Genomic DNA, 115,343 nt, shown 5'->3' with positions numbered 1-115,343 from the left:
GGCAATATGCGCATGGCAATGAACCGAGTCATCACGTTATTTACTTGTTCAATGCTGTGGGACAACCTTGGAAGACCCAGAAATATGCAGCCGAGGTGATGCACGAGCTTTATAAGAATACACCGGCAGGATTGTGTGGCAACGAAGATTGTGGCCAGATGTCTGCGTGGTACGTGTTCAGTGCGATGGGATTTTATCCGGTAGATCCGGTTAGCGGCAAGTACGAAATAGGTACGCCGCTGCATCCGGAGATGAAGATGCATCTGCCCGGCGGTAAGGTGTTTACGGTGCTGGCTCCGGCAGTTAGTCGGGAGAATTGCTACATCCGGTCGGTGAAGTTCGACGGTAGAACTTATGATAAAAGTTATATTACTCATGATCAAATAATGAATGGCGGTGTTCTGGAGTTTGAAATGGGAAACGAACCGGGCCAGGCATGGTATGAGTAATTGATGAATGGATATAGTGGCAGTCCGGTGATATCAGATAAATAATGTAAGATTATGGAAGAAAATTTCGACCAGACTTATAGAGCTCTTTTCCGCAGGTATTATGCCAATCTGCTTTTCTACGCTACACGCATTGTGGGAGAAGACGAGGCAGAGGACGTAGTGCAGGATGTGTTCGTGGAGTTGTGGCGACGGAAGGAGACGATGAAGGTAGGGGAGCAGATACAGGCTTTTCTGTACCGGGCCGTGTACACCCGTGCCCTGAATGTGCTGAAGCATCGGGAAATAGTGAACAGTTACGAAGCCGTTGCACTCGAAGTTCATAAGAAGAGGATTGAATTCTATCAGCCGGACAGCAACGATGTAGTGAAGCGGATTGAAGATAGCGAGCTCAGGAGGAAACTTTCCGAAGCCATCAATGAACTGCCGGATAAGTGCAGGATGGTCTTTAAACTCAGCTATCTGCACGATATGAAGAATAAAGATATAGCCGAAACAATGGGAATTTCGTTGCGGACGGTAGAGGCGCACATGTATAAGGCATTGAAGTTGTTGCGCGACAGACTGGGGTATTTGAACCTCATGCTGGTTTTGTTTTTTTTAGGGAAAGTAAGTGTTTTTGTGAAGAGTGTTGTTTTATTAGCATAAAGGAAGAAAAAGATGAAGAAGTTGAATGAGGAAATAATAGTTAGGTTCCTTAGGGGTGAATGCACCGAGGACGAACTTCGTGAGGTGAATGCCTGGCTGGACGAGTCGGCCGACAATGCCCGCGAACTGTTCAGACTCGAAGAGATATACCACCTGGGGAAAACGAGTTATGCCTCGGAGCAGATAGAAAAAGCAGAAAGGCGATTGTTCAAGAGGTTGGAGCAGGAGAAGACGAAACTGCATAAGACGCGGAAGATGTATGGTTGGATGCGATATGCTGCTGTGTTTATCGGTTTTTTCCTTTTGGGCAGTTTGGGTTATCTTTTTTATCAGGGCTACAACCATACAGAAGCATTGCTGGCCGTTACCACTCAGGATAAGATAAAGGAACTGAAACTGCCGGACGGAACAAAAGTTTGGTTGAACAAATATACTACTTTAAAGTATCCTCGGGCCTTTGCCGAGAATGGCCGTAAGGTTTATCTGGAGGGAGAGGGCTATTTTGAAGTGATGAGAAACCCGGAGAAACCTTTCGTTGTGCAGAGCGAGGCGATGCAGGTCAGAGTGCTGGGTACAACCTTCAACTTGAAGTCCGATAAGATGAAAATGTCTGCCGTAGCCACATTGCTGAAAGGGGAAATCGAGGTGAAGGGCAACCATGACGAAGGTCTGATAATTCTCTCCCCGGGACAGAAGGCCGAGTTGAACGGGGCTACAAGGCGGTTGACCGTGAAGCAGATAGATACCGGTATTGAGAATTGGCATAATAATGAGTTTGTGTTCGAGAAGGCCGATATCTATACGATAGCCCGCACGCTGGAAAGCTCCTATGGAGTGAAGATTATCCTGGCACCCGGTATCGATGTGAGCAAGACTTATTCGGGCACGCTCAAGAAGAAGGAAAATGTAGAGGCAGTGCTGAGTTCGATAACGAATGCCATCCCGGTAGAGTATAAGATCGTGGGAGGAAGTGTATTTCTGTCTTCCAAGAAATGATAATTTAGCATCGTGTGATAACAAGTGTATCTCAAACTCCTCCGCCTGAAAGGGGAGGTGCCCGCTTGCGGGCGGAGGGGTCTTACATAAATAGAAAGTAACTTAGTGCAAGTCCCTTCGGATGTGAAACCCCTCCGCCCTACGGGCACCTCCCCTTTCAGGCGGAGGAGTTTGAGATACTCCGTAAATTCCCATTTATGAACTATATATAGAAACTATAATCAAAGAATTAATATTATGAGAAAACTGTTTGTACTGATTTGCTTTTTGAGCAGCGTGTGCTGGATGCAGGCTAAAGACTTCACCCAGTACGTCAGCCCTCTTGTGGGCACTTTATCTACTTTCGAACTTTCTACAGGTAATACCTATCCCGCCATTGCACGTCCCTGGGGCATGAACTTCTGGACTCCGCAAACCGGCAAGATGGGCGATGGCTGGCAGTATGTATACACCGCCAATAAAATCCGTGGTTTTAAACAGACCCATCAGCCCAGTCCCTGGATCAACGACTACGGTCAATTCTCCATCATGCCCGTTGTAGGCAAACCTGAGTTTGACGAAGACAAGCGTGCCAGCTGGTTTTCCCATAAAGGCGAGGTCGCTTTGCCTCATTATTATAAGGTGTATCTGGCAGAGCATGATGTAGTGACCGAGTTTACTCCTACCGACCGTGCTGTCCTGTTCCGTTTCACTTTTCCGGAGAACGAACACTCTTACATCGTTGTAGATGCTTTCGATAAAGGCTCTTACATCAAGATACTGCCCGAACAGAACCGTATCATCGGCTATACCACCCGCAACAGTGGCGGTGTTCCCGAGAACTTCAAGAACTATTTCGTGGTAGAGTTTGACAAGCCCTTCACTTATCGTGCTTCCGTTGCCGACGGTGTTCTGCAAGAAAACCAGAACGAGCAGACTGCCGGACATGCAGGTGCCATTATCGGCTTTAAGACCCGTAAAGGGGAAATCGTCCATGCACGTGTTGCTTCTTCCTTCATTAGTCCGGAGCAGGCCGAGCGCAATCTGAAAGAATTGGGCAATGATAGCTTCGATGCTTTGGTGCAGAAAGGGCAGGATGCCTGGAATCAGGTCCTGGGTAAGATAGAAGTAGAAGGCGGCAACCTCGATCAGTATCGCACTTTCTATTCCTGCTTGTATCGTTCGGTGCTTTTCCCCCGTGCTTTTTATGAGTTCGATGAGGCTGGTAATCCGGTTCATTACAGTCCTTATAACGGACAGGTATTGCCGGGCTATATGTACACTGATACCGGTTTTTGGGATACTTTCCGTTGCTTGTTCCCTTTCCTCAACCTGATGTACCCTTCAGTAAACAAGCAAATTCAGGAAGGTCTTATCAATACTTATAAGGAAAGCGGTTTCTTCCCTGAATGGGCCAGTCCCGGACATCGTGGCTGTATGATTGGTAACAACTCCGCCTCCATCCTTGCCGATGCCTATCTGAAAGGCGTTAAGGTGGATGATGTGAAGACGCTTTACGAAGGCTTGATTCACGGAACCAACAACGTGCATCCCGAAGTTTCCTCCACCGGCCGTCTCGGCTATGAATATTACAATGAATTGGGCTATGTACCCTACGATGTCAATATCAATGAGAATGCCGCCCGCACCTTGGAGTACGCTTACGATGACTGGTGTATTTATCAGATGGCCAAAGCCCTGGACCGTCCGAAGAAGGAACAGAAACTCTTCGCCGAACGTGCCATGAACTATAAGAACGTATTCGACAAGGAAAGTAAACTGATGCGCGGTCGTAACAAAGATGGTAAGTTCCAGTCTCCTTTCTCACCGCTGAAGTGGGGAGATGCCTTCACGGAAGGTAACAGTTGGCACTATTCATGGTCAGTATTCCACGATCCGCAAGGCTTGATAGACTTGATGGGCGGCAAGGAATCGTTCGTTCAGATGCTCGACTCCGTCTTCATCGTGCCTCCTTTGTTTGACGACAGCTATTACGGCCAGGTTATCCACGAGATTCGTGAGATGACGGTGATGAACATGGGTAATTATGCTCACGGCAATCAGCCTATCCAACACATGATCTACATGTACAACTATGCCGGTCAGCCGTGGAAAGCGCAATATTGGTTGCGCCAGGTAATGAACCGCATGTACACTGCTGGTCCCGACGGATATTGTGGCGACGAGGATAACGGGCAGACTTCTGCCTGGTATGTATTCTCTGCTTTGGGCTTCTATCCTGTTTGTCCGGGCACGGATGAGTATGTCTTGGGTGCTCCTTTGTTTAAGAAAGCAACGCTCCACTTTGAAAACGGCAACTCAATGACCATTGACGCTGCGGATAATACTTCCGATAATATCTATATCGAATCTCTCCAGCTCAATGGCAATGACTATACGAAGAATTATCTGAAGCACGGTGATCTGCAACGTGGCGGTGTCTTGAAGTTTAACATGGGCAATCAGCCTAATATGCAGAGAGGTACGCAACAGGAAGACCTTCCGTATTCTTTTTCTAACGAGATAAAGAAATAAGCATATAGTAATAATCCATTAATAGACAAGGCTGTCTCAAAAAACGGTTTTACTATCATTTTGTTCTTTTGTAGAGAACTTTATGAAGATTTTCTCCTACTTGTATGTGGAAAGCAGAATCTTCATTAAGTGCTGAATGACAGAATGGTACGCAAATCGGTTATTTGGGACAGCCTTTTCTTTTTATGGTTAACGAAAAAAAATATCTTTTTGGCTAAGTGTATTTTCAGGCACTGTTGTTTTATATACGAAAGCGAGAGAATGAATCTCTTGAAGTAACCATATGTATAACCTATAAATTTTGTTTATGAAAGACAATCATGCTTTTCAAAGTTCGACTTTCATGCGGGCTTTATTAGTCTTGTTGTTCATGGCGGTTTCTGTTCAGTGGGGTTTTGCCCAGTTGAACTTGAATGTGTCCCGTGCTACACTAGGAACAGTCATCGAACAAATCAAATCTCAATCAAAGTATCAATTTTTTTGTGACGACAAGCTGGCGGCATTGTCAGTAGAAAACGTCAAGGTGAAGGATGCATCCATAGAAGACGCTTTGAATGCCATTCTCAAAGGGAAAAACATCTCGTATAAGGTAGAGGACAACATCGTTTATCTTTCAGAGAAAATCGCTTCACAACAAGAAGGTAACCAGCAAGGCAAGGAACGTACGATTACGGGCGTCGTGTCGGATGACATGGGACCGCTGATTGGCGTCAACGTGTTGGTAAAAGGCAGCAGCAACGGTTGTATCACCGACCTGGACGGTAACTTCACGCTGACAACGACCGAAGCAAACCCCGTCATTGTGCTTTCCTACATTGGCTATAAGTCGCAGGAAATTGCTGTGAAAGGTTCGGAACCTATCAATGTAATGATGGAGAATGATACGCAAATGATCGAAGAGGTGGTAGTTACCGCTCTCGGTATCAAGCGTGCTACGAAAGCGTTGAGCTACAATGTGCAGGAAGTGAAGAGTGACGAGCTGACTCGTGTAAAGGATGCCAACCTTGTAAACTCTTTGTCCGGTAAGGTGGCCGGTGTTACTATCAATGCCAGTTCCTCCGGTGTGGGTGGTGCCAGTAAGGTAGTGATGCGTGGTACGAAAGGTATCGACCAGTCCAGCAACGCCCTGTATGTAATCGACGGTGTGCCTATGTTCAATCTTTCAGGTGAAGGCGGCCAGGAATTCGACTCCAAAGGCTCTTCGGAAGCTATTGCCGACATCAACCCGGAAGATATCGAATCCATGTCTGTACTGACGGGTGCTGCCGCTGCCGCTTTGTATGGTAGCCACGCTGCCAACGGTGCCATTGTCATCACTACAAAGAAAGGTAAAGAAGGACGTCTGAGTGTAACCGTATCGCAGAATACAGAATTCCTCCGTCCGTTTGTTACTCCCAAGTTCCAAAACTCATACGGTACGGGTGACCTGATGGCCAGCTCCGGTTCTGTAGAAAGAAGCTGGGGTAATAAACTGAACTCTTCCAACTATATGGGATTCAACCCTATAAATGACTTCCTGAGAACCGGTGTTGTAGCTACTGAGACTGTATCTTTGTCTACCGGTACGGAAAAGAACCAGACTTACTTCTCTGCAAGTGCCGTAAATTCTGCAGGTATGGTTCCTAACAACGATTACGACCGTTATAACTTTACGTTCCGTAACACCACTTCTTTCTTGAACGATAAGATGACCCTGGACGTAAGTGCTTCTTATATCAAGCAGAAAGACCAGAATATGGTTAACCAGGGTACTTACTCCAACCCGTTGGTTACAGCTTACTTGTTTCCGCGTGGTGACGACTGGAACGAGGTCAAGATGTATGAACGTTGGGATACTTCACGCAACATCTATACGCAATATTGGCCGCAAGGTATCGATACCTTTACGGGACAGAACCCTTACTGGATTGCATACCGCAACCTGCGTGAGAACAACAAAGACCGCTATATGCTGAGTGGTAGTCTGAACTACAAGATTCTGGACTGGTTGAGCGTAGCAGGCCGTATCCGTGTAGACAACTCTAACAGTACTTATACTGAAAAGCTGTATGCCACCAGTAACACAACGCTGACCGAAGGTTCTAATAACGGTTTGTACGGCATCTCTACTACAGCCGACAGACAAACTTATGCCGACTTCATGGTGAACATCAACAAGAACTTCGGTGAAGACTTCAGTTTCCAAGCCAACATCGGTGCTTCTTTGTCGGATATGCAGCAAGACGTACTGCAGAACCGTGGTCCTATCAGTGAAGACGGTATTCCTAACGTATTCAACGTATTCCAGTTGGACGACAGCAAGACGAAGCGTACACAGTCCGGTTTCCATGATCAGACTCAATCTCTCTTTGCCAGTGTTGAATTGGGATATAAGAGCATTTACTATCTGACCCTGACCGGACGTTCGGACTGGCCTTCACAGTTGGCAGGTCCTAACTCTACACAGAGTGCCTTCCTTTATCCTTCAGTCGGTGGTTCTGTTATTTTGTCCGAACTGTTGAAGTTGCCCGAGCAGATTTCCTTCTTGAAGGTACGCGGTTCATTCGCTTCCGTCGGTCTTCCTTTCCCGCGCTTCCTGGCCAATCCTACTTACTCCTGGGATAACTCCAATAAGGTATGGCAGTCAAAGCGTAACTATCCGATGTACAACCTGAAACCGGAGCGGACAGACTCATGGGAAGTTGGTCTTACTGCCCGTTTCCTGAAACACTTCAATCTGGATTTGGCTCTTTATACTACCAAGACATATAACCAGACTTTCGACCCGAAAATCTCAGTATCTTCCGGTTACTCTACGCTCTATGTACAGACGGGTAGCGTACAGAATAAGGGTATTGAACTCGGACTGGGTTACTCCAACGAATGGGGAAAATTCAAATGGTCCAGCAACTATGTATTCAGTGCCAACGACAACAAAATTCTTGAATTGCTTGAGAACTATGTACACCCCGAAACCGGTGCCATCATTACTAAAGAACGTCTGGACGTAGGCGGTATGGGTCAGGCACGTTTCATCCTGAAGAAGGGTGGTTCTTTGGGTGACCTTTATTCTACAGCCGACCTGCAACGCGACAACAACGGTAACGTCATGGTGGACCAAAACGGTAGCGTAACTGCTAACTATAATGCAGAAGACATCAAGCTGGGTAGTGTGTTTGCCAAATGCAACATGTCATGGAGAAACGACTTCAGCTGGAAGAACCTGAACTTCGGTTTCATGCTTTCTGCACGTATCGGCGGTATTGTTTACTCTGCTACACAGGCTGCTATGGATATGTATGGCGTATCGGCTTCAACCGAAGCTGCGCGTGATAACGGCGGTGTTTGGGTGAACGGTTCGGACAAGGTGAACGCACAGAAGTGGTACACTACTATCGGTTCTCAATCGGGTATTCCTCAATACTATACTTACAGTGCAACGAACCTGCGCCTTCAGGAAGCCAGCATCGGCTATACCATTCCGAAAGACAAACTTTGGAATGTAGCTGACGTAACGGTTTCTTTGGTAGGACGTAACTTGTGGATGATTTACTGCAAGGCTCCTTTCGATCCGGAAGCTGTAGCATCTACCGGTAACTACTATCAGGGTATCGATAACTTTATGACGCCAAGTGCACGCAGCCTTGGATTCAATGTAAGATTCAAATTCTAACAGATTAAAGACAGAAAACAATGAAAAAATCAATTATAAAAATCGCTATATGTGGCGGTATGTTAGTTGGCTCGTTGTCATCTTGTACGGACAATTATATGGATTACAATACAAATCCGTATGAATCGACCAAAGACGAGATGGATCGTGACGCTTATCTAATCCGTTCGGCTTTGACCGGTATGCAGGGATATGTGATTCCTACGGATGTAAACCTTAATCAGTTCCTGGAATGTTTGCTGGGTGGTCCTTACGGAGGTTATCTGGCTGAATCAAACTCAGGTTTCAACAACCGTTTCTCTAATTATAACCAGTCTCAAGACTGGGTAGGCAAGTTATATAAGGATGTCATTCCTAATGTATATGCCAACTATGCACAGTTGGAAGCTTCTACGGAAGATCCGGTCTATTTGTCCGTAGGCAAGGTGGTGAAAGTGGCTGCCATTCTGCGTGTGACGGATGGATATGGTCCTATCCCTTACTCTCAGTTGGGTGCAAACGGTGACTTAGTAGCTCCGTTGGATACACAGAAGAAGGTTTATGAAACCATGTTGGGCGAACTGGATGAAGCTATTACCGGTTTGTTGGCACACCGTACGGAAACATTCTCCTCAAAAGCGGATAAAGTATATGCCGGTAAGGTGGAACAATGGATTAAGTTGGCCAATTCTTTGAAGTTGCGTATGGCAATGAGAATGGTTTATGTCGATCCCGCCACGGCGCAGGCAAAGGCTTTGGAAGCAATAGACTCTGAAAAGGGTGGCGTACTTACTTCCAATGCAGATAATGCAACCATTCAGGCTACTACCAACCCGTTCAGAGTTATTATGTATGAGTACAACGGCGGTGACTCTCGCATTGCAGCGGATATCACAGCTTATATGAACGGTTATAAAGACCCGCGTCGAGACAAGTATTTCACCGAGTCTGCCTTTACAGATGCCGATGGTGTGAAGAACGGTTATCATGGCATTCGTTTGGGAACGGAACCCATTCCGAGTGAAACGGCTCATAAGTATTCCAATATGAATGTGGCTGCCGATACCAAGTTGGTATGGATGACGGCTGCCGAAGTTGCTTTCCTGCGTGCCGAAGGTGCACTGCGCGGATGGAACATGGGTGGAACTGCCGAGAGCTTCTATAAGAAAGGTGTAGAACTGTCGTTCGACCAATGGGGAGCTTCCGGTGCGGACTCTTACCTGGAAGATGCTGGCAGCCAGCCCGATCTGTACAAAGACCCGCTGGGTACTTACAGTTACAACGGTTCCCAACCTACCATCACCATCAAGTACGAGAATGGTGCTGCTTTTGAAACCAACCTGGAAAGAATCATCACCCAGAAGTGGATTGCAATGTTCCCGTTGGGCAATGAAGCATGGGCTGAATTCCGTCGTACCGGTTATCCCCGCCTGATGACGGCTGCCGTAAACAAGAACAAGGCCGAAGTGCCCGAAGGTACTTTCCCGCGTCGTTTGCCTTATCCGCAGGATGAGTACAAGGACAATGGTGCGAATGTACAGAAGGCTATGCAGGATTTGACTCCTTCTAATGATAGAATGTCATCCAGAGTATGGTGGGATTGCAATCCTAATATCAAATAAGAATAACGATCATGAAAAATAGAATGAAAAATATATTCATAGCAGCTTCCTGCTTCGCTGCCGTAACTTGTTTCACTGCATGCGACGACTGGACGGAAGTAGAGAACGTGAAGATCAATACGCCCGGCGTTGAAGAACTGAACCCGGAGCAGTATGCCAAGTATTTGCAGAATCTGGTTGAGTACAAGAATTCGGATCACAAGGTGGTTTACGCCTGGTTCGACAATAGCGAGAAAGTTCCTTTCAGCCGCGGACAGCACATCAGTGATGCACCCGACAGTCTGGATGTAATCTCCATGATGTATCCCGGCGAACTGGCAGAGTTCGAACGGACCGATATGGAGACCGTACGTGCCAAAGGAACGAAAGTGGTTTATACCATCAGCTTCGACAAGATCCAGAAGGAATATACGGATAAAGTAAAAGAAGGTACCGAAAGCGGCACTTTCGACGCTTATCTGAGTGCGGAACTGACGAAGCAGATTGGCTATGCAGATGACTTTGACGGTATCATTGCAGGTTATAAAGGAACAAGTCCTGTCTACATGTCTGCCGAGCAGAAGGCGGAAGCCAAGAAGTATCAGGATGCTTTCTTCGGTGCTATCTCCACTTGGAGAAGCAGCAATACTGCCAAGTTGCTGACGTTCCAGGGATATCCTGAGAATCTGATCGGACAGACTCTTCTGTCAGATTGCAAGCATATCATCCTGGCTACGGATAATGTAGCGGACGATGCGCAGCTTTCAGTCGTGGCTCGTCTTGCAATGATTGCATCCGATGTTCCGACAGACCGTTTCGTTGTAGCTGTCTCTACCGTTTCGCTGGATTCATCGGACAAGGCTACCGGATTTTATGGCTCGGACAGAGCTTTGTCGGAAGCTGCTTATTGGACTACCGAACCGTCTGACGATTATACCCGTGCCGGACTGGCCATCTATAATGTGCAGAACGACTATTACAATGCCGGTAACTCTTACCAGTATGTGAAAGAGGCTATTAATATTATGAACCCTGCTCCTAAAAAATAACGAATACCATGAAATTGAAAAACTTATATTTAGTATCGATAGCATTGCTGGCAGGTGTATTTGCAGCTTGCAGTGATGATACTGAAACATTCGACAACCGGGTGTATGTCAATGCTCCGGTCAAGACCAGCAGTGTGCTGCTGAAGAATACGGTTCCGAGTACCGAAGGCCAGTTCCAGATTGCAATGGCTAAGCCGGAGGGTAAAGATGTAACTGTCTCCATGAAAGTAGAACCGGGTCTGGTGGAAGCCTATAATGCTGCTTATTATGATAAGGCAGAAGCCCTGCCAAGCGGACATTATACATTGGAAAGCCAGCAGGTGACTATCTTGGCGGGAAGTATCCTTTCGGATGCCGTTACCGTGAAGTTCAACAACCTTACCGAACTGGATCGTGAAAAGGTATATGTATTGCCGATTACTATAGAGAATGCCAGTGTGGGTATACTGCAAAGTGCCCGTACCATGTACTATGTGCTGAAAGGTGCTGCTCTTATCAATGTGGTGGCCGACATTACAAAGAACCTGATTTATGTAGACTGGAAGAAACCCGAAGTAGCCAATAACCTGAAACAACTGACGGCAGAGGCGCTGATTCGTCCTAACAAGTTTGGCAAGATGCTTTCTTCCGTTATGGGTATTGAAGGGTATTTCTTGCTTCGTATCGGTGATTCCGGTATTCCCGATAATCAGCTGCAAGTGGCTACAAGTAAGGGTAACTTGACTTCTTCCGACCTTGCTATCCCTACCGGAGAATGGACACATATTGCCGTGACGTATGATGCCGATGCAGGTGGTAAGATAACCGTCTACCTCAATGGTAAGAACATGCTGGAAGGTACTGCCAATTGTGGTGCCATCAACTGGGCACAAACCAAGACAGACGAAGGAAACGGTTTCTGGATAGGTCACTCTTATAACCGTGACCGCTGGTTGGAAGGTGAAATCACCGAATGCCGTATCTGGAACAAGGTGCTGACTCAGAATGAGATCAATGCCAAGGATCACTTCTATCAGGTAGAGCCAGATGCAGCCGGACTGGTGTCTTACTGGAAATTTGACGAAGGTGTAGGAACTTCTATCGCCGACTATAGCGGTAACGGAAATAATGCTACAGCTCTGGAGCCCATTACCTGGAACGCAGTGGAACTGCCTGCAAAGAATTAATTTGTTATACCTTTAAATTAAGAAGCTTATTATGAAATATATGAATCATATCAAATCAGGCTTGCTGGCAATGACGTTTGCATGTGTCGGATCGGTTTTTACCGGCTGTGAAGATGACATCACAATCAATGCCGCTGATTCAGGCAAGTTAGAGACTGTGGACGGTATGTATGGCTATGTAAGGTCTGCTGCCGGAGCACGTGAACTCACTCCGATTTCACTGTTCGGAGACAAGGCTGGTGCCGGACATCTTTACTTTGAATTGAGTAAAGCTGCCACTCAAGACGTTACGGTAAACTTTAAAGTCGATGCTGCTGCGCTGGAAGCATACAATGCGGCTCACGGTACATCTTACGAGATGTATCCTGCCGACAAGCTGAGCTTGGCAAATGGCGGTACGGCTACCGTTAAATCAGGAGAGAAGAAGTCTGCTCCGGTAGAACTGACCATCAACGCAGGAGGATCAATAGGTGCAACATACGCGGTGGCCATTTCTGCTACTGCCAACGACGGAGTGGAAGTTTCTGCCAACAATCAGACTTATATCTATCTGGTGACGCCGCTGGCAGCTATTCCCGACTCGAAAAAGGGAGATGTCCGCACTCTTTGCTTTGTGGAAGTGAACGATGAAAACATCCTGAACATGGGTGAATATACCATGAAGGACAGCAAGAAGCCTTTCTTCGATGTAGTCAGCATCTTTGCTGCCAACATCAATGTGGATAATGAAACGGGACGCGTTCATATATTCTGCAACGACCAGGTGTCTTTCTTGCTGAAGAATGCCGATAAGTTCATTCGTCCTTTGCAAGCGAAGGGTATCAAAGTGAACCTGTCTATCCTGGGTAACCACGACGAAGCCGGTATGGGTAATCTGTCTCAGGCTGCTGCCGCTGATTTTGCCAAAGAGTTGAAGGCTTATATGGATATCTACGGACTGGACGGTGTGGACTTTGACGATGAGTACACCAATTATTCGGATAATCCGAGTCCGGGCTTTGAAAAACGTTCTCGCGAGAACTACTGCCGCCTGATTTATGAATGCCGTAAGGTAATGCCTGACAAATTGCTGGGAATATACGAATATACGCTTATTGACTCTCCGACGGGTACCGTTGAAGGCAAGAGCGCAGGCGAACTGGTGGACTACATGTGCTACGGTACTTACCAACGCTACGTGAAGGGACGCGAAGAGAATATGACCGGACTGACTCCGGCGAAGTATTGCCCTTACTCCCTGAAGATAAATGAGGAATATGACGGTGGTTGGACGCGTTTCAGCCAGGAGACGATACGTGATGCAAAAGAAGCCGGTTACGGTCTGCAAGTGTTCTACAACCCGAAACCGCGTACTTACAGCTACGATCATTACTTCAGTGCTGTCAGCGAAATATTGTTCAACGACAAGGTAGAATGGACCGGTAAATACTATGCCCGTACCGATGCAGCCGCTATCCAAGGTACGAAGTCAACCTACGAGACGTATCTGGGCGAATGGAATGCCACTTCCAGCAATTCATTGTATGTGTATATCGATGAAGAGAACAATCCACGTTGGTGGGATTGGAGCGGCAGTCAGCAGTTCAATGTCCGTATCGAAGAGAAAGAAGCCGGTAAGAGCTATTACGTATATGGTTGGGGTACTTATCCCGAAATTACCGATAAATATCCGTTGGTAATGGAGTACAGCGACTATGATGGCGGTCTTTCCATTCCTGTTCCTCAGACTATCCACGAAGCCGATGCTGCCGATCCTGTTACTTGGCAGATGTGCTGGGGCACGTACGGAAAAATAAATGTCTGGAACTTCTATACGGGTGAAGAATACATGGAACCGATTACCGGTACTATCGATGTGAACGGTAACCTGAAGCTCTATGGTATAGGCAACCGCTGGGGTATTGACCCGTGCTATGAAGAAGATGGCAAGTTAGTACCTCCTCACATGAATGTGAAGTCTCATATCACCGAGAACTACACCCTGGTGAAGCAATAATCTACAGGCTTATGTCGCCTTGAGTGAGACTACTGGTCTCCCCTCTAGTGAGACTAGTAGTCTCTCCTTAGGTCACACCAGTAGTCTCACCACAGGTGACACTAGTAGTCTCATACAAGGTGAGACCAGTAGTCTCACTTTAGGCAACACCGATACCTCTCAAATACACACAATATCATGAAGCAACACCTTATATATATAGTCCTGTTTTTCCTTCTTCTGGCAAGCAGCTGTACGTCTCCCAAACCTACAGAGGTAGCTTCGCCCGACGGACATATCCGGCTGGCATTCGCTCTGGATGCCGATAACCGTATGACCTACCGGGTGGATGTGAACGACACTGCTTTTATAACTCCTTCCTCATTGGGCTTCCTCGCCCAAAACGGAGTGAACCTTTCCGACGGTTTCCGCATCGTCGGCACCGACTTCTCCTCCGCAGACGAAACCTGGACACAACCCTGGGGAGAAAACAAAACCATCCGCAACCATTACAACGAAATGGCCGTCCGCCTGGCCGACGCCTCGGACGTGCAGCTTACTTTGCGTTTTCGCATCTTCGATGACGGACTGGGTTTCCGCTACGAATATCAGGTGGCAGGAGCCGACAGCCTGTTATTGACGGATGAACTCACTTCTTTCAACATTGCGCAGGACGGCACCTCCTGGTCCATCCCTGCCAATTATGATACGTACGAACTACTGTATCGTACACAACCTATCAGCAAGATAGACAATGCCAACACGCCTATGACCTTCAAGACCGGAGACACGTATGCCAGCATCCACGAAGCTGCTTTGACCGACTTTCCGGAAATGACCTTGAAGAATGTAGGCGACCGACAATTCAAATCAGAACTTGCCCCTTGGCCGGACGGTATCAAAGCACGGATAGCCGGAGGCCGTTTCCAAACCCCGTGGCGTACCCTGCAGATTGCCCCGGAAGCAGTAGGACTCATCAATTCAGGCCTTATCCTGAACCTGAACGAACCTTGTGCACTGGAAACCACCGACTGGATTCGTCCGATGAAGTACGTCGGCATCTGGTGGGGGATGCATTTGGGTGTAGAAAGCTGGGTAATCAATGATCGCCACGGTGCTACTACCGAGAATGCGAAAAAATATATTAACTTTGCTGCTGCCAACAACATAGAAGCTGTGATGTTCGAAGGCTGGAATGAAGGCTGGGAAAATTGGGGAGGAACACAAACATTCGATTATACGAAGCCATACGCTGACTTCGACATCCGGGAAATAGCTCGCTATGCCAAGGAGAAAGGCATCCAGATCATCGGTCATCACGAGACCGGCGGCAACATCCTCAATTACGAGCGGCAGCTCGATGCCGCCTACCAATGGTACACCGACCTGGGCATCCACAGCGTGAAGACCGGTTATGCCGGAGGACTTCCGAACGGGCACAATCATCATGGACAGTTCAACGTGCGCCACTATCGCAAGGTAGTGCAGACTGCTGCCAAGTATCACATTACCCTCGACGCACACGAACCCATCAAGGACACCGGCATCCGCCGTACCTATCCCAATATGATGACCCGCGAAGGTGCCCGTGGCATGGAGTGGAATGCATGGAGCGAGGGCAATCCTCCCGAACACCAGGTGATGTTGCCTTTTACCCGTCTGCTCGCCGGACCGATGGATTATACCCCCGGTATCTTCGACGTTCTCTATGAACGTGCCAAGAAGTCGAAAGACCGCAAGCAGTGGAATATGAAAGACAGCAAAGACTGCCGCATCAACACCACGCTGGCCAAGCAGATAGCCGACTGGGTGATACTCTATTCTCCCTTGCAGATGGCTGCCGATATGATTGAGAACTACGAAGGGCATCCCGCTTTCCAGTTCTTCCGCGACTTTGATGCCGACTGCGACTGGTCGGAGGCATTGGCAGGCGAGCCGGGAGAGTTCGTGGTCATTGTGCGCCGGGCAAAAGACAAATACTTCCTGGGAGCCGCCACGAACGAAGATGCCCGCCAGATTGCCGTCCGACTGGATTTCCTGGAGAAAGGCAAAACCTACCGTGCCGTTATCTACGCCGATGGCAAGGATGCCGACTGGGAAACGAATCCGGCATCTTACGAGATAACCGAGAAGCAGGTAACTGCCGATGATACGCTGGATATCTCCATGGCAAGAGGTGGCGGACAAGCCGTCAGCTTTATGCCCGTCTAAACTAACAGAAACGTAATACAAATAAAATGATATGAAGAACAACATGAAATCTAATTCAATACTGATGAGCGGGCTTCTGCTGCTGGGCGCCACTGTATTCAGTTGCACTATGCCGGAGCCGGATTACGCATCCTACGTCAATCCGTTCATCGGTACCGGTGGTCACGGACACACTTATCCCGGCGCGGTAGTTCCCAACGGGATGATTCAGCCCAGCCCCGACACGCGCATTTACGAGTGGGACGCATGTTCCGGATATTATTATGCGGACACCACCATCAACGGGTTCTCGCACACACACGTCAGCGGTACGGGATGTGCCGACTATGGCGACGTGCTGCTGATGCCTACCGTAGGACAGCAGGATTATCACTCCATGGGCTCGAAGAGCCAGCAGATGGCTTACTGCTCCGCCTTCTCGCACGACAATGAGAAGGCCGAACCGGGTTACTATTCCGTCGTCTTGGACCGCTATGGTGTCCGTGCCGAACTGACTTCCACCAAACGTGCCGCCATTCATCGCTACACCTTCCCGAAAGCGGAAGATGCCGGCTTCATCCTCGACCTGGATTATAGCATCCAGCGTCAGAAGAACGAGCAGATGGAACTCGAAGTAATCAGCGATACCGAGATCCGTGGACGCAAGAAGACCGTCTACTGGGCATTCGACCAGTACATCAACTTCTACGCCAAGTTCTCCAAGCCCTTCACTTATACCCTGGTGACCGACTCTATGGCATTGGACGAAGGCGGCCCGCTGCTTCCCACCGCCAAGGCATTGTTGCAATTCCAGACCGAAGCCAACGAGCAGGTGTTTGTGAAAGTCGGTGTCTCTGCCGTTGATATGGACGGAGCCCGCCGGAACGTAGAATCCGAGATTGCTGGATGGGACTTCGACGGAGTACGCCAGGCTGCACGCAGTGCATGGAACACTTATCTCTCCAAAATCGACATCAAGACGAAAGATGCGGACCAACGCACCATGTTCTATACCGCTCTCTATCATACGGGCATGCAACCCAATCTCTTCACTGATTCCGACGGCCGCTACCTGGGCATGGACCTGAAACCCCATCAAGGCAGTGTAGACAAACCTATCTACACCATCTTCTCCTTGTGGGATACCTTCCGCGCCTATCATCCCTTGATGACCATTATCGACCCGGCGCTGAACGAGGCCTTCATCCGCTCACTGATTCAGAAGAGCCGCGAAGGCGGTGTACTGCCGATGTGGGAACTTGCCGGAAACTATACGGGAACAATGATCGGCTATCATGCCGCTTCCCTCATTGCCGACTCTTACGTGAAGGGCTATCGCAACTTCGACGTGCAGGAAGCTTACAAGGCTTGCATCCGTGCTGCCGAGTATGATACCACCGGCATCATCACGCATCCCCTTGTATTGCCGCACCTGATGCCGCAAGCCAAATACTGGAAGAACAAGATAGGCTACGTGCCTTGTGACAAAGACAATGAATCCGTAGCCAAGGCTTTGGAATACGCTTACGATGACTGGTGTATCTCCGTGTTGGCAGATGCCCTGGACGATGAAGCCAACCGTGCCAAGTACTCCGCCTTTGCCGAAGGTTATAAGGTTTACTTCGACCCCAGCACCCGCTTCATGCGTGGCCTGGACAGCGAAGGCAACTGGCGCACCCCGTTCAACCCCCGTTCCTCTAACCACCGCAACGACGACTACTGCGAAGGCACCGCCTGGCAGTGGACGTGGTTCGTTCCCCACGATGTAGACGGCCTGGTAGAGTTGATGGGCGGTCGCGAGGGTTTCATCAGCAAGCTCGATTCTCTGTTCATTGCCGACTCTACTTTGGAAGGTGACGCAGTATCTGCCGATATCTCCGGTCTGATAGGCCAGTACGCGCATGGAAACGAGCCGAGCCATCATATCGCACACCTCTACAACTACGTAGGTCAGCCTTGGCGTACTCAGGAGTTGGTAGACCAGGTGCTGCATACGCTTTACTTCAATAATCCCGACGGACTCTCGGGCAACGAAGACTGCGGACAAATGTCGGCATGGTACATCCTCAATGCCATGGGATTCTACCAGGTATGCCCCGGCAAACCGGTGTACTCCATCGGCCGCCCGCTGTTCAACGAAGCCACCATCCATCTGGGCGAGGGAAAGACGTTCAAGATTGTGGCGCATAACAACAGCCGCGACAACAAGTATGTGCAGAGCATCGTCCTGAACGGCAAAAAGCTGGAAACTCCCTTCTTCACCCACCGGGATATTGTAGAAGGCGGGGTGCTGGAGCTGACGATGGACGCCACTCCGAATCGATAAATGAATCAAATATAGGCTTGTTTTTTAGACAGAAGAACAAAAGAACAAATTAGAGAACATAGGCTATATCATACTTATAAATATGTTCTTTTGTTCTTCTGTCTAAAGAGAATTCTTTTATAGCTTATTCAAAACAAATCAAGTATGAGTCAGAAGAAACATAACCCCATATCCTGGGTTCCCACCGTATACTTCGCCATGGGACTGCCGTTCGTGGTGCTGAACATGGTATCTGTGCTGATGTTCAAGGGGCTGGGTATTGGTGATGCACAGATAGCTTTGTGGACATCGTTAATAATGTTGCCCTGGACGCTGAAGTTTCTTTGGAGTCCGTTCCTTGAAATGTTCAAGACCAAGAAGTTTTTCGTGGTACTAACGCAGATGGTTACCGGAGCAGGCTTTGCTCTGGTGGCCCTGGCGTTGCACTTGCCGCAGTTCTTTGCGGTGTGCATCGGGCTGCTGGCGGTGATTGCCTTTAGCGGGGCGACGCACGATGTGGCTACCGACGGCGTGTATATGTCGGAACTGAACAAGCAGGACCAGGCCAAGTACATCGGTTGGCAGGGAGCCTTCTACAACATTGCCAAGATTGTGGCATCCGGCGGGCTGGTATGGCTGGCGGGAGCTCTGCTGATGGGCTTTGGTGGAGTGGAGGGCGCTTCGGAAGCCGTGCGCCATGAGGCTACGGTGAATGCCTGGATGACGGTGATGCTGATTATGGCAGGGGTGATGGTGTCGCTCGGTTTGTATCATATCCGCATGCTGCCTTCGGGCGGTGCGGCGGCATCCGGTGCAGCCACGGCGCGTGAGACGCTGGACAAGCTGATAGGGGTGATCCGCGATTTCTTCCAGAAGAAGCACATTGGTTATTATATCGCTTTCATCATCCTCTACCGCCTTGCCGAGGGTTTTGTCATGAAGATTGTTCCCCTCTTTTTGAAGGCAGAACGTTCGGCGGGCGGTTTGGGGTTGAATGAACAGCAAATCGGTTTGTATTACGGTACTTACGGGGCTGCGGCTTTTGTGTTGGGCTCGCTGCTGGCAGGTTATTACATTTCGCATCGCGGACTGCGGCGGACGTTGTTCTCGCTGTGTTGCATTTTCAATCTGCCGTTCGTGGCCTATACGCTGCTTGCCATTTATCAGCCGGAGAGCGGGATGCTGATTGGCAGTGCCATTGTGTTGGAGTACTTCGGCTATGGTTTCGGTTTCGTCGGGCTCAGCCTCTTCATGATGCAGCAGGTGGCGCCGGGAAAACACCAGATGGCGCATTACGCATTTGCCTCGGGCATTATGAATCTGGGAGTGATGCTGCCGGGAACGATCAGCGGCTTCGTCAGCGATGCGCTGGGGTATGAGACGTTCTTTGTCTTCACGCTCTTCGCCACCATACCGGCATTCCTCATCACGTACTTTGTACCGTTCACGTATGCGGACGAGAAGAAATGATAATCTTCTGTCAACTGATAAAATACCTATTAATAAACATCTAATAATAAATATGTCTATATGAGCAACAACATCATTATCCCTTGGGAAGAACGCCCTGCAGGTTGCACGGACGTCCTATGGCGCTACTCGGCGAACCCTGTCATCGGCCGCTATCATATTCCCTCTTCAAACAGTATCTTCAACAGTGCCGTCGTTCCCTTTGGCGAAGGCTTTGCCGGTGTCTTCCGTTGCGACAACCGTGCGGTACAGATGAATATTTTTGCCGGCTTCAGCCAAGACGGTATCAACTGGGAAATCTCTCACGAGCCTATCCGTTTTCAAGCCGGAAACACGGAGATGATAGAGTCGGAGTACAAATACGACCCGCGCGTCACCTGGATTGAAGACCGCTACTGGATTACCTGGTGCAATGGCTACAACGGTCCTACCATCGGCATCGGCTATACGTTCGACTTCCGCGAATTCTTCCAATGCGAGAACGCCTTCCTGCCCTTCAACCGCAACGGCGTCCTCTTCCCGCAGAAGATAGGCGGACGATATGCCATGCTGAGCCGCCCGAGCGACAACGGGCATACTCCCTTTGGCGACATTTACATTAGCTACAGCCCCGATATGAAGTACTGGGGCGAGCATCGCTGCGTGATGAAAGTCACCCCTTTCCCTGAAAGTGCCTGGCAGTGCACCAAAATAGGAGCAGGCTCGGTGCCCTTCCTGACGGACGAAGGCTGGCTGATATTCTATCACGGCGTTATCACTACTTGCAACGGTTTCCGCTACTCGATGGGGGCGGCGATACTCGATAAGGAAAATCCGGAACGGGTGCTTTACCGCACGCGTGAATACCTGCTGGCACCCGCCGCACCCTACGAGCTGCAGGGCGATGTGCCCAATGTGGTGTTTCCTTGCGCCGCGTTGCAGGACGGGGACCGGGTAGCTGTATATTATGGCGCTGCCGATACCGTGGTCGGAATGGCGTTCGGCTATATCTCCGAAATCATAGAGTTTACGAAGCGTACAAGCATTGTTTAAATGATGATTTAGGGGCGTGTGATAACAAGTGTATCTCAAACTCCTCCGCCTGAAAGGGGAGGTGCCCGCTTGCGGGCGGAGGGGTCTTACATAAATAGAAAGTAACTTAGTGCAATTCCCTTCGGAGGGGAAACCCCTCCGCCCTACGGGCACATCCCCCTTCAGGCGGAGGAGTTTGAGATACTCCGTAACTTCCCATTTCCCAACACCTGTCCGCAAGGCTCCGACCGTGCTCGACACCTCACGAATAGCTGTCGGAAAGGCTCCGGGACCTCCCGAAACAGTGAACCGCTGGCGTTTTGAGGCTCCGGGACCTCCCGAAACAGTGAACCGCTGGCGTTTTGGGGTTTCGGGACCTCCCGAAACAGTGAACCGCTGGCGTTTTGGGGTTTCGGGGCTTCCCGAAGCAGTGAACCGCTGGCGTTTTGAGGTTTCGGGGCATCCCGAAGGGGAGATTCTCCCATAACTTTTGTCTTTCTTTAATCTTAGTTAGTATGAAACGAGCAATCACTTCTTTCCTCTTATTCTTCAGCTTACTGGCTGTCTCGCAGGCGGCAGAAAAGAACTTTTCCCCCGTGGACTGCGTCAATCCGTTCATCGGCACCACCAACTTCGGCACTACCAATCCCGGTGCCGTCTGTCCCAACGGAATGATGTCCGTAGTGCCCTTCAACGTGATGGGCTCCGAAGACAACCGATACGATAAAGATGCCCGCTGGTGGTCTACCCCCTACGAATACACCAACTGTTTCTTCACCGGATATTCGCACGTCAACCTCAGCGGTGTAGGCTGCCCCGAGCTGGGCTCCCTGTTGCTGATGCCTACTACGGGCGAACTCTCGGTGGACTATAAAGAATACGGCAGCCGCTACAAAGACGAGCAGGCCTCGCCCGGCTATTACACAAATTTCCTGACCCGTTATAATGTGAAGACCGAAGTGACCGCTACGCCCCGCACGGGCGTGGCGCGCTTCACCTTTCCCGCCGGACAGAGCCACGTGCTGCTGAACCTGGGCGAAGGTTTGACCAACGAATCAGGTGCCTTTCTCCGTCAGACGAGCGACACTGAGTTTGAAGGCATGAAACTCCTCGGTACTTTCTGCTACAACCCGCAGGCGGTGTTCCCCATCTACTTCGTGATGCGCGTCAATAAGCAGCCCGTCGCCACCGGCTACTGGAAGAAGCAACGCCCCATGACCGGCGTCGAGGCCCAGTGGGACCCCGACAACGGACGATACAAACTCTATACCCGCTATCGCCGCGACATTGCCGGCGATGACATCGGCGCCTACCTCACCTTCGACACCCGCGAAGGCGAAGCGGTGGAAGTGCAGATGGGCGTCTCCTTTGTCAGCATCGAGAATGCCCGCCTCAACCTGGACACCGAGCAGCGCGGCAAGGACTTCAGCCAAGTGCTGCAGGACGCCCGCCGTCGCTGGAACGATGACCTCTCGCGCATTCTCGTGGAAGGTGGAACGGAAGAACAGCGCACCGTCTTCTACACTGCCCTTTACCACACACTGATACATCCCAATGTATTGCAAGACGTCAACGGCGAGTACCCCGCCATGGAGAGCAACGAAATCCGCACCACGCAGGGCGACCGCTACACCGTCTTCTCCCTGTGGGACACTTACCGCAATGTGCACCAACTGCTCACCCTGGTCTATCCCGAGCGCCAGTTGCAGATGGTACGCTCCATGCTCGATATGTACCGCGAGCACGGCTGGCTGCCCAAGTGGGAACTCTATGGCCGCGAAACGCTGACGATGGAAGGCGACCCGTCCATCCCTGTCATCGTCGATACCTGGCTGAAGGGGCTTCGTGACTTTGACATCGAGTTGGCTTACGAAGCCATGCGCAAGGGTGCCACCCTGCCCGGCGCCGAGAACCTGCTCCGTCCCGATAATGACGATTATATGTCGCTGGGCTACGTCCCCCTGCGCCAACAGTACGATAACTCCGTGTCCCATGCCCTGGAATACTACATTGCCGACAATGCCCTCAGTCGTATAGCTGAGGCCCTTGGCCGGGAAGCCGAAGCACAAGGCAAGGAAGCCGACGCGCAAGCTGCCCGCGCCACTGCTGCGAAAGATCATGTTGCTACCGCGAAAAACCGTGCGACTGCCGACAGCCTGCGTGCCGTTGCCCGCCGTTATCAAGCCGACGCCCGCCTCTTCCACAACCGTTCTTTGGGTTATAAGCATTATTACAGCAAAGAGTTCGGCACCTTCCGTCCTATCTTGCCCAACGGTGAGTTCTATTCCCCCTTCAATCCGATGGAAGGCGAGAACTTTGAACCCAGCCCGGGCTTCCACGAAGGCAATTCCTGGAACTATACCTTCTACGTCCCCCACGACGTCCTTGGCCTTGCCCGGCTGATGGGAGGAAAGAAACCGTTTATCGACAAACTGCAACGCGTTTTCGACGAAGGCCTCTACGACCCTGCCAACGAGCCCGACATTGCCTACGCCCACCTCTTCTCTTACTTCAAAGGAGAAGAATGGCGCACACAAAAAGAACTGCACCGCCTGCTGCAGCAGTACTTCCGCAATGCTCCCGACGGCATCCCCGGCAACGATGACACCGGCACCATGTCCACCTGGGCCATCTTCAACATGATGGGCTTCTATCCCGACTGTCCCGGCGAGCCTGCTTACACGCTCTCTACTCCGGTATTCGACAAAGTCACCATCCGCCTCGACCCCGCGGTGTGGGGATGCGACAGCCTGGTGATAGAAACCGAACGCCCCACGGCAGAATCCCTCTACATCGACCGGATGGAGTTGGGCGGACGGCGGCTATCCCGTTACCGCATCAGCCACGACGAGCTGGTGAAGGCGGGCAAGCTGCGCTTCATCCTTCGCTGAAAGGGTGCCTGCCGAAACGATAAAAGGCAATTTCTTAGACTCGGATTGAGCGGATTAGTAAGTTGAAAATCCGTTTAATCCGAGTTGGAAGAATAATTCATTAACACCCTCCATTACGCCAGTTCCCATTTCACCGACAGCACCCCCTTCTCATTCTGAATATCTTCATTGCTCTTGTTCTGCCCTTAAAATTCAATATCCCACGTGCCACATGCTTTTTCCAGTTCTACCAATGCGGCGGCGTATCCCTTCATGGTTTCGAGGTATTGCTGGCGCACGTCGTTGTGCGTGCGCTGGGCTATCAGTACATCGACGATGCTCGATTCGCCGCGGCGGTATCGGTACACCATCCCGTCGAGTACCTTCTGAGATTCTTCGAGCATGCCGGTCTGGTACTGGTTTACTTTCTTCTTCTCGGCTTCGAAGTTGTACCAGGCTTGGCTGATTTCGGTCTGCACCTGCAGGGTCATGTCCTTCTTTCGGATGCCCGATTGCTCGATGCGGAACTTGGCAGCCCGGATGGCTCCTTTATTGGTGTTGGAGAAGCTCAGCGGGATGCTGACTCCGCCGGTCACCGAGCGGGAGGGGGGAAGGAAGCCGTTCCAATCCCTTTCGTACGATACGGACAGGCTGATGTCCGGACATCGTTCGGCACGGGTCAGCCGGTACTCGTTGGTGCTTACCTCGATGCCTTTTTCGGAAGCGCGCAGGTCGATGCGGTTCTCGAATCCGGCTTTCAGCAGGTCGGCAAGGGCGAAGTCGCGGTCCAGGCTGTCCCAACTGCCTATGGGGGTGTGCAGCGTGTCGGTGGTGAGCCCCATATACTGATTGAGTACGGCGAGTGCCGACTTATAGGCTGCCTGCTGTTCGTAGACGTCGTTGAGCAGGGCCGATGCTTCGAGGCGGGATTGGCGCAGGTCGTTTTCGGTAATCTCTCCCGAGCGGTAGCGCAGGCTGTCCGACAGGCTCAGTTGCCGCATGTATTCGTAGGAATCCAGTTTCACGCCGAGCAGTTCCCGTTGCAGGATGGCTTCGAGGAAGAGGTCGGCGGACTCGGCTCTCAGTTCCTGGAAGTAGGCTTCGAGGGACAGCTTTTCGTACTCCGCCATGCTGCGTGCCAGCTTTACACGGGCGCCGCGCTTATTGCCCAGTTCCAGCGAGTAGCCCAGTCCCAGGGTAAAGGTTTCGTTGGCTGCCTCGAATTCCAGTTCAGGGTCGGGCAGCACCTTTTGGGCAACGACTTCTGCTTCGGCAATGTCGATGTTCATCCGTTCGGCAAGGTAGCTGAGGTTGCTTCGGCCTACACGTGCCAGGTATTCCTGGAAAGTAAGCTCCTGCGCCGGAACACATCCGGTGTTTTGGGCAGGAGCTTCGCTACACACAACAAATAATAATAGGAGCATGGCAAGCGGTCCCTGAGCTGCTCTACGGCGCTCGCTATGTCCGACACCGGGGAACGCATCCTTCCCCGGTGCCGAAGGGGTCGTTCCCCGGTGCCGGAGTTCTACCAGGTAGTAGAACGTCGGCAGCACAAACATTGAGATGAGTGTGGAGAACATCAGTCCATATACAATGACCGTTGCCAATGGGCGCTGCACATCGCTACCGATTCCCGTAGCCAGCGATGCCGGCAGCAGTCCGATGATGGTCGTGATGGACGTCATCAGGATAGGGCGGAAGCGGTGGCGTGCTCCTTCGGCAACAGCTCGGCGGAGCGACATACCCTCGCGGCGCAATCCGTTGATGTGCGACACCATGATAATTCCGTTCTGTATTGACAGCCCGAACATGGCGATGAATCCCACAGCAGACGATACGTTCAGCGTCATGCCCCGCAGGTTCAGCGCCAGCATTCCCCCGAAGAGCGCCAACGGAACGATGCACAATACCAATGCCGCCTGGCGGAACTTGCCGAAGGTGCTGTACAGAAGGATGAACATCAGCATCAACGTCAGCGGGATAATCACAGCCAGACGGGAGTAAGCCCGGTGCTGGTTCTCGAATTGTCCGCCCCACTTGATAGTGTATTTATTTTTGTCGTACTTCACTTTCTCTTCTATCGTGCTTTGTGCTTCCTTCAGGAACGAAGCGAGGTCGCGGCCGCGCAGGTTCAGTTTCACCGTCAGATGGCGGCGGTTCATCTCACGGGTGATGGTGCTCTCTCCCGTACTTAGCCTGACTTCCGCCACTTGCGACAGCGGAATCTTGGCCCCCGTTGCTGAAGTCAGCATCAACCCTGCAATCTTCTCGGGCGTGTCGCGCGCTTCTTCTTTGTACTTGCAGGTGATGTCGTACTGGCGGTCGCCCTGGTAGAGCTGCGCCACAGCCTTTCCGCCGATAGCTACTTCTATCAGGTCCGACACGTCCGACACGTTCAGTCCGTATCGGGCTATGGCGTCGCGGTCCATCAGTATCTGCAACTGGGGCAGGGGCGGTTCCTGGTCTATGTCGAGGTCTACCGCACCCGGCACTTCTGCCAGCACATTCATTACTTCTTCGGCTATGCGGCGGGTTTCGCGAGGTTCGTTTCCATATACTTTCACTACCAGTTCGCTATGCGCTCCGGCTATTTTGTCCATTACTCCGTCAATCATCGGCTGGCTGAAACCTACGCGGAAGCCGGGCAATGTCTCGTATTCGGCTGCCAGTTCTTCTATCAGGTCTTCTTTTGTCTTTCCCTTCGGCCACTGGTCGTACGGCTTGATGCCGACGGAAACCTCGAAGTGCGACGGGGTGAAGGGGTCGGTTCCGTCATCGTTTCGTCCTGCTTGTACGGCAATGTAGGTCACTTCGGGGTACTTCATGGTGCGGGCACGCAGCGTGTCGGACATCTCGCGGGACTTCTCCACCGATATGCCCGGCGGCAGGTTTACCTGCAACCAGATGGAACCTTCGTCCAGCGTGGGCAGGAAGTCCTTGCCTACGGTGATGCTCAGCACGATTCCGGCTATCAGTATCACTGCTACGGGAGCCATGATGCTGCGGGGGCGGCGGAGTATCTTCTCTACGATGGCGGCGTATTTATCCCTCAGCTTTTCCAGCCACCGGTTCTTATAAATCTTGCGCGGCTTGCGGTAGATGGCGTACGCAATGCCCGGTATCAGCAGCAGTGCCACCAGCAGTGCCCCAATCATGGCGTAACTCATGGTGAATGCCATCGGAGTGAACAGCTTGCGCTCTACCCGTTCGAAAGCAAACAGCGGCAGGTAGGCGGTGATGATGATGACGGTGGAGAACAGGATCGGTTTCCCTACTTCGCGGGCGCGCTGGGCAATGCTCTTTTCTTCTATGTATTCGCCTTGATGGTCTTCGCGCTTCTTCAGTATCGTTTCCATCATTACGATGGCTCCGTCCACAATGATTCCGAAGTCGATGGCTCCCAGTGACAGCAGGTTGGCGGGGATGTCGGTCAGCTTCATCAGTATAAAGGCGATGAGCAGGGCGATGGGGATGGTGACCGATACCAGCAGCGCCCCGCGCCAGTTGCCGAGGAACAGAATCAGTACCAGAACGACCAGCGCCATACCCATCATCAGCGTATGCGATACGGTGCTCAGGGTGGTGTTCACCAGGCTGGTGCGGTCCAGGAATACGTGTATCCGGGCTCCTTCGGGCAGGATGCTGTTGTTCAGTTCGTCTACGGCGGCGTGTATGCCGTCCAGCACTTCCGAAGGGTTTTCGTGTTTCAGCAGCAGCACGATGCCTTCGAGGCTTTCGGAGTACTGGCGCGTGCGGTCGCTGTAGCCGAAGACGCCTTTCCGTTCCAGGTTGCCGTATTTCAGCGTGCCCAGGTCGTTCAGGAAGATGGGCACGCCGCCTTCGGAGCTTACCACAATCTTGCCCAGGTCGTCCAGCCCTTCTATCAGTCCGATGCCGCGGACTACGTAGCCCAGGTCGCCACGGTTCAATACACTTCCACCTACGTTGGCGTTGTTGTTCTCGATGGCTTCTATCACTTGGGCGAGCGACAGGTCATATTGTTCCAGCTTCCGCGGGTCTACTTCCACCTGAAACTGAGTAGTAATGCCGCCGAAATTAGTAACATCCGCCACGCCCGATACTTCTTTGATGCGGGGGATCACTACCCAGTTCTGCAAGTCGGTGAGTTCGCGCAGCGAGTGCTTGTCGCTCTCTATCAGGTAGCGGTAAACTTCGCCGATGGGCGATGTCAGGGGGTCCAGTCCCGGCACGGCGCCGTAGGGTAGTTCCACTTCGTTCAATCTTTCCTGCACTCGCTGGCGACTCCAGTAATCTTCGGTCCCGTCTTTGAAGACGATGGTTATCATAGATAGCCCGAAGGTGCTCTTGCTGCGCATCACGTGCATGCCGGGCAGTCCGTTGATGGCGCGTTCCAACGGGATGGTGATTTGTTGTTCCACTTCTTCGGCTGCCAGTCCGGGGACTTGGGTTACTACTTGCGACGTCACGTCGGCAATGTCCGGGTAGGCTTCGATGGAGAGTTGCGTCCAGGAGTAGTAGCCGAAGACGCCCAGCATCAGGAACAGGCAGAGCATCACCCACCTCTTGCGGATGATGGTAAGCATGATATCTTTCTTCATAATCTTCTATTTTAAGTAATATCCGTGTCCTTTATTTTAAGTAGTATCCGCCTTCGCTTATTACTTTATCACCCATTGCCAGTCCGTTGGTTATCACGGCCAGCCCGTTCTTGGAAACTTCCACTTCTACGGGTCGCCGTACGTAGGTATCTGCCGCGGTCTGTACATATACATAACTGTCTTTTTCGCCTTGTAGCAGTGCTTTGTCCGGTATGTGGACCATATCCGCAGGTTCGCTGAGGAAGTGCATGGTGGTGTACATGCCCAGTTTGAGTTTCTCGTCCCGATTGTCGCACACTGACAGTACACGGATGGAACGGGTGCCTTCATCCACCGATTCTTCTACGTGGAATACAGTACCTTCGATGCGTTTTCCGGGAAAGGCGGATATCTCTATATCCAGCTTGTTTCCTTCCTTGATGAAGCGGATGTCTTTCTCTTTCACCTGTGCCGTAATCCATACTTTCGAGAGGTCGGCTACTACGGCGATAAGCTCGGAATCGTCTTTCAGGTATTGTCCGGTCACGATGTTATTTTCAAGAATATTCCCGTTGATGGGGGCACGCACTACCAGCGGCTGTCCCAGTGTCATGTTCTCCGGGTTCTCCACTTGGTAGACGCGCAGGGCGGCAACGGCATTCTCATATTCTTTATCGGCAATGAGCAGTGCGCTCTCCGCTTCTTCCAGTTCTTTCTGCGAACTGACTCCGTTTTCTATCAAGTCCTTTTTGCGTTGGTAGTCTTTCTGTGCCAGTTCGCGCGCCAGGCGTGCCTGGAAGAAATCTTTTTGTGCTGCGGTGAAGTCGGGGGAACTGATTTCAAACAACGGTGTCCCTTCCGTCACCTGTTGCCCCAGGCGGACACACGATTTCATCACCCGTCCCGAGAAGGGCGGTGCCACGTATGCAAACTGAGTAGGGATAGCCTGTACCGTTCCGGCAGTGACCACCTCCTTAGAATAAGGCATTACTTGTGTTTCCTGAACTTTCAGCTTCTCGTTCAGTGTACGGTTGGCAACAATCACTGTGTCACCTCTGTGTTGCAGATTGCTGCTTTCTCTCTCTTCCATGCCCTTCTTGCATCCGGCAAGAAGCAACATGCCCACTAATGCTAATAGTAGAGTTCTCTTTTTCATTTTCTTCCGCTTAAATGATAGTTAATACTGTTCTTACTTTCCGAACGGGGCTCAACAGGGCCTTTTGAATGATTTCAGAACTTATTGCTACAATGATTTCAGAACTTATTGCTGCAATGATTTCTGAATTCATTGCTGCAATGGTATACTTGTCTTCTGAGTTATAATTCCGCTGCAAAAGTAGGCAGTGGATGCGGAAGCGCCCGTTAGAGAATTATTAGAAGAGTATTAGAAAACCATTAGAGAAAAATGAAGAGAGATGTTATTATGCGTAAGGTATATCGAACCAGAATTCGGAGCCTTCTCCCGGTGCCGAGATCACGCCTACTTCTCCGTTCATCTTTTCTGCTATCATCATACAGATAGAAAGTCCTAATCCCGTTCCTTGTTTGAAACTGTCCAGTTTGACAAATCGTTCGAAGATATCCTTGTGCCTTTCAGCCGGAATGCCGCAGCCGGTGTCTCGGACAAAGAAACGTATTCTTCCCTCTTGAGGTGGATAGTAGCCAATATCTATATACCCTTGTTCCGTATGCTTGATGGCATTTGACAGGTAGTTGTTCAGCACTTGAATAACCCGCGTGGATACGGTACGGATGGTACATGCTTCCAGACCGGGCAGAAAACGTAGTTTGATTGCGGAAGAAATCTTCAGCTTGGCAGTGGCTTGTATCTTCTCAAGTGCATCATTTACGTCCATTTCGTCTTCTCTGAATTCGAGTGTGTTGGCTTCTATGCGCGAGAGGTCGAGCACATCGTTGATTAACTGTAATAAAAGCTGATTGTTTGTTTCGATAAGCCGGATGTATTCTTTGGCATCTTCATCTTGAATGTATTCGGAAAGTATGGATGAGAAGCCTACGATGGCATTCAGCGGAGTACGTATCTCGTGACTTATGTTGGCAAGAAATGCAGATTTCAGCCGGTTGGATTCTTCTGCTTTTTCTTTTGCAGCCAGTAATTCGGTGATATCCAGTGCGGAACTTACTATCCAGCGTTCTCTGCCATGGTTGTAAGAGACTAAATTTTTATGGAAGGACAGAATGTATTCTCCACCTTTGGGATTGATGAAATGCTTGATGTACGAATGTGAGGTTGCGGTCTCTTCTGCCAGCCTGTCTGTTTCTTGTATGAAGTTGTCGGTCATCAGATGCCTGAAGTCTTTTTCATAGTGGCCTACTATCTCATCAGCGGGAGTCCCCATCATTTCAGCAGCCTTTTTGTTCCATATCAGATAACGTCCGTTGTCGTTTTGGTCTTTCACGGTAGTGGCGATAGGCAGGTTCTCGAGTATGCTTTCCAGGAAGAACCGGTACTTTTCGTTTTCCAGGCGTTTAAGTTCGTTTTCCGTGACATTGCGTACAAAAGCCATGACTCTGTCGTGTTTCAGGTAGACCAGCCGTACCGATATGTATATTTCGTTATCATCCTCTATTCTGATTTTCACAGTCAGATGGCATGGAATGCGGGTGTCCAGAACTTTCCGCAATAGTGTTATGTGCTTGTTGTATTCTTCTTCATTGATTACTATATCGCGGATGTCGAGTTTTCCTAAGTTTTTAAGGGCGATTTTATTGGTTTGCTCTGTCGGTTCATTCAGGAGCCGTAACACAATTCCTTGTCCGCTCAATAGGTAAACAGGTGTGTCTATAGCTCTGATAATCTGTCTGTTCAGACTTTTGTATTTATTGTTTAGCCAATGAAGAAAAACAACGACTACAATGACAAGTAGTAGAAATAGGGGGATGTGCCCAGCTAGTAACGTTTGCATAAGGTTTGTTTTTAGCGTCCTCATCTGTCCTCTTAGACGAAGGTTATTATATAAAAAAGCGCGAGGACCGTTATTGTCTATTGGTATTCGAGGCTCTGGAATGCCTACACCATAAATAGACAACAGCCCCCACGCCTAAGTATGTATTAACATAGACGTGAAGAAACTGTTGCTATTATCCCATGGTGTTTAATGAATTTTCCAGATTCCGAATACTGGGGATAATAACTTTCGCTTCTTGCGTTTTTACTAAAATAAGTCAATAGTGTCCGTTATCACTATAGCGGGCAAGACTTTGTTGCAAAAGTAGTATAAATTTTTAAAAGATTGGCAGATATGGACAAACAAAGTGTATATAAATGAACAGGGCGTGAAAACAAAAAGATGTTTTCACGCCCTGCGTAGTCTGCCACTAAAATGTAAGAGAGAGATTTGTTAGAGTATTTATTTCATGGCTTCTATCGTATAACCTTGTTGTTTCAACAGGTTTAATACACCGTTATTTCCCGGCAGGTGTCCGGCACCGACAACGAAGAGGGTAGGGGTTTCGGTCATGATAGTCGGCATCTTTTCTACCCACGCCTTGTTACGGTTGTCCAGCAATGCTTCCATCTCTCCGGGAAGCGGGTCGCAGGAGTTACCGTCTCGTTCTTCCATCAGTTGCAGCACGGCATCCAGGTCTTGTTTCTCATAGGCAACGATGAGGCGTTTGCTCTGTTCCAAGGTCCTGTCAATGTCGCTCACCATGCAATGCAGAAGTTTGGCTTGGCGCTGCAGCGTCTGGTTGTTGAACAGGATATCTATCTGTGATTGGGCTGTTTCCAAACCACCCACTTTCTTGCCTTGCTGTTGGGCTTGTTGCTGGAAGTAGGTATCGAGTTGCTCTTGGGGATTGAAGCCCGGTGTATGCTTCATATAAAGCAACACAACCAGTTGCTGGTTGATGGCGGCAGGCTTCAGTTGTGCCAGCATGGCAATGTCCACCATCATATTTTCTTTCACGACTTTTCCTACTTCTTCATATTGTTCGGGTGTGAAGAGGGTTTGCAACGTTGTGTCTTTGGGCAGTATCATCTGTTGCTGCATGCTTTGCATGAAAGCCGGTGTCATGGTTTCGCTCATCACTACTTCTCCGTAAACTTGATCGGTCTCTTTCATTGCTTGCGGCAGAGCGGCGATACTGTCTTTGATACTAAGCGGGGAGAGGTGGTAAGTACCGAAGATATAGGATGGTTTCTCTAATCCCTTACCGGATATTTTCCACAAAAGCTGTGCGTTAGCACTCAGTGCGATACTGATAAATAGCAGGATGCCTAAAAGTTTCTTCATTGTTTCCTTTTTGTTAATTGGTTATTCTGTGTTATCAGTCGAAGAAAAGGGAGGAAAATCACAACATTGAAGAAATTTTAGGGTGCATTCAGATGGGAATTTGTGTATTACTTTCTTCCCCCGCAAAGCCAATAATCCGTATAATACTTCTCTTTGAGGCTGCTGACAATCACCCCCTTGCTGGTACTGGCGTGAATAAACTTCCCGTCTTTAAGGTAGATGCCTACGTGTGCCACTTTCTTGCGGGACGCACGGCTGGTGAAGAATACCAAATCTCCCTCACGCAGATTGCGGCGGGAGATTTTCTTGGTTTCTTTCAACTGTCCGTCTGTACTTCTCGACAGGCGGGTATGGTAAACCTTCTTATAGAGTTGCGATACCAGTCCTGAACAATCGGTTCCACGTTTGCTGTCGCCACCGGCACGGTAGGGGGCGCCTATCCATTCGGCGGCGCTGATGTACAGCTTATGATTGTCGGTCATCTCAATGTCTACACCCAAGCGGACGGAGGCCTGTGCCAATGCTTTGTAGTCCAGGCGTGGCGCTGAGGTATGGCAGGAACTTAAACCGATTAACAGTCCGGTAAGAGCTACTATATAAGAAAAGTACCGTTTCATGCTTCAGGGGCTTTATCCGTTGTTTGCGGCTTTTCTGCAGAAGTCTCTTCCATTGCTGTCTCTTCCATTGCGATTTCTTCGGTTATGGCCTCTTCTGCTGCTATCTCTTCTTCTACACCGATGTTGAAGTATGCTTCCAGTTCTTTTTCTGCCGAATTGTTTTCGTTTCGGATATCGCGGAGAATAACGCCATGTTCCAGCAAGGCGATGCGCGGGCATACGTCTACCGTGTGGTTCAGGTTGTGGCTGGAGATGATGACAGTTGCTCCGTGCTCCTCATTATACTTCTTCAGCAGGTACTTGATGACCGACTGCGAACTGGGATCGAGGAAGTTGAAAGGCTCGTCCAGTATTAGTAGTTGCGGATGGTGGAGCATAGCGGAGATAATACCGATTTTCTGCTTGTTACCGGCAGAGAAATTGCGGATAAACTTCTTCTGTCCTATCACTTCACCGTTCATGAAGCGTTCGAAAGGTACGATGCGCTCGTCTACCTCTTCCTTCTTCAGGCCGTACATCTTGCCGATGAAGTAGAAGTACTCTTCAGGTGTCAGGTAGTCTATCAGGAAACCGTCGTCGATGAAAGCTCCGGTAAAGTTCTTCCAGTCCTCGCTTTTGCTCACGTCGATGTCATTGATGGTTACATTACCCTGATCTGCTTGCAGCAAGTCCAGTATCAATCGGAAAAGAGTGGTTTTGCCGGCTCCGTTGTTGCCGACCAGGCCAAGCATGTCTCCCTGCTGAATGGTGTAGTTCTCTATATCTACGGCTTTCTTTTCGCCAAAGTTTTTCTGTAAATTATTAATCTGTATCATGATAGTGATTAGTTATTAATGATTAATGATCCGTGTCTGATTTGAATCGTTATGCCCGCTGTCTGCTATCTCTGAAACCCTCCATATTCTTGTAGCGGCGTTTCATGAATCGCAAGTAGACGTTCTTCAGCCAGAAGCGGGAAGTAAGGATAAAACCTCCACCGATTACAATCAGAATCCATGCCGTTACTGTCTGCCCCCATAAAGATACCAGAATAACATTCAGGATCAGAGGCACACCGAAGGCAGCGCCGGCAATCAGGTTCTGCAAACCGGTTCCCATATTCTGGCGGTTCGTCATCTTTGCATTCAGGTCTACGGTTTTGTTGTTGTACACAGCCAGTTGGAACAGGCAGAAATAAACACATCCCGATACAAATACCGCCCAGGCGATGCAACTCAACACAGCCAGCTTACCGGTTGCCATGGCCGGGATCATCAGTATCAAAGGAATAAGTATGGCAATGCTATACAGTATATATTTGGCACGTAGCAGTGCATAGATCGATTCTTTACGGCTCATCAGTCCGTCGATATAGTTTCCTTCATAGCTCATTAGGCTGGAAAGGAACAGAATACCGAAGATGACAAAGTTATAGACCATGATAAAGTTTTTCATTCCTTGTCCGTCGTACACCTCCGTAAAGCTGAGGACACAACTGAAGGCTATCACTACGATGAAAACCGTACGCAGTGAAGTTTTGCATACCTTGTTGCGCAGCAGCAGTTTCAGTTCCAGCCGCATGTATTCGCCTATTTCACCATAACGGTCCAGGAACTTGTACTCGGATACATGCTTCACTTTCGTATCTTCCACTTTGTTTATTTCATCATAAATCAGTCCGGTCATCAGGCTGCGGTTGATGAACCACATAATGACGATGGCAATCAGTACGCCGATAAACGTAAGCAGGTTTCCGTTAATGAATCCTTCGCCCAGATCGATGGACCAGTCGAACAGCGGACTCTTGTCCGGAATAAACATAGCGGCTGCAATGCCTCCATATATTAGGATGGGCAGAGCGATCCACCAGATACGTTCATTCATCAGGGTGCGGCACAACAGGAACCAATAGTTGTTGAATATCATCAGTAACCAGATGCCGATGCAGTAGGTCAGTACTCCCGTCAGCCCGTAGAATTTGGTGATGGTAAGAATGGCAAACGGAACAAAGAAGAATAGCCAAATCAGATTAAAGCCGTTCAAACCGGAGCGTATCAGCAGAAAATCAATCAACCGGTTCCGCTTTATAGGAAGCAGTAAATAAGGCTTTACTTCTTGTGTCGGCGTCTTTTGGAAAGGGAAACGCATCAGGAAATCCAGGACGAGGATAAATATCAGGCCGCTGTTCAGAACGTGATAGGCTTCTGTGGCACCACCGTCAAAGGCAAATGCAAAAGTACTGCCGAAGAAGATGAGATAACCTGCCCAAAAGACAGCCATGAAGTACATCCAGAACTTGCCGAACTTGTTCTTCTCGTACATCGGGTTTCGTTTGGCAGCCAGTTTTCCGTGCTTGCGCAGTTCTAAAAAAAGACTCATGATGTTGTAATTGTTTTGAATGTATATGAAAAAGGCTGCGCTGCTTGTCAACAACGCAGCCTTTTGTATTTAAAGCTCTCTTATTCTTTGTTGGGACTGATCATCGATACTTCGATTTCATTCTTTTGCTTGAACAAATCATCCGTAAACTTCTGAATGTCCTTCACTGTGATGCTGTTTACTATCTGTTCGTAGTCCTTGATAGGATTCATGCCGGTGAACAGGTATTCGTCAATGCTTCTCAGCCAGTAGCCGTTCTCTTTCAGGTCTTCGGCATGCTTCTTCAGCATGAATTCCTTTACCTTGTTCAGGTCACTTTCCGACGGACCGTTTTTGGCAATATTATCCAGTTCGGCAAAGATAATCTTCATCAGTTTTTCTCTCTTTTCAGGAGCAGTTTCGAATACAATCTGCAGGATGGCTTCTTCCTTCGGATATTTGCTCAACTGGCCGCCTGAGTATACACCATAAGTGCCGCCTTCATCTTCGCGTACTTTTGCAGTGTAAACCAAATCAAGAATCTGACTGGTCATATCCATCAGGATATCGTTCTTCAGGTTGTACGGGCATGTTCCATTGATGAATACAAGGTTGGATGCTTTCGGAGTTTCCTGCTGACGAATGAACTCGTTTTTGTAAACTCCCTGGCGCATTTCAACTTTATTATCCTTGAATGTCTCCTTGCGGTTGATGGAAGGCAGCGCGCCCAGATATTCCGCAATAAGCGGTTTCATGGCTTCTACATCCACATTACCTACAAAGATGAAGGTAAAGTCGCTGGCATCTTTGTAGCGGTCTTGATACATGGACAGAATCTTGTCATAATCCATCTTGTCAATCATATCCGCTTTGATTCGTACTCTTCTCGGATGATTCATGTAGATGCCGGCTTGTATGGAGTCGCTGAATGCTACTCTCGGATTCATCTCCATGTTCTGCAATGCCGCCTTGTTGCGGTTCTTGTAGGATGCAAAGGCATCGTCATCACGGCGCGGAGCAGTGAATGTCAGATAGGTAAGTTGCATCATGGTTTCGAAGTCTTTCGGTGAACAGTTGCCATTTACGGTTTCTGTCTTGTCACCGATACCGTAACTTACGGAAGCTTTCTTACCTGCCAATACTTTCTCCAGGTCTACAGCGCTGAAGTTACCCAGACCGCCTACTTCTACTGCATCCAGTCCGTTGATATTGATAATTTCTGAGTTGGGGAACAGAGAACTACCACCCAGGCTTACACCTTTCATGCGGATTTCATCTGCTTTGAAGTCTGTTTTCTTCAGGATTACCTTGACGCCGTTAGACAGAGTCAGCATGGTAGTTCCGAATACGTCGTCTGTTGTTTCCGAAACGATCTTGCCGCCCTTCGGAGCTTCTTTCATCAGAGGTTCGTCCGATACCTTATCTACATAGGCAGTCAGCTTTTCAGCTTGTACGTCTTTCAATATCTTCTTGATGGCTTCTTCCGTAGGCATTTTCAAACCTTCTTTTTCGGGACCGAAGATGGCTACTACCTGGTTGCTGTCCGATACCAGTTCGGGCATCATTTGGTTCAGTGCGGCCACAGGGATGGCAGGAGCTATCTGATTGATGATGGCATATTCGTTCTCGATGCCGGGGATGGGTTCATTGTCCAGGAAGTGGCGTACATATTCATCTACGTATGCTTCATTCTTGCGTTTGTCGCGTTCGTTATAGGCCGATTCCAGTTGGCGCAAGTATTCTGCACGGGCACGGTTATATTCTGTTTCCGTGAAGCCGAACTGGCGTGCACGTTCTACCTCGCGGAGTACAGTGGCTATACCGTCTTCTACAGCATCTTCCTTGCAGACAACTACGCTGGTGAAGGCGTCTTTGGTTTTGGCAACAAAGAAGTCTTCATCGAAAGTGGTGGCATAAATATAAGGAGGATTGGCTGTTTGCATCAATTCATTCAGACGGGCATTCAGCATATTGTTGATAAGCGTGATGGCATAGTCTTGCACCATGTAGCCCATGTTGCCTTTCTGGTCATCCGGAGTAGCTTCGTGCTTGTTGAAGATGATGGCCTGGATATTGGGTTGCTCTTTATCCTGGTCAATCAGTATGATGGGTTCTTTATTGTCATTTACCGGATAATATTCGCGCTTGGCAGCATTGGGCTGGGCGGGGATATCGGAGAAGATTTTCTTTATCTGGGCTTCGATGGCATCCACGTCGATGTCACCCACAATGACGATGCCTTGCAGGTCGGGACGATACCACTTTTCGTAGTAGTCTCTCAGCGTTTGCGGCTTGAAGTTCATTACCACTTCCATGGTTCCGATGGGGAAACAGGTGGCATATTTGGTTCCTTCGAACATTACCGGAAGCATCTTTTCCTGAAAACGTTGCATGGCACTCATGCGGGTACGCCATTCTTCGTTGATAACGCCGCGCTCCTTGTCTATTTCCTTCGGGTCCAACGTCAGGTCATTGCTCCAGTCGTGTAGAATCAGCAGGCAGGAGTCGATGGCTCCGGGAGTGGTGACAGGCACGTTGGAGATATTATAAACCGTTTCATCTATGGAAGTATAAGCATTCAGGTTCTCACCGAATTTCACTCCGATGCGTTCCAGATATTGTTTCAGTGCATCGCCGGGGAAGTGAGTGGTTCCGTTAAAGCACATGTGCTCCAGGAAGTGTGCAAGACCGCGTTGGTCGGCTTCCTCCTGTATGGAACCTACTTTCTGGGCAATGTAGAAGTCGGCCCGGTTTGCAGGAAGGCTGTTCTTGCGGATGTAGTAAGTCAGACCATTGTCCAATTTTCCGATACGGACATCCTTGTCAATGGGGATAGGAGGCATCTGCTGTGCAAACACCTGCTGGAAGTTGCAGCATATAATTAAGGCTACAATCCAAAAACTACGTAATAAATGTTTCATACTAAATGAATATTAATTGTTCTTGCTCTATCTGTCGGACAGAAAAGTTATAAATCACAAAAGGATCTGTTTTTTTGTGAGACTTATTTGATTGCTTCCCGGATACGTACCAGCTTGGTCAGTAAGTCTTCCAATAAATCTAGTTTTAACATGTTGGCACCGTCGCTCTTGGCTACGGCCGGGTTCTCATGCGTTTCGATAAATAATCCGTCCACTCCTACGGCAACGCCGGCTTTGGCTACGGTCTCGATGAGTTGCGGCATGCCGCCTGTGACGCCGCTTGTCTGGTTGGGCTGTTGCAGGGAGTGCGTTACGTCCAGGATGACAGGGAAGCCGAATGTTTGCATTTCGGGTATGCCACGGTAGTCGATGACCAAGTCCTGATAGCCGAATGTCGTTCCCCGTTCTGTCAGCATCACGTTCTGATTGCCGGCTTCTACCACTTTGTCTGCTGCAAAGCGCATGGCGAGCGGGGAGAGGAATTGTCCTTTCTTGATGTTGACGGTTTTACCGGTCTTGGCGGCAGCTACCAGCAGGTCTGTCTGCCGGCAGAGGAAAGCGGGAATTTGCAGTATGTCTACGTATTCGGCAGCCATGGTGGCTTCTTCAGCGGCATGGATGTCTGTTACGGTAGGCACCCCGAAGGTGTTGTGCACTTTCTCCAGTACCTTCAGCGCTTTTTCATCGCCGATTCCCATAAAGGAGTCCAGGCGCGACCGGTTTGCTTTGCGGTACGAACCTTTGAATACGTATGGGATTTGCAGTTTCTCCGTGATGGTAACGATGCGTTCGGCAATGCGCATTGCCATTTCTTCTCCTTCGATGACGCAAGGACCTGCCAGTAAAAAGAAATTTCCGGCAGGGTTATTTTTCAGTTCAATCATAATAGTGTTGGGGATTAGTTTGGTATAATCAGAGTAATTGCTTCGTGCAGAATACTGACGTCGAGCGGGAAGTGGCGGTCCAAGATACGTCCGTCCAGATCGACGGAGGCATTCTGTGCACGCAGCACTTTTACTTTCTGGGTGCGGTAGGGCTTCACTACTTTATGGTTCAGGATTCTGCCTTCCATCAGCATCCATATACCGGAAAAGAGTTGCAGCAGTTCCGGGCGGTAGATAACCGACACGTCTAGCCATCCATTGTAAGGTACGGCGCTGGGTGCTTGTCCGTAGCCCCATGCACTACCGATGCAGACGGTCATGATGCGTCCGCGTATGTGCTCACCGTTTATCTTGAGATGCATGCGGTATAGTTTCCGCTCAAAGATTAGCGAAATGAATGCCATGAAGTAGGAGAGGAACTTCACTCCCCAGAAACGCTTGCACTGGTCGGTGATCTTCACGATACGGGCTCCCAGACCGATGTTGATGGCGTTGAGGAAATAGCGGGTCAGATGTTTCTCGCCGTCGTAATAATAGCAGGTTCCTACGTCAATCTTCCGTCGACGGTTGTTGATGATGCAATCCACCGCTTCTTTGTACTCCGAACTCATCTCCCAATACTTGGCAAAGTCATTGCCGATTCCGTTAGGGATGATACCGATGGCGATGTCTTCTTTGTTCTCGGCATTGGATAGCATGATGCCGTTGATGGCATCGTTCAATGCGCCGTCACCGCCCACAATTACGATGGTACGGTAGCCATTGTTGGCAAGGATACCTGCCAGACGTTCTACCGAACCGAACCCTTCGGACTGCACGTAGTCGTAAGACACACCTTTGCTGTCCATATATTCTTTGATTTCTTTCCACCGTTTCTGCACTTTCCGTGTTCCGGCTTTGGGGTTGTATATCACGCCCCACTTTTCGGGTTCTGCACTCATATTATAATTTCTTTCAGTAGATCTAACTTTTCATTTTGCAAATACTTTGCAGCCTTGCCGCCCAAAGATACTAAATCTCTTTGAGTTTAGACTTCACAAAGGTAATCTTTTCTTCCATCGGCCATCGTGCATCCATCCAGTGGATGGTGAATCCGCGCCGCTCCATTCCCCGGAACCAGGTCATCTGACGTTTGGCAAACTGGTGGATGGCGATTTCCAATTGACTGAACATTTCGTCGTAACTCAGTTGCCCGATGACGTAGAGCGTCAGATATTTATATTCCAGTCCGTAATAAATAAGGTCGTCCGGCCGGATGCCTTGTTCTATCAGGCGGCGCACCTCGTCTACCATTCCTTCGTCCAACCGTTGGTGCAGGCGACGGGTTATTTTCTGCCGACGCAGTTCCCGGTCAATGTCTATACCGATGATGAGGCTGTTCAACTGGGGGAACGAGCGCTCGTCTACCGGCGTGTGGGCGTAATACTCTTCAATCTCGATGGCACGTATGGCACGTTTGGCGGTGTCTACATCCGTGGTGTTGTGCAGGCTCTTGTAGGTTTTCAGTATTTCGGTCAGTTCTTCCAGGGACTTATCAGCCAAGCGAGTGCGCAATTCCTGATTCTCGGGCACGGGCAGTAGCTTATAGCCTTTCAGCACTGACTCCAGATACATTCCGGTTCCTCCACATAAAACGGGCAGGCAGCCTTTTTGTTTAATAGTCTCGTAAGCATCCAGGAAATCACGTTGGTACTCAAAAACATTGTATTTATAGCCCGGTTCGGCTATATCAATAAGGTGGTAGGGGATTTGCTTCCCGTTGACGGTGTAGTCTGCAAGGTCTTTTCCGGTGCCAAGATCCATACCCCGGTAAATCTGCCGGGAGTCGGCACTGATGATTTCCGTATTGAGTTCAGCTGCCAGTGTAGCTGCAAACGGCGTCTTCCCGGAAGCGGTAGGACCTAATATGGCGATTAAATCATAGTCAGGCATATATTAGCTTTTGTTTATCCGACTACAAAGATAATGTAAATCGTGGGTAATACAATCAGGTTTTGCCTGAAATTACATACCGGTAAGTCAGTCTGTATCTTGATAAATATGAAAAAGGACGTGAAAAACGGAGCCTTCTCTTTTAAAATGTGTTATGAAACATACTTTTTTTCTTGGATAATTTGCAGATATCTCAAATGTCCGTATCTTTGCAATGTGTTTTTCATAGTATTAGATTTAAGGTTAACAAAGGTTGGAGTACAGCGGTACTCCTTTTTTTATGCCTATACGCCAGGGGAGTCCTTCTTATCTACTCCTTACCTTCTCCCTACCTACTCCTTACTTCCTCCTTTCCTATAAGCAAGGAGTAGATCAGGACGGGACTTATATCAGAAGTATGGCAGATAAAAAGGAATTTGCTTCGTTTATATACCAATTGACAACTAAAATAGAGAAATGATATGTTAGAATTGCCCGAAGTGCTTACCTTGAGTAAGCAAGCCAATGATGCTTTAAGTGGAAAAACGATTACGCAGGTATTCAATGCCACAAAGCCGCACAAATTTACGTTCTATAATGGCGATCCGCTGGAGTATGGTAAATTGCTTGTCGGCAAGAAGATTTTATCGTCCCAAGGGTATGGAATGTTTGTCGACTTCTACCTTTCGGATGGCGTGACGATGAACATCGGGGATGGAGTCATTGCCCGTTACTACAATCCGGGGGAGAAGATTCCTGCCAACTACCAGCTGCTGCTGACTTTCGATGATGAATCGTTTCTTGTCTTTACGGTTGCCATGTATGGTTTCATCAATGTTTATCCCGATTCCCTCATTGATAATAAGTACTATAAACTGAGCAAGGAAAGTTTATCTCCCCTAAGCGATGAATATACGGAAAAGGAGTTCGATAAACTTTTTGCAGAAGCCAAGAAGACACTGACGGCAAAAGCGTTGCTTGCTACAGAGCAAAGGATTCCGGGTGTGGGCAACGGCGTTACGCAAGATATTCTTTTCAATGCCCGGATTAATCCGAAGCAGAAAGTACTGAGCCTGTCGGATGCCCGGAAAGAGGCTTTATTCTGCTCTTTGAAAGATACGTTGGGAAATATGGTTCTTGAAGGCGGTCGTGATACCCAAACCGACCTGTATGGCAATGATGGAGGTTATAAAACGATTCTTTCGGCCAAAACCTGGAAGAATCCTTGTCCGCGCTGCGGAGGTACGATTGTGAAGGAAGCATATTTGGGAGGATCGGTCTATTATTGCTCGGAGTGCCAGAAGATAGATAATTGATAATTTAGGGGCACTATGGGGTGTTTTGAATGATTTCAGAAATCATTGCTGCAATGTCTTCTGAAATTATTACTGCAATGATTTCTGAAATCATTGCAGTAATGATATAAAGGAAGAAAAGAGTGGGTTTAATCCAACCGGTAACTGATGAATGCTACGCGTTTGCTGTCCGGTGCCCAAGAGTTGACATTGATTGTTCCTTGTCCGCCGAATAGCTTGACCATTGTTTTCGGTTCTCCTCCCGAGGCAGGCATAAGTCTGAGTTCCACGTTCTTGTTGGGAAGATGCTCACCCGGTTCCAAGTCTCCTTTGTAATAGGTGATGAAGATGACGGACTTACCGTCGGGTGATACATGTGGGAACCAGGAGTTGCGTGTTTCGTCAAACGTCATCTGAGTCTGTTCGGAACCATCCTTTTTCATTCTCCATACCTGCATCAAGCCGGTGCGTACGGAATTGAACCAGATGTATTCTCCGCAAGGGGAGTATTCGGGACCATCGTCCAGTCCTTCGGCTGTTGTCAGGCGGACTTCCTCTCCGCCCTCTGCCGGAATTACGTAGACATCATAATTGCCATTCCGGTCGGCGCAATAAGCAAGTTGTTTTCCATCCGGGCTCCATCCATGCAGGTAGCTGGGGCCTATCGGAGTAATCAGGCGGGGTGTTCCTCCTTCTATCGGCAGGGTGTAGACGCGGGATCTTCCGTCTTCTTTCGTTCCGTGACTGATGGCTATTTGTTTGCCGTCGGCAGATATGACGTGGTCGTTGTTGCACTGAACAGCAAAGCCGGTGTTTATTTCTTGCGGTTCGGCGGGTGAATCGGGGGAGATCTTATATAGTTTACCTCCACTGTTATACACAAGCCATTGACCGTCGGGCGTCCAGTTGGGCGCTTCGATGTGATAGGGAAATTCCTTGACTACGGTGCGTGTACCGTTTGTTACGTCCAGCACTTCCAGAATGCTGGTCACGTTGCGTTGTTGGGCGGATGCCAATGAGGCAGATGCTGCTAATAGAACGAGACAACTGGTTTTCATAATAAATAAAGAATTAATGAGGGCTGAAAGGTAGCAATTTTAAATGGGATGGCAATGAGTGTAAACCACAAATCCTTCTCGTTTGCTTTTTGGGGATCAGTCGCAAAACCTGGTGGATATCTTTCTATGAGTTATGTGATGCTTACTATTATTCATAGCGATGATAGAAATGAATGAAATGATAAACATGAGTATCTCAAACTCTCCCGCCTGAAAGGGGGAGTACCCCGTAGGGGGGAGGGAGTCTTACATAAGCAGAGAGTAACTTTGCAATACATAAGTCCCTGCGGATGTGAAACCCCTCCGCCCTACGGGCACCTCCCCTTTCAGGCGGAGGAGTTTGAGATACTCTTTATCTTATCAGAAGTGAATGAAATGTTAACCAGTAGTAGCTTAAAACACCAGGTTTCGCGGCTGATCCCTTTTTTGCGCCTAAAAAAAGCATATGAATGGACAAAGAGAAATGTTCTATAAACTGCCGTTTTTTTGCGCTTTTAAGGGGGGTGGCCTTAAAAAGAAAATCCCCGAAATACACTGTATTTCAGGGATTTGCTGTGTTTTGCTACTCTTGTTAAGTGGTGCCACCAGAACGTTTAATCTTTCGGCAACCAACTCTTTTTTAATATCTTATAGAGTTTCAAAACAACCGTGCAAATACTTCAACATAGTGCTTTCTTCGGCGTTTTGCCCGACAATGCGATTGTCATTTCCATTATATGCTGCAAAGATAATCATATTATTTTAATAGACTTTACTAAAGCACGAATTTCACATCTATATTTCTTTTCTTTTAATAATTCAACTGTATTAGCGGCCAAACGACTTAGCTTACTGGTATACTTATCATTCCACAAGAGGCAGAGTTTAAATCTTTAAATTATAAACGTCTTGCTAACCACTATAGTTTTAGGTAAAAATTGAGTGACTAAAGGTTATTTGTCAGTTTGCTTGATTTTCTCGCGGTGTTGTTTTCCCCATTCCTCCATTGCTTCTAAAACTTTGGAAATTGTTTCGCAATATTCGGTTAGTTTATACTCAACTCTGGCAGGATAATCGTCATAAACAGTTCTGGATATTAATAAATTTTGTTCTAAATGTCTTAGTTCTTTGGATAATACCCGATTAGTTATCTTCGGGATGGAACCTAATATCTCATTAAATCTGTTATGGCCATGGTAAATGGAAATGATAATGGGTAGCTTCCATTTGCCTCCGATAACGTATTGCGTGTCTTGGACAAATCTGATTTTATCCTGAAAATTATATCTCTCTTTATTGTTCATTTAAGTATCCTTTTGTATACAGGTATCAAAGGTATATCTTTTTTTGATATTTTTGCAGCACATTTTAAAAAGATTAATGATATGAATAAAGTATGGTTTATAACAGGAAGTTCAAGAGGCTTGGGAAAGAGTCTGACAGAAGCGGTTCTTGCTAATGGAGATAATGTGGCTGCAACCGCAAGAAACCCGGAAAGATTAAGTGATCTGGTTAAAAAATATCCCAATCAAATCATTGCATTACCGGTAGATGTAACGAACAAAGAACAAATTGATAAAGCGGTGAAAGATACCATCGGAAAATTCGGATGTATTGATGTTTTGGTAAACAATGCGGGTGTTGGTATTACCGGGGCTATTGAGGAATTTAGCAATGAACAGATGGATAGCCAGTTACAAATAAACTAGGGTGTTCAGTTCCGTGTTCCCAAATTACCCTGCTTTATTGAGCGTTTTGGAGCGTAGTACCACCCGATTTTCAGACAGATTCTCCTTGGCCCAGAGATCAACGTCCTTAAGTTTAACATTGGTCAATCGTACTTTGAAATCTTGTTTTTTAGCGCTAGCATAGTTGATTATTTTTGGATATAGTGGCAGCATAAGCACCTGAGAGGTTATCCCGTAGAGTTTGTTGGGTGATTTCTTTGCCTTATAGATGCCGAAGTCAGATTCGATAATGTCCGAGGATATGTGGCGGATATCATAGATGTTTGTAATGAGGGATGTCTGAGACTTGAAGTAATCAATCATTTCAAGACCTACGGAAACCCTACGAGAGTTGGCGTTACCAATGACATTCCGGATTATGTAATCCTGACACAGTGCGTTAACACGCTTTCCAAATCCATGGTTCTTACATAGTTCCTCGACATGTTTGATGGAATCAGTGCAGACTCTGAGTTCGTGTATCAGACTTCTGTAAGATAGAATAAAGGAATACGCTTCCTTCATATCCTCCTCCAAAGTGTCGTAACAGCCAAGGAGTTTTTCCGCCCAGTCGATCCAGTCCCGCAGATTCATAAACCTTGCCATCGCCCTCATGTTTGGTGGAAGTAGCCATGCCTTGTCCGTCAGATGATACTGAAGCCTTATCTTACCGAGTTTTTCGGTAAGAGCCAAGAACTCAGAATCTTTGCCATAAACATGTTTCATGCAGTTGCCCAGCGTGTGGCTGATGTCCAGATGATGACAGATGCCAGCATCCTTGAACCCGCCCACCAGATTATGGGCTCCATCGGAGACTCCATATTCAGGCGGTGCACCAACTGTTTCGGAAACTCTTTCAAACGAAGACTTTATGTCATTGCGTTTGAAACACTCGCCGACTTTCATGTCAAGCACCGTAACATCCTTGTGACCTAGTGGTCGACCTTCATGGTCGGCATTGAACCCAAGGATAAGAAGCAGTTTCTCCTTGTTAATCATGATGCTTTCATCGGCCACAACAGCGTACTTCTGTTCTTTGGGCACGTCATCCTGATAGACTGACAATCCTAGTTTGCGTACCCAGTTAGCAACGGAGTTATAACATGGGACTTTGCCGAACGACTCACCAAGCACTTCTTCAAAGATGTGTAGTATGCCAACCACGGTTCTTAGTCCACAACCGGTTCTAACATATATCAAAACACAAAGCATTATCAGCTGAACAGAGAATCGATGTCCGGGAACAGGCTCGAAAGCAACTTGCGTTGTTCTTCGGTCACTGTTATTGTCGGCACGTCTTTTTTTTTGAGTTCTTTCTTCAAATCTTTGATTTTGACTTTATCAGTCTCTTTCTGGGATTTAAGTTTGGCATTCTCCTCACGAAGACGTTCCAACTCTTGTTCCGGTGTCTCTTTCGGCATGTTTGAATCTAACTTTTTCATTGATTTAATATCTTGGATTATTCTACTAAGATACTAACTTCAATGATATATACAATTTTCAAAGAACTATTTTGCGCTAAAAAACAAATTTTTAAGCACGTGTTATTTTAAAATTTTCAGGTGCTTTGGAATGATGTTTTGGGAACATCAAACTGAACACCCTACAAATAAACCTTCATGGACCGATAGATGTTACCCGATCTGTCTTGCCTTACATGCGTAAGCAACGTTCAGGTAGCATCTTCAATGTTAGTTCTATCGGTGGACGAGTTGGCTCAGCTGGTTTTTCAATGTACCAAGCTGCAAAATTTGGTTTACAGGGATTTACCGAAGTTTTAGCACAGGAAGTTGCCCATCTTGGGATCAAAGTTACCTCAATAGAACCAGGAGGAATCCGCACTGATTGGGGAGCTGCTTCAATGACTTATGCAGAGCCAATTGATGACTATAAAGGAGTTCTGCAACCGCTGAAAGATTATCTGAAAACGATTATACCATTGGGAAACCCAGATAAAGCAGCGCAAGTGATTATAGACTTGGTTGGACACCCGGAACCACCGGTACACTTGTTATTAGGTTCGGACGCTGTTAGCATTCTGGAATCGGTGGAAATCAAAAGAAAAACAGAATTGGAAAAATGGAGACACGTAAGCGTTTCTACCGATTTTGATGACGTTGAAAATCCATGGGCTTCGGAAGAAACAAAAAAGAACATATTAAAGATGAATTATTAATACTCATCTGTAAAAAAGCATTTCACCGTTAAAATATAACGACTAATAAAAATTAAAAAGATGGAAACAGTAAATAAAGTGTGGTTCATAACAGGAGCTTCAAATGGTTTTGGCTTAGCTCTGGTAAAACAATTATTGGAGGGCGGATATAAAGTTGCCGCAACTTCAAGAAATAAAACCCGGCTTGAAGAAAAAGCAGGAACAAGCCCTAACTTATTGGCACTTACCGTTGATATTACAAACAATGATGATGTAAAGTCAGCAATTGAAGAAACAGTAAAAACCTTCGGGAAAATTGATGTTGCAGTAAACAATGCAGGCTATATGCTTTTGGGGGCTTTGGAAGAAGTTTCGGATGAAGAATTTCGTCAATCCGTCAATGTCAATGTATTTGCATTTCAAAATGTAATTCGCAATGTAATGCCTTATTTCCGTAAGCAGGGAGGTGGACATTTCTTCAATTTCGCTTCATCCGCCGGATATTCTGCCGATGCATGTGCCGGAAGTTATAATGCTGTAAAATCTGCAGTTATTGGATTTTCTGAAGCCTTGGCACTGGAAGTGAAACCTTTTAATGTACAAGTTACCATTGTCTCTCCTGGACTTTTCAGAACAAATTTTCTGGGTGCATTTCCTGTTGCACAAAATAAGATCGAACCTTATGGAACACAAAACTTGGTTGATGCCATGAATCAATTTAACGGAAACCAGCCAGGAAATCCTAATAAGCTGGTAAAAATTTTAATTGATACTGCTGGCAAGGAGAACGCACCTTTACATTTGGTAATGGGAAAAGATGCATATCAAAGAGCACTAAATTATTACAAATCTCAAATCGAAAGTCTGGAACAATTGAAAGATTTGAGTTTTTCAACAGATTTTGAATGAATCCTGTATTTGAACACAATCCTATGAGATTTGGACACAGCTACGCTTCTTAAACACCCTACTTTTGCTTCATGATTAAAACCAATCAGTATGAATACTTGCAGGAAAATTGAGAACTTGTGTCTTTTCTATAAGGTAAGATATATTGTTTTGACAACAACTGTTATAGTGTACACTCACACGATTGGATTTTCACAAAATAAATTAAAAGAGAACATAAAAAGTAATGAAATGAAACATCAAGAAGCGTTGGCTGTGGATTATAAACAGCTAAAAGAAGGAAAAAACAGAGTTTATTTTATGAGCCAGGGTTATAAACTTGCCGGGGATTTGTACCTGCCAGAAGAATTTGATAGCCAGCAAAAGTATCCTACCGTGATATACACACGTGTCGGCACACAGGTCAAAGAGCAAACCGGGGCAACTTATGGCAGTAAGCTTTCAGCAAAAGGTTATGCCTTTTTTGTTTTCGACCCCCAAAATTTTGGAGATAGTGAAGGCGAAATCAGAAATTACGAATCAATCCATAATATGGTTCCAAATACCACTGATGCGATAAGCTTTCTGCGAACTTTAAAATTTGTTGATAGGGATCGGTTTTATGGTTTAGGGGCTTGTGCCGGAGCTCCTTACATCTGCAATGTTGCCATTGGTGATGCCCGCATAAAAGCTGTGGCTACGCTTGTAGGTAATTTTGATGCAGCTGCAAGTTTGTTTGGCGCTTACCCCAAGGAAGTTCTTGATAAAATGCTTCAAACAGCAGCCGAGGCGAAACAGAGATACTACGAAACCGGGGAATATGAAACTGCACCTATTTTTGGAGGAATGCCTTTACCTCCACCTGAGAATGCATCAAAAGCGATGAAAGATGGATATGAATATTATTTTCTCAGAGCCGGGCAAGACAAATGTCCCAACTATTCCCCTTATTATCCAACCGTAGGTTTGCCTGTAGATCCGTCAAGAGTTTTTATGAATCAGGCAAAGTTCTTTACTACGCCGTTTTTGGTTATTGCAGGCAGCGAAGCGTTTACACACGACATGGACAAGAAGGTATATGACATGGCGGTAGGTAAAAAGGAATGGATGGTAATTGAAGGCGCATCACACATGGATTTGTATGATGTAGACAAATACCTTGACCCTGCATTGGATAAAGTGGATGATTTTTTTAAAAAGTATTAAAAGGCGGTTGAAAAAAATAAAACGATGAAGAGTACAAAAATATGGTTAGTTACCGGAGCTTCCAAAGGTCTTGGACTTGCCTTGGTAAAACTTCTTTTGGCTGAAAACAATAAAGTCGTTGCTACATCAAGGGATACAAACGATATAGAACAAAAAATAGGTAAGCACGAAAACCTGTTAGCCTTAAATGTAAACCTCGCGGATTCGGAGAATGTTCGCAACGCAGTATTGCAAGCTATTGATAAATTCGGAAAAATTGATGTTGTTGTTAATAATGCAGGTTATTCTCTCTATGGAAGTATAGAGTCTTTATCTGACAAAGAGTTTCGTCAAATTATGGACATCAATTTTTTTGGAACAGTAAATATAATCCGAAATGTAATGCCGTTTTTGAGAAAGCAGAAATCGGGGCATATTATTAACATTTCATCTGTTGCAGGGTACAAGGGTTACGGTAATTCACCTGCATATGCTTCAACCAAATTTGCAGTAGTAGGACTTTCCGAAGCATTGGCAGAGGAAGTGAAAGCATTCAATATAAAAGTTACAGTTGTTGCCCCAGGATTTTTCAGAACAGATTTCCTAAACAAAGGTACTAATTTGGTTTGTAAAAATCCAATACCAGAATATCACATGGATACGTTGTTGAATTGGCTAAATGAAAATAATGGAAAACAAGCAGGTGACCCAAACAAATTAGCTAATCATTTGATTGAAATTACTCATTTAGAAAATCCGCCAATTCATCTTTTAATGGGACAAGATGCTTATCAAATCGTAGCAGAAAAACGAAAAGTTGAACAGGAAGAATTTGAAGAATGGAAAAACATCACGTTCTCTACAAACATTGACGAATAGTGACAATAAATATTTTTCGAGACAAATTTTATACATTGATTGGATACATAAAAAGTGAAATTAAAAAATGAAACAACAGAAAATATGGTTTATAACCGGAGCTTCCAAAGGAATGGGATTACTTCTTACAAAGCTACTTTTAAGTAATGGGGATAAAGTTGCGGCAACATCAAGAAATCTCAGCCAATTGAAAGAAAATGTAGGAATTGAAAGTGAGTCATTTTTACCATTGGCAGTGGATATTACGAAGAACCATAGTGTAATAGAAGCCATAAGCCATACTGTTGAATACTTTGGGGGATTAGATGTGGTTGTAAACAATGCGGGCTTTTCATATATCGGAAGTGTGGAAGAATTGACAGATGAAGAATTTAGGAAGGCACTGGATGTAAATTTATTCGGAGCAGTAAATGTTATTAGAGTATCTTTGTCTCAATTCAGAAAACAGCATTCAGGACATATTATCAATATTGCTTCTGCGGCAGGCTATATTGCAGGAGCAAATATCGGAAGTTATGTTACTTCAAAATTTGCAATGGTAGGACTTACAGAATCATTGGCTTTGGAAATAGCACCATTAAATATTAAAGCAACGGTCGTTCTACCCGGTTCATTCAGAACTAATTTTTTAAATGAAGATTCGCTGAATTATGCAAAAAAAACGATTCCTGAATATGAGAGTGCAAAAACTTATAAAAGTTATGCAGATAGAGCTGGAACACAGCCAGGAGACCCTAAAAAATTAGTAGTTGAATTGTTTAATTTGGTTAATATGGAAAAGCCTCCTGTACACCTAATTTTAGGTTCTGATAGTTATAAAATGATTACAAATAAAATGAAAACGAATTTGCAGGATTTTGAAAATTATCGTCTTATTTCAGATTCAACGAATTTCTAATAAATCAAATGATGGAAACAGGCATAATATTGTTTTCATCGTTTTATAAAATCCAATAAAAAGTGGGAAAGCCATATCATATAAAATCAATCACGGAATATCATAATCTACTGGGTATTCCCAAACCTAAACATCCTTTAATAGGTTTAATCAATCATGAAGATATCCAATATTATGACGATGAAAAACTGATAAATAAGACCTATGAGTTTTATACTATTAGTAGAAAGATAAATTTTGCAGGCACGATGAAATACGGACAACATTATTACGATTTTCAGGAAGGTGTAATGGTTTTTCATGGTCCCAAACAGGTTATAATATCTGAATTGACGGATGATGCTAAGTTAAAAGGCTGGACATTATTGATTCATCCCGATTTTATAAGAACCTATTCCTTAGCCGAAAAAATCAAACAGTTTGGTTTTTTCTCCTATTCAATGAATGAAGCATTACATTTATCCGAAGAAGAAGCGGATACGATTGAAGAAGTAATGGACACTATTCGTAAAGAATACAATTCAGGAATTGATAACTACAGTCAGGATATACTCACTTTGCAGGTAGAATTGTTGTTGAACTATTGCAATCGTTTCTATAACCGTCAGTTTATTACCAGAAAGTTAGCCAATAGTGATTTACTCGTGAAGTTTGAAAAACTATTGTCAGACTATTTTGAAAGTGGAGAATTGGCTCTAAACGGTATTCCTTCTGTTCATCATTTTTCTAATGAATTGAATATGTCTGCTAATTATCTGAGTGACATGCTCAGAAGTCTTACAGGACAAAGTACACAGCAACATATTCATGATAAACTAATAGATAAGGCAAAAGAGATATTAACAACAACAAACTTGACTGTCGGTGAAATAGCTTACGATTTGGGTTTTGAATATCCTCAATCATTCAGCAAATTATTTAAGAGCAAGACCAATCTTACACCACTGGAATATCGGCAATCATTTAATTAACATTTTAATTCTAAGTTGAAATTTTATAATATCAATTATCTGAATTTAATATTATATAAAGTGAGTGTCTATGTAAATTATGATTTTATTTACTTCTCATCTTAAAAAAGAGGTTGATGCTAAGATTGAACGAATAGAATGTTCAGAAATCAGCATGATCACGAAGTCTTTGGAGGCCTCTCGTTTTCTTACTGATGCCGTCAATCGGCTAAAGATATTTGTTTTATCATATAACTTCAAAGATGAAGATGAGGAAATATTTTTCTTTAAAGAAGCCAAACCTAAATTATGTTCACGTCTGATATACTATCGAAAGATTTATAACATTGAAATGAACCGTCCTACTGGTATTGATAAGCAAAAAGAGTATCTAAACGAAATATTGGATGGCATAAACAAATATAATACTAAGCGACTTGATTTTATTAGATATTACCGTTCTTGTTCCTCACATTTAGATTCTGCTTATTTTCTACGGGGTAAGCCGGATATGGAACAATATCTCGAAACGTTTAATTACGAATTTGATCCTCTTTTTTCCACAAATTGCGATTTTAAAGTGGCAAAGATTTTGGCTAATGACATGCTTTCCGCTTACTTAATGCATGAAATGGAACTTCTGGAAGATAATATTATGAAGACTTATTCTTTCGGATTTCCTACCACCAAACTAACATGGAAAGGCTCAAAAGTGGAATTGCAGGAACAAATTGTTTCGTGGGATAGTGCAGGGACATTCGGTGATGTACCGCTTACACAGCTTTACAGTTATATCCAAAATGTATTTAACATTCAATTGGATAGTAACTTGTCTCGAAGTTTTGGCGAATTAAAAATACGGAATACACCCACACCATTTCTTGATAAGCTGAAAGACGCCTTATTGCGGCGCATGGGGCGAAAATAGTAACACCGAGGTCGGTATGTACGCCTAAAAGAATTGGTTTTGATGCTAATTCAGATCAAAATAGGGTGTTTTGTCTTATAACTCATCATATACCGACCCTCTTTATGTATTTTCTTTCTGTTTCAAGGAGATAAACTTATAGTAATTAACTATAAATAAGCGGATTAAAAAGATATTCAATAAAAGTCACACCGACCTCCTTATAACCTATATAGAAACGTCCGAACTTTGCTGTAAATTAATAAGGTGCTGTTATGGAAGATAACAATTTACAGGAGTGGTTGCTGGCCTGGTTTGAGCAATTCATGGGACGTTTTGATCGACTGGATAAATTAATGGATATAATGAGTGGACGGCATAACGTACTAAATGGTGAACGGTTGTTGGATAATCAGGACTTGTGCCAACTGCTGAACGTAAGTAAGCGGACTTTGCAGCGTTACCGCTCTGCGGGCGAATTGACTTATATAACCATTCACCATAAGATATTTTACACAGAGAAAAACGTAGAGAAATTCATCCGTGATCATTTTTCCAAAGGTGATAATAATAGCGAAACAGAACTTGAACCTGAGCCATCCAGTTAGCTTTTCTGATTTATCTATTGTTTAGATCCTGTACTGTCGTGAGATAGTGCGGGGGTCTGTTATTCTAAGGGGAGGAAATAACGACTGACTCCCAATTATTTAGTATTTTTGCAGGTGGAAAAATTACAAAAAGTATGCAGAAAGAATTTAAGTTTAATGATAAAACAGATTATATATTTTACTTGTCAGAATTGATTACTGATCTGTTGCAAAAAACAGACAGACTAAAAAAATATGGACAAGAAATCGAACATCTCATTTTGGTAAACCCTAATGCAAAGTTAATACAGGCAGAAATATATGAATCAATAAGTGATAAAGTCAACAGGCTTTTTCAATATCTATTTAACTTGCTTGGAGACGAAAGTAGAAAGGCTGTGTCATATCGAAAATTTAGAAAAAGATTATTCAAGGATAAGAAAACTTTAGATATTGAATTGGGCGAATTATCTGAAAGTGAACTGAAAACTTTAGCTGAATTTAATTCGTTGAGAAATTGGGGATTGCATATTCCTGAATCATTATTTATTCAAAAAAAAGAATTTTTCAAAATGAACTCGATTTTTATTGAAACGAATAAAAAGACTATTCCTATACCAACGTATGAATATTTTGAGATTCAATTCTTAACCGAAATGAAAAGAGAAATACAAGAAGTTATCGACTCTTCTATGGTAATTTTAGAAAGAATGAAAGATGATTATGCTGTATTAATTGGGGAACAAGTAAAGATTGAGTACGAACAGAATCAAGTCAAGCCATATCTATTTATGACCGCAGTACAAAATTCTTGGGATTCGCAAAATGGGAAATAAAAAGGCGGATTACTCCGCCTTAATAACCGCTTCCGATTCAGTTATGAATGCCGGAATACATAACCGTCATCGAACCAGTAGTCGGTCATAAATAAGTCGCGGGCAAACTTTTCATAGTCGAAGTACGTTTTCGCAAATTCCGGTAGGTCGTAGCATTCTTCAACGACTTCATACGCATAATCTTCTTCATCCTTGTATGCGCCCTGAAAATCATCCTCGAAAGAGGAAATCAGGTCGTTTATATCTTTGGAACTAAGATCATAGCTTTCGTGGTTAAGCCAAACCTCGAATGCCTCTTTTTTATCATCGTCCATATTGTCTATGGCTTCGATAATTTCAAATATATTATCGGACAGCCAACTTTCCCCTATAAGACCGGAGGGTATATATTCCCAATCCTGAAACATTAACTCCGGGTCTTCTTCGTCCTTGTGCAACTCGCGGCAAGCCTCGTAAAATTCTTCACTGTCGGAATAATCCGAAAGGTCTAACCACTTACCGAAAATTGAACCTTCATTATACTTAGCGTAAGTTCCTACATAAATCCGTGCTTCTGATATATTTTCCATAACCTTAATTTTTAATCGGCATCTGCCGGGTTGATTTTTTATTCAGGTGCATTTCCGGTGTAGGAATTAGGGATGTCAAGTATTCACGGACAAAATACTACCCTGAACTTATGCGGCGTGGAGATTTTTCCGTGAACCTGCAAGGCTTGTACTTTACTGCCCGTTAAGATTCCGTAAACACCTTTGCGCCATGATAGAAAATAACCTGTCAGGCAGTTGCCGTATATGTTAAGGTGGAAAATGAAAGAAGCCGGATTTTTAATGCTTACGCCTATGAATGATGGTTCTTATTTGATAATGTGGTTTCCTGCCTTAACCGATAAAGAAGATAAAAGAGGCTGCCGTTTCAACCGGACGAAAGGAGAACCGTTAATAGTATAAGATTGGGAATACCCGATTTGTAGGGGAAAACAATGTCGCTTAATATATAAATGCGAGCCTTCGGATATGGGCGAAAATAAAGGCATCCGAAGCCTTGCCCCGGATGCCCACCACTAAAAGATCAATGTTAAACGACTATTCCGAATCGTAAAACAAAGTCTTTCAGTGGCAAAGATAATGAAGATTTTACTTAGAACGTCGTTTTTTGCTACCTCCTTTATTCTGCGGGAACTCAAAGACTGTTTTATAGTCCGCATCGAATTTGATTGCTGCCTCGAAAGTGCTTCCGGTCTTACTGCTTACGAAACCTTTAATAAAGGCGGTCTTGCCGTTCATTAAAAGGTCTGTCAGTTGCCCGTCCGTCAGTTCCTTTTTAGCAATGGAACGCCATACGGTTAGCCCGCAATTTTCATTCTGGCATTTGGCGACTTTATTATAGATAACCACGTTCCCGCTCTTGCATTTCGGACAAGGGCATGACTGGCGGTTATCCTGTCGTTCAAATGTCATATCCAGCAATTCGGTCGTTATTTGTGAAGCATATACTTCTATTGCCTTATGGAATGTAGAAGCATCCATATCGCCCAATGCGATCTTATTCAGGGCTTGCTCCCATTGCCCAGTCATGGCAACGTCCGCTATCTTCTTGTCCTTTACCGCCAGATAGACCACCAGCCCTTTGTTTGTCGGCACAAGGTTCTTTTTCTCGCGTACAATGTATTCACGCGAAAATAGGGTTTCGATAATACTTGCACGGGTGGCGGGCGTTCCGATACCACAGTCTTTCATCGCCTCGCGTTCTTCTTCGTTCTCTACCTCCTTGCCCGCACTTTCCATCGCCGCCAACAATGAACTTTCCGTGTGAAGCGGGCGGGGCTTGGTTTGCTTCTCCTGAATTTCGCAATCGCGAATAGATAGACTGTTACCTTCAATGAGGGCGGGCAGAACTGCCGTATCGTCCTCACCGTTTGGCTCGTCCTTAGAGTTAAATACTGACCTCCAACCGGGTACGAGCGTAACGCTCCCTTTGCAGGAAAAGTGTACGCCGCCCGCGTCAAGCGAAACGGCGGTGTTCTCTTTGATGCAACGTTCGCCGAAGGCTTCAAGCATACGCCCGGCAACCATATCGTAGATAAGCTGTTCCTCTTTGGATAATCCTGAAGCGGGATCTTCCGTAATAATCAGTGCATGGTGGTCGGTAACTTTACTATCGTCCACCGAACGGGTATTAAGCGTTGTGTCAAACCTGCTGTCGATATACGCACCAAAAAGAGGATGCGAACGAAGTGTAGCGATCAGGTGCGGTATTTCCTCCAGTACGTCCTCCGAAATATAACGGCTGCCTGTTCGTGGGTACGAGATTTTTTTCGCTTCGTACAATGCCTGCGTTATCGTCAGGGTCTTATCCGCCGAAAACCCGTATTTACTGTTGGCTTCCTTTTGAAGTGTGGTAAGGTCGTAAAGCAATGGTGGTTCCTGTTTGACCTCCCTATGCTCCACTCCTGTAACCTTAACGACTTCGGCTGCTTTGACCTGTGCCGTTACTTCTTCGGCTATGGTTCGTGTAACGAATTTATCCACCGAAAGGGTGGGAAAAGCCACCGCATCTTTCGCCGTATGGAGTTTCAGGCGGAAATAGGTCTGCGGCTTGAAATCCTTATTTTCAAGGTATCGGCTGCAAATAATCGCCAGTGTCGGGGTCTGTACTCGCCCCAAAGACCAAACGCCTGAGCCTGCCGAGATAGAAAGTGCCTGTGAGCTATTAATCCCGACTAACCAATCCGCTTGACTGCGGGCTTTCGCCGGAGCGTAGAGGTTATCGTAATCGCTGCCGGGACGGAGGGTCTTAAAGCCGTCCTTAATTGCACGGTCGGTAAGTGAGCTTATCCACAGCCGCTGAAAAGGAAGAGTGCAACCGAGATATTCATAGATAAAACGGAAAATATTTTCGCCCTCTCTACCGGCATCGGCACAATTTATTATCTCATCCCCACGACTGAACAACTCTTTGATTACTTTAAGTTGTTTCATTACGCCGGGATCGTTCTTATACTCCTTGCCCTCTTTCACCTGACGGGGCAACAGCTTAAACTCTTTCGGGAGTATCGGCAGATTCTCACGCTTAAAGCCCTCGATGCCGTAATGCTCCGGCATGGCAAGCCCGACCAAATGCCCGAAAGCCCATGTAACGGCATACCCGTTACCCTCTATATAGCCATCTTTTTTGTTGTTTGCGCCGACTATGGCTGCTATACTCTTAGCCACAGACGGTTTTTCTGCAATTATAATTTTCATTTTAACATTGATTTTTTAGTGGTTGAAATAATAGATTACATCTTGCGCCCCTTGCCTTTCTTTGGGGCGGTAGGAGATTGTTTTTGTTCCTGCTTCTGCTCCTTTTTCTCTGCCTGCTTTTCGGTGGGCTGCGACTGACCTTTCTTTAGTGGTTCGGTCGAATGTTTGGTCGCTTCGTTGGTCTTACCTTCGTTATTGACGGCGACCTGTGTTTTACTTTCGGCAGCGGGTGTAACCTTTTGGGTGTCTTTAGCCGCTTGCTTCGCTTCGATAGCCCGTACCTGATCGGGATGCTTACTGCTGTGGCGAACCTTGCCTTTGTTTTCGTCAATCCATACCCATGCATTGTACTTCTGCCCTTTCTGGTCAGTCGCTTCAACTTTCTGTGCTCCCGAAGCATCCGCCTGCTGTTTGGGTTTCTGTGCTTCCATGTCTTTAACATAGACAGGCTCTTTGTTACACAGCTTATCGAAATCCTCACGGGAAAGTTGTACGCCGCCCTGTTTGGAATAGACCCAAATCTCACCGAGTTTGCGGGCTTTAGGCATCTCCTGTCCCTGACCTTCCGCCTGTCTCTCGCCCTGCTTGGCTCGCCGCTCTTGGTTGAACTGCTGGCGTTGCTCATCGCTGAATTTGAAATCGAAATTCTTGCTTGCAGCGTTGTACTGCACGAAGCGGTCAATCTTCTGTGGCTGTTCTCCATGCTTCGTTTTCTTATCCATACCCTCAATCCAAACGGCTTTACCCTCTTTCAGTCCTTGTTGTTGTTCATCAGAAAGCGGGGCATTTTTCAAGGTCTGCGGAATATAAATATCCTTCAATGCCATAGCCTCAAAGCGGTTGGTGAGTTTGTCAAGGGAAACAAGCGAAGGCACTTTTTCGCCTCCGGCTACGGGTTCAAGGTCAAATACCCGTCCGCCGTGCCCTGTCTTTTGGAACTGCTCTTTATCCTGATTGGTAAAGACAACTCCCATAAACGGTTTTTCAAAATCGGGTTGCTCCTGCTTGGGATGGGTTGCGATTTTGATGCTGCCGTCCGGCTGCTGTTCCAGCGATAAGCGGGCTTGCATGGGAAATTCCTGTCCCTCGATGGCAGGTTTAATATCGACCAGACCGGGCGACTTATGCCCGTAAACCATTGCTTTGAGGGCATCCTGCAAGTTCTCACCGGAAACGCCTAACTTTTCGACTTCTTTCCAGTTGAGCTTATTCAGGTCTAAAGGTTGATACTTGCCTGTAAATTCCACCTCTATGCGTATCTTACCGTCAAATTTGACACGGTACGGGTCGAGTGCCTTGTCTTTGTGGTCGATACGGATAAGTTTGTCGAAAAAAGCCGCGACCTTATCTACGGCAGATGCGGTAACAGCATAAACGCCCGTGTGCGATGGGTGGCTGAACTGTGCCGAAAACTTCTTGAAGAAATTCTCCAACGCATTGCCGTTGGTATCAATCTTCATAAACTGGTCGGCGTTCTCTTTCTTGGGATCGACCGTTTTTAGCTTGCCGTCCTGTTCTCCTGCGATGACTTTGAGTTTGCCATCTTCGCCCTGTGTCAGAAAGACTTTAGGCTCTTCATTTTTTACTTTTTTTTCGTCCATAATAAATATGTTTTTATTCTGCATTAATATTAATGCAGAACGAAAGTAAGCCTAAGTAATGGATTGACTGCAAGGATTTAAGGCGGTGGATACTTGTGTCCGGGGTTGTCTATGGGTGTTTTGAAAATCAGGGTATTTTTGCCTTCCGGTTTTGCTATTCTGGCTGAAAAATGCAGATGTTGTTTCGTATGATGATTTGTGTCGGTTCAAGTATTGATATATCTTGTTTGGGGAGGAAAATACCAGCTACATTTTGTACCTTTGCATAAATTTGTTAATGATGGAAACAATTTATTCTTATGTACTTAGAACGGATGATGGAGCTGCGCCTAACCCATTATGGGGCACTTGTACACTGACAATATGTAAACCGGTTATAAGAAGAACTGCAAAAGTTGGTGATTGGGTAATTGGTGTTGGTTCAGCAAATGTAGAGGTGAGCAAAAGAAAATTTGAATCATATTCTAACAAATTGGTTTATGCTATGAAAATTACTGATATAAAACCTCTTGCAGAATATGATGCTTATTGCCGTGAACACATCCCCAATAAAATACCTCAATGGGATAAAGGTGATTGGAAATCCAGAGTTGGCGATTGTATATATGACTTCTCCAATGGAGATAATCCTACATTAAGGAAAGGTGTGCATAATGAAGATTGTAGAGGTACTGATTTGAGAGGATGTAATGCTTTACTATCCGATTGCTTTTATTACTTTGGAAGAGAAGCAAAAGAAATACCGCCACATTTACACGAAATCATAAAGAGAAATAGAGGACATAAAAAGATAATGAACCCTAAAATTATCTCTGATTTTGAGGCATGGATAAATCAGTTTGAACAAAATAGACTTTATGATGATCCTCTCAATGCTTGGTTCTATATGGGAGAGGTATCAGATGAAGATATTGCCAGATGTTCAAAAATATGTGCGAGCGATGATATAGCTGACGATGAAGAAATAATCAATTAAAACAATGCCATAGAGATATGAAATTTGATACAGAACAACAGTTAGATGAACAGAATAAGCAACTTGTATCGGAAATCAGAAATAAAATGTCTGTAAAGTTCGAGATATTTAATAAGCCTTATTTTGAAAATTACTCGATCAACGACAGCGTTACAGTTTATGTCAATCCAAAGATATTCAAGAACTCATCGGTTGCTCATGAGTTACTTCACGCTTGGTTTAGAGGCTTGGGGTTACATGGCTCAAATATGATTTACTTGTCAGCGAGAGAAAAGCCTAAGTTTAGTGTTGTTTTTGATAAGAAACTATGCGACCATATCGGCAACTGCATGGATCATTATAAAATCTATCCTAAATTCTTAGAGATGGGTTATGCACCAGAAGATTTTTTATCTTCAAAAGGCATGCAATGCGATATAAACAGCATCAGAAAGTTACGCATTCAAAGTAATGGCGTTTATTCAGCAAAGCATCTGAATAACTATATCGGATATTTGATTTCCATATATGCGGATCATTTACCAAATGACTACTCCCAACATTTAGCTCAAATGCAAGGTATAGAACCGGAGTTATTCGATATAGTCAGTGAATTTTGGCAAGCATGGAAGGATGTAGATATTGAAAATCCAGACCATATAACACGTACAGACTTTGAAACAATAAATGACTTCATTATGAATATAGAAAGTTGGATAACAGATAGGTCTATTTACTAAGCTAAATAAAAGTAATATATTGATAATAAATTACATGAATAAAAAAAGAAAACAACATTATGTCCCAAGGTTATATCTTAGAGGATGGGCTGTAAATAATCAGATATATACGCTTCGTGATAAAGATATATTTTTGACAGCATTGGAGAATGTGGCGAATAAGCGCGATTTTTATAGATTGAACCCGATAACAAAAGATGGACTTCAACTGATAGAAACTTTCCTTAAAGACATTCCTCCAGCTGTAAAAGAAAAATTTAAAGAATTGATAGACTTATTATCTGTTATAAGCAATTCATTTCACAGCATAAAAGAAAACATTAATTTAGATGCCGTTCAAAAAGAAGCAGACAATCTTCTTAATGATTTAGTAGAAAATTTGTATGCACAAATCGAAGGTGATGCAATTCCCTATATTGAAAATTTGCGTGATGGGGATGCTAATTTTTGGAATAACGAAGATGTGTTTTTAGATTTTGTAACATTTCTATGTTTCCAATATACTCGGACAGATTGTATGCGAGAAAATGCGTTAAATTCAATGCCGGAAAAATATAAAAGCTCATGGGGTATCCTAAGAATACTCATAGCACTAAGTATTATAGGGAAAATAAACTATGAGTATGAAGATTGGACATTTGAATTATTAAATAATCGTACAACACTCCCGTTTATAACAGGAGGGCAGCCTGTAATAAACCTTTGCCAAGTGGAAGGCGAAGAAGTCAAAGAAATGATTCTTTATTATCCAGTATCTCCGAAATATGCTATAATCGTTTCAAAAAAGACTGAAACTAAGGGGTTAGTTAACAGAGATATTATTGATGAACAGGATGCGGATTGGTATAACAAAAAAATAAAAGAACATTCGCAAGGATTATTATTTTCAAATGACGAAAATACGCTATTACGCTACTCTTCTTGATATACTTTATATATACATAATTTAAGTGCAAATATGAAAAAGAGTGTTCTCTTAAAAATTCAATTAGCTGAAGCTGCTAAATATGCAATAAAGGAAGAACTGCCTTACAAAAGATTGGCAGTAATTATGCTTGATAACTTTATGGAACTTCAGTTATCATCTGTAATTCAGAATAAACCATCTGTGAAACACCTCGCTTTCACAAAGGAAGATAGGCGGAAAGAAAGAAGTGAATTAGAGAAAGCCTTCAAAAGTTACGATGCTCTCTTGAAGTTAGCAGAGAAAAGAGAGGTTATAACTGGAGAAGAGAGGTATCAACTTGCATTCTGCCATACTATAAGAAATAATCTTTATCATCATGCACAGGAAGAACTTTTACTTATGGAGGTGGCACTTATAATTTTACACGAGATAATTATAAGGAAACAGCCTGAGTGGAAAAATGGATCAATGTGGTATAGTTATGGTTCAAAAGATACTGATCCATTTTACGAAAAAGATAAAGAAGAACCTCATTTCATTAGTGGCAATACGGAGGAAGAATGGAAGAAATTTCTTGAAAAGCATTTTGTTTTATTCGAAAAAAATGCTCCAAACATTCAGATATTTTTAAGTCAAAGCATATTAGAGAAAATAGGAGAAATAAGAGATTGGTATGAATTTATTAAGCCTGAATATCATCTGTTTTTCCCTTGGGCAGAAGATTGGGATTTCAATGACTATGTGATGAACTACACATTTCAAAGAAAATTAAGAGAAATGCCTGAGGGAATAGAAGAGGAGCTTTGTAAAGATGAAAAACTGGATGAGATAGTCGATAAACATACAGAATTTGCATCTAATTGGAAGCGAAAAGACATGAAAAGAGTAACTGCTATTGAAGAAAAAGCAAAAGAAATGATAAACTTACCAGCTTTCAAAGCACTTGAAAGATATATTAATTTACAACCCGATTTATTATTAATATACTATGCATTAAGAGATGCTGCATCGGATTTAGACGGTAAGATTCAATTAGCAATTGATATAGCAAGAGGTAAATAAATTGAAAAATGGATACATCAACAGAGAAGTTAGATATTACTTCTCTTAGAATCTGATTTTGAGAGTAAACAAATTATTCGTATTTTTGATGCTGTATATCGTCTTAGCCTAAGTTCTTTAATTATGTTGTTGGGCTTTCTACACATCCCCTTTCCACTGGTACTGGTTGCCAGTGCATTTACTACCATCGGGTATGGTTATCAATTGTTTAATCTAATTAAGGGAGGACTGAGTATGGAAACAAGAAGAAACGAAAAGAAATGTAAAAGATGTAAGAAAGTATCAATAGGCAAACAAATCTTCGGATTTGTTCTAACGGTGGGTAACCTGGGGGAGTGTAAAATCCCATCAGCGTATGCGGGCTTAGGAGGTTATTCCCCCGCCAACAATAATTATACACTATATAAAATAGCCGCTGATTAGCGGCTATTTCTTGTTTTATTCTTCCTCTTTCGGCAACAAATGGCGTAGGTTTTCATCATTACGAATCCGTTCCAATTCATCGGCAACAATCTGTTTGGCTTCTGCTTTGATACGGTCGTAATTCTCCTTAATCATTTCCTTCATGCGATCTACTCCGTTTTCATCTATAAAGTTCGTGATAACGGGGATTCTACGGTACGCCTTTGTTTCGGCGGAAACACGTTCGTTATCGACTACGATTTCGCAATGGAAAATCTTCTGCTCAATACGTTCATCGAAATTATCCGCTACTGCGCCCACGAACATACCCTGTGTAAGATTGGATATTTTAGACGCTGGTATAAGGCTATCCATTTGCGTAGAAATGGAGGTCGATTTATCGTTACGGTTTATCGTCATGGACTGGCGTTTCTGTAACACTTTTCCGAAACGGTCGGACAGCGTTTTAGCCGTATCACCGACCACCTGGCCGGAAAAGATATTACCTACCGTATTCATCACTACGGCGGCTTCCTTATCGCCGTAGTCGCGCTTTAGCTGCGAAAAGTCCTGAAAACCCAACAGCACAGCAACCTTGTTGCTCCGGGCAGTGGCAATCAGGTTGTCAAGTCCCTTAAAATAAATAGTCGGCAACTCATCAATGATAACAGAAGATTTGAGTTGCCCCTTTTTATTAATCAGCTTCACGATACGGGAATTATACAACCCGAGAGCCGCACCGTAGATATTTTGCCTGTCAGGATTATTACCCACCACCAACATTTTAGGGTCGTCCGGGTTATTAATATCCAGCGTAAATTCATCGCCCGACATTACCCAATATAATTGTGGGCTAATCATGCGGGAAAGCGGAATTTTCGCACTCGCAATCTGTCCCTGCAACTGGTCGGCAGCACCAGATTTCCACGCATCCATAAAGGGAGAAAGGTAGTTTTCGAGGTCGGGATAAGAGGTCAGAATCGGGAAAATATCTTCATAGCTTTTATTCAAAAACTCTATGGCATGAGGAAAGGTGCAATACTTCCCTTCCTGATAGATGCGCAAATACCAGATAATAGCCGCAAACAGGATAATCGGGGATTCCACAAAGAAATCGCCTTGCTTTTGTACCCACGTCCGGTTCAAATTCAACATTATCGTATATGCCGATTCGTAGGCATCCGAAATATCATCCATGAAAGAAGGATTAATCGGATTGCAACGGTGGCTCCGGCTCGGATCGTCGAAATTTATCACATAGAAAGTCGGTACTTTCTCGTAACCTTCGCGGTTGTTTAACAGGTGGTTATAAGCAATAGTCGAGAGGTCTGGAAACTTGAAATCGTAAATATAGCCTGTATAGCCCTTCTCGATTTGCTGTTTTATAAACTGGTTTACAACGGCGTATGATTTACCCGAACCCGGCGTACCCAACACGATAGCCGCCCGGAACGGATTTACAACATTTATCCAACCTTTCCACTGCTTCTTTTTATACCAGAATTTAGTCGGCAGGTTTACCGAATAATCGTTTACCATCAGCTTAGTTTCCTGCATAAACGATTCGTTTTCCGTATTGAAAACATCGTCAAACATATTGTTTTTGAGTAAGCGGCTTATCCATGTACCCGCCATCAACAGCAATATGTAGCCTACCGAAATAGTAAAAATGTAAAACCCGGCATTGGCTACTTTGGGTAATGGTAAACTCAAAATCCACCAGTTCAGAAAGAACAGGACGAAACCGATACCAAGACACACATAGATTTTCGTCCATGTAATCTTTTCCTCTTTCACGCCCTTTGTTCCCAGACAGGACAAAGCGAGAAACACTACGGCAAAGATTTTCGTCCACAGGATCGAGGTAAACAATCCGGCGGTACGGTTAAAATTCATCAGGATTTTATCGACTACCCCGATATTGATTCCCCATTCGTTCATTGCCTCGTAACAGAACCAATACACATTTATCACTACAAATAGTATAGAGAGCGCACGCATAAAGTCCATCACTTTAGCCAAGCCCCTCAAATCATCTTCATTTTGCATAATCGTAAAAATTAAATTGTTATTACTTCAAATTTTATAGCTGCCTGCCGTACCTGCGCTTCTTCTTTTTCTTGCGCTTAATGGTCGGCTGGTTGTTGTCCTGCCCCTGTGTTTCGGGTGTAAAGACAGATAACAGGCTGCCCGCAGCATCATCGACCGTAGACTGCCCGGCTTGCGGTTGCTTGTCGGTAGCGGGTTTATCAGTCTGTCGCAGGTTTTCGGACTGTTTCGGCTGTTGGGCTTGCAGATCCTCGCGGTGCGAATCATCTGCGAACCGTTCGTTAAGAACATTCGCCGAAAATTCCTTACCCAGACGCGAACCGTTCAATACCGCCCGTTCGTTATGGTCGATAAAGGTTGCCCCGAATATGCGCCCTTCATCGTTGCAGCGAAGCACCAAGTCGATACCTTTCTTCTGCAATGCATCCCGGAACTCGCTTTCGGTGCGGGTACTATTCAAGGCTTCGGAAACCACCGAACGGGTACGGGCTGTAACGCCGTCCGCCTTGATTGTTTCTTTCGATGTGCCGAACTGATTTTCCAAAGCCTCGATACCGAGAGCTTTGCCGAACAGGGAGGATTTCAAAGGTTTGCCGACACGGTTGCCCTCGCTATCCAATGCCGAGTAAACCAATCCCCGGTAAGGTTTACCTTTATTCTCCCCTTTGATTTCCTCCATGCCTATATTATATAATGAGAGCAGGGCGCGATATTCGCCGAGCGTTTGGAAGCGGTACATTTCGGAAAGCGGCTTGATAACGTTTGCCACCTGTTTTTTTAAGTTCCCCTGGCTAACGTCTACCGGAGCAAGCCGCCACGCTTCGCCTTGCTTCTGATCTTTAGCGGGAATCAGGTTATATTCCTTTTCCAACTCCCGCCGGATTTTGTTACTGCGGTCTTTCTCGAAGCTGTCGGGAACAAGCGAACCATCGGGACGGACACGGGTCGAAACGATGTGAATGTGCTGGCGGTCTATATCCTCATGCTTGAAAATCATGTAAGGCTGTGAGCCGTAGCCCAACCGCTCCATATACTTTTGTCCGATCTCGGCAAGCTGCTCATCGGTCAGCTTATCGTCCGGATGCGGGTTCAGCGAAACACGGATTACAGGTTTTTTAGTGGTGATATGTGAGGGCATAAACCGCTCAAAATCCTGCATACAGGCGGAAGCATTGAACGCTCCATCGGTAGGCTCAATCACTAAATTAGTCGCCAGAACTTTACCCAAACCCTCGTCCACTTTCTCCTGATTGTATGAAAGTGCGCCGTACAAATTGCTCCCGTGAGAGATTTTCGCCACCATTTTTTACAGGTATTTCGCCTTAAACTGTTCGCATAGCTGCATCACTTCGCGCCCGATCCCCGCCAGTTCTACGGTCGCTTTCTCCAACTTATAGAGCAAGGCGAGGGCTTTTTTCTCCCCGAAATTGCTGTGCAGTTCCTTTACGATTTGATTGTAATTCACCCCAACGCTCCGAAACTGGCTGTGTAATGCGGTCAGCTTTGCGGTAAATTCGACAGCCGATGCGTCCGTTTTTACCACTCGGAACTCATCGCCAAAGATGCGGGCTGAGATAAAAGCAGACAGCGATTGTGCACCTGACTGCTCGAACATGGCAAGAAATCCGGCATGCTGTGTGTCTGTCAGGTTCACCGTCAGCCGATGTTTCGCCGGGTCGTTCTTCGGGGGTCTGCCCCCCTTTCCCCGTTTACGGGGTTTTCTTTTTTCTTCGTTCATAACATTAATCTTTTAGTGGTTATATGAACGTTACGGACGGTTCGTGCCGGCTTAATTTTCCCCGACTTCGGAGAGGAAAATCCCCTCTGGAAGAGCAAGAGGTTGATGCTGCAAAAAACGAAGTTTGCTGCAATCAACACATCTTGCTATTTGCTAAAATGCAAATACATTTTGCCCGCAAGGGGCATCTTTTCGTCCCGAACTTTTCGGGATATAAGACTGCCCTTCGCCGGGCAATTTATGAGTGCCGGAACTATCTTAAAAATCGGCATGAATACCCCGTAACATTTCATGCTGCAAAGTTATAGAGATTAAATAACACGCTGTATATCAACAGGTATAGACAACCCCAGACAGAAGCTACCACCCCTTGAAAATATAGTTCAAGTATGAAAAAGAAGGCGTTTATTTGCTCCCGGATTTGAATAATTGAATGGTTGAAACTTTGATTTTTCACTGTCGTGTTTAGTCATGAAAATGTAAAAACACAGACACATGAATAAGAGTAGAAATAAACGCATGAATGACAGGTTATGCACATTCTTAAACAGCAAAATTCAATCCTGCATAAATGATTATGAATGCAAGCGTATAAATGCTCAAACGTATAAACGCATGAGTGCTTAAATGCTTAATCACATAAACACTCAATTATGTAAACACGAGTACATGACTGATTGAGAGAGTAGGTGAATGACTAAATGCAAAAGCAGTTACACAGATGTAAGTGCTTTTGCAATAACATAAAATCAACTGATTGTATAATTAAAAATTCAAGAACATGAAACAGCCTATTTATGTGGCATTCTCGACCCAAAAGGGCGGAGCCGGAAAGACAACCCTTACCGTGCTGATAGCTTCCTATCTGCACTATGTAAAAGGAAAGAACGTAGCGGTAATCGACTGCGACTACCCGCAACACTCCATTTTTGAAATGCGCGAGCGCGATTTCAAGATGGTGGATGAAGACGAATTTTATAAGGGTATGGCGTATGAGCAAGTTACCCGGTTAGAGGGTAAGAAATTCTATCCCATCGTGGAAAGCAACCCACAGGAGGCTTTGAACGATGCGGACGAACTGTGCGAAAAAGAGGATTTCGATTATATCTTTTTCGATCTGCCCGGAACGCTTAACAATAAGGACTTAATCATAGCCCTTGCCAATATGGACTATATCATTGCTCCGATTGCCGCCGACCGGGTGGTAATGGAAAGTACCCTTAACTATATGATCTCCGTAAGGGATAATATAGTAAGTACAGGAAAATCCAATATCAAAGCCATGTACCTGCTTTGGAATATGGTCGATGGCAGGGAAAAGTCCGACCTGTACGAAGTGTATGAGGGCGTAATAAAAGAATTGGAGTTTGTAACTCTGAAAACCTTTATCCCGAACAGTCTGCGTTTCCGCCGGGAACAGTCGGAAAGCCGCCGACCGTTGTTCCGTTCAACACTTTTTCCTGTGGATAAAAGCCTAATCAAAGGCAGCAATATTGAAGAATTGTCGGACGAATTACTGGAAATTCTAAAGTAATACGGCTATGGCAAAACGAGTAGATACAACGGGGATAGATGCCGAGTTCGTAATCAATCAGGCAAAACCGGGCAACCGGGAGAAAGACCTGAAACCTTACGATCCGTCCGCATCGGCTTCTACTCCCGAACCGGAAACAGTAGAGGAAACACCACAGGAGGAAATTATACCTCCTGCGGCTGAACCAGAAACGGTGAAAGGAAAAGAAATACCCCGCGAGGAAAATAAACGGAAGCGCAAGGCACAACCGGAGGACTACGAAGCTCTTTTCATCCGTACCGCTCCCACTACCACCCGTAGCGGGAAAGCGGTCTATATCCGAAAGGAGTTCCACGACAGGATTATGCGGATAGTTCAGAACATCGGATATAATGAAGTATCACTGTTCAGCTACATAGACAATGTACTGGAACATCATTTTAATACTTATCAGGACGATATTACGGAACTGTACCGTAAACGCCGTCCGGAAGATATTTTCTAATCTATAAAAGAAAGCAACATGAAAAAAATAAAAATATTTCGATGGAAAGCGACCGCACAAAGTATGCCTGTCAAAGAACCAACCTCTAATAGACAAATAGCAGATGGTTATGCAGAAAGGTTTGCAAAACCTAAAAAGTTGAAAAACCGACAATGTGTTTATATCAGCAACGATATTCATGCTGTCATTGCCAAATTGGTGCGAGCCTTAGCCAACACCGGAAATGAGATGACGATTGGCGGTTACATAGATACCATACTGGAGGAACATCTGCAACTCCATAAGGAGGAAATAAACGAGATATACCGCCAACGCCCGAACGATTTACTATAAAACAGACGCTATGGAACGATATATTATTTCAGCAATCGTATTGTACGCATTAGTTGTCGCCCTTTACCTGCTCCGGGAACGGATGCAGAAACGAAAGAAAAACGCAGCGAAAAATCCCGGTTTCAATCCGTTTCGCTCCACCCCGAAAGAAGATATAATAGGCAAAAGCAAATTTGACCTTAGACAATCCCGGACAGAAGCTACCACGCTGGTTCACAATGAAAAACGGATTGAAAATGAGCCTATATTTGCTGACGAAAACAAAAAAGATGCTCCGGTAACACCCCCTTTGGTTGAATCGGAAACAGTCGTATCGGGAGAAAATATGACGGACGAAAATTCAAATGAAATCAATTTAGTAATTGAGAACACACCCCCCGAATTGGAGCCGGAATATGACACGGAAGATATAGACGAAGAAGAAACAGAGGACGAAGATACCGAAGGGGTTGCCGGGGTTTCGATGGCACTTGGGCTTGGCTTTGACGATCTGGCGGGAATGGTGCGGACGGTAGAAACTGCCGATGGCGCAACATCCGAAGAAAAAGAAGAAGCCGGGCGGGTACTCATCGAGATACGAAAGACCGAAATGTTCGATCAGGTAGCGGGCGATGAGCCGAAAAAGAAAGTGGTGTCCGCACTTATGGACGATTACTTCGCAGCCTTCCACCGTAAGAAACGGGAGGCGGGAGAAACAGACGAACCAGTGGTGAAAGCACCAAAAGATTTTAATGTACGCGGCTTTGCGTAAGATGTATAACAGTTAAAAACAAAGCAAGATGAAAGAACGGGATTACGGTTAGCGCGGCTGACCACCACTAAAAGATCAAGTTAAACAAATTATTCATTTCCGGTACAGGGGACTATTCCACCCCCTGTACCATTAATTAAAAAATCGTATGACAAAGAAGAAAATTCTTATGTCGGCAGCATTTATTTTCGCTGCCGTATCATCCGCCTTTGCACAGGGTAACGGTATCGGAGGTATTACCGAAGCTACCAACATGGTAACATCCTATTTCGATCCCGGAACGAAGCTCATTTATGCCATCGGTGCAGTCGTAGGTCTTATCGGCGGAATCAAAGTGTATAACAAGTTCTCTTCGGGCGACCCCGATACATCGAAAACCGCCGCCTCATGGTTCGGCGCGTGTATCTTCCTGATTGTCGCCGCCACCATCCTACGCTCCTTCTTCCTTTAATCGCTCAAGCTATGGAGCATAATATTAATAAAGGCATTGGCAAGAGCGTGGAATTTAAGGGCTTGAAAAGTCAGTATCTATTCATCTTTGCGGGCGGTCTGTTGGCTGTATTCGTAGTCTTTGTGATTATGTATATGGCAGGTATAGACCAGTGGGTTTGCATCGGCTTCGGCGTTATCGCTGCCTCCGCTCTGGTATGGCTAACCTTCAACCTGAATGCGAAATACGGGGAGTATGGATTGATGAAGGTGCTGGCAAAACACCAGCACCCCCGCTACCTGATAAACCGCAAAAATTCCCGCCGCTTGTTCAGCCGACCTAAAAAGAAGGAGGTGCGCGATGCGTAATATAATGAAAGCGGCTACCATCGAAAGCAAGTTCCCGCTGCTGGCTGTGGAACACGATTGTATCATATCTAAAGACGCGGATATAACGATAGCTTTCCGTGTCGATCTGCCGGAACTGTTTACCGTTACCAAAGTAGAATACGAAGCCATACACTCGGCTTGGGCGAAGGCGATTAAGGTTTTGCCCGACTACTCCATTATCCAAAAGCAGGATTGGTTTGTAAAGGAAACCTACAAACCCGAAACGGATAAAGAGGATATGAGCTTTCTGTCCCGTTCGTTTGAACGCCACTTCAACGAACGTCCCTACCTGAACCATAGCTGTTTCCTGTTCCTGACAAAAACGACAAAAGAGCGAATGAGAATGCAGAGCAATTTCTCATCGCTTTGCCGGGGGAACATTATACCCAAAGAGATAAACAAGGACACGGCAACGCGGTTTTTGGAAGCGGTCGGACAGTTCGAGCGTATTTTAAACGATTCGGGATTTGTAAGCCTTACCCGCCTTACTTCGGATGAGATTACGGGAACGGAGAACCAGCCCGGATTGGTAGAGAAATACTTTGCCCTCTCGCTGGACGATACGACCTGTCTGGAAGATATGGAACTCGGAGCGGACGGGCTTCGCATCGGAGCAAAAAAAGTATGCCTGCATACGATTTCCGATGTGGAGGACTTGCCCGGAACGGTCGGAACGGATATGCGGTATGAAAAGCTATCCACCGACCGGAGCGACTGCCGATTGTCGTTTGCAGCACCCGTAGGGTTGCTGCTCTCGTGCGACCATGTGTATAACCAGTATATTTTTCTGGACGATTCGGCGGAGAACCTGCGGAAATTCGAGAAGTCAGCCCGTAATATGCAATCCTTATCTCGCTATTCAAGGGGCAATCAAATTAATAAGGAATGGATAGACAAGTACCTGAACGAAGCACATTCGTTCGGTCTTACCTCTGTCCGGGCGCATTTCAACGTAATGGCATGGTCGGAAGATGCGGAAGAACTGAAACACATCCGTAACGATGTGGGTAGCCAGCTTGCCCTTATGGAGTGCAAGCCGCGACACAATACGACCGATGCGGCTACGCTCTATTGGGCGGCGATGCCGGGCAACGCAGGTGATTTTCCTTCGGAGGAAAGTTTCTATACGTTCATCGAACCCGCCTTGTGTTTCTTCACAGAGGAAACCAACTACCAAAGTTCGCTTTCTCCCTTCGGTATCAAGATGTGCGACCGTGTAAGCGGTAAGCCTCTCCATGTGGATATATCGGATTTACCCATGAAGCAAGGGATAACCACCAACCGAAATAAATTCGTGTTGGGGCCATCCGGTAGCGGTAAATCTTTCTTTATGAACCACCTCGTCCGCCAGTATTGGGAACAGGGTACGCACGTAGTTCTGGTCGATACGGGTAACTCGTATCAGGGACTTTGTGAAATGGTACGCCGCAAAACCAAAGGTGAGGACGGCATTTATTTTACCTATACCGAAGAAAACCCTATCTCCTTTAATCCTTTCTACACGGACGATTACAAGTTTGATGTAGAGAAAAAGGACAGCATTAAAACACTGCTTTTGACCCTGTGGAAATCCGAAGATGACAAGGTAAGCAAGACCGAAAGTGGCGAACTCGGTAGCGCGGTATCGGCGTATATCGAGCGCATCAGGGCAGACCGTAGTATCGTACCGTCCTTTAATACTTTCTATGAATATATGCTGGGCGACTACCGCCGGGAACTGGAAGAAAGGGAAATCAAGGTAAGCAAAGAGGATTTTAACCTCGACAATATGCTTACCACCCTTCGCCAGTATTACCGGGGCGGGCGTTTCGATTTTTTGTTGAACTCCGAACAGAACATCGACCTTTTGAATAAGAGCTTTATCGTCTTTGAAATTGATTCGATTAAGGAAAACAAGGAACTTTTTCCTGTGGTGACGATCATCATTATGGACGCGTTTATCCAGAAAATGAGGCGGTTAAAAGGTGTGAGAAAGCAACTCATTGTAGAAGAAGCATGGAAGGCTCTTTCTTCGGCGAACATGGCTGAATACTTAAAGTACATGTACAAAACGGTCAGGAAATATTTCGGGGAAGCCATTGTCGTAACGCAGGAAGTGGACGATATTATCGCTTCGCCTATTGTCAAAGAGGCGATTATCAATAACTCCGACTGCAAAATCCTCTTAGACCAGCGAAAATTCATGAACCGTTTTGATGTGATCCAGTCGCTACTCGGTTTGACCGATAAGGAGAAAGGGCAAATCCTTTCTATCAACATGGCGAACCATCCCGGCAGATTTTATAAAGAAGTATGGTTCGGGCTGGGCGGTGTACAATCGGCGGTATATGCAACCGAAGTTAGCGGCGAAGAATACCTGACCTATACAACAGAGGAAACCGAGAAAATGGAAGTGTTCAAAAAGACGGACGAACTCGGCGGGGATTACGAACTGGCGATTAAACAGATTGCCGAAAGCAAAAGGCAATAATTATCAACCGGGGCGATTCAGCCCCACAACCACTAAAAAGATCATGTTAAAAAGATTCAGTAACGGGCAACTGGAAAAGTTGCTGATTCACACGATAGGGATAAACAGTGTCCTTACCGAAGCCCTGCTTTCACAGCAGGAAGAAAGCGAAGAAGAAACGGAAGTCATAGGCGGCAACGCCCATATTGACATCCTTGTGATTGACCCTGCAAGCCTATTAAGAAAAGAGGCTAAGGAAGCGAAAAAGTAAGGAGGTGCGCCATGTTCAGCAAATGTAATGCAGCCGACCCTTGCGCCGCACATCAGGATTTTCACCTGTGGGAGATTACGGGACGTTGGATAAACCCGGACGGTGCGCCTGCGGTAACTATTTACCGCAACACTTCCCGCAAGCGGGGAGGCATCAGGCTCCGGCTTACTTACAACAACCCGCAGGTGGTCTGCGATTGTACGGTGTATTGTGTGTTCGGTCTGTATTACATAGACCTGTACGGGCGTATCGGAATTGCTTACGACCGGGAGCGGGAGGTACTCTTGCTTTCCGCTTTTGGCGAATATGTCCGGGAAGAGGATTAGCCTACTTGGGCTAATTCTTCAACCCAAGTAAATAACAATTAAAAAATTATAGCAATGAAAAAGATTCTTTTAAGCCTTGTATTAGCTGTTAGTTTCTTCGGCTTTGAGGCAAAAGCGCAATGGGCGGTCATCGACCCGTCTAACCTTGCTCAAAATATACTGACGGTTTCCAAAACGGCTACAACGGCAACCAATGTCATTAACAGCTTTCAGGAAATGCAGAAGATTTACAATCAGGGCAAGGAGTATTACGACAAGCTGCAATCGGTGCATAATCTGATAAAGGATGCCCGCAAGGTCAAGGAAACGGTAGAGTTGGTCAGCGAAATATCGCAGATATATTCGACCAACTTCAACAAAATGCTGACGGATAAGAATTTCACCCATGCAGAACTGGAAGCCATATCTAACGGATATTCCAAACTATTGAAAGAAAGCGGAAACCTATTGTCGGATATAAAAAATATCGTTTCAGCCTCCAACGGGCTTTCCATGACCGATGCCGAGCGTATGGCAATCATAGACGAGATACACTCGAAAATGATTGAGCATCGCAACCTCACCCGGTACTTCTCCAAGAAAAGTATCTCCGTTTCGTTTATCCGCAGTCAGGAGAAGGGCGATATGGAGCATGTACGCGCCCTGTATGGTGATCCATCCGAAAGATACTGGTAAGCCATGATGTTGTTAGCAATAGATTTTGAAAACCTGCACCAGATTCTAAGGAATCTGTATCAGGAGATGATGCCCCTTTGCGCCGACATGATCGGTGTCGCCAAAGGGATAGCGGGTCTGGGTGCGCTGTTCTATGTGGCTTCCCGTGTGTGGCAAGCCCTCTCGCGGGCAGAACCGATAGATGTATATCCCTTGCTTAGACCCTTTGCCATTGGCTTGTGCATTATATTTTTCCCGACAATCGTACTCGGCACGATCAACGCCGTTATGTCGCCTGTGGTAAAAGGAACGCATACCATACTGGAATCACAAATTACAGACGTGCAGGCTCTACAGGCTGAAAAAGATGCGTTGGAGTATGATGCGCGGGTACGCGAAGGGAAGGCATGGCTGGTCGATGACGAGGTGTACGACCGGAAAATGGAAGAGTTGGGAATCTGGGAAATGGGAGAGATTATCAGTATGTGGGGCGAACGCAAATGGTATGATATGAAAATGTGGTTCCGGCAGTTAGTCCGGGATTTCTTTGAACTGCTGTTCAATGCCGCAGCCCTTACGATTGACACTTTGCGCACCTTCTTTCTGGTGGTGCTGTCAATCTTAGGACCGCTGGCATTCGCCCTTTCTGTTTATGACGGCTTCCAATCCACGCTTACCAACTGGCTTTCCCGCTATATCAGTGTGTACCTGTGGCTGCCCGTTGCAGATCTGTTTTCGGCGGTACTGTCTAAAATTCAGGCATTGATGCTACAAATGGATATAGGGCTATTGAAAGACCCGTCATACGTGCCGGATGGGAGCAACGGCGTATATATCATCTTTTTGATTATAGGCATCATCGGGTACTTCTCAATACCGACCGTTGCGGGCTGGGTTATCCAAGCCGGAGGTGGTAGTGGTACACGCGGAGTAAACTCGGCGGCAAGTAAAGGAGCTGCCCTTGCCGGAGGTGTTGCCGGGGCTGCTGCGGGTAACGTTGCCGGACGATTATTAGGCAAGAAATAGACACGCAGTGTCTTTTTATTAATTCAAAAACGAACATAAAAACATGGAATTCAAAAGTTTAAAGAATATAGAAACATCATTCAAGCAGATACGCCTTTTCGGTATCGTGTTTCTGGTGTTGTGTGCCGCCATTACGGGTTATTCCGTATGGTTGTCGTACAGCTTTGCCGAAGCGCAACGCCAGCGTATCTATGTGTTGGACGGGGGCAAGTCTTTGATGCTTGCCCTCTCGCAAGACCTTTCGCAGAACCGCCCTGTCGAAGCACGGGAACACGTCAAGCGGTTCCACGAACTGTTCTTCACGCTCTCACCCGACAAAAAAGCCATTGAAAGCAATGTAAACAGGGCATTGTTTCTTGTCGATAAAAGTGCTTTCAAATACTATCAGGACATGGCGGAAAAAGGGTACTATAACCGTATCGTTTCGGGTAATATCAATCAGATCGTACAGGTGGATAGTATCGCCTGCAACTTCGATGTGTACCCCTATACGGCGGTAACATACGCCCGGCAGATGATCCTCCGGCAGTCGAACATGACTGAACGTAGCTTGATAACCCGTTGCAACCTGATTAACTCGGTGCGCTCGGACAATAACCCGCACGGTTTCACGATGGAAAAATTCGAGATCGTGGAAAACCGGGACATACGGGTAATGGAAAGGTAAGTGCGCTATGATACGGAAAATAATCAATCGCATAAACGAATGGCTGGAAGACCGCTTGCGTAGCCTTGTCAGACCGTTAAGTCCTGATGCGCGGGTAATCGTAATCGTTACCATGCTGATAGTATTCAGCGGCTTGTCTATCTACATGACCGTTTCCTCGATTTACAACTTAGGTAGAGGCAAAGGCGAACAAATGCAGATAGAGCAGATAGAAACCCTGAAACTGCAACTGGAACAGCAGCAAAGGGATAGTATTAACAATCTTAATAATCATTACCAGTATGAGCGAACAACTGAATAATAACGAGGTACAGCAGCCGGAAATACCACCTGTACCGGATAAGAAAGAGCCTCAAAAGCCGCCTAAAAAAGAATTGACAATAGCAGAGCAGCAGAAGCGTAAAAAAATGCTGATAATGCCGCTGTTCTTCCTGATTTTCGGCGGTGCGATGTGGCTGATTTTCTCGCCATCGGACAAAGGCGAAACAAAGGTCGAAGGGCTGTCGGGCTTAAATGCCGAACTGCCCGTCCCCAAAGATGAGGAGATAGTCGGGGATAAACGCGCTGCTTATGAGCGGGAAGCCATGCAGCAAAAGGAACAGGAGCAAATGCGCTCTTTACAGGACTTTTCGACCATGTTCGACCAAGCGGAAGAACCGAAGCAGGAAGAAACAGGACAGCCGGAGTATTACGAAAACCCGTCTGCACGGCAAACGAAACCTGCCAATACACTGCAAAACTCTGCAAATGCCTATCAGGATATAAACAGGCAGTTAGGAGAATGGTACGAAGAACCTGCCGAAGTGGACAAACAGGCGCAGCTTGCCGTTGAGCAACGTATGAATGAACTTGAACGCAAGCTGGAGGAAGCCGAAGCGCGGAAAGCCGCCGAGGACGAACAAACGGCACTGCTCGAAAAATCTTATGCGATGGCGGCGAGGTATATGCCGCCACAGGCAGGGCAGACGGAAAGCAATACTACTGTTCCGGGAATAAAGGACAAAGTAAATGTACAGCCTGTCAGTCAGGTACGGCACAATGTAGTGTCGCTGCTCTCTGCACCGATGTCGGACGATGAGTTTATCGAATCGTTAAGCCAACCCTGCAACATGGGATTTTTCACTGCCGCCGGAAACGAGGGAGTGAAAGATAAAAACAGCATCCGCGCCTGTGTGTACCAGACCGTAACGCTGACAAGCGGAAAAGAATTACAAATACGCCTGTTAGAACCGATGCAGGCAGGTAATATACTTATCCCTGCCAACTCGGTCGTTACCGGAGCGTGCCGTATCGGTAGCGAACGGATGGAGGTTACAATTAATTCGATTCAATATGCAGACAACATTATTCCGGTTGAACTGCAAGTGTATGATTTGGATGGGCAAAGGGGTATTTCCGTGCCGAACTCCGATGAAATAAGAGCCGCCAAAGAGATAGCCTCGCAAATGGCGCAGTCCGCAGGATCGAGCATTACGATTACCGATGATGCAGGTTCACAGTTTGCCGCCGATATTGGGAAAAGCCTTATACAAGGGGCATCGCAGTATGTAAGTAAGAAAATGAGCGTGGTTAAGGTTACGCTGAAAGCGAACCACCGCTTACTGCTCCTGCCTAAAGAGAATTAATAATACCACTAAAAATCAATGTTTAACGAATTAAGAATTAAAAGTATGAAACGAATCTTTTTGATGTTCGCCCTTGTGGTGAGCGTGTTTGCAGCCAATGCGCAGGAAGTAACCGAAGAAACGGCTACCGTAATACAGACCAAACCCACAACGGGCGACTACTATCAGGGCTTTACCCGCCCACTGACGTTCGATAGAATGATACCGCCGTATGCGTTGGAAGTTACTTTCAATAAAACCGTTCACGTTATTTTTCCCGCACCAATCCGCTATGTCGATTTAGGGTCGGCAGATCTTCTCGCGGCGAAAGCGGACGGAACGGAAAACGTATTAAGAGTGAAAGCCGCTTTGCGGGATTTCAGCCGGGAGAGTAATCTGTCCGTCATTACCGAAGATGGAAACTACTATACGTTCAACGTAAAATATGCGGACGAACCCGTAAAGCTGTCCGTTGAAATGACCGACTTCCTGCACGATGGGGAGGCGGTAAACCGTCCGAACAATGCCCTTGCAGTATATATGCAGGAGTTGGGACAGGAATCACCCTTGCTTGTCAAGCTGATTATGCAGTCCATCTACAAAGACAATGACCGGGAAATCAAGCATATCGGTTCAAAGCATTTCGGCATACAGCATACGTTAAAGGGTGTTTATACCCATAACGGGCTGTTGTATTTCCACCTGCAACTGAAAAACTCGTCCAACGTACCGTTCAATATAGATTATATCACGTTCAAAATCGTGGATAAAAAGGTAGCCAAACGCACGGCGATTCAGGAACAGGTTGTCTGGCCGCTTCGCGCCTTTAACAATTTGATGGAGATAGGCGGTAAGCGCACAGAGCGAATGGTTTTCACCCTGCCGAAATTTACGATACCCGATGATAAAATGCTGGTGATTGAACTGAACGAACAGAGCGGAGGCAGGCATCAGCGTTTTACGGTGGATAATGCCGATTTGGTGCGGGCAAAGGTTATTAACGAACTGAAAGTGAAATAACCATGAGGCGGTTATCTTTTATTATGGCGATTGTGCTGTGCCTGGTCTTTGCAGACCAAGCACACGCACAACGTCAATTACCGGGTATGCAAGGCATACAGGTAACAGGTGGAATGGTGGACGGTATCTATTCGTCCGCCCTCGATAACGAAGCCGGATATTACTTCGGCGTGGCAATGGCAACCTATGCGAAAAAAGGGAATAAGTGGGTGTTCGGTGCGGAGTTTATGGAACGGTATTACCCGTACCGGACGATCCGCATTCCGGTTTCGCAGTTTACCGCTGAAGGCGGCTACTATCTGAAAATCCTGTCTGATCCGTCAAAAACTGTTTTGTTTTCTTTGGGCGGTTCTGCCCTCGCTGGCTACGAAACATCGAATTGGGGCGAAAAGACCCTGTACGATGGTTCTACGCTCCGGCACAAAGACGCATTTATCTACGGCGGGGCTATCACATTGGAACTGGAAACCTACCTGACCGACCGTGTTGTATTTCTTATGACAGGTCGCCAGCGTGTCCTTTGGGGCAACTCAACGGGGCATTTCCATACGCAGTTCGGTATCGGGCTGAAATTTATAATCAACTAAAGGGGCACAGCCCCCTTTGTCTAACAAAATATATAGAAAACAAAGATGAAAAAAATAAAGAGTTTTTTCGGGATAACAGCGGGGCTGGTGGCGATAATGCTACTGGCCTTAGCCTGTAACGATGATATGGATATTCATAAGGTGTACGCATTTGATTTGGTTACTATGCCGGTTCAGAAAAAAATCGTTCAGGGAGAGGTGGCGGAAATCCGTTGCCAAATAGTAAAGGAAGGGGATTATCAGGACACGAAGTTTTTCATCCGCTACTTTCAGCCTGACGGAGTGGGCGAACTTCGACTGGACGATGGGCGGGTATTGTTGCCTAACGACCTTTACCCGTTGGAAAAGGAAACGTTCAGGATGTATTATACTTCGTTTTGTACCGACCAACAAGTGATAGATGTGTATATTGAAGACAGCTTCGGGCAGGTGATACAAAAGACTTTCTCGTTTCAGAATGATAAAGGAGAGGATGAACCGGAAGATGATAATGATAATTTGTAGTTATATCATGTTCAACGCCTTGTGCTGGTTATGTATAGCCCGGTCGTTGATTAATGCCCCGACAGACGTAGAGCTGTGGGGAGAGGAAATAGACTAACAGGAAAGCACCCGGAGTATTTCGGGTGCTTACTTTATTCAAATTGACTATGAAATATATACTAATGTTCTGCATCACTTTGTTTCATCTGTCTGCATTAGGACAACCGGGCGATTCACTAAACAGAAAACCGAAGATAGAAAAATATACGGAACAGGTTTATTCCGTATCGGAATTTCAGCAGATAGCCGATTCTCTACAAATGAACATTGACGAGCTATGCGACTATCCTGTGATTTTCCCGGTTAAGAAGCCACAGTGTATTTCATCGGACTTCGGGATGCGTAAACATCCGATTTACAAGATGTGGAAATTCCATACAGGGATTGATATTTCAGGAACTAAAGGTACTCCCGTATATGCCACAGGTAACGGAGTTATAACACGAAAGGGTTATTGTTCAGGCTATGGATACTTTATAGAAATTCAGCACACAGGCGGTTTCCGTTCGTTCTATGCACATTTAAGCAGGACAATGGTAAATGTAGGGGATTCGGTAGAGATAGCCCGGCAAATTGCTTGCGTGGGTAGTACAGGGATAGCCACGGGTAGCCACCTACATTATGAAGTAAGGAAAGGGAAACGCTATCTGAATCCGACCGGATGGTGCTACTTATTGTTTGAAATATTGAAAAACAAGTGATTATACTTTGTACCGTTTTGAAAATATGTATATTTACAACCATCTTAAATAAAAATCAGGTCATTATGAACTATATCGAATCAAACTTACAACCCGGAGAAGAGATAAAATATGTTGCAAAGCTGTACTTCTTCCTGTTCCTGCAACCGATAATATTACTGCTGCTGGGATGGTGGCTTTACAGCTCCGAAACGGCAGTATTGCATTATGGCGGGATATTCCTGTTATTTATCGGAGTAGTATCGTTGATACAGCGTATAATGGTAAAAATCGGTTCGGCTTATGCTGTAACCAATAAACGGGTGGTGCTTAAAACTGGTGTCATCAGCCGCAAAGCGGTAGATTTGGTACTGGCAAAGTGTGAGGGATTGCATATAAAGCAAAGTGTTTTAGGTCGTATATTCGGATTTGGAACGATAACCGTTACTACTGGAGGCGTTACAAGTTCATACCCTTATATTGCCGATCCGCTGGCTTTCCGGAGGGAGATAAATACACAAATAGGGTAAAAATGGATGATAGAATTAAATTCATAACAGCGTATAGATACGCTCGTTAAACTCCGTTTCGATTATATTTCAACTGAAATAGAGTTGAGCGCAGAGGATAAAGTCAAACTTGAACCTAAATTACGGGAGTATTTCAAAGAGTATGTGCCGGAAGAAAAATTTACCGCTTATGCGATGGAAATCGACGGCGAGATTGTTTCGGCAGCTTTTCTAATCATTGACGAAAAACCTCCGGGACTGAATAACCTGAATGGCAGGTACGGAACGATAATGAATGTATTTACCTATCCCGAACATCGGGGCAAAGGCTACGCAACTTCTGTAATGAGTTCCTTGATTGTCGATGCCGATAATATCTTTGTGTCGGTTCTCGATCTCTATTCCACCAAAGCCGGAAAGAGGCTCTATGAGAAACTTGGTTTTAAGGAGGTGGAATATTCAGCAATGCGGTATTATACAGAATAAAACAACTTGTAGTAAGTTGTTGAAAAACATCTGACAAACAATTTCGTCAGGTGTTTTTTTATGGGTAATTTTGCAACCAGATTAAAATGAAAAACGATAATGGGAATAGAAAGACTTACCACATTAGCATTCTCAATGTATACTAACAAGGGAGCTTATGCCCTTTTGCTTGGTGCTGGCATCTCTCGCTCTGCACATATTCCATCAGGATGGGAGGTCGAGAATATGTTAATAGAACAATTAGCCGCGACTCAAGGTGTTGCCGATATAGAAGATTGGCATCAATGGTATAAAGATAAATATGGAGATTCGGCAACTTATTCATCCTTGCTGGAAGAATTGGTTAAAGAACCGACTGAGCGTGTGCAGTTGATGAGAGGATTCTTTGAACCAACAGATGAAGAAAGGGAATTAGGTTGGAAGAAACCAACGAAAGCTCACGAAGCGATAGCTAAGTTAGCTAAGGAGGGTTATATTCGTGTAATTCTAACAACCAATTTCGACCGTTTACTTGAACGTGCGCTTGAAGCAGAGGATGTTATTCCACAAGTGATATGCCATGAAAGTGATATTGAGAAATCTACTCCTATTGTTCACGGAAAAAACGTTACTATCATAAAGATAAATGGTGATTATATTGACTGTCGCTTTCGCAATACGACAGAAGAATTGGATAACTATCCCGAAGCAATGAAAAATTACGTTAGTCGTATATTCGAGGATTATGGTCTTATTACCTGTGGATGGTCTGCAACGTGGGATAAAGGATTGGTTGATATTATTAATGGTTCATCATCTTCACGTTATAATTCTTTTTTTACGAATGTTGGAGAAGCAAGTGATGTTATGAAAACATTAGCTGCATCCAGACGTGGTGAGATTATGCGAATAAAGGAGGCTGACGATCTCTTTACTGAACTTCATGAGCAAGTTGTAGCATTGGAGCAAAGCAATACAAGCCGTCGCTTGAATTACGATGTAATGATGTCAAGAGTGAAAAAATACTTATCATCAGAACAGTATAACATTAACTATTCAGACTTGATAGAGAAATTCGGTACTGAGGCTTATGATAAAATAATGGCTAAAGCCAATTATAATTTCACTATCACGCCAGAGCAATTTTCCGCTTATTTTGAATTACATCATAACGCAGTGAAACCGTTGATAGACATAGCGATACTTGCAGGAAGATGGGGCAAAGCATATCATATCGAAGCATTCGAGGATGTTTTGGTTAAACTATGTACAAAGCCTATCAAGAGTGGAGACTCTTATATTGACGGCACTCAATATCTACATGCTTTAGGTGCTACTTTATTGTTGAATGCAATAGGGATAGCGTGCGTAAAATATGAACGATACACAGAACTAAATAAAATATTAAAATTAAGTGTACCCGCCGGGAACTTTATAGGATTTTACAGAAAATCATTATTGTCCCTACTTGGTTCGACACATTGGAGTTACGATGAATTAAACCGTTTAGCTGGTATTAATTACATTTATCCGTGGAGCTTCATTCTTCTTGAAAGGTTACGTTCTCATTTCATAGGGTGTTTTACCGTTGATTCAGAATACGAAAATACTTTTTACATATGGGAACATTTGAAGTCTCTCGTTTATGGATACAATCAATGTTATATGTTTGATCGCTTCTATGTACCTACAGGGCAATTTCTCCGTAGTAGAGTTGAATACAAAATGCGTCAGAATGGCGAAGAGCCTTACAGTGTGTTTTTTGACAATGCAGATAAGCTAAAAGGCGAATGGGAGCCTATCAAACAAGGGATGTTTAATGGTAATTATGATGAATATAAGAAGAATTTCGACCAAGCAGAAGAGTCTTACAAACAAAATATGAGCTATTAATTATGGCTGAATTAAGTATTATAATTTCGATCCTTGCCGCACTATTAACAGGTGGCTTTCTTATGATTTTTATAGAAAGCCAAAAAGTGGCTGGAAGTGTGACTGATCGGTTTCATTTTATTATGAATCCGTTCTTTCGCAGTTTTAGTAGTTATGTACGATTTATATCCTCCTTCAAAACTTGCTTCACTTTCAAGGTTGCTAAAGATTCCGATTATATAAAGAGGCTGAAAGACGATGTTGAGAAAGTTGCAGGATTAGGAGGAAAATCCATCATATCGGGACAGGATTATCCTGCTGACTACTTTACAGCAAAAGAATTGGACTCAATTTGTAAAACCATTAACAATATTTGGTATCTTATTGATGGAAAGTATAATTACATTGACAAGTCTTTAGATTTTGACTCTCGTCATGCACAAATGTTTAGTGAACAAACAAAGGATTATCTGGAGGCAATATCTCCCAAGTACAAAGGTATGCCATTGACAAAAGATATGCTGGCAAAAGTATCTGGCGATTTCTTTGTAGATATATATCAACCGATACAAGATGTTCTTTTTGAGTATGAATTTTGGCAGAAGAAAGAAAAGGAATTTAAGATATTGATATTGGCTACGATTGTTTTTACATTGATAACAATGATGCTCATTTTATTACTAAACTGCTATATTCCAATGTGGATGTACAAAGCGTTATGCGTTATATGTTGCGGATTATTAATATTTGGACTTTTCAAACTGATTAAAATAGAAAATCTATCAAAAACTATAATGAGATAAATTATTATAAGAATAAACAAGAGCGAATATGTCTGAACTTACTGAAAAACAAATAAAAACCCGTTGGGTTGATGTGAAGAAGCAAATTAAAGAAAGACCTTTATTAGCATATCGTGTTGCTATACCATTAGATGATTGGGATAAATATATGCATTCTACACCTCCATTTGATGAAGTTAATAGAATTTACTTTGAAATTCAAGAAGACCGGAAACGGAAAACATTAAGAATAAAAGAAGCATTATCAAAAATTGTAGGCTATCGGGAATCTAAGGAATTTAGTCGAAAAAGTGGAGTTTCAGATACAGTTATTAGAGATATTATAGAAGAAAAAAAGGAGATGGCTGGTTATGATGTGATAAACAGATTGGAATTATTTCTTCACGTTACCATGACTGACTTCGAATTATCTCTTGAGAACCCTTTAAGCGTAAAGCAATATACTCATGAATACATTGGAGAAATTGCAACTCAAATTGATGGTGTAGCTGATAGGTTGAAACAATATTGCTTTAAACTGTCCGAGATGTCGCGAAAAATGGAGAATGACAAAGATTGGCAAGGACATGAAGTTGAACCTACTTATACTTTAAATCATATAATTGGAAGATTATCTGACTTGAAAGAACAAATTGATTCCTATTGGAAAATATATGTTGATAAAAATAAACGTATAAAGTCATGAGCAAGATAGACGAATATTTTGATTTTGAAGAAGAGAGAGCAACAATCGGTACAAATGAATTGAAAAATGTACGGATTGAAGATATTCCACTTGGTAACTTCATTGAAATTGCAGATATAGGAGAAGATGTCGTTTATCACATGAAATTCGATGGTGAATTTGGATGGAGTGGTGAATCTTTTTGTGCATTTGTAAGACACGACTGGTACAGAAAATACTGGGATTTTCCATTAGGATTAGCCTTTCATATGGATTTGATGCGAAGACTTGCAGAATTTAGAGGAAGTCAAAATGAAGATATTACAAATATACAATTTGAAGATGATGGTGATTGGTGTCACTTAAATTATGAAATAATAATTCCTAATGATGCCAAAAGTCTGGAAGATGCTTTCAAATATGCAGTAGAGATTGTGGATTGGATTGATAACACTGTTCAAATAACACAAGAAAAGGTATCAGGACTAATAAACGAAGTCATAGAAAAATATAATGAAAATTCGTTATTGAAATTTCCAGAACTTATCTACAAGGTTAGAACAGTCAAGGATATAGAAGATAAAGGCAAATATTTGGAAGAATTGATTGCCCGTTTTTTTTCTGAGATTCAAGGTTTTCAAGTGATAGAGAGGAAACGTACCAAGACAGAAGAAATTGATATTGTTATTATTAACAACTCAGAACAAAGCTTTTGGAAATCTGAAAGCAATCTAATTTTAGTTGAATGCAAAAACTGGAACAAGCCAGCAGGTAAAAATGAATATGTATCATTTCGTGAAAAATTAGAGAATAGAAGAGGTAGGGCAAAGCTTGGATTCTTTGTGTCTGTGAAAGGATTTGCAAAAACATTCATGCTTGAAGATTTACGAAACTCAAAAGCAGATTTATTAATTGTTCCTATTGATCTCAATCAAATAGTTGAGATTATTGAAAATCAGAAAAATTACACTGGAGAATTACAAAAATTATATGTTGAGGCAACTACAAAATAACGCTATAATTCAACATGAAGTTATTCGAAGATAAAATCCGGACAGACTTAAATCCGGCTAATCATATAGATAATTCTTTCGATTTTTGTGACAGAAATTCGCAACCGAAAATTGAAAAAGTACGAAATATTCTTAACCATTGGTTTTCACATTATCCAGAAGATGAACAATATGAATTGAAGTGTCGATTTCAAAAAGAATTTGATAGTGCCTTGCATGAACTGTTTTTGCATGAATTATTTTTAAATCAAGGCTTTGACATTGTTATACATCCTAAATTGCCGCACACTGCAAAAACCCCTGATTTCCTATTGTCAAAAAATGGAGTAGAGTTTTATTTAGAAGCAAAAGTATCTACTGGAAGATCGAATGAAACAAAATCGTATGAACAACGACTAAATAGCTTATATGATTCCCTCAATAAAATAAAATCGCCGAACTTTTTTCTTGGCATTAAGAATATTCAGTTAAAAACGTCCAAACAACCATCAACAAAAGAGCTAATAAAAACAGTTGAAGCAGAATTGCTTAAATATGATGTCAAGACAATTGAGAATCGGATTGTCAAAAGTGAAACGTTGCAAGATTTAACCGATATTCATTTTGAGAATCAAGATGTTGATATTTCTTTTTATTTGATACCCAAGTCACAGTCAATAAGGGGAAAGAAAGGAATACGTCCAATAGGTGTTTATCCCAGCTATACACATTGGGGAGGTAGTGAAGATGATATTAAAACATCATTGGAAAAGAAGGCGAATAGATACGGTACATTAGATAAACCTTATTTAATAGCTATTAATTCGATAGGATCAATAATGACAAATGAATATGATGCAGATGATGCAATTTGGGGTTCTTTGCAAGTATTATATTCTACTGATCCTAATAATAGAGATACCAAATATACACGTGCAAGAAATGGGTTTTTCTTGGATAATTCGGGCATTAGGCATACAGGAGTAAGTGGTGTATTAATAACAAGAATGAATCTTGGAAATATACAAAATTCCGAATATTGGCTATATAAACATCCTTGGGCTAAATACGAAATAAATTTTGAGTTAATAGAATTAAGTTACTCTCATATTGTTTTAAATACAATTAAAAAAGTTGGGAAGAAACAAGTTGAAGACATTTTAAGGCTACCACAAGAATGGATAGACTTTTAATCTGGCAAAAAACGTTGAATATCTAACAGTTTTTAAATCGGCTTTTTGCTTCTTTTTCTCCCGCATAAAGCCCTGTTAATGGCTCATGGAAAAAGAAGTCCAGGCAAAGTTTCCCCTGCCCGGATATAAGTTCTTAAAATCGTTTTCAAAAGCATTTATAGCCCGTTTTCGACCATGCTATGCAGTCGGTCAGCCACCCCACCCGATTGTGGGATTGCGTGGGTAATAGAACATCCTACGGCTTAAATTCTCAATGATTAACCGCTCCTGTCGGAGTTGTACGCTGTGGCAGTCGGGTTCTACCTCATGCAAAAGTTCCTCCAGTTCGTAATAATCCTGTTGTGTGGCAATAATAGGATTACCGATATATGCGTCTATTCTCATATTTCCCCGAATTTATCCGTTTCACACTCAATTATAACGACTTCTGCATCGTGGGTATATAAGTCGTTTTCTTTGGCGTGATCTATCGCCAACGCCTCGGAGGTGAACACACCGAAAAATACACGGCTTACCCTTGTCCTGTGAATATCTGTTTGGAATAATACAAATACTGTCATACTAAATTTCAATTATGCGGTCGATACGCCCATATAATATGGTGCGCAAACTTGTTTTATCTATTGCCCTGTATTCTTGGTAACTTCCGTACTGCTTAACTACATAGGTTTTCAGTACATCCGAAAAGTCGAAACGCCAACCGCTCAAAGGAACGGCACTTTTGAAATAGGCGTTATGGCTTACATTTTCGGTTATCCAATTCTTTTCATCCCTTGTTAGCTTATCCCCTGTATTAAGCCTCTGCCGAAGTGCGTACACTTTCGAGCCTGTAAGGGTTTCAAGTGGTGGAATTTCCCACTTTACGAATTTTATTGCTATTGCGTTCATCTACTTGTTTATTTATGGAGCGGGATTTCTCCCGCTCCTTGTTGATACTTGGGTTTATACTGCTACCGCATCCGCTTGGGGTTGCGCTTTGGGTACTCCGACAATCAGCACCTTATCCGCTTGTGGGGTCGGTTTCGCCTCTTTCTTTTCGGATTGGGTCGCTTTGGACTGTTCCTTACCTTTCGGCTTGGTGGTTTCCGACTTCGGGGCGGTGGTGTTCGCTTCCTTTTTGACGGCTTTTTCGGCTGTTTTAGGGGCTTTCTCCGTCTTGGTGGTCTGTTCTGCCTTTTTCGCTTTGGCATCGGCTTTCGCTTTCTTTTCAGCCTCTTTAAGCCCTGCGATATGTTCGTCCAATCGGGCGTTTTTCTTGCCGTATTCTTCGGTATATTGAGCCTCTATCGTTGCCGTTTTTTCGGGTAGGTGTTGCGTGGCAAACGCTAACATCATACCGCCCTGTACGCCCGAAACAGTGTTTGTCCTCTCTGTTAAGTGGCTATACAGGTAATCACGGCGGATAACGGTTTTTTGTTCCTCTGTGAGATTGGCAACAATTTCCTGCTTTTTCTCGTCCGTCAATCCGTAATAGTCATTTTCTTTCAAACCTATGGTCTTGTAATGGCTACGGCGCAACTTATCGAGCATAAAGAAATACATTGCCTGTTCTTCTGCGGGGGTAAATTCCGATTTCGGTAACTCATCCGTGCGTAACAGTTCCTTTATATCCCCTGCCGTTTTTTCCTTTGCGATTTCGGTATTACGCACCTTTTTAGCTTTGAGGTCGGAGATTAACTGTTCGTTGGTCTTGGTGTCTTTGGTAGCTACTTCTTTGTAGTACATTCTTACGTTACTATCGCCGATTTTAGCGTACACACGGATTTTGCCCTGCTCTTTAAGCGTTTCGAGTTCTTGGCTCTCCTTTTCGTATCGTTCCTGTTGCTTACCGTATTTCTCCTGTGCCTTGTCGTAATCTTCGGGCTTTTTATATTCGGAGGCTTGCGGTTCGGTCGGGGCTGTGGGGTATGAATTAAGGTTGTACGTTTGCACGTTCTTAAATTCATAACCGCCCTTTTTGATAATTTGGGTTGCCTCGTTGTCGTGGCTGTACTGTTCGCCGATAAAGGTAAGTTTCGAGTCAGCAAGGGCTACGGCTTGCGCCTGTTCTACGAGGTATGCCGTTTGCTTGTCCGATAAACATTTTTTGTTGGTACATTTGCCACAACCGCCACCCTCGGCGAACAGGTCGAAATTGCTCGAATTGTGAATACATTTCAGACACTTGGTTTTGTCGAAACTGTAATTATCAAGGTTGTTCGTATAACAGTTCCGTATCTTGCCCTCCAACGCATTTGCGGAGATATTGCACCATTCGCCTGTGCCGTCCTTACCTAAACGGTCGTTCAAAATATCCTCCTGTATCTTCTTGTCGTACTTGCTAATGACGATCCCCGCCGATGCGGTCAGTTTGCCCTCCCTTACGAGGTTGGCAATGCCTTTGATAAGGTCGCACAGTTTCAGCGTATGATAGATGCTTTTCTCACTCTTGCCGAATTGTACGGCGAGGCTTGCGATGTCGTACCGCTTTGTGTCGATAAGGCGTTTATAAGCCTCTGCCGCCTCCATTGGTGGCACGTCCTCACGCTGTAAGTTCTCGGAGATTGAAAGGTCATACGCCTGTTCGTCTGTTACCTCCCGAATGATACAGGGGATTTCTGAAAGTTTGAGCATACAGCACGCCCTAAAACGGCGTTCCCCGCAAATGATTTCGTAATGTTCGCCTTTTTCGCCTTTGCGCCGTACCGTAATGGGCTGTATCAGTCCATGAACGGAGATACTTTGTGCCAACTCTTTGAGTGCATCTGCATCAAAGGTTTTTCGGGCGTTGTAATTGCTCGGCTCTATCAAGTCCGATGCGATGTTTACGGCTTTACGTTCGCCGTTGTCGGGTTTGCTAACCACTACTGCGGTTACTACTTCGTTTGCTTTCTCTGCTACTGCTACGGCTGTGCCGTTGTTCTTAATTGTTGTCATAACTGTAAGTATTTGAATGATTATTAATTGTTGTTTTTAGGGTTATTGGCGCAAAGGGGGCAAATAACAAGGATTTCCAAAATGTCGTTATCCTCTTTGTCAGTTACATCGAAACTGCATCTAACGCTGTCGCATCCGTATTTTCGGGGGTTATGCTCAAATGAAAAACTATTATTCGGATAGTTGTTTGCATACTCGTTTAACGAGCCTAACGAATTGAAATACTTTGGTTTCATGTCTTTATGTTTTAGAAAATTAATATTATCAAAAGGAGGATAAAGCCAACGATGACGGCGAGAAAAACAAGGCAGGACAAAACGCCTCTAATGATTGCCCACGCTAAATAAATCCCTGCGACAACCGCCACGAATGACCAACCCCAGAGGGCAAAACCCGCCACCGCAAAAGCTATTTTCAAAATCGAACCTATGCTGATTGGAAGGTTTGAGAATCGTTGTTTCCTGTTTTTTTCTACTGTTCGTATCATAATTCTGACTTTTTTTTTAGAACGCTATGCCGTATCGGAGCCGGTTATGAGTGATCGAGTTTCAGGGGCAGAGAAAGGTAGTGTTTAGCCGATGCCAGTTTTTCGGGAATAAATACGCTCGCCGGAACGGAAAGAGGAAGATTTTTCACGAAACCGGAGGCTCGAACTTGCATCGGCGTGAAGAACACGGAAATACTTTCGCGCATGAAATCGAACACTTCATCGGCTAAGTCGGCATTCCCGCTAAAAGAGGAAGAAATTATAAGATACGGGCAGTAGAAAAAATCCCCCTTTACTCCCGGATAGGCTGAACAGGGAGTACAAAAAAACGGCATATTTAACCGCCGCCGGAATTAGGATGTACTTTAGGTATAGACAAGTGCAGACGAAAGCTACCTGCCTCTAATGGATTGATATGTGGTGTATTTTAATGACTTACCTTTGTTTTCCCGTAATCATAGTATTAACGATTAATGGTAAATTACTATGGAGATAATAAATATAGAAGCCCGCACTTTTGAGGCAATGATGGAACGCTTTGAAACATTTGCCCGGAAGATAAATATGCTGTGCGATCAGAGCGAAGATAAGGAAATGAAAGAATGGTTGGATAGTCAAGAGGTTTGTATGATACTGGATATTAGCAAAAGGAAATTGCAGTATCTAAGAAATTTTCAGAAAATCCCTTATTCAATGCTTAACGGCAAAATCTATTATAAGCCGGACGATGTTAAGAAGTACATCGAATTAGAAAGGGGGGAGTATGGAAAATAAGAATGCAGAAAATCAAAATAGCCTTATTACGAGAACTACTCCCCAGATCACAGTTTTTTTTGAAACCTTAGACCGAATGCTGGATAAAGTCGAGGTGCTTGCCAAAAAGAGCAAACCGACCCTAAATGGAGATAGATATTTAACTGATAAAGAATTGTCGGAACGCTTAAAGATTAGTAGAAGGGCTTTACAGGATTACAGGAGAGAGGGCAAGATACCTTACTATCAAATTGGGACAAAAGTTTTATATAAGGAATCTGATATTGAAAAAATGTTGAAAGACAGCTACCGAAAAATATTTTAAACAACAAAGGCTATCATTTCAGATAGCCTTTTGCTGTTGTTAATCAATTTACTAAACCTCACTCATACTCATTTTAGTTTGAACCTTTTTCATGTCAGAACAGATATTATGATTAAGTACTTTGGCATAATGTTCTGTCATTCTTGTACTGGTATGTCCCAACATTTTAGCAACGTTTGTAAGTGCAACTCCATTGGCAAGCGTAACCGTTGTGGCGAAGGTGTGGCGGCCTGTGTGCGTGGTAACGTCCTTCTCAATACCGCAGAAATCGGTAATTTCTTTCAAGTATGAGTTCATCTTCTGATTACACATAACCGGAAGAAGAATGCCTTTTGACTTGCACATTCTATGATTTTCATACCTGCGAATTATTTCCAACGGAATATCAAGTAACGGGATGTCGCACATATTTTCTGTTTTCTCCCTTGACTTGCGAATCCAATAAGTACCTTCGTTATCCAAAACAATATGCTCCTTTTTTAAGTTGCTTACATCTATGAACGCCAATCCGGTATAGCAACAGAACACAAACACGTCCCGCACTAACGCAATTCTCGGCAGGGTAAATTCTTTGGTTGTGATTATATCCAGTTCCTCTTTAGTAAGGAAAACAGGATTAGTTTTAGCCTGCTTGAACCTCATACCCGCAAAAGGATCAGTTTTCAATAAGCCGGTAGCCAAAGCAAGAGTGCTTACCTTTTTGATTACTTTCATATACCGAACGAGGGTGTTAAGGCTTAATCCCTTATCAACCGTCAGGTATAGTTCGTATTTCCGAATAAGCTGGGAAGTAAACTCGGTAAAAGTTATATCGGATTTCCCGTACTCTTTTTCAATTACGGTTTGCAGCGATTTATAGCAATTATCGTATCGGTTAATGGTGGAGTAGGCATAATCCAGCCCGATACGCCGTCGGCAATCCTCGTTATGCTCTTTGAAAAATGTAAGGACGGTTTTCGTTGTTTCCTTATTAAAGAGTTTTTTCTGTAAAATTTCGGGGGTAAAATACTCGTCCTGTAATACCATGTTTCGGTGAATTTCATACAGGCGGGTATGGAGGCTACGGATATAATCGTTCAGTTCGTTAGCCTCACGGCTCTTTCCCCTGCACATTCCTAATTTTGCATCCCAGATTTCTTCTTTTACGCTGCGATTGATACGGATGTCGCTGTAAACCCCGTCAATAGTTACCCTAAGTAATACAGGGCATTCTCCGTTTCTCAATTTTCGGGTCTTGATAATGTAGACCAAAACATTCATCATTTCTTGCTTCATAATACCTCTATTTTAATGTTTCAAAATTAAGGAAATGAAACGAGTTTGTCGGTATGCAAAATTCGGAAAATCAGCACATTAGATACTGTTTCGTTTGCTTTTTTTGCGCCAAATAAAAAGCATATGAATGAACAAAGATAAATGTTCTATAAACCGTCATTTTCTGCCATTTTCGAGGAGTTGCCCTAAAAAGAAAAATCCCTGAAACTGTCTATGTTTCAGGGATTTGCTTTGTTTTACTACTCTTATTAAGTGGTGCCACCAGGAATCGAACCGGGGACACAAGGATTTTCAGTCCTTTGCTCTACCAACTGAGCTATGGCACCATTTTTCTCTTTTGCGGTTGCAAAGGTAGTGAAAGTTTTGGACTATGCAAGAGGTTTGTACATAAAAAACGCTGATAATTGCCTATGTGGCTAATTATCAGCGTCTATATTTTAAGAAAAAATATTGAGGAGATGAGTTTTTATACGGTTGAATCGGTATTCTCTGCTTCTTCTTCAGCAACATCTTCCCCTTTCAATGGATTCCAGCCTTGTGCTTTCAGTTCAAATTCCTGACCATCGCGGGTAATTAAAGCACAACCCAATTCCGGTTTGGTGATATGGCCGATAAGTTTTACACCTTCCATCTCAGAAATCTTTTCGTGGTCGGCGATGGGGACGGTAAACAGCAGTTCGTAGTCCTCGCCTCCATTGAGGGCACAGGTGGTCAGGTTCATGTTAAATTCTTCTGCCATGACGGCCGTCTGGTAGTCGATGGGGATGTGCTCCTCGTAGACGCGGCAGCCAACTTTGCTTTGCGTACAGATGTGCAACAACTCAGAAGATAAACCATCGGAAATATCCATCATGGAAGTTGGCTGGATACCTTCTTCCGCCAGCTTCTCGATGATATCCTTGCGGGCTTCCGGTTTCAGCTGACGTTCCAAGAGATACTCCTTACCGGCAAAGTCGGGTTGCAGGTCCTTATCGGCTCCTTTGAGGACGGCTTTTTCACGTTCCAGCAGTTGCAGGCCCATGTAGGCTGCACCCAGGTCGCCGCTAACACAGATCAGGTCGGTTTCCTTGGCACCGTTGCGGTAAACGGCTTTGCCTTTCTCTGCTTCACCGATACAGGTGATGCTGATGGTAAGTCCTGTGTAGGACGAAGAAGTGTCTCCGCCTATAATATCCACGTTATACTCTTCGCAAGCCAGGCGGATTCCGGCATACAGTTCTTCTATATCTTCTATGTTGAAGCGTTTGGAGATACCCAAAGAAACGGTGATTTGCTTCGGTGTACCGTTCATGGCATAGATATCGGAGAAGTTGACTACTGCCGATTTATATCCCAGATGCTTCAGCGGTACATAAATCAAGTCGAAGTGTACGCCTTCCATCAGCAGATCGGTGGTCACAAGCACCTCCTTGTCTGCAGGGTAGGAGAGGACGGCAGCATCATCACCGATGCCGTATCGGCTGGATTTGTTTTTTAATTCAATGCCTTCGGTGAGGCGACGGATGAGACCGAATTCGCCGAGGGTTGATATTTCTGTTCCCATTCTTTTACGCTCTGTTTATCAGTTCACGCATAATCTCTGTCATTTTCGGCTGCGCTGCATCGGCAGCTTTCTGTACCTCTTCGTGGGATACTTCTACAATTTTACCTTCCACACCGAGATCGGTAATTACAGATACACCAAACACTTTAATACCGCAATGGTTTGCCACAATCACCTCAGGTACGGTGGACATGCCTACTGCGTCTGCTCCCAGGATGTGGAACAGTTTATATTCAGCAGGAGTTTCAAACGTAGGTCCTTGTGTGCCGATGTATACGCCATGCTGCACTTTGATACCTTTTTCCTCTGCTATCTCGTCGGCTTTGCGGATGAGTTCCTTGTCGTATGCTTCGCTCATATCCGGGAAGCGGGGGCCGTAAGGAATGTTCTTGCCACGAAGCGGATGTTCGGGGAAGTAGTTGATGTGGTCGGTAATGATCATCAGGTCACCGATTGCGAAATCCGGGTTTGTACCACCGCTGGCGTTGGAAACGAACAAAGTCTTGATGCCCAGTTCACGCATTACGCGTACCGGGAAGGTAACTTCCTTCATGGAGTAACCCTCGTAGAAGTGGAAACGTCCCTGCATTGCCATGATGTCCTTGTTGCCCAGCTTGCCGAAAATCAGCTTTCCGCTGTGCCCTTCGACGGTAGAAACGGGGAAGTTTGGAATATCTTCATACTTTATTTCATACTTTTCGGTGATTTCGCCGGCAAGGCTACCGAGTCCGGTGCCGAGGATAATTGCAGTCTCCGGATGCGTGTGCATCTTTCCTTTCAGAAAGGCTGCTGTCTCTTGAATATGTTCTAACATAGCCAATAATGTTTTGATTGAATATATATTGTTGATTTTGTAAAAACTCTATCTCTATGGGCAGCACGTAGATGTACGGTTTCAGCGCTTCGTCCAGTGCCGGATGGTGTTTCAGCCGTGTTGCATCTTTTTCGGTGGTGATAATCAGCCTTTTCCATTCTTCCAGTTGCAGGAACTGCTCCTTTATTTGTTGCAAGTCTTTATTCCTGAAGTCGTGGTGGTCGTCGAATGCCAGTAGTCTGACGTGGGAAGTATAAGCTTCCACTTCTTTCACTAACGGGGTAGGAGAGGCGATTCCCGTAACCAGCAGTATTTGTTCGTCTCCCGTCAGGGAGGAGAGCACTTTCCGGCTGTTCGCCTTTTGGGGAAATAGCGGGGTCAGCATACCATAACGGAACCTTGAGAAGTACAGTTGCTGGTAAGGATATAGGTTCAGCCGCTTGGTGATGATGTTGAAGTCTATCGGCTTGATATCATCCGGACATTTGGTGACGATTACGACTTGTGCCCGATACTTGCCGCTTGCCGGTTCGCGCAGTCTTCCGGCGGGGAGCAGGGCGTCGTCACATAGCAGCCGGTGGTAATCGGTCAGGAGAATATTCATTCCCGCTTTGACGTAGCGATGCTGAAAAGCATCGTCCAGTAATATGGCATCTACGGCAGGGCTCTTCAGTTGAAGCAGCTGCTCTATGCCGTGGCAGCGGTTTTCGTCCACAGCTACCCGTACATCGGGGAATTTGCTTTTCATCTGATACGGTTCATCGCCGATCTCCGACACGCTGCTTTTGTTTTCGGCCAGTACGTATCCTTTGCTTTTCCGCTTGTAGCCGCGGCTCAGTGTGGCAACATTCAGTCCCGCTTGTTGCAATAACTTTATCAGATACTCCGTATGTGGCGTCTTGCCCGTTCCTCCCACAGCGAGGTTTCCCACGCATATTACCGGAACGTCAAAACTCTTTGACCGGAGCCATCCCCAATCAAAGAGTTTATTTCGCAAGCATACCCCCAGCCCGTAAAGCCACGAGAGGGGGTATAGCCAATGATGTATCTTAATAAAGTTTTCCTCCATTATTGAATATTAAGTTCAAAAGGTACGCGCGCTTGTATGCGGTCGCACTTGTCAATGTTCTCCAAGGCACTGAATTGCTGGTAAATCTCGCCCATTGTACCTTTCAGCATGCGGGCTTTGATGTAGTTACCGGGATTTGTATTCATCAGGCTTTCAAAGAAGCTTTCTTTGGCGGGGTAACTCATTACGGTGTAAGCATCTACACCGGCTTTGGCAATGGCTATTTCCAATGCTCTGTCTATGCCGCCCAGTTCGTCCACCAGTCCCAGTTCTTTGGCTTTGCTTCCGGTCCACACTCTGCCTTGGGCAATCTTGTCCAACTCTTCCTTGCTGATGCCGCGGCCGTCGGAACAACGGGTCAGGAAGAGGTCATATCCATTGTTTATATACATTTGCAGCAGTCCCTTTTCACCATCGTTCATGGGGCGGGTTATCATGCCGAAGTCTGCATATTGGTTGGTCTTTACAACGTCGAAGTTCACACCGATTTTGTCGGCCAGGCCTTTAGCGTTGGGGAACATACCAAAGATACCGATAGAACCCGTCAGCGTGGTAGGTTCGGCCACGATCGTGTCTGCGTTGCATGAGATGTAGTAGCCACCCGATGCGGCATAATCACCCATAGAAACAATGACCGGCTTCTCCTTCTTCAGTTCGCTCACTGCATACCATATTTGTTCGGAACCGAAAGCACTTCCACCCGGCGAGTTCACGCGCAGCACAACGGCCTTTACGTCTTCGTCATCTTTCAGTTTGCGCAGGTCTTTGATAACCTTTGTAGAGTTGATGCCCTCTTCGCTGGTGGAAGAAGACGAACCTCCGTCAATCTCTCCATACGCATAGTATACGGCAATCACGTTTCCACTCTTGTCTTTAGGAGTGTTCTTTTTCACGTTTATCATCTCCTTCAGGCCGAGTACGGGCATGCGGTCGTCTTCATCGATGCCTATCATGGCTTTCAGATAGTTGCGTACATCGTTTTTATAAATCAATGTATCTACCAATCCGCTTTTCACACTTTCCTCGGCGGGATAGAACATCAGCATGCGGTCGGCGGCGGCGTTCAGTGAGTCTACAGATACTTTGCGGGATTCGGAGATATCACTTGTCACTTGTCCCCAGATAGAGCTGAGGTAAGCATTGACTTGTTCGCGGTTGGCCGGGCTCATTTCAGTAGAAATGAATGGTTCTACTGCCGATTTGTAGGTACCCACTTTGAATACTTGCATCTCTACTCCGATTTTGGCCAGTAAGTCTTTGAAGAATACGGGTGTTGCGGCGAGACCTCTCCACTCAACCATGCCTTGTGGATTCAGCAATACCTTGTCTGCTACGCTCGACAGATAGTAGAGCCCTTGTGAGTAATTATCGCTATAAGCCACGATAAACTTGCCCGATTCTTTAAAGTCTTTCAGAGCATTGCGTATCTCTTCGCGTGCTGCAAAACCTGCCCCCAATTCAGTGGCTTGTATATAGATACCCTTGATGTCATCATTTTCCTTTGCCTTCTTAATAGAGGAGAGAATATCGTCCAGTCCGTAGGTGTTATAATCGTCACCCATCAGGAAGTCGAACGGGTTTTCCTGGCTGCGTTCAGCCAATGTACCGTTCAGGTCCAGCATCATGATGGAGTTCTTGCGTACTTGCGTTTCCGACTCCGAAGATGATACCATACTGAAAAACACCAGAATGCTGATGAAAAACAAAATGACGCTCGATACGATAATACCGGTTACGGTGGCAAGCGTAAATTTCAGAAAATCTTTCATTGTACTTTATTGTTTTTAGTATGCTAACTTTTTCAAGCTAACAAAGATAAATAATTAGGTTGATATTTATCTTATCTGTCGCAAGGTTTTTGATTTTATCACACTATTCCAAAGAAAAGGGCATAAAAAAAGGCTATCTATCCCAGACAGCCAATCTTTTGTTAACCTTAAATCTAATACTATGAAAAACACATTGCAAAGATACGTGCTTTTCTCCAATCTCCAAATTTTCAGTGCAAAACGGGGCAAATTACAACATGGTTTAATAGATATAATCAGCCGTTAACTCTTAATGGACTGATTGTTAATTTTAATTTAGGCGGATTGCGGGTGATTCTATTCAAGGAGGTATACCAATGAAATGGCTGCCTTTGTCGGTCCCAGGTAATTCCTTTTATTCTCACCTATTCTGTCTCCGCATACGTAACAGTCATATTTTTCGTATTCCGTATATGCGTATCCTGCCCCTACGGAGAAATCCATCTTCCACCTTGTGGAGAGAGTAAACTGATATCCTACGGTGAGTCCTGCACCTGCGGCCCAACCCTTATATCTTTGTTCTTTCAGTTTGTCTACGAACTTGATTCCGCCTATGTTGTACTCCCCTCCAAACAGGTTTATTCCCATATTCCATCCCCTGAAGGACTCGCGGAACCAATATCTTACCTCTCCTTCTGCCAGCCAATGCATCAGTTTCGGATTGACGGTGTTTCCTTCTGCCGTCTGATACTGCCTGAAGTGGAACGGATTGTAGGCAGCCATGAGTGCTGTGGTACATTTTCTGCCCATCCTCCACTCTACGCCGATATTGGGGGTAGTGGTGGCAAGGTATAGCAGGTTTGTCTTCAGTTCTACGTTCTGTCCGCAGAGGGGCAGGGTGCAGAACGTTGTGCATACTGACAGTATGATACGTTTCATTCTCATCTTCTTCTTCTCCTTTATTATTCGTTTTCTGTTGTTTCGTTACTCTCCACGCTGCACACCACGCGCGTAGTGCTACTTCCTCCTACCACCAGCGTATACTTCCTGTTCCGCTTGATATTGATTCGCTTCCCTCCCGATGTCATTTCCACTTCCATGGTTCCGGACACTCCGTTCAGTGTATAGGTCAGTATCAGGGTAGGTATAAGCGTTTCCGTAGTGGGATACTCATATAGATACAGTACCTTTCCGCATGTTTGCCCTTTCTTCAGACTTTGCAGATCCCCGGTTGTCACGGCCGGATTGCGCGTCATGGCTATGGGTGCGGTGTAACCCTTCGGTCTCTTTTCCGCGGTGGGGGTGCCGCTACTGCTCCATTCAAACAGATATCCCATGGGGGCGCAATTCCTGGCGCTTACATTCTCTATTACCAGATCCTGTGTATCCGCCACTTCATTCTTTACGTCCACGCGGGCTACAATCCGGTATAGCTTCACTTTCATTTTATCCGTATCACTCAAGTCACCCGGCAGATTCAGCGGAACGGTGTTTCCTGTCATTACCGCCCCCTTGTCTCCTACAAGGCTTCCGCAGTCTCCTCCATCTTTCAGTTTCCGTGTAGCTGCTGTCCACCGCAGGCTGTCCATGGGCAGTGTCTTTTTATAGATGATAGAGTCGAAATGAGTCTTCTCCTCATTTGCCACGAATGCAAATACATGTGTTGTATTTTTGGGGGCATGGAGTGACAGGCATGCTGTGGCTCCTGCATCGGTATGTAGAAACTGTCCTGCTTTGGGCGTTGTTGCACCGTCTCCTGCCTCCACCAGATACTGCACACTTTCAAAGAGTGTATCTTTATCCGTCACCAGGAAGTCATATACCGTCAGGCTGTTTATTCTTGTTTCCGATGCATCCTGCGTAGCACGTGTGTATTCCACCTCGTCGCTTGCAGGCGTACCTATGCTGAAGGATACAAGTATCGTTTCACTATTTCCGTTGTTTCCTTCTTCCCCGATGCCCTCCTTGCAGCATGATGCCACCATCAGTATCACCAGGCCCCATACCATCCACCTTCCCATCTTCATTTTTTCATTTTCCATTTTCCATTTTCCATTTTCCATTTTTCATTTTCATTCTTACCCAAAGCTTCCCCCTTCTATCCAGTCTGCCACCCCTGTTTCCGCTTCTACTTTTATCCCTACATGCCCATCCATATAGATGGTCACTATGATTTTGTATTCCTGCCTTTCCGAGTTTTCCGGTTTGTATCCCCATACTTTGAAAGCTGTTTTCAGATCCAGTGCCGGGGTAATTTCCTTATAACCTTCCCCTTCCTGGCAGAGGACGTGCAGCACGGGCAGGTTACTGTTCGTATACCTCAGGCTTACAAACTCTTCTTTGAGTTTCAGCCCTTTGAGTGCGCATACCAACTGATGCTCCCGGTTCCAGGATGCAGAGTAGGGGAATCGTTTTTCGCCCAATGAGTATCCCTGCTTTCCGTCCAGCTCGTAGCTGTCGGCGCAGTGGCTCAGTGTCATTTTATAAACGGGTGCTGTTGTCATGGCTGGTGGCAGATTCTGCCATTTCACGGTCACTTGCAGTTTACTGTGTACATTGGCCAGGTAGGTTACGAAGCGTTGGTTGTGCCTGGCAGTTTTATCAACCAGGTCGAAGCGGCATATACCATAATATAACGGATCAGCATTTCCGGCATCTGTTCCTGCCGGTTGCAGCAGGAATTGGGATAGCGGTTCGCCTTTTGCCGGAATATCCGGTAATGTAGTTTTTGTGACGTTTCCCAGAGTCACCATCGTATAGCTTCCTGCTTCCAGTTCGTCGAGGCTTTGCTGTTGCAGGTTCTTTCCGGGTGCTATTTCCTTTACGAACCTTTCAGTTTCATCGAACAGGAAGTGCTTGAGTGAGTGTATATTATCCTCGAATGCGTCTTGTCCTTCGCTGGTGTATCGATGCTCCATGACTATTCGCTTGCAGCATATGTCCCTTTCGTCCTCTATGTCGCATGCATGGAGTGACAGGCAGCCTATGGCAATAAGGATGTACTGCATGGTTTTTCTTCCCATACAGTAATAATGGTATGTTCGTAATGTCTGCAACATTGCTCGCTTCTTTTATAACTACAATTCGTTTTAAAAGAAAGCGGACTTTGAAATGTTGGGGAAAAGAGAAGAAGTTATTCTTGTATTATCTTGTTTGAAAGTGCATATAGAGGTACTACTTTTATTTTCTCGTACGAAGAGAAAGGTTCGAGACTGGTTCGTATTCCGTAGTCGCAATCCTTCAGTTCAATGAACTTGTACATGCTTTGCATGCTGCCGGAGTTATTTGCCTTTACCTCGATAGGATATATTTTGCCTTTTCGGCTGATTACATAGTCTACTTCGGCTTGTGCATTGCGTTCTGTGCGTTGCCAGTAATAAAGATCCGGTTTCTTTAAGTAACTGCTATACTTCATTAGTTCAAGTCCGGCAAATACTTCTGACAATCCACCTTTATTGACGAAGTTAACTTCATCGGTAATAAGGATGTCCTTGGCTTGTATTCCCAGCATCGACTGCATCAGTCCAATATCCAAAAAGAGATATTTTCGGAATTTCGGATTGATCTCGGCTCCCAATGGAATGCCGTTGGCAGCGGTATGCGTCACGGGGATGACGAGCCCCGAAAGTGTAAGCAGTGATAGGGCTTCTTTTACGCTTGTCCCGTCTGCTATGTCGCTTGCTTGTGCATATACAAACTTTTGTCCGGCTTGCAGGGCTGCTGACTTCAGTGTTTGCGACAGTAATAGTGGAGATATTCTTGTTTTGTACTTTTTAAAATCATCCTGATAGGTATCCAGGATATCATTATGTACGGTGGCGCATTCGCTGTAGTCGGCTGTTTGTACCCATACTCTCACAGCTTCGGGCATACCGCCCACCAGGTAGTATGAGCGTAGTTGAGACACCATCTCTTCGTGTAGCGGAATCGGGAGTGGGTGTTCGCAGTCTGCTTCGTTTTGCTTGTAATCTACCTGCATCCCGAGACCTTGTGCTTCCAGGAACTCGTCGAAAGAGAAGGGGTACATGTACATGGAGCGTATTCTTCCTACGCCGAACGAGGGCAGTTCATTCAGGGTAAATTCCAAAAGAGAACCGGCAGCTGTTACGTGCAGTTCAGGATAGTCCTCGTAGAAATAGCGCAATGATGATATGGCACGCTGCGACTCTTGTATTTCGTCTATAAATAGCAGGGTCTCACCCGGCACAATCGGAACGTTATAAATAGCGCTAAGCTGACTACATAATTTCTTCACGTCCAGATTTTCGCCGAATAGTGTCTTTATATTCTTCTGACGCTCAAGGTTTACTTCAAGGAAGTATTTAAAACTTTCCCCCAAGTGTCGGATGGCAGATGACTTCCCTACTTGTCGGGCTCCTCTCACTAAAAGAGGCTTCCTATTAGAACTGTTTCTCCATTCTTCCAGATATGTATCTATATGTCTTTTGAAATACTTAGCCATATTATCTAATCTTTTCGTTTACAGCTCAAAGATACATGATTTTCCAGAAAATCCAAATCAAAAATAGAATAAAAGTCCGGAAAATCCAAACCGAAAATATGCTTGAACTTCGGAAAATCCAAATCGAATAGTGGACTCAACCTTGCTTATCCTGCAACTCGCGCATCACCTCATCCACGATATAGAGATCGCCATAGAGATAAAGCCCGGTTTTGGGATCGTGGAAGCGTCGGCAAGTATCACTTTCATAGAAGATGTCGAAGGCTTCTTCGGGCGAAACGTCCAAACGCTCGGAAAGGCGGACGACTATACAACCAATTCGTTGCCACTGAATAATATCTTTTATGATAATATCATCTTCATAATTTCCTTTCTTTTTTTGTCGCAATAGATAGAGGTTTGTACCTTTGGGAGCGGTAATACCTTGATAGGTTCCCAGTTCTCCAAACATTCTAAAATGCTGTCGGTGATGTTTTCCCGGCTTTCAGTATGAATTGTATCATAATGTCGCATGATGTAGTTGTTTATTAATCCTACACGCTTCATTCGCTGGTACATTTCGCTATAGGAGCATCCTGCACGTTTGGCAACAACTTCTACGCACGATGCTGCGAACCCCATGCGTATTTCTATATCTGTTAACTCTAATAACCGTTCCATTATATATGGTTTAATTCAATCTTAATACAACGGTGACCTGGAAAGATTATAATTTATGCCGGGACTCCGTTCTCATACAGATACTCGGGCGCTATGTCTATTTCCCCGTTTTCCCATTCCAATGTATCAGTTACTTTAAAGTTCTTGAACACATTGATATCTTGTAAAGACTTGAATACAGGATACTGATGCAATAAAGTCGTGAAATCAACTACTTTACGCATACCGTCATTGAACAGTACCATTATGCGGTAGCCATCCAGATAATGAGCTTTTAAGACTTCTTTCCACATAATATTTTCATTTTAAAGGTTCTATTTTATTAGGTTCTTCTCCAAGAGAAGCTTTTTTCCATGCTTCTTTTAAATCCTCCCGATGCAGTTCCAACCATTCAAGAATCAGGCGTAAAGCCCGTTCTGACATTTCTCCTTTCACTGCCCCATTTTCTATTTCCACCAATATTTTATAATTCCCGTATCGAGCATGGAAATGAGGAGGATTATGATCTAAAAAACGAATGGCAATAACTATGCCAAAGAATTCAGATATAGTAGGCATGATTTATATTATTTTATTTCACATTTTTTCTTCAAAGGCATCACACGTAGCCATTACAAAGATAAGAAGTTTTTCTCATAATTAGTGTATGAGCCGATCTAATCTTAACTTCTCTTCTTCTTTCAGGCGTTCTGCAAGGATAAAAGCCTCTGCGTCTTTCTCAAAGGTGTTGCGTTCGGGAGTTCCTGGGGGGCGTATTCTACATCCAATATTTCATCGAAGTTACGTCATCCTTTTATTGATTTAGTGTTCGATTTGGTCATTGTTTATCTCCATTTTAATCAGTTTACATGCAATCTAATGGAGTGCGCTTCATTATTAGTGGATAGCGTTCCGGATGTTTTAGGCTTTCTATTTCTAAATCCACTCCCAAGGCTTCCCACTCAATGGCCGAACGACCGGACATACTATCATCAACACGCTTACCGATGTGTCAGCACTCATAATGTATGGTTTAATTCAATCTTAATACAAAGATAACTTTTTTCTTTCTTTCCCCAACATTTCAAAGAGCGCTTTCTTCCGTTTTTCCGATAGATTTCTCAATATATAGATCGGAGTATCTTAATTTCTCTAAGGGGGGGAGAGACTAAGGTACTCCGGTCTGAATAGGTTGAGAAGTGTTATAATCTCTCTTTACTTCCCCCGATTCTGTGGGAGGGAATGCGGGAGAAGGAGGAAAAGGTTATAACTATTCTTTTCTGATGATTACGGTTTTGAAGGATAGGTAAAGGCAAAGACGGCAAAAGATACATACCGACTATCTGTTTTGTCCATATAGCCGCAAATTCTAAAATCGTCTTGATCTATATTAATATAGATTCCATCGGTCTTTTCAATTTCCGAGCATGTACAAATATCATCAGGTACAACAGAAATGTCCTCTCCTGCAGCTCTTTGTGTAAAATCATTTATTTTATTGTTTCTTTTGAATGCTTGATAAACCAGTTTGTTGTTATTTTTACTTCTGGATATATCAACATTTTGATAAGAGCTATGGAGCGAGTATAGACCATCAAGATTATAAAACATATCACAGATTAACCCTATGCTGGGTACATACCAGCCACTTGTAATGTCATCAGGTATGGCCGGTTGGAGAGTCTTTACGGTCTTTAAAACAGGATAGTTGTCTAAGCCTTTTTCTTCTAAACTTTTGCAATAGCTATATCCATCCCTATCGTTTACGATAGCTTTAATAACCGAATAATCAGTGATTGCAGGGTCATTGGCAGCGTATTCATCATTTATAGCCCATGCTATCTTATCATTTTTTACAACAACTCGTTTTGGTGCTACCGCATAACCTGTCCATCCCTTTGCTTTGTCGTTAGCGGTCATGTTGTTCGAGAATACGATGCCGATGCAATCCCCTTTATCGGGGTCCTTGTTAGGCATCGTTTCTGCCCACGTCAATTGTCCGTTCAGTGAGGCTTTTCTTAATCCTCCGTCGCTGAAGTCCAGTGCTCCGTCCTTCAGATACACATAGTCTCCGATTTTTCCCAAGTCTTTCTCTGTATATTTTATATCCAGATTCCCGTCGGGTACGGTCACTGTTTCCCCCTCGTTCCAGTCCTTTACTTCAATGTTGAAGTCACCCGTCACACCGTTCATGTAGATGCGGTATATATGGTTGCGCTGTACGGCAAGATCGCTTTCTCCCACTTTCAGCAGGATATCTTTGCTCATCTTGGTTTCCGATTCACCTGCACCGCTTCCTTTTTTCAGTGTATACTCTATTGTGATGCTGAGACGTTTGCTGGCATTTGCATCGGTCAGATTCAGATTCTCGTAGGTATATGCACTGAGGTAGACTGTCTGGTTGGTCCATGAATCGAGTGTAACCGCCTGTTCCTCGAAGGTTTCGTTGCTGTTTACCTCTGCCACTTCCATCAGTCTTGATGTTTGGGCAGCGCTTTTCATCGTTATGCCGGTGATTGTTACTTTACTGTCGCTTTCTGTTGCTGCCGAGTTGATGAAGTCGAAGCGTGCCGCCAGGCGTGTCAGGTTTATATCCTGCAATGTAGTGGCATCGGTGCTTAGTGTGATGTCTTGTTTGGCAATCATGATGAAGCCTCTTGCAGTTTGAGAGCCTGCCGCTCCTACCAATACAGTTCCGTCGGCAGTTCCCTTTTTGGCTTTCAGTGCTTCGAGGTCGCTCAACTTGGTGCGAGTCCCCAGCTCGGCACCCGTGCCGCCTGACAGTTGGAACTTGGCGAACTCCGCTTTCATATCATCGTCCGGATTGGCAATGAAGTAAGCCACATAGTCGCCCACAGTACCCGGTTTCTCGATGATGTACGCATCGGTACCATCTTCCGGCCGGGTGATTTTATACTCCTGCCACGCTTCACCCGTTGCTTCATCATCGTATGCAAAGATTCTGTGCAGCTGATAGTCATCTTCCTTTTCCGTTCCTCCGTCCTTTACGAAGAGAGCTACGTACAAGGTCTTAACGACTTTTTCCCCTTCTTTTGTCAGATCTTCTGCAACGGCACGCGTATTGGGCTTCATCATCCCTTTCAGGCTGAACCTGAATGCTGCCACCTGCTGATTGTCCGTATTCTCAATGTCGGGCTTTTCATTCTCCAAAAGTTCGTTGTTGCTGCATCCGCTCCATAAAGTGGTTCCTGCCATCATCAGCGTGGCAGCCAGCAATGTATATATCTGTTTCATTATATCCTGTCTTTTAATTTTCATTTTTCATTTTCCATTTTCCATTTTCCATTTTTTTCATGGGGCCGGGGTTACTACTTCCGTTCCATCACTCAAGTCTACATCTACATCATGTGCCGTCCATGGGGTGAATACAAAGTTGAATGTCAGACCTCCTCCCTGCGATTCGGTTTCTCCCACCTGCAAGGTGTACACTGTGTTTCGCGTAATGGCATAGGGTACTGATGTCAGTGGGTCTACTATCTTTAAGGTGGTTGTGGCGGATACTCCGTTGAGTGTATATTTCACTTTTATCTGGATAGGAGGGATGTTTGTGGAGCTTCCGGCACCATTCTTTACCGGGAATTCGTACATATAGAGTACTTTCTTGTACCATACTCCCTCGCGTTTGTTGACGGTTGTAGCCACCCATGTATCTTTCATTCCCGATGCTGCACTATAGTCGGCATAAGGCAGATATCCGTATGTGTCGTACACGGGGTTCTGTGTGATCTCCATTTCTCTTTCCGGTGTATTCCAAATGTAGTCCGGGTTTTCCATACTGAATAGATACCCTTTGGGGGCGGTATAGTATTCGGAGTATAGCAGGCGTACGGACTCTATTTTGAAGTCACGATCCTTGGGTACGAAGTTCTTCACGTCCAGGCGCGCCATGATGCGCGTCAGCGGGGTTTTGTCGGCGTCTTCGCTCAGTTTGTTACTCCCGCTTGTCAGTGTTTTGTTTTTCACTTCTCCCGTCATGCACAGCCCTGCCGGGTCGCCCATAAAGAGGTCGGCAGATGCTGTACCTCCGGTCACTTGCTTGTCGGCAAGCTGTTTGTGCAATTGTTCCAGTGTTATTCCTTCTGCCATTGAATTTGCGTCGAATGCGCTGCACGAGTCGTTTGCAATGAATGCGAATGCGTGTTTGTCCGTTTCGGTTATCGCGTTGGTGCGCAGCGACAGTTTTACGGAGTATGTTCCGTTGCCGTTGTTTATGCAGGTTCCGGCAGTGGTAGGAGATTCACCGTTGGTGGCGGCGGACGTTGTTATGGGAACATTGTAAATTCTCACCAATTGGTAGGCGTTGTCGGCAGGTTCGTCGGCCGCAGCGTCTACTTTTGCATGGAAGTGATAGACTTTAAGCGACTTCATGGTGTTTTCCGTTTCATCATCGGCAATGGTGGCATCCGTGGCCCTTGTGTATCCCACTTCATCGCCCTGTGGCAGTCCCAGGCTGAAGGTAACGGAGGTTTCCCCGTTTCCGCTTCCGCTTTCGCCTTTCGGCGAGATCAGTTCATCATTGCTGCATCCGGTCGTGAGGATTGCGGATGTGCATAGTGCAAACATGGTTTGCATCATTTGTTTACTGTTCATGATTCATTGTTTGTTAGTTAGTTAATAAATTATGTTCTGCTCTTGCGTTTACAGGTCGCAGAGCTTTATTTCTTCCAGGTAGAGGCGTGTCATGTGATTTACCACTCCGAGCTTTTGTGCCGCCCGTCCGTACCGCATGTAGAACTGTTCGGTAGTGGGGTGGTTGCAGTTCAGGTGTTCTCCTGTTGCTTCGAGTATATTGAGCAGGGAAATCTGAGGGCTTCTTTTCGTGAGCCGATAGGATGTGAGCTGCTGCGGGTCTTTGTCCGCTTCAAGTTTTATGAGCCCTGCTGCAGATAGCCTGTCCAGCAGCTTTTTCCTGGTTTCCTCAGGAATTTTCATTTCATCCGTGCGGTAGCTTTCTCCCATATAGATGTCATTCAATACCGCAATGGCGGCCTGTGTCGTTGGTGTAATCATACTATTTGTTTTTAAGTTTGCCTCTGTTTTCAGTTCCGGATCTGTGCTGGAAGCGGGACAGAACGTCTGTAGACGTTTCTCAAGCGACGTTTAGTCTCAAAAACTGCTGTTTTGGAGACTGTGCACTCTTTTTCTGTATATATTGCTAATAATCAATGATATATACGTGCTAGGGTGACTTTTAAACGTACGTTTAATGGGCGCTTTTTTTCGCCCTTTTTCTGTGCCTATAATCATAACGAAATACTATGGTAAAATAGTAATTTGAAATCTCGATTAATATGTTGATATATAGTATTCTATATAATATGATGTATATATTCAGCAAATAAAATTATCAAAATAATTTGTTATGTGTAAAACAATGTCTACCTTTGTATAATTAAACGTACGTTTAAAAAACGCTTCGAATATCATAAAATATAGTTTACATAAAATACACTGCTTTTTCTTACCCTTTCGGGCGAAATCCTCTTTTCTTTTGCTACTGTATATAATATGTACGCACGTGTACGCGCGTCATATCTCTTTTTTTTCTTGGAAAAATCCCCGTTATTTATAGGTATTCCTTATTATTTCCTCTTCTCTGTTTTTACGGGGATATATTTCATATTTGGAGACAAATGTTGGCTGTATATTTTGGGCGTGTGCTAATAAATGTTTAATTTCGCGCGTCAATATTAATTTATTGGCTTTATTGTTAAACCCAAATTAGAGAAAACAGATGGAATCTACTAATTTAAAAAAACGGAAATCATAGATAACGAGCGTTATCTCTTTGTTTCCAGAGATGAGAGTAATAGCATGGCGGACATTGCCATAGGTTTGGAACTTCTTAGTGGGGCTAAGGTTCACATAGACAGCGGTCGTAAGGGTATTCTTGAAGCGGTTGCTTGTCAGATCCATAGCCACAAGCTGGCGGCAGGCACGGAGAAGAATCTTCCCCGCGAGGTGCGCCAGTGGTGTGGCATCCTCCACTGCTTCTGTTTCGTAGAGAACCACCGCAACGGCAGCAAGGAATTGACGCGCGAAGCGCTTGAAACAGAACTTTATAATGTCCTGGCCCGTCTCTTCCCCGGTGATGCTTCCTTGTAGGCGTTCAAAATTAGTAAAACGATAGCCCTTTCCCTCCCGGAAGGGCTATTTTCGTATTCGGAAGTAAGTGCTTTCCTTTGCAGGAGCTTGGTTCATCACAGGGGTAGGAAGTCCCTCAAATAACTGTAAAGGCCTCTTGCCTCCGTGGTGAACTCTTATTATTAACAAATAAACAAATGTAATGAAAGACATTCAAGTCACCGCCTATCAAGGCTTCTCAAAAGTGGCGGGAGAAACCTGCCTGAGTACCATCATCTCGAACATCCGTAGCAGTACCTACTTTCTTACCGTCCAGAAAGTGGAGCAGCAATGCCTTATGGGCAACATTGCCAAAGCCAACGAGATAAAGAAGCGCCTCCCTTTTTTCTCACTCACAGCGAATTATGGCGAAGTTCGCCAGCCCTACAGCCTTCTTCGCTACAACCCCGTCATCACCATCGATGTGGACGACATTGCGGAGGATCGGATCAATGCTGTCCGTCAGCTTCTTGAATCGGCTCCGGATGTGCTGGCGTTCTTCCTTACACCCAAACGCCACGGCTTCAAGATCTTCGTCTACCTGCGCACGAGTTATGCCTGCCACCTTCGGAAGATCACTTTCTGCGTTCCTGCCATCACTTATTCCGAGCTTGAGCAGCACCACGCGCAGATGTACGAAGCCGCTCGCGAACATATAGAGTCTCTTCTTCATCTGCCGGTAGATGCCAGCGGCAAGGATATCAGCCGTGGCTTTTTCAGCTCGTACGATCCGCAGGCGTATCTAAACACGGAATTGCTGGAAGAAATCGACGAGATCACCACCACAATTATTGAAAAAGGAACCAAGGCTGCACCCGTCCCAAGAACGAAGAGTGCATCGGGTGGGGGAGCAGCGCTGAAGCTTCCGGCCGCCACTGCACCGATCTCCGGCGTCTCCATCGCCCCCTGGCAGGAAATGGAATACAAGAAAGCTCTGAGCACCACCCGCCGTTCCGAACGCTTCCGCGACGGCAACCGCGATAATTTCCTCTTTGTCCTTGGCAACCGCTGCTTCCGCAAAGGTCTGGACGAAGCCGTTGCCGTGGCCTTGGTGGAGCGCGACTTCCATCAGCCGGACATGGACGTCAGCAGTGCCATCCGCAACGCCTACCTCTACATCAGCAAGACCCAGGAGTCCGAAAAGGAGAAGAAACTCCCGGTCATCACCCAAGTGCTGGACTTCGTTGGCGCCCGCTACGAATTCCGTCGCAACACCATCCTGGATCGCCTTGAATTCCGGGAAGTCGGCTCCAATTCTTTCCTCCCTTTTCGTAGCAAGGACTTTAATTCCATCTACGTCAGCCTCCTTACCGGCGGCATCAACTGCTCCCCCAACGCCCTGAGGGCTCTGACCGACTCCGACTACGCGCCCAACTTCAATCCCTTCGAGGATTATCTCTTCAACCTCCCTCCCTGGGACGGCACCACAGATCACATCGGTGCCCTGGCCGACACCATCGTGACCACCGACCCGGTATTCTGGCGCGAGAGTTTCCGTCGCTGGATTGTAGGTGCCGTGGCCTGCGCCCTTGATGACAAGAAAGTGAACCAGCTCATGCTTATTCTCTTCGGCGGTCAGGGCAAGGGCAAGAGTACCTGGATCCGGCGGCTCCTCCCTCCCGAGTGGAGCGAATACTACCATACGGGCATGATCAACCCCGAGAGCAAGGATGACCTGTTCCATCTTTCCACCCGCTTCCTTATCAATATGGACGAGTTTCAGGGTGTAAAATCCACGGAGCTTGCCGGCCTGAAGCGCATGCTGACGCAGGAGGGCATTGTACTCCGCAAGGTGTATGACATGCAGGCCTGTACCTTCGTCCGCCACGCCTCCTTCATCGCCAGTACCAACAAACGCCGTTGCCTGCAGGATATCGACGGTAACCGGCGTTTCCTCCCTTCTTCCGTCGTTTCGGTAGACTATACGCAGCCGGTGAACTACGCAGGGGTGTACGGTCAGGCACTCGCCTTGCTCAACAGCGGTTACCGTTACTGGTACGAAGGTGATGAGATCGACCGTCTGAACGATCACAACGAGCTCCACCGTCTGATGGATCCTGTGGAGGAGAACCTCTTTGTGTACTACCGCAAGCCTCTGCCCGAAGATTTGTCTGTGAAGTGGATGCCTGCCTCTGCCATCCTCACCCGGCTGTCCATCTACGGCAAGGTCCAGGTGACGCGCCCTGCTCTGCAGGAGCTTGCCCAGGCTTTGGAAAAGCACGAGTTTGAAACGAGAATAGGTACTCAGGGCAGTATGGAGTATAAAGTCGTAGAGTTCCAGATGGATGAAGTAGAGAAGAATTTCAAAGCTCCCACCAATTGATTCTCTCTTCTGTACCAAAGAATTTCCACCATACTGAAAATCCCGCAGGATATTTGTCCGGCGGGATTTTCGGTATAGTGGAAAGTGTTATATTATTTATTTTTCGGCTGAACCTTGTTTGATATAAAAGTTTGATGCTAATGCTATCGCTGTTTACGGCTCTCCGAGTACTTCTGCAATGAGCCTAACCTGTCTTCTTGTGTATCTGTGATCTCCGGGTGCCTCTCCCGTCTGATACATGGCTTTGTACAATTCCGGGTTTCTTCTGATCCAGTACCTCATCTTTCTCATAGCGGGTACTACAGGCATATCGGGGTTGTACAGATGTGCGAGCTCCGATTTACGGTAAGACCGTATGACGAATGGCTCTTCAATGCAATGGCTTTCCATTTCTTTTCTTGTTTTTAAAGTTTCTGATTCATGTTAATTATCCTCTAAAGGTAGTGAAAAGGCGTGATATCCGGAAGTAAAATGTATATTATAATTGCTTGAAACACAAGAATATGATATTTATATACCGGGAGTGCAATGTGCGACAAAAGTATGGTGGCATATAACGTATCTTTGTTTCACGAAACGTTTAAGTCTCGATTCAATTTTTAATTTCTAACTTTAAATGATTCAAATTTATGGCAGTACCATTTAAGAAAGTGGGTTATCGGAAAGACCCTCGTGACAAAGATTCCGCAGTTATGTTCCATCCGCGCCTGGTCACCATGGGGCAGACAGCAACGCTTGACAGCATCGCTTATGAAATGAAGGAGAAGAGTTCGCTCTCCCTGGGTGACATCAAGAGTGTGCTTACCAATTTTGTAGAAGCCATGTGCGGTGCCCTCTACAACGGTCATTCTGTTAACATCCAGGACTTTGGTGTCTTCAGCCTGTCGGCACATACACGTGGCGTGTCCGAGATCAAGGAGTGTACATCCAAGAACATCAAAAGTGTTAAGATCAACTTCCGTGCTTCCAGCAGCGTGAAGCCTAACCTGACTTCTACCCGTGCGGGTGAACGAATTGAGTTCCTTGACATCATGACGGCTGTAGATGGAGATACCACTGAAGGTGGTGGCAGTTCTTCCGGTGGCGGCGGCAACACCGGCGGTGGTTCGGATGGGGACCAAGGTGAGAATCCGCTGGGCTGATAATTTTTTAGACATAAGAACAAAAGAACAGATTTAAGATGATTCTTTCTTTTGTCCTTTTGTTCTTTTGTCTTAAATGAAATCTTCTGTCAATCAATAATTTCTATTTAATTATATAAACCCTTATGAGTACGAAATCATCTACCTGGGATAAAATCTTGAAAGTGATAATCGCTATTGCCTCGGCTATTCTGGGCGCCGTCAGCGCCCATGCCATGACCAAATAGCGTCGCGACAAGATAACATCCCTTCCCTTTTCATTTTTCATTCTTAACTATTCATTCCAATGAGAGTCATCAATCTTATCGTTGTCCACTGTTCTGCCACCCGCAGCGACCGCTGCTACGCGGAACATGACCTGACAACAGACCACCTGCGCCGGGGTTTCTCCGGCGCAGGCTATCATTATTACATCCGTAAGAACGGAGATATCAAGAGTTTGCGCCCCGTCGACAAGCCCGGTGCGCACGCCAAAGGCTATAATGCGAATTCAATCGGTATCTGCTATGAAGGCGGTCTGGACGAACACGGCCGTCCTGCCGATACACGTACTCCCTTTCAGAAGCACTCGCTGAGAGTCCTCGTCCTGTTGTTGCTGAAAGATTATCCCGGTTCCCGCCTCTGCGGCCATCGCGACCTCAGTCCCGACCTGAACCACAACGGCGAGATAGAGCCCGAAGAATGGATCAAAGCCTGTCCTTGTTTCGATGCTGTAACAATTCTGCAAAACCCGCCTCCTGTCAATCCTGCCTATTTGTAGTGCAATACCTTAAAAATCTCTCTACGCGCGCACGTATATATATAATGTGAACTTTCTGTTACCGTACACGGCATTCTCAAAAAAACATGTTCAATAACATCCTTGTTAATCAGTGAGTTACAAAAAAGTTTATGGAAAGTGATAAAAAAGGGGTAGATATATTTGGCTGATATCAATAAATCCTCTACTTTTGCATCCGCTTTCGAGAACGAGAGCAGCGATACTTTGACATTCTGACAGAAAACGGTGTAAGAACCTTTCTTTTTTCCTTTTTCTTTTGCCTCCCTTTCGCACAGAGAGACGACGAGGAAAAAGAAAAAACAAAAAAACTTCCGAAAATATTTGGAAGATATCTGATAAAGTTCTTACCTTTGCATCCGCTTTCTGAAAAGAAAAGCCATCGTAAAAAGAAGCGATCTTTGAATAATTTACATAAACAATACAAGTAGTACAAGAGCAAGACTACGATACTTAGTANAAAAAAACTTCCGAAAATATTTGGAAGATATCTGATAAAGTTCTTACCTTTGCATCCGCTTTCTGAAAAGAAAAGCATCGTAAAAAGAAGCGATCTTTGAATAATTTACATAAACAATACAAGTAGTACAAGAGCAAGACTACTATTCTTAGTGATAAGAAGTAGTCTTGGGTAAAACTAAAAGAACCGTCAATACTTATATATATAGGTATCGATATAAAACTTTTAAATTCGAGCGTCCTGAACAGATAACAACGAGCTTGTATGTTATGTTTATAGGTTAATCACTTATAACTCATAACTTATGACTCAAACAATACTTTTACAATGAAGAGTTTGATCCTGGCTCAGGATGAACGCTAGCTACAGGCTTAACACATGCAAGTCGAGGGGCAGCATAGTCTAGCAATAGACTGATGGCGACCGGCGCACGGGTGAGTAACACGTATCCAACCTGCCTTTTACTCGGGGATAGCCTTTCGAAAGAAAGATTAATATCCGATAGTATGATCCTTCCGCATGTTAGAATCATTAAAGAATTTCGGTAAAAGATGGGGATGCGTTCCATTAGATAGTAGGCGGGGTAACGGCCCACCTAGTCAGCGATGGATAGGGGTTCTGAGAGGAAGGTCCCCCACATTGGAACTGAGACACGGTCCAAACTCCTACGGGAGGCAGCAGTGAGGAATATTGGTCAATGGGCGCGAGCCTGAACCAGCCAAGTAGCGTGAAGGATGACTGCCCTATGGGTTGTAAACTTCTTTTATATGGGAATAAAGTGCAGGACGTGTCCTGTTTTGTATGTACCATATGAAT

General features: G+C 45.2%; 105 protein-coding genes, 1 tRNA gene, 1 rRNA gene and 1 pseudogene (1 of these 108 running past the window's edge). 63 read left to right on the top strand and 45 right to left on the bottom strand.

The window, feature by feature from the left end; genetic code table 11:
- From AAE250_RS18960 to AAE250_RS18890, 15 genes are all read left to right on the top strand, one after another.
- On the top strand, window positions 1-449 hold the 3' portion of the coding sequence (locus AAE250_RS18960) for a GH92 family glycosyl hydrolase (protein WP_294601548.1). The gene continues 1,777 nt to the left of window position 1, outside the view; the window shows 449 of its 2,226 coding nt (coding positions 1,778-2,226); its start codon lies beyond the left edge, outside the window; it ends in the stop codon at window positions 447-449.
- Between the two features lie 54 nt (window positions 450-503).
- Window positions 504-1,097, top strand: a complete 594-nt coding sequence (locus tag AAE250_RS18955) for an RNA polymerase sigma-70 factor (protein ID WP_294601546.1) — start codon at window positions 504-506, stop codon at window positions 1,095-1,097.
- Window positions 1,098-1,109: 12 nt separating this feature from the next.
- Window positions 1,110-2,093, top strand: coding sequence for a FecR family protein (locus AAE250_RS18950; protein ID WP_294601544.1), 984 nt, complete (start codon window positions 1,110-1,112; stop codon window positions 2,091-2,093).
- 237 nt (window positions 2,094-2,330) lie between these two features.
- Window positions 2,331-4,607, top strand: a complete 2,277-nt coding sequence (locus AAE250_RS18945; protein WP_294603173.1) for a GH92 family glycosyl hydrolase — start codon at window positions 2,331-2,333, stop codon at window positions 4,605-4,607.
- Between the two features lie 307 nt (window positions 4,608-4,914).
- Window positions 4,915-8,259, top strand: coding sequence for a TonB-dependent receptor (locus tag AAE250_RS18940; protein WP_294603171.1), 3,345 nt, complete (start codon window positions 4,915-4,917; stop codon window positions 8,257-8,259).
- Window positions 8,260-8,279: 20 nt separating this feature from the next.
- A complete protein-coding gene (locus tag AAE250_RS18935) occupies window positions 8,280-9,860 on the top strand; it encodes a RagB/SusD family nutrient uptake outer membrane protein (RefSeq protein WP_294603168.1) in 1,581 nt (526 codons plus the stop codon).
- A gap of 23 nt (window positions 9,861-9,883) precedes the next feature.
- Window positions 9,884-10,888 carry a glycoside hydrolase family 18 gene (locus tag AAE250_RS18930; RefSeq protein ID WP_294603165.1) on the top strand — a complete coding sequence of 335 codons (1,005 nt, stop codon included), beginning with the start codon at window positions 9,884-9,886 and terminating at the stop codon, window positions 10,886-10,888.
- A gap of 8 nt (window positions 10,889-10,896) precedes the next feature.
- Complete coding sequence (locus tag AAE250_RS18925; protein WP_294603163.1) at window positions 10,897-12,054, top strand: DUF1735 and LamG domain-containing protein; 1,158 nt, start codon at window positions 10,897-10,899, stop codon at window positions 12,052-12,054.
- 31 nt (window positions 12,055-12,085) lie between these two features.
- The gene (locus AAE250_RS18920; protein ID WP_294603160.1) at window positions 12,086-14,050 is read left to right on the top strand and encodes a BT_3987 domain-containing protein; all 1,965 of its coding nucleotides are present in this window, start codon (window positions 12,086-12,088) and stop codon (window positions 14,048-14,050) included.
- Window positions 14,051-14,227: 177 nt separating this feature from the next.
- Window positions 14,228-16,240, top strand: a complete 2,013-nt coding sequence (locus AAE250_RS18915; RefSeq protein ID WP_294603158.1) for a glycoside hydrolase family 97 protein — start codon at window positions 14,228-14,230, stop codon at window positions 16,238-16,240.
- Between the two features lie 31 nt (window positions 16,241-16,271).
- Window positions 16,272-18,545, top strand: a complete 2,274-nt coding sequence (locus AAE250_RS18910) for a GH92 family glycosyl hydrolase (RefSeq protein ID WP_294603155.1) — start codon at window positions 16,272-16,274, stop codon at window positions 18,543-18,545.
- A gap of 144 nt (window positions 18,546-18,689) precedes the next feature.
- Window positions 18,690-19,994 carry an MFS transporter gene (locus AAE250_RS18905; protein WP_294603152.1) on the top strand — a complete coding sequence of 435 codons (1,305 nt, stop codon included), beginning with the start codon at window positions 18,690-18,692 and terminating at the stop codon, window positions 19,992-19,994.
- Window positions 19,995-20,054: 60 nt separating this feature from the next.
- Complete coding sequence (locus AAE250_RS18900) at window positions 20,055-21,026, top strand: glycoside hydrolase family 130 protein (RefSeq protein ID WP_294603148.1); 972 nt, start codon at window positions 20,055-20,057, stop codon at window positions 21,024-21,026.
- A 175-nt stretch (window positions 21,027-21,201) separates the two neighbouring features.
- Entirely contained in the window at window positions 21,202-21,492 is a 291-nt protein-coding gene (locus AAE250_RS18895) for a hypothetical protein (protein WP_342289291.1), read from the top strand.
- Between the two features lie 28 nt (window positions 21,493-21,520).
- Window positions 21,521-23,896 (top strand): GH92 family glycosyl hydrolase, encoded by a 2,376-nt coding sequence (locus AAE250_RS18890; protein WP_294603069.1) that lies wholly within the window; start codon window positions 21,521-21,523, stop codon window positions 23,894-23,896.
- Between the two features lie 185 nt (window positions 23,897-24,081).
- Here the strand turns inward: AAE250_RS18890 and AAE250_RS18885 are convergent, their stop codons facing one another.
- From AAE250_RS18885 to miaA, 12 genes and pseudogenes are all read right to left on the bottom strand, one after another.
- A complete protein-coding gene (locus AAE250_RS18885; RefSeq protein WP_294603079.1) occupies window positions 24,082-25,299 on the bottom strand; it encodes a TolC family protein in 1,218 nt (405 codons plus the stop codon).
- A gap of 99 nt (window positions 25,300-25,398) precedes the next feature.
- A pseudogene (locus tag AAE250_RS18880) lies at window positions 25,399-28,455 on the bottom strand (efflux RND transporter permease subunit); the annotation flags it as partial.
- Between the two features lie 31 nt (window positions 28,456-28,486).
- Window positions 28,487-29,590, bottom strand: coding sequence for an efflux RND transporter periplasmic adaptor subunit (locus AAE250_RS18875; protein ID WP_446715773.1), 1,104 nt, complete (start codon window positions 29,588-29,590; stop codon window positions 28,487-28,489).
- Between the two features lie 265 nt (window positions 29,591-29,855).
- Entirely contained in the window at window positions 29,856-31,361 is a 1,506-nt protein-coding gene (locus tag AAE250_RS18870; protein ID WP_294603066.1) for a PAS domain-containing sensor histidine kinase, read from the bottom strand.
- A gap of 444 nt (window positions 31,362-31,805) precedes the next feature.
- Window positions 31,806-32,690, bottom strand: a complete 885-nt coding sequence (locus tag AAE250_RS18865; RefSeq protein ID WP_294603064.1) for a TraB/GumN family protein — start codon at window positions 32,688-32,690, stop codon at window positions 31,806-31,808.
- Window positions 32,691-32,797: 107 nt separating this feature from the next.
- Window positions 32,798-33,307, bottom strand: a complete 510-nt coding sequence (locus AAE250_RS18860) for a C40 family peptidase (protein ID WP_294603061.1) — start codon at window positions 33,305-33,307, stop codon at window positions 32,798-32,800.
- A complete protein-coding gene (locus tag AAE250_RS18855; RefSeq protein ID WP_294603059.1) occupies window positions 33,304-34,122 on the bottom strand; it encodes an ABC transporter ATP-binding protein in 819 nt (272 codons plus the stop codon). The genes AAE250_RS18860 and AAE250_RS18855 overlap by 4 nt, the downstream gene beginning before the upstream one ends.
- A gap of 49 nt (window positions 34,123-34,171) precedes the next feature.
- Complete coding sequence (locus AAE250_RS18850) at window positions 34,172-35,665, bottom strand: DUF5687 family protein (protein ID WP_294603058.1); 1,494 nt, start codon at window positions 35,663-35,665, stop codon at window positions 34,172-34,174.
- 80 nt (window positions 35,666-35,745) lie between these two features.
- On the bottom strand, window positions 35,746-38,565 hold the full coding sequence (locus AAE250_RS18845; RefSeq protein ID WP_294603057.1) for a M16 family metallopeptidase: 2,820 nt from the start codon (window positions 38,563-38,565) through the stop codon (window positions 35,746-35,748).
- A gap of 83 nt (window positions 38,566-38,648) precedes the next feature.
- Entirely contained in the window at window positions 38,649-39,449 is an 801-nt protein-coding gene (gene kdsA / locus AAE250_RS18840) for a 3-deoxy-8-phosphooctulonate synthase (protein ID WP_294603052.1), read from the bottom strand.
- Window positions 39,450-39,463: 14 nt separating this feature from the next.
- Entirely contained in the window at window positions 39,464-40,390 is a 927-nt protein-coding gene (locus AAE250_RS18835; protein WP_294603049.1) for a diacylglycerol/lipid kinase family protein, read from the bottom strand.
- A 70-nt stretch (window positions 40,391-40,460) separates the two neighbouring features.
- Window positions 40,461-41,381 carry a tRNA (adenosine(37)-N6)-dimethylallyltransferase MiaA gene (miaA, locus tag AAE250_RS18830; protein WP_294603047.1) on the bottom strand — a complete coding sequence of 307 codons (921 nt, stop codon included), beginning with the start codon at window positions 41,379-41,381 and terminating at the stop codon, window positions 40,461-40,463.
- 461 nt (window positions 41,382-41,842) lie between these two features.
- On the opposite strand from miaA, the gene AAE250_RS18825 reads away from it, so the two are divergent.
- Window positions 41,843-42,676, top strand: coding sequence for a zinc finger domain-containing protein (locus AAE250_RS18825; protein WP_342289290.1), 834 nt, complete (start codon window positions 41,843-41,845; stop codon window positions 42,674-42,676).
- 128 nt (window positions 42,677-42,804) lie between these two features.
- Here the strand turns inward: AAE250_RS18825 and AAE250_RS18820 are convergent, their stop codons facing one another.
- On the bottom strand, window positions 42,805-43,713 hold the full coding sequence (locus AAE250_RS18820; protein WP_342289289.1) for a TolB family protein: 909 nt from the start codon (window positions 43,711-43,713) through the stop codon (window positions 42,805-42,807).
- Window positions 43,714-44,645: 932 nt separating this feature from the next.
- The gene (locus AAE250_RS18815; RefSeq protein ID WP_196071797.1) at window positions 44,646-44,996 is read right to left on the bottom strand and encodes a winged helix-turn-helix transcriptional regulator; all 351 of its coding nucleotides are present in this window, start codon (window positions 44,994-44,996) and stop codon (window positions 44,646-44,648) included.
- A gap of 81 nt (window positions 44,997-45,077) precedes the next feature.
- On the opposite strand from AAE250_RS18815, the gene AAE250_RS18810 reads away from it, so the two are divergent.
- Window positions 45,078-45,401, top strand: a complete 324-nt coding sequence (locus AAE250_RS18810; RefSeq protein ID WP_342289288.1) for an SDR family NAD(P)-dependent oxidoreductase — start codon at window positions 45,078-45,080, stop codon at window positions 45,399-45,401.
- Window positions 45,402-45,425: 24 nt separating this feature from the next.
- Here AAE250_RS18810 and AAE250_RS18805 read toward each other — a convergent pair whose 3' ends face one another.
- Together AAE250_RS18805 and AAE250_RS18800 are read right to left on the bottom strand one after the other, a co-directional pair.
- On the bottom strand, window positions 45,426-46,619 hold the full coding sequence (locus tag AAE250_RS18805) for a hypothetical protein (protein ID WP_342289287.1): 1,194 nt from the start codon (window positions 46,617-46,619) through the stop codon (window positions 45,426-45,428).
- A 14-nt stretch (window positions 46,620-46,633) separates the two neighbouring features.
- Entirely contained in the window at window positions 46,634-46,861 is a 228-nt protein-coding gene (locus AAE250_RS18800) for a hypothetical protein (protein ID WP_342289285.1), read from the bottom strand.
- Between the two features lie 146 nt (window positions 46,862-47,007).
- Between AAE250_RS18800 and AAE250_RS18795 the strand changes: the two genes are divergently transcribed.
- The 9 genes from AAE250_RS18795 to AAE250_RS18755 all read left to right on the top strand — a co-directional run bounded on the left by AAE250_RS18795 (window position 47,008) and on the right by AAE250_RS18755 (window position 54,704).
- Entirely contained in the window at window positions 47,008-47,595 is a 588-nt protein-coding gene (locus AAE250_RS18795; RefSeq protein ID WP_342289298.1) for an SDR family NAD(P)-dependent oxidoreductase, read from the top strand.
- Between the two features lie 60 nt (window positions 47,596-47,655).
- Window positions 47,656-48,483, top strand: coding sequence for an SDR family oxidoreductase (locus AAE250_RS18790; RefSeq protein WP_196071796.1), 828 nt, complete (start codon window positions 47,656-47,658; stop codon window positions 48,481-48,483).
- 231 nt (window positions 48,484-48,714) lie between these two features.
- Window positions 48,715-49,668, top strand: coding sequence for an alpha/beta hydrolase (locus AAE250_RS18785; protein ID WP_196071795.1), 954 nt, complete (start codon window positions 48,715-48,717; stop codon window positions 49,666-49,668).
- Window positions 49,669-49,692: 24 nt separating this feature from the next.
- Window positions 49,693-50,526 (top strand): SDR family NAD(P)-dependent oxidoreductase, encoded by an 834-nt coding sequence (locus tag AAE250_RS18780; protein WP_342289284.1) that lies wholly within the window; start codon window positions 49,693-49,695, stop codon window positions 50,524-50,526.
- Between the two features lie 67 nt (window positions 50,527-50,593).
- On the top strand, window positions 50,594-51,424 hold the full coding sequence (locus tag AAE250_RS18775; protein WP_342289283.1) for an SDR family NAD(P)-dependent oxidoreductase: 831 nt from the start codon (window positions 50,594-50,596) through the stop codon (window positions 51,422-51,424).
- A gap of 62 nt (window positions 51,425-51,486) precedes the next feature.
- Window positions 51,487-52,395, top strand: coding sequence for a helix-turn-helix domain-containing protein (locus AAE250_RS18770; protein ID WP_196071792.1), 909 nt, complete (start codon window positions 51,487-51,489; stop codon window positions 52,393-52,395).
- Window positions 52,396-52,474: 79 nt separating this feature from the next.
- Window positions 52,475-53,302, top strand: coding sequence for an RteC domain-containing protein (locus tag AAE250_RS18765; RefSeq protein WP_196071791.1), 828 nt, complete (start codon window positions 52,475-52,477; stop codon window positions 53,300-53,302).
- A 254-nt stretch (window positions 53,303-53,556) separates the two neighbouring features.
- On the top strand, window positions 53,557-53,889 hold the full coding sequence (locus AAE250_RS18760) for a helix-turn-helix domain-containing protein (RefSeq protein WP_342289282.1): 333 nt from the start codon (window positions 53,557-53,559) through the stop codon (window positions 53,887-53,889).
- 134 nt (window positions 53,890-54,023) lie between these two features.
- A complete protein-coding gene (locus AAE250_RS18755; RefSeq protein ID WP_196071789.1) occupies window positions 54,024-54,704 on the top strand; it encodes a hypothetical protein in 681 nt (226 codons plus the stop codon).
- 41 nt (window positions 54,705-54,745) lie between these two features.
- Here the strand turns inward: AAE250_RS18755 and AAE250_RS18750 are convergent, their stop codons facing one another.
- From AAE250_RS18750 to AAE250_RS18740, 3 genes are all read right to left on the bottom strand, one after another.
- Window positions 54,746-55,273: an antirestriction protein ArdA gene (locus AAE250_RS18750; RefSeq protein WP_196071788.1), complete on the bottom strand. Its 528-nt coding sequence runs from the start codon at window positions 55,271-55,273 to the stop codon at window positions 54,746-54,748.
- 567 nt (window positions 55,274-55,840) lie between these two features.
- Window positions 55,841-57,949 carry a type IA DNA topoisomerase gene (gene topB, locus AAE250_RS18745; protein ID WP_342289280.1) on the bottom strand — a complete coding sequence of 703 codons (2,109 nt, stop codon included), beginning with the start codon at window positions 57,947-57,949 and terminating at the stop codon, window positions 55,841-55,843.
- Between the two features lie 35 nt (window positions 57,950-57,984).
- The gene (locus AAE250_RS18740; protein ID WP_342289279.1) at window positions 57,985-59,550 is read right to left on the bottom strand and encodes a DUF3945 domain-containing protein; all 1,566 of its coding nucleotides are present in this window, start codon (window positions 59,548-59,550) and stop codon (window positions 57,985-57,987) included.
- Window positions 59,551-59,827: 277 nt separating this feature from the next.
- Here AAE250_RS18740 and AAE250_RS18735 point away from each other — a divergent pair, with 277 nt between their 5' ends.
- The 4 genes from AAE250_RS18735 to AAE250_RS18720 are packed head-to-tail and all read left to right on the top strand — an operon-like array spanning window position 59,828 to window position 63,214.
- The gene (locus AAE250_RS18735; protein WP_342289278.1) at window positions 59,828-60,526 is read left to right on the top strand and encodes an Nmad2 family putative nucleotide modification protein; all 699 of its coding nucleotides are present in this window, start codon (window positions 59,828-59,830) and stop codon (window positions 60,524-60,526) included.
- Window positions 60,527-60,543: 17 nt separating this feature from the next.
- Window positions 60,544-61,245 (top strand): hypothetical protein, encoded by a 702-nt coding sequence (locus AAE250_RS18730; RefSeq protein ID WP_196071784.1) that lies wholly within the window; start codon window positions 60,544-60,546, stop codon window positions 61,243-61,245.
- Between the two features lie 34 nt (window positions 61,246-61,279).
- On the top strand, window positions 61,280-62,170 hold the full coding sequence (locus AAE250_RS18725; RefSeq protein ID WP_196071783.1) for a DUF4238 domain-containing protein: 891 nt from the start codon (window positions 61,280-61,282) through the stop codon (window positions 62,168-62,170).
- Between the two features lie 33 nt (window positions 62,171-62,203).
- On the top strand, window positions 62,204-63,214 hold the full coding sequence (locus AAE250_RS18720; protein WP_196071782.1) for a hypothetical protein: 1,011 nt from the start codon (window positions 62,204-62,206) through the stop codon (window positions 63,212-63,214).
- 438 nt (window positions 63,215-63,652) lie between these two features.
- Here the strand turns inward: AAE250_RS18720 and mobC are convergent, their stop codons facing one another.
- From mobC to mobA, 3 genes are read right to left on the bottom strand one after another with little or no spacing between them, the layout of a single operon-like run.
- On the bottom strand, window positions 63,653-65,665 hold the full coding sequence (gene mobC / locus AAE250_RS18715) for a conjugal transfer protein MobC (RefSeq protein WP_342289276.1): 2,013 nt from the start codon (window positions 65,663-65,665) through the stop codon (window positions 63,653-63,655).
- A gap of 34 nt (window positions 65,666-65,699) precedes the next feature.
- On the bottom strand, window positions 65,700-66,968 hold the full coding sequence (mobB, locus tag AAE250_RS18710) for a conjugal transfer protein MobB (protein ID WP_342289275.1): 1,269 nt from the start codon (window positions 66,966-66,968) through the stop codon (window positions 65,700-65,702).
- Between the two features lie 3 nt (window positions 66,969-66,971).
- The gene (gene mobA, locus AAE250_RS18705; RefSeq protein WP_196071779.1) at window positions 66,972-67,403 is read right to left on the bottom strand and encodes a conjugal transfer protein MobA; all 432 of its coding nucleotides are present in this window, start codon (window positions 67,401-67,403) and stop codon (window positions 66,972-66,974) included.
- 781 nt (window positions 67,404-68,184) lie between these two features.
- Between mobA and AAE250_RS18700 the strand changes: the two genes are divergently transcribed.
- The 25 genes from AAE250_RS18700 to AAE250_RS18580 all read left to right on the top strand — a co-directional run bounded on the left by AAE250_RS18700 (window position 68,185) and on the right by AAE250_RS18580 (window position 87,649).
- Window positions 68,185-68,937: a ParA family protein gene (locus AAE250_RS18700; protein WP_196071778.1), complete on the top strand. Its 753-nt coding sequence runs from the start codon at window positions 68,185-68,187 to the stop codon at window positions 68,935-68,937.
- Between the two features lie 7 nt (window positions 68,938-68,944).
- Window positions 68,945-69,421, top strand: a complete 477-nt coding sequence (locus AAE250_RS18695) for a DUF3408 domain-containing protein (protein ID WP_196071777.1) — start codon at window positions 68,945-68,947, stop codon at window positions 69,419-69,421.
- 18 nt (window positions 69,422-69,439) lie between these two features.
- The gene (locus AAE250_RS18690; protein ID WP_196071776.1) at window positions 69,440-69,754 is read left to right on the top strand and encodes a DUF3408 domain-containing protein; all 315 of its coding nucleotides are present in this window, start codon (window positions 69,440-69,442) and stop codon (window positions 69,752-69,754) included.
- 10 nt (window positions 69,755-69,764) lie between these two features.
- The gene (locus tag AAE250_RS18685) at window positions 69,765-70,505 is read left to right on the top strand and encodes a hypothetical protein (protein ID WP_342289274.1); all 741 of its coding nucleotides are present in this window, start codon (window positions 69,765-69,767) and stop codon (window positions 70,503-70,505) included.
- 148 nt (window positions 70,506-70,653) lie between these two features.
- Window positions 70,654-70,956, top strand: coding sequence for a DUF4134 domain-containing protein (locus tag AAE250_RS18680; RefSeq protein ID WP_032853573.1), 303 nt, complete (start codon window positions 70,654-70,656; stop codon window positions 70,954-70,956).
- An 11-nt stretch (window positions 70,957-70,967) separates the two neighbouring features.
- Complete coding sequence (locus AAE250_RS18675; RefSeq protein WP_342289273.1) at window positions 70,968-71,303, top strand: DUF4133 domain-containing protein; 336 nt, start codon at window positions 70,968-70,970, stop codon at window positions 71,301-71,303.
- Window positions 71,296-73,794, top strand: coding sequence for a TraG family conjugative transposon ATPase (locus tag AAE250_RS18670; RefSeq protein ID WP_342289272.1), 2,499 nt, complete (start codon window positions 71,296-71,298; stop codon window positions 73,792-73,794). Before AAE250_RS18675 ends, AAE250_RS18670 begins: the two co-directional genes overlap by 8 nt.
- 43 nt (window positions 73,795-73,837) lie before the next feature.
- Window positions 73,838-74,044, top strand: a complete 207-nt coding sequence (locus AAE250_RS18665; RefSeq protein ID WP_196071772.1) for a hypothetical protein — start codon at window positions 73,838-73,840, stop codon at window positions 74,042-74,044.
- Window positions 74,045-74,055: 11 nt separating this feature from the next.
- Complete coding sequence (locus AAE250_RS18660; RefSeq protein ID WP_196071771.1) at window positions 74,056-74,370, top strand: DUF3876 domain-containing protein; 315 nt, start codon at window positions 74,056-74,058, stop codon at window positions 74,368-74,370.
- A gap of 54 nt (window positions 74,371-74,424) precedes the next feature.
- Window positions 74,425-75,045, top strand: a complete 621-nt coding sequence (locus AAE250_RS18655) for a DUF4141 domain-containing protein (protein WP_196071770.1) — start codon at window positions 74,425-74,427, stop codon at window positions 75,043-75,045.
- Between the two features lie 3 nt (window positions 75,046-75,048).
- A complete protein-coding gene (gene traJ, locus AAE250_RS18650) occupies window positions 75,049-76,050 on the top strand; it encodes a conjugative transposon protein TraJ (RefSeq protein WP_342289271.1) in 1,002 nt (333 codons plus the stop codon).
- Between the two features lie 43 nt (window positions 76,051-76,093).
- Entirely contained in the window at window positions 76,094-76,717 is a 624-nt protein-coding gene (gene traK, locus AAE250_RS18645; RefSeq protein WP_196071768.1) for a conjugative transposon protein TraK, read from the top strand.
- A 7-nt stretch (window positions 76,718-76,724) separates the two neighbouring features.
- Entirely contained in the window at window positions 76,725-77,018 is a 294-nt protein-coding gene (locus AAE250_RS18640; RefSeq protein ID WP_196071767.1) for a TraL conjugative transposon family protein, read from the top strand.
- Window positions 76,999-78,342, top strand: coding sequence for a conjugative transposon protein TraM (gene traM, locus AAE250_RS18635; RefSeq protein WP_196071766.1), 1,344 nt, complete (start codon window positions 76,999-77,001; stop codon window positions 78,340-78,342). Before AAE250_RS18640 ends, traM begins: the two co-directional genes overlap by 20 nt.
- Before the next feature lie 45 nt (window positions 78,343-78,387).
- Window positions 78,388-79,341 (top strand): conjugative transposon protein TraN, encoded by a 954-nt coding sequence (traN, locus tag AAE250_RS18630; protein WP_342289270.1) that lies wholly within the window; start codon window positions 78,388-78,390, stop codon window positions 79,339-79,341.
- A gap of 2 nt (window positions 79,342-79,343) precedes the next feature.
- Window positions 79,344-79,928 (top strand): conjugal transfer protein TraO, encoded by a 585-nt coding sequence (locus AAE250_RS18625; RefSeq protein ID WP_342289269.1) that lies wholly within the window; start codon window positions 79,344-79,346, stop codon window positions 79,926-79,928.
- A 45-nt stretch (window positions 79,929-79,973) separates the two neighbouring features.
- Window positions 79,974-80,432, top strand: a complete 459-nt coding sequence (locus tag AAE250_RS18620; RefSeq protein ID WP_196071763.1) for a DUF3872 domain-containing protein — start codon at window positions 79,974-79,976, stop codon at window positions 80,430-80,432.
- 146 nt (window positions 80,433-80,578) lie between these two features.
- A complete protein-coding gene (locus tag AAE250_RS18615) occupies window positions 80,579-81,172 on the top strand; it encodes a M23 family metallopeptidase (RefSeq protein ID WP_196071762.1) in 594 nt (197 codons plus the stop codon).
- A 65-nt stretch (window positions 81,173-81,237) separates the two neighbouring features.
- Window positions 81,238-81,681 carry a PH domain-containing protein gene (locus tag AAE250_RS18610; RefSeq protein ID WP_296946003.1) on the top strand — a complete coding sequence of 148 codons (444 nt, stop codon included), beginning with the start codon at window positions 81,238-81,240 and terminating at the stop codon, window positions 81,679-81,681.
- Window positions 81,682-81,765: 84 nt separating this feature from the next.
- Window positions 81,766-82,146, top strand: coding sequence for a GNAT family N-acetyltransferase (locus tag AAE250_RS18605; RefSeq protein ID WP_230324975.1), 381 nt, complete (start codon window positions 81,766-81,768; stop codon window positions 82,144-82,146).
- 99 nt (window positions 82,147-82,245) lie between these two features.
- Window positions 82,246-84,018, top strand: coding sequence for an SIR2 family protein (locus tag AAE250_RS18600; RefSeq protein WP_196071760.1), 1,773 nt, complete (start codon window positions 82,246-82,248; stop codon window positions 84,016-84,018).
- 2 nt (window positions 84,019-84,020) lie between these two features.
- A complete protein-coding gene (locus AAE250_RS18595; RefSeq protein WP_296945995.1) occupies window positions 84,021-84,800 on the top strand; it encodes a hypothetical protein in 780 nt (259 codons plus the stop codon).
- Window positions 84,801-84,828: 28 nt separating this feature from the next.
- Window positions 84,829-85,485: a hypothetical protein gene (locus AAE250_RS18590; protein WP_196071759.1), complete on the top strand. Its 657-nt coding sequence runs from the start codon at window positions 84,829-84,831 to the stop codon at window positions 85,483-85,485.
- The gene (locus tag AAE250_RS18585; protein WP_342289268.1) at window positions 85,482-86,477 is read left to right on the top strand and encodes a restriction endonuclease; all 996 of its coding nucleotides are present in this window, start codon (window positions 85,482-85,484) and stop codon (window positions 86,475-86,477) included. Before AAE250_RS18590 ends, AAE250_RS18585 begins: the two co-directional genes overlap by 4 nt.
- Before the next feature lie 14 nt (window positions 86,478-86,491).
- On the top strand, window positions 86,492-87,649 hold the full coding sequence (locus tag AAE250_RS18580; protein WP_342289267.1) for a hypothetical protein: 1,158 nt from the start codon (window positions 86,492-86,494) through the stop codon (window positions 87,647-87,649).
- A 189-nt stretch (window positions 87,650-87,838) separates the two neighbouring features.
- On the opposite strand, the gene AAE250_RS18575 is transcribed toward AAE250_RS18580, so the two are convergent.
- The 5 genes from AAE250_RS18575 to AAE250_RS18555 all read right to left on the bottom strand — a co-directional run bounded on the left by AAE250_RS18575 (window position 87,839) and on the right by AAE250_RS18555 (window position 91,258).
- On the bottom strand, window positions 87,839-88,033 hold the full coding sequence (locus AAE250_RS18575; protein ID WP_342289266.1) for a hypothetical protein: 195 nt from the start codon (window positions 88,031-88,033) through the stop codon (window positions 87,839-87,841).
- Window positions 88,034-88,210: 177 nt separating this feature from the next.
- Complete coding sequence (locus tag AAE250_RS18570; RefSeq protein WP_196071755.1) at window positions 88,211-88,537, bottom strand: molybdenum ABC transporter ATP-binding protein; 327 nt, start codon at window positions 88,535-88,537, stop codon at window positions 88,211-88,213.
- Window positions 88,538-88,591: 54 nt separating this feature from the next.
- Complete coding sequence (locus AAE250_RS18565) at window positions 88,592-90,565, bottom strand: ParB/RepB/Spo0J family partition protein (protein WP_342289265.1); 1,974 nt, start codon at window positions 90,563-90,565, stop codon at window positions 88,592-88,594.
- Window positions 90,566-90,812: 247 nt separating this feature from the next.
- A complete protein-coding gene (locus tag AAE250_RS18560; RefSeq protein WP_342289264.1) occupies window positions 90,813-91,052 on the bottom strand; it encodes a hypothetical protein in 240 nt (79 codons plus the stop codon).
- Between the two features lie 44 nt (window positions 91,053-91,096).
- Entirely contained in the window at window positions 91,097-91,258 is a 162-nt protein-coding gene (locus AAE250_RS18555; protein WP_296945974.1) for a hypothetical protein, read from the bottom strand.
- A 280-nt stretch (window positions 91,259-91,538) separates the two neighbouring features.
- Here AAE250_RS18555 and AAE250_RS18550 point away from each other — a divergent pair, with 280 nt between their 5' ends.
- Entirely contained in the window at window positions 91,539-91,826 is a 288-nt protein-coding gene (locus AAE250_RS18550; protein ID WP_196071750.1) for a helix-turn-helix domain-containing protein, read from the top strand.
- Window positions 91,816-92,130 (top strand): helix-turn-helix domain-containing protein, encoded by a 315-nt coding sequence (locus tag AAE250_RS18545; protein ID WP_296945965.1) that lies wholly within the window; start codon window positions 91,816-91,818, stop codon window positions 92,128-92,130. The genes AAE250_RS18550 and AAE250_RS18545 overlap by 11 nt, the downstream gene beginning before the upstream one ends.
- Window positions 92,131-92,181: 51 nt before the next feature.
- Here the strand turns inward: AAE250_RS18545 and AAE250_RS18540 are convergent, their stop codons facing one another.
- The 17 genes from AAE250_RS18540 to AAE250_RS18460 form a co-directional block, all read right to left on the bottom strand.
- Complete coding sequence (locus AAE250_RS18540) at window positions 92,182-93,405, bottom strand: site-specific integrase (protein WP_342289263.1); 1,224 nt, start codon at window positions 93,403-93,405, stop codon at window positions 92,182-92,184.
- Between the two features lie 253 nt (window positions 93,406-93,658).
- A tRNA-Phe gene (locus tag AAE250_RS18535) sits at window positions 93,659-93,731 on the bottom strand.
- 140 nt (window positions 93,732-93,871) lie between these two features.
- On the bottom strand, window positions 93,872-94,948 hold the full coding sequence (thiL, locus tag AAE250_RS18530) for a thiamine-phosphate kinase (RefSeq protein WP_342289262.1): 1,077 nt from the start codon (window positions 94,946-94,948) through the stop codon (window positions 93,872-93,874).
- A gap of 4 nt (window positions 94,949-94,952) precedes the next feature.
- The gene (locus AAE250_RS18525) at window positions 94,953-95,762 is read right to left on the bottom strand and encodes a purine-nucleoside phosphorylase (RefSeq protein ID WP_342289261.1); all 810 of its coding nucleotides are present in this window, start codon (window positions 95,760-95,762) and stop codon (window positions 94,953-94,955) included.
- On the bottom strand, window positions 95,668-96,831 hold the full coding sequence (gene lpxK, locus AAE250_RS18520; RefSeq protein WP_342289260.1) for a tetraacyldisaccharide 4'-kinase: 1,164 nt from the start codon (window positions 96,829-96,831) through the stop codon (window positions 95,668-95,670). Before lpxK ends, AAE250_RS18525 begins: the two co-directional genes overlap by 95 nt.
- The gene (gene sppA, locus AAE250_RS18515; protein WP_342289259.1) at window positions 96,831-98,600 is read right to left on the bottom strand and encodes a signal peptide peptidase SppA; all 1,770 of its coding nucleotides are present in this window, start codon (window positions 98,598-98,600) and stop codon (window positions 96,831-96,833) included. The genes lpxK and sppA overlap by 1 nt, the downstream gene beginning before the upstream one ends.
- A gap of 336 nt (window positions 98,601-98,936) precedes the next feature.
- Complete coding sequence (locus AAE250_RS18510; protein ID WP_342289258.1) at window positions 98,937-99,518, bottom strand: DUF3575 domain-containing protein; 582 nt, start codon at window positions 99,516-99,518, stop codon at window positions 98,937-98,939.
- A gap of 23 nt (window positions 99,519-99,541) precedes the next feature.
- Window positions 99,542-100,621: a hypothetical protein gene (locus AAE250_RS18505; RefSeq protein ID WP_342289257.1), complete on the bottom strand. Its 1,080-nt coding sequence runs from the start codon at window positions 100,619-100,621 to the stop codon at window positions 99,542-99,544.
- Between the two features lie 36 nt (window positions 100,622-100,657).
- Window positions 100,658-101,602 carry a FimB/Mfa2 family fimbrial subunit gene (locus tag AAE250_RS18500; protein ID WP_342289256.1) on the bottom strand — a complete coding sequence of 315 codons (945 nt, stop codon included), beginning with the start codon at window positions 101,600-101,602 and terminating at the stop codon, window positions 100,658-100,660.
- A gap of 110 nt (window positions 101,603-101,712) precedes the next feature.
- On the bottom strand, window positions 101,713-103,041 hold the full coding sequence (locus AAE250_RS18495; RefSeq protein ID WP_342289255.1) for an ATP-binding protein: 1,329 nt from the start codon (window positions 103,039-103,041) through the stop codon (window positions 101,713-101,715).
- A gap of 136 nt (window positions 103,042-103,177) precedes the next feature.
- Window positions 103,178-103,390, bottom strand: coding sequence for a DUF3791 domain-containing protein (locus AAE250_RS18490; protein ID WP_342289297.1), 213 nt, complete (start codon window positions 103,388-103,390; stop codon window positions 103,178-103,180).
- Entirely contained in the window at window positions 103,384-103,599 is a 216-nt protein-coding gene (locus tag AAE250_RS18485) for a DUF3791 domain-containing protein (protein ID WP_342289296.1), read from the bottom strand. Before AAE250_RS18485 ends, AAE250_RS18490 begins: the two co-directional genes overlap by 7 nt.
- 155 nt (window positions 103,600-103,754) lie before the next feature.
- On the bottom strand, window positions 103,755-103,994 hold the full coding sequence (locus AAE250_RS18480; protein WP_342289254.1) for a DUF2442 domain-containing protein: 240 nt from the start codon (window positions 103,992-103,994) through the stop codon (window positions 103,755-103,757).
- A 7-nt stretch (window positions 103,995-104,001) separates the two neighbouring features.
- On the bottom strand, window positions 104,002-104,259 hold the full coding sequence (locus AAE250_RS18475; protein WP_342289253.1) for a DUF4160 domain-containing protein: 258 nt from the start codon (window positions 104,257-104,259) through the stop codon (window positions 104,002-104,004).
- 708 nt (window positions 104,260-104,967) lie between these two features.
- A complete protein-coding gene (locus tag AAE250_RS18470; RefSeq protein WP_342289252.1) occupies window positions 104,968-106,935 on the bottom strand; it encodes a hypothetical protein in 1,968 nt (655 codons plus the stop codon).
- A 57-nt stretch (window positions 106,936-106,992) separates the two neighbouring features.
- Window positions 106,993-108,291, bottom strand: a complete 1,299-nt coding sequence (locus tag AAE250_RS18465) for a hypothetical protein (protein ID WP_342289251.1) — start codon at window positions 108,289-108,291, stop codon at window positions 106,993-106,995.
- A gap of 48 nt (window positions 108,292-108,339) precedes the next feature.
- Window positions 108,340-108,711: a hypothetical protein gene (locus AAE250_RS18460; RefSeq protein ID WP_342289250.1), complete on the bottom strand. Its 372-nt coding sequence runs from the start codon at window positions 108,709-108,711 to the stop codon at window positions 108,340-108,342.
- Between the two features lie 804 nt (window positions 108,712-109,515).
- On the opposite strand from AAE250_RS18460, the gene AAE250_RS18455 reads away from it, so the two are divergent.
- Complete coding sequence (locus tag AAE250_RS18455; RefSeq protein WP_342289249.1) at window positions 109,516-109,806, top strand: hypothetical protein; 291 nt, start codon at window positions 109,516-109,518, stop codon at window positions 109,804-109,806.
- A 181-nt stretch (window positions 109,807-109,987) separates the two neighbouring features.
- The gene (locus tag AAE250_RS18450) at window positions 109,988-112,147 is read left to right on the top strand and encodes a VapE domain-containing protein (RefSeq protein ID WP_342289248.1); all 2,160 of its coding nucleotides are present in this window, start codon (window positions 109,988-109,990) and stop codon (window positions 112,145-112,147) included.
- A gap of 153 nt (window positions 112,148-112,300) precedes the next feature.
- On the opposite strand, the gene AAE250_RS18445 is transcribed toward AAE250_RS18450, so the two are convergent.
- Window positions 112,301-112,537, bottom strand: a complete 237-nt coding sequence (locus AAE250_RS18445) for a DUF4248 domain-containing protein (RefSeq protein ID WP_342289247.1) — start codon at window positions 112,535-112,537, stop codon at window positions 112,301-112,303.
- A 239-nt stretch (window positions 112,538-112,776) separates the two neighbouring features.
- On the opposite strand from AAE250_RS18445, the gene AAE250_RS18440 reads away from it, so the two are divergent.
- The 4 genes from AAE250_RS18440 to AAE250_RS18425 all read left to right on the top strand — a co-directional run.
- The gene (locus AAE250_RS18440) at window positions 112,777-113,289 is read left to right on the top strand and encodes an HU family DNA-binding protein (protein ID WP_342289246.1); all 513 of its coding nucleotides are present in this window, start codon (window positions 112,777-112,779) and stop codon (window positions 113,287-113,289) included.
- A 125-nt stretch (window positions 113,290-113,414) separates the two neighbouring features.
- The gene (locus AAE250_RS18435) at window positions 113,415-113,516 is read left to right on the top strand and encodes a smalltalk protein (protein WP_294601746.1); all 102 of its coding nucleotides are present in this window, start codon (window positions 113,415-113,417) and stop codon (window positions 113,514-113,516) included.
- Window positions 113,517-113,575: 59 nt separating this feature from the next.
- Window positions 113,576-114,049: an N-acetylmuramoyl-L-alanine amidase gene (locus AAE250_RS18430; protein ID WP_342289245.1), complete on the top strand. Its 474-nt coding sequence runs from the start codon at window positions 113,576-113,578 to the stop codon at window positions 114,047-114,049.
- Between the two features lie 802 nt (window positions 114,050-114,851).
- Window positions 114,852-115,343: ribosomal RNA gene (locus AAE250_RS18425) — 16S ribosomal RNA — on the top strand; the annotation flags it as partial.

The organism is Bacteroides sp. GD17, from assembly GCF_038448625.1.
Classification (GTDB): domain Bacteria; phylum Bacteroidota; class Bacteroidia; order Bacteroidales; family Bacteroidaceae; genus Bacteroides.
This window is presented reverse-complemented; position numbering and strand designations above follow the sequence as displayed.

Excerpts from the sequence above, each read along its gene's own strand:
- AAE250_RS18660 (WP_196071771.1), top strand. The coding sequence starts at position 74,056 with ATGTTCAGCAAATGTAATGCAGCCGACCCTTGCGCCGCACATCAGGAT.
- AAE250_RS18785 (WP_196071795.1), top strand. The coding sequence starts at position 48,715 with ATGAAACATCAAGAAGCGTTGGCTGTGGATTATAAACAGCTAAAAGAA.
- AAE250_RS18920 (WP_294603160.1), top strand. The coding sequence starts at position 12,086 with ATGAAATATATGAATCATATCAAATCAGGCTTGCTGGCAATGACGTTT.
- AAE250_RS18665 (WP_196071772.1), top strand. The coding sequence starts at position 73,838 with ATGTTAAAAAGATTCAGTAACGGGCAACTGGAAAAGTTGCTGATTCAC.
- AAE250_RS18680 (WP_032853573.1), top strand. The coding sequence starts at position 70,654 with ATGACAAAGAAGAAAATTCTTATGTCGGCAGCATTTATTTTCGCTGCC.
- AAE250_RS18550 (WP_196071750.1), top strand. The coding sequence starts at position 91,539 with ATGGAGATAATAAATATAGAAGCCCGCACTTTTGAGGCAATGATGGAA.
- AAE250_RS18765 (WP_196071791.1), top strand. The coding sequence starts at position 52,475 with ATGATTTTATTTACTTCTCATCTTAAAAAAGAGGTTGATGCTAAGATT.
- AAE250_RS18580 (WP_342289267.1), top strand. The coding sequence starts at position 86,492 with ATGAAGTTATTCGAAGATAAAATCCGGACAGACTTAAATCCGGCTAAT.
- AAE250_RS18685 (WP_342289274.1), top strand. The coding sequence starts at position 69,765 with ATGGAACGATATATTATTTCAGCAATCGTATTGTACGCATTAGTTGTC.
- AAE250_RS18835 (WP_294603049.1), bottom strand. The coding sequence starts at position 40,390 with ATGAGTGCAGAACCCGAAAAGTGGGGCGTGATATACAACCCCAAAGCC.
- AAE250_RS18955 (WP_294601546.1), top strand. The coding sequence starts at position 504 with ATGGAAGAAAATTTCGACCAGACTTATAGAGCTCTTTTCCGCAGGTAT.
- mobA (WP_196071779.1), bottom strand. The coding sequence starts at position 67,403 with ATGAACGAAGAAAAAAGAAAACCCCGTAAACGGGGAAAGGGGGGCAGA.
- AAE250_RS18545 (WP_296945965.1), top strand. The coding sequence starts at position 91,816 with ATGGAAAATAAGAATGCAGAAAATCAAAATAGCCTTATTACGAGAACT.
- thiL (WP_342289262.1), bottom strand. The coding sequence starts at position 94,948 with ATGGGAACAGAAATATCAACCCTCGGCGAATTCGGTCTCATCCGTCGC.
- AAE250_RS18585 (WP_342289268.1), top strand. The coding sequence starts at position 85,482 with ATGAGCAAGATAGACGAATATTTTGATTTTGAAGAAGAGAGAGCAACA.
- AAE250_RS18675 (WP_342289273.1), top strand. The coding sequence starts at position 70,968 with ATGGAGCATAATATTAATAAAGGCATTGGCAAGAGCGTGGAATTTAAG.
- AAE250_RS18615 (WP_196071762.1), top strand. The coding sequence starts at position 80,579 with ATGAAATATATACTAATGTTCTGCATCACTTTGTTTCATCTGTCTGCA.
- topB (WP_342289280.1), bottom strand. The coding sequence starts at position 57,949 with ATGAAAATTATAATTGCAGAAAAACCGTCTGTGGCTAAGAGTATAGCA.
- AAE250_RS18925 (WP_294603163.1), top strand. The coding sequence starts at position 10,897 with ATGAAATTGAAAAACTTATATTTAGTATCGATAGCATTGCTGGCAGGT.
- AAE250_RS18560 (WP_342289264.1), bottom strand. The coding sequence starts at position 91,052 with ATGATACGAACAGTAGAAAAAAACAGGAAACAACGATTCTCAAACCTT.
- AAE250_RS18695 (WP_196071777.1), top strand. The coding sequence starts at position 68,945 with ATGGCAAAACGAGTAGATACAACGGGGATAGATGCCGAGTTCGTAATC.
- AAE250_RS18930 (WP_294603165.1), top strand. The coding sequence starts at position 9,884 with ATGAAAAATATATTCATAGCAGCTTCCTGCTTCGCTGCCGTAACTTGT.
- AAE250_RS18800 (WP_342289285.1), bottom strand. The coding sequence starts at position 46,861 with ATGAAAAAGTTAGATTCAAACATGCCGAAAGAGACACCGGAACAAGAG.
- AAE250_RS18755 (WP_196071789.1), top strand. The coding sequence starts at position 54,024 with ATGCAGAAAGAATTTAAGTTTAATGATAAAACAGATTATATATTTTAC.
- AAE250_RS18510 (WP_342289258.1), bottom strand. The coding sequence starts at position 99,518 with ATGAAACGTATCATACTGTCAGTATGCACAACGTTCTGCACCCTGCCC.
- AAE250_RS18435 (WP_294601746.1), top strand. The coding sequence starts at position 113,415 with ATGAGTACGAAATCATCTACCTGGGATAAAATCTTGAAAGTGATAATC.
- traN (WP_342289270.1), top strand. The coding sequence starts at position 78,388 with ATGAAACGAATCTTTTTGATGTTCGCCCTTGTGGTGAGCGTGTTTGCA.
- AAE250_RS18945 (WP_294603173.1), top strand. The coding sequence starts at position 2,331 with ATGAGAAAACTGTTTGTACTGATTTGCTTTTTGAGCAGCGTGTGCTGG.
- mobC (WP_342289276.1), bottom strand. The coding sequence starts at position 65,665 with ATGCAAAATGAAGATGATTTGAGGGGCTTGGCTAAAGTGATGGACTTT.
- AAE250_RS18900 (WP_294603148.1), top strand. The coding sequence starts at position 20,055 with ATGAGCAACAACATCATTATCCCTTGGGAAGAACGCCCTGCAGGTTGC.
- AAE250_RS18815 (WP_196071797.1), bottom strand. The coding sequence starts at position 44,996 with ATGAACAATAAAGAGAGATATAATTTTCAGGATAAAATCAGATTTGTC.
- AAE250_RS18700 (WP_196071778.1), top strand. The coding sequence starts at position 68,185 with ATGAAACAGCCTATTTATGTGGCATTCTCGACCCAAAAGGGCGGAGCC.
- AAE250_RS18500 (WP_342289256.1), bottom strand. The coding sequence starts at position 101,602 with ATGGGAAGAAAAACCATGCAGTACATCCTTATTGCCATAGGCTGCCTG.
- AAE250_RS18450 (WP_342289248.1), top strand. The coding sequence starts at position 109,988 with ATGAAAGACATTCAAGTCACCGCCTATCAAGGCTTCTCAAAAGTGGCG.
- AAE250_RS18610 (WP_296946003.1), top strand. The coding sequence starts at position 81,238 with ATGAACTATATCGAATCAAACTTACAACCCGGAGAAGAGATAAAATAT.
- mobB (WP_342289275.1), bottom strand. The coding sequence starts at position 66,968 with ATGGTGGCGAAAATCTCTCACGGGAGCAATTTGTACGGCGCACTTTCA.
- AAE250_RS18790 (WP_196071796.1), top strand. The coding sequence starts at position 47,656 with ATGGAAACAGTAAATAAAGTGTGGTTCATAACAGGAGCTTCAAATGGT.
- AAE250_RS18465 (WP_342289251.1), bottom strand. The coding sequence starts at position 108,291 with ATGAACAGTAAACAAATGATGCAAACCATGTTTGCACTATGCACATCC.
- AAE250_RS18485 (WP_342289296.1), bottom strand. The coding sequence starts at position 103,599 with ATGTACCAGCGAATGAAGCGTGTAGGATTAATAAACAACTACATCATG.
- AAE250_RS18940 (WP_294603171.1), top strand. The coding sequence starts at position 4,915 with ATGAAAGACAATCATGCTTTTCAAAGTTCGACTTTCATGCGGGCTTTA.
- AAE250_RS18690 (WP_196071776.1), top strand. The coding sequence starts at position 69,440 with ATGAAAAAAATAAAAATATTTCGATGGAAAGCGACCGCACAAAGTATG.
- sppA (WP_342289259.1), bottom strand. The coding sequence starts at position 98,600 with ATGAAAGATTTTCTGAAATTTACGCTTGCCACCGTAACCGGTATTATC.
- AAE250_RS18935 (WP_294603168.1), top strand. The coding sequence starts at position 8,280 with ATGAAAAAATCAATTATAAAAATCGCTATATGTGGCGGTATGTTAGTT.
- AAE250_RS18810 (WP_342289288.1), top strand. The coding sequence starts at position 45,078 with ATGAATAAAGTATGGTTTATAACAGGAAGTTCAAGAGGCTTGGGAAAG.
- AAE250_RS18915 (WP_294603158.1), top strand. The coding sequence starts at position 14,228 with ATGAAGCAACACCTTATATATATAGTCCTGTTTTTCCTTCTTCTGGCA.
- AAE250_RS18760 (WP_342289282.1), top strand. The coding sequence starts at position 53,557 with ATGGAAGATAACAATTTACAGGAGTGGTTGCTGGCCTGGTTTGAGCAA.
- AAE250_RS18570 (WP_196071755.1), bottom strand. The coding sequence starts at position 88,537 with ATGAACGCAATAGCAATAAAATTCGTAAAGTGGGAAATTCCACCACTT.
- AAE250_RS18470 (WP_342289252.1), bottom strand. The coding sequence starts at position 106,935 with ATGAAACAGATATATACATTGCTGGCTGCCACGCTGATGATGGCAGGA.
- AAE250_RS18555 (WP_296945974.1), bottom strand. The coding sequence starts at position 91,258 with ATGCGCGAAAGTATTTCCGTGTTCTTCACGCCGATGCAAGTTCGAGCC.
- AAE250_RS18845 (WP_294603057.1), bottom strand. The coding sequence starts at position 38,565 with ATGAAACATTTATTACGTAGTTTTTGGATTGTAGCCTTAATTATATGC.
- AAE250_RS18455 (WP_342289249.1), top strand. The coding sequence starts at position 109,516 with ATGGCGGACATTGCCATAGGTTTGGAACTTCTTAGTGGGGCTAAGGTT.
- traJ (WP_342289271.1), top strand. The coding sequence starts at position 75,049 with ATGATGTTGTTAGCAATAGATTTTGAAAACCTGCACCAGATTCTAAGG.
- AAE250_RS18740 (WP_342289279.1), bottom strand. The coding sequence starts at position 59,550 with ATGGACGAAAAAAAAGTAAAAAATGAAGAGCCTAAAGTCTTTCTGACA.
- AAE250_RS18775 (WP_342289283.1), top strand. The coding sequence starts at position 50,594 with ATGAAACAACAGAAAATATGGTTTATAACCGGAGCTTCCAAAGGAATG.
- AAE250_RS18735 (WP_342289278.1), top strand. The coding sequence starts at position 59,828 with ATGATGGAAACAATTTATTCTTATGTACTTAGAACGGATGATGGAGCT.
- AAE250_RS18655 (WP_196071770.1), top strand. The coding sequence starts at position 74,425 with ATGAAAAAGATTCTTTTAAGCCTTGTATTAGCTGTTAGTTTCTTCGGC.
- AAE250_RS18525 (WP_342289261.1), bottom strand. The coding sequence starts at position 95,762 with ATGTTAGAACATATTCAAGAGACAGCAGCCTTTCTGAAAGGAAAGATG.
- AAE250_RS18750 (WP_196071788.1), bottom strand. The coding sequence starts at position 55,273 with ATGGAAAATATATCAGAAGCACGGATTTATGTAGGAACTTACGCTAAG.
- AAE250_RS18575 (WP_342289266.1), bottom strand. The coding sequence starts at position 88,033 with ATGAGAATAGACGCATATATCGGTAATCCTATTATTGCCACACAACAG.
- AAE250_RS18720 (WP_196071782.1), top strand. The coding sequence starts at position 62,204 with ATGAAAAAGAGTGTTCTCTTAAAAATTCAATTAGCTGAAGCTGCTAAA.
- traK (WP_196071768.1), top strand. The coding sequence starts at position 76,094 with ATGGAATTCAAAAGTTTAAAGAATATAGAAACATCATTCAAGCAGATA.
- AAE250_RS18910 (WP_294603155.1), top strand. The coding sequence starts at position 16,272 with ATGAAGAACAACATGAAATCTAATTCAATACTGATGAGCGGGCTTCTG.
- AAE250_RS18860 (WP_294603061.1), bottom strand. The coding sequence starts at position 33,307 with ATGAAACGGTACTTTTCTTATATAGTAGCTCTTACCGGACTGTTAATC.
- lpxK (WP_342289260.1), bottom strand. The coding sequence starts at position 96,831 with ATGGAGGAAAACTTTATTAAGATACATCATTGGCTATACCCCCTCTCG.
- AAE250_RS18865 (WP_294603064.1), bottom strand. The coding sequence starts at position 32,690 with ATGAAGAAACTTTTAGGCATCCTGCTATTTATCAGTATCGCACTGAGT.
- AAE250_RS18590 (WP_196071759.1), top strand. The coding sequence starts at position 84,829 with ATGTCTGAACTTACTGAAAAACAAATAAAAACCCGTTGGGTTGATGTG.
- AAE250_RS18825 (WP_342289290.1), top strand. The coding sequence starts at position 41,843 with ATGTTAGAATTGCCCGAAGTGCTTACCTTGAGTAAGCAAGCCAATGAT.
- AAE250_RS18430 (WP_342289245.1), top strand. The coding sequence starts at position 113,576 with ATGAGAGTCATCAATCTTATCGTTGTCCACTGTTCTGCCACCCGCAGC.
- AAE250_RS18495 (WP_342289255.1), bottom strand. The coding sequence starts at position 103,041 with ATGGCTAAGTATTTCAAAAGACATATAGATACATATCTGGAAGAATGG.
- AAE250_RS18475 (WP_342289253.1), bottom strand. The coding sequence starts at position 104,259 with ATGCCTACTATATCTGAATTCTTTGGCATAGTTATTGCCATTCGTTTT.
- AAE250_RS18725 (WP_196071783.1), top strand. The coding sequence starts at position 61,280 with ATGAATAAAAAAAGAAAACAACATTATGTCCCAAGGTTATATCTTAGA.
- AAE250_RS18620 (WP_196071763.1), top strand. The coding sequence starts at position 79,974 with ATGAAAAAAATAAAGAGTTTTTTCGGGATAACAGCGGGGCTGGTGGCG.
- AAE250_RS18540 (WP_342289263.1), bottom strand. The coding sequence starts at position 93,405 with ATGAAGCAAGAAATGATGAATGTTTTGGTCTACATTATCAAGACCCGA.
- AAE250_RS18885 (WP_294603079.1), bottom strand. The coding sequence starts at position 25,299 with ATGCTCCTATTATTATTTGTTGTGTGTAGCGAAGCTCCTGCCCAAAAC.
- AAE250_RS18505 (WP_342289257.1), bottom strand. The coding sequence starts at position 100,621 with ATGGAAAATGAAAAAATGAAGATGGGAAGGTGGATGGTATGGGGCCTG.
- AAE250_RS18565 (WP_342289265.1), bottom strand. The coding sequence starts at position 90,565 with ATGACAACAATTAAGAACAACGGCACAGCCGTAGCAGTAGCAGAGAAA.
- AAE250_RS18480 (WP_342289254.1), bottom strand. The coding sequence starts at position 103,994 with ATGTGGAAAGAAGTCTTAAAAGCTCATTATCTGGATGGCTACCGCATA.
- AAE250_RS18950 (WP_294601544.1), top strand. The coding sequence starts at position 1,110 with ATGAAGAAGTTGAATGAGGAAATAATAGTTAGGTTCCTTAGGGGTGAA.
- kdsA (WP_294603052.1), bottom strand. The coding sequence starts at position 39,449 with ATGATTGAACTGAAAAATAACCCTGCCGGAAATTTCTTTTTACTGGCA.
- AAE250_RS18870 (WP_294603066.1), bottom strand. The coding sequence starts at position 31,361 with ATGCAAACGTTACTAGCTGGGCACATCCCCCTATTTCTACTACTTGTC.
- traM (WP_196071766.1), top strand. The coding sequence starts at position 76,999 with ATGAGCGAACAACTGAATAATAACGAGGTACAGCAGCCGGAAATACCA.
- AAE250_RS18440 (WP_342289246.1), top strand. The coding sequence starts at position 112,777 with ATGGCAGTACCATTTAAGAAAGTGGGTTATCGGAAAGACCCTCGTGAC.
- AAE250_RS18875 (WP_446715773.1), bottom strand. The coding sequence starts at position 29,590 with ATGAAAAAGAGAACTCTACTATTAGCATTAGTGGGCATGTTGCTTCTT.
- AAE250_RS18595 (WP_296945995.1), top strand. The coding sequence starts at position 84,021 with ATGGCTGAATTAAGTATTATAATTTCGATCCTTGCCGCACTATTAACA.
- AAE250_RS18730 (WP_196071784.1), top strand. The coding sequence starts at position 60,544 with ATGAAATTTGATACAGAACAACAGTTAGATGAACAGAATAAGCAACTT.
- AAE250_RS18820 (WP_342289289.1), bottom strand. The coding sequence starts at position 43,713 with ATGAAAACCAGTTGTCTCGTTCTATTAGCAGCATCTGCCTCATTGGCA.
- AAE250_RS18640 (WP_196071767.1), top strand. The coding sequence starts at position 76,725 with ATGATACGGAAAATAATCAATCGCATAAACGAATGGCTGGAAGACCGC.
- AAE250_RS18600 (WP_196071760.1), top strand. The coding sequence starts at position 82,246 with ATGGGAATAGAAAGACTTACCACATTAGCATTCTCAATGTATACTAAC.
- AAE250_RS18625 (WP_342289269.1), top strand. The coding sequence starts at position 79,344 with ATGAGGCGGTTATCTTTTATTATGGCGATTGTGCTGTGCCTGGTCTTT.
- AAE250_RS18670 (WP_342289272.1), top strand. The coding sequence starts at position 71,296 with ATGCGTAATATAATGAAAGCGGCTACCATCGAAAGCAAGTTCCCGCTG.
- AAE250_RS18855 (WP_294603059.1), bottom strand. The coding sequence starts at position 34,122 with ATGATACAGATTAATAATTTACAGAAAAACTTTGGCGAAAAGAAAGCC.
- AAE250_RS18780 (WP_342289284.1), top strand. The coding sequence starts at position 49,693 with ATGAAGAGTACAAAAATATGGTTAGTTACCGGAGCTTCCAAAGGTCTT.
- miaA (WP_294603047.1), bottom strand. The coding sequence starts at position 41,381 with ATGCCTGACTATGATTTAATCGCCATATTAGGTCCTACCGCTTCCGGG.
- AAE250_RS18905 (WP_294603152.1), top strand. The coding sequence starts at position 18,690 with ATGAGTCAGAAGAAACATAACCCCATATCCTGGGTTCCCACCGTATAC.
- AAE250_RS18460 (WP_342289250.1), bottom strand. The coding sequence starts at position 108,711 with ATGATTACACCAACGACACAGGCCGCCATTGCGGTATTGAATGACATC.
- AAE250_RS18850 (WP_294603058.1), bottom strand. The coding sequence starts at position 35,665 with ATGAGTCTTTTTTTAGAACTGCGCAAGCACGGAAAACTGGCTGCCAAA.
- AAE250_RS18890 (WP_294603069.1), top strand. The coding sequence starts at position 21,521 with ATGAAACGAGCAATCACTTCTTTCCTCTTATTCTTCAGCTTACTGGCT.
- AAE250_RS18445 (WP_342289247.1), bottom strand. The coding sequence starts at position 112,537 with ATGGAAAGCCATTGCATTGAAGAGCCATTCGTCATACGGTCTTACCGT.